Origin of the sequence: Kitasatospora sp. NPDC058046, from assembly GCF_042885595.1 — a bacterium.
In the GTDB taxonomy this organism is placed as follows: Bacteria; Actinomycetota; Actinomycetes; order Streptomycetales; family Streptomycetaceae; genus Kitasatospora.
The window spans coordinates 1-89,120 of sequence record NZ_JBHVRS010000032.1 but is presented as its reverse complement, the minus strand read 5'-3'; the positions used below and the strand labels follow the sequence as shown (position 1 = coordinate 89,120).

Below are 89,120 nucleotides of genomic sequence, written 5' to 3'. Positions count from 1 at the left end.
TTTGGCACGCTGTTGAGTTCTCAAGGAACGGACGCTTCCTTCGGACCGCCTTCCAGCGGACCCTCCGGGCTTCGTTCTTTCGTGTTTCCAGCTTACCAGATGCTTTCCGTTCCGTTTACCGGGGGTTTTTGCATCTGAAATCTGGCGTTAACCGCCGAGTTGCGGCGACTCGCCCAACCATAGCGGGTCGGCAGCCGGAGCGCGAACCGGGGCGCACCCGGGGTCGCTCGGACGGCGGCATGATTTGTTGCTCTCGCGAGCATATACAGCAATGGTCTCGATTCGCCAAGATGCCTGTAGAGTGCGGCGCATCGGCCAGAGGACTAGACCACTAGCGGGCCGGTGAGTCGCCGGCCGGCTAGGTAGGCAAGGGCGGGGTCTTCGCCCGGGAATGTCAGCAGTTGTCCGAAGTTGACATGAATTAGGCTTCAGTTGATCGTCGCGCCGCTCCTCGCGGCCGCTCGCTGTACTGCACTTGGGAGGCACAACCATGACCACTGTGACGTCGCCGCTGACCGGCAAGATCGTGGGGCTCGCGGGCGTGCCCGACCCGGTGTTCTCGGGTGCGATGGTCGGCCCGGGCACCGCGGTCGACCCCGTTCGCGAGCAGACCACGGCGGTCGCTCCGGTGGACGGTGTCGTCGTCTCCATGCACCCGCACGCGTTCGTCGTCGTGGACGCCGAGGGCCACGGTGTGCTGACCCACCTCGGGATCGACACCGTTCAGCTCAACGGCGAGGGCTTCGAACTGCTCGTCAACAAGGGCGACACGGTGACCCGTGGTCAGGCCGTCATCAAGTGGGACCCGGCCGCCGTCGAGGCCGCCGGCAAGTCGCCGATCTCGCCGATCGTGGCGCTGGAGGCCACCGCCGACTCGCTCGGCGACCTGCGGGAGGACGGCGAGGCCAAGGCCGGCGAGCAGCTGTTCAGCTGGAGCTGACCCCTTCCTTCCGACACCCGCCCCGGACGAGATGACGGGGCGGCCCCCACACACAGCGGTTCCCGGCGGGGCCGCTCATCTCAGCGGAGACAGTGACATGGAGAAGACGCTGCGCGGCGTGGGCGTGAGCCACGGGGTCGCGATCGGCCAGGTGCGGCACATGGGGACGGCGGTGCTGGAGCCCCCGGCCACCCAGATCCCGACCGAGGACGCCCCGCGCGAGCAGGCCCGCGCCCAGGCCGCCGTCGAGGCGGTCGCCGCCGACCTCGTCGCGCGCGGCAACCTCGCGGGCGGCGAGGCCCAGGCCGTGCTGGAGGCCCAGGCGCTGATGGCGCAGGACCCCGAGCTGATGGCCGACGTGTCCCGCCGGATCGCCGTCGGCAGCAGCGCCGAGCGCGGCGTCTACGACGCGTTCGCGGCCTACCGGGCGCTGCTCGCCTCCGCCGGGGAGTACCTGGCCGGGCGGGTCGCCGACCTGGACGACGTGCGCAACCGGATCGTGGCCCGGCTGCTCGGCGTGCCGATGCCGGGCGTGCCGGACAGCGACGAGCCGTACGTGCTGTTCGCGCGGGACCTGGCGCCGGCCGACACCGCGCTGCTCGACCCGACGCTGGTGCTCGGCTTCGTGACCGAGGAGGGCGGGCCGACCAGCCACAGCGCCATCCTGGCCCGGGCGATGGGCGTGCCGGCCGTCGTGGCGCTGCCCGGCGCGATCGAGGTCGCCGAGGGCACCGTCGTCGCGGTGGACGGCAGCTCCGGCGATGTCCTGCTGGAGCCGTCCCAGGAGAAGCAGGACGAGCTGCGGGCGGCCGCCGCCGCGCGCAAGGCCGCGCTGGCCGCGTCCTCCGGCCCGGGGCAGACCTCGGACGGTCACCGGGTGCCGCTGCTCGCCAACGTGGGCGGCCCGGCCGACGTGCCGGCCGCGCTGGAGAACGGCGCCGAGGGCGTCGGCCTGTTCCGCACCGAGTTCCTGTTCCTGGACGACTCGGCGAAGGCGCCCAGCGCCGAGAAGCAGGTCGAGGCGTACCGCAAGGTGCTGGAGGCCTTCCCCGAGGGCCGGGTCGTGGTCCGGGTGCTGGACGCCGGCGCGGACAAGCCGCTGGACTTCCTGACCCCGGCCGACGAGCCGAACCCGGCGCTGGGCGTGCGCGGTCTGCGCACCCTGCTCGAGCACCCCGAGGTGCTGCGGACCCAGCTCCGGTCGCTGGCCAAGGCGGCCGAGGGCCTGCCGGTGCACCTCGAGGTGATGGCCCCGATGGTGGCCGACCGCAAGGACGCCAAGGACTTCGCGGCCGCGTGCCGGGAGGCCGGGCTGGACGCCAAGTTCGGCGCGATGGTGGAGATCCCGTCGGCCGCGCTGCGCGCCAGGTCGATCCTCCAGGAGGTCGAGTTCCTGTCGCTGGGGACCAACGACCTCGCGCAGTACACCTTCGCGGCCGACCGTCAGGTCGGTGCGCTGGCCCGGCTCCAGGACCCGTGGCAGCCGGCCCTGCTGGACCTGGTCGCCGCGGCGGCCGACGCCGCGCGGGTGAGCGGCAAGAGCTGCGGGGTCTGCGGCGAGGCGGCCGCCGACCCGCTGCTGGCCGTGGTGCTGACCGGTCTGGGCGTCACCAGCCTGTCGATGGGCGCGGCCTCGATCCCCTACGTGCGGACCACGCTCGCCAAGTACACGCTGGCGCAGTGCCGCCGGGCGGCCGAGGCGGCCCGGGCCGCGGACAGCGCCGAGGAGGCGCGGGCCGCCGCGCAGCAGGTGCTCTCCGGCGAGTAGGGCGAGCGGCCGACGTAGCGGCATGAGAAGGGGCGCTCCCGCCAGGACGGTGGGGCGCCCCTTTCGTGTGCCCCGGGGCCGGTCAGGGCCGGTCAGGGCCGGTCAGGCCTGGCGGTCGAGGCGGAGCCGCTCGAAGAAGCGCAGGTGCTCGATGCGGTCGACGGAGCCGGGGTTGACGGCCTGCTCCAGCGGGGTGCCGGAGAGGATGCGCTTGACCGGGACCTCGATCCGCTTGCCGGTGAGGGTGTGCGGGAGGCCGTCGACGGCGATGACCTCGTCGGGCACGTGGCGCGGGGAGAGCTCGGTGCGCAGCGAGGTGCGGATGCGGCCGATCAGGTCGTCGTTCAGCTCCGCACCGGGGGCGAGGACGACGAACAGCGGCATCCAGTAGCCGCCGTCGGGCTCCTCCAGGCCGATGACCAGGGACTCGGCGATCTCGGGGAGGCGCTCGACGACCTCGTAGATGTCCGAGGAGCCCATCCGGACGCCCTGGCGGTTGAGGGTGGAGTCGGAGCGGCCGTGGATGACGACGGTGCCCCGGGAGGTGATGGTGATCCAGTCGCCGTGGCGCCAGACGCCGGGGTACATGTCGAAGTAGCTGTCGTGGTAGCGGGTGCCCTCGGGGTCGTTCCAGAAGCCGGTGGGCATCGAGGGGATGGGCTTGGTGACGACGAGTTCGCCGACGGTGTCGGAGTGCGGGTGGCCCTGGACGTCCCAGGACTCGACGGCCGCGCCGAGGCAGGGGGCCTGGATCTCGCCGAGGTGCACCGGGAGGGTGGGGACGCCGCCGACGAAGCAGGAGCAGACGTCGGTGCCGCCGCTGACGGAGGCGAGCCAGACGTCCTCCTTGACCTCCTGGTAGATCCAGCGGAAGCCGTCCGGCGGGAGCGGGGAGCCGGTGGTGCCGATGCAGCGCACGGCGGACAGGTCGAGGTCGCGGCCGGGGTGGAGCTCGGCCTTGCGGCTGGCGATCACGTAGGCGGCGGAGGTTCCGAGGACGGTGGCGCCGGTGCGGGCGGCCACGGACCAGAGGGCGCCGGTGTCGGGGTGGCCCGGGCTGCCGTCGTAGGTGACGATCGTGGACCCGACGAGGAGGCCGGCCAGCAGGAAGTTCCACATCATCCAGCCGGTGGAGGTGTACCAGAGGAAGCGGTCCCGGGGGCCGAGGTCGAGGTGGAGGCCGGCCTGCTTGAGGTGTTCGAGCAGGATGCCGCCCTGGCTCTGGACGATGGCCTTGGGCAGGCCGGTGGTGCCGGAGGAGTAGAGGACCCAGAGCGGGTGGTCGAAGGGGACGGGCTCGAAGACCGGCTCCACGTCGTCGGCGACCAGGTCGTCCCAGTGCAGGGCGCCCTCGGGGGCGGGGGCGCCGAGCAGCGGGACGTGCACGACGGTGTGCAGGCTGGGGAGTTCGCGGCGCAGCTCGGCGACGACCTCGGTGCGGTCGTGGTCCTTGCCGCCGTAGTGGTAGCCGTCGATGGCGAAGAGGACGGCGGGCTCGATCTGCTGGAGGCGGTCGAGGACGCTGCGGGCGCCGAAGTCGGGGGCGCAGCTGGTCCAGACCGCGCCGACGGCGGCGGTGGCGAGCAGGGCGACGGCGGCCTGCGGGACGTTGGGCAGGTAGGCGCTGACCCGGTCGCCGGGGCCGATGCCGCGGGCGCGCAGGGCGGCGGCGAGCGAGCCGACCTGGCGGCGGAGCTCGGACCAGGTGAGGACGGCCGGCTGCTCGGTGGTCTCGTCGAGGTGGAGGATCGCGGGGCGGTCGGCGTTGGCCGGGTCGTCGGCGGCGCGCAGGGCGTGCTCGGCGTAGTTGAGGCGGGCGCCGGGGAACCAGCGGGCGCCGGGCATGGCGGCGTCGGCGAGGACCGCTTCGGGGGCCCGGGTGAAGCGGACGTCGAACCACTGGGTGATCGCGGTCCAGAACCGGTCGAGGTCCTCGGTGGACCAGGCGTGCAGGTCCGCGTAGCGCTCGGCGGCCTGCTGGTCCTCTGCGGCCGGGGCGAGCGGGGCGGCCGGGGCGCCGTGGTGTTCGGCGGCCCAGGCCTGGAAGGCCACCAGGGTGGTGGCGGCGGCGCGAGCGGGGTTGGGGCGCCAGAGCGGCTGGTCCTGCGGTGGGGTGCTCACGGTGGTGGTCTCCCGGCCGGTGGTGGGGACGGGAGCGCTCGTGGCAGACCCGTCCGGTTGGGCTGTCGGTGCAGACCATGCCATGTGATCGCCCGCCGCGCCAGGGTCGGCCGGTGGGTCAGCGGGGGGTGAACTCGCCGCTGAACCAGCGGCGCAGGACGCCGTTGTGGAAGTCCCAGACGAGCGGGGTTTCGGCGGTGGCGAGCAGCCAGCCGTCGGTCTCGTCGGTGGGGCGCGAGGGCGGGAGGTCGGCGAGCGGGCGGGCCGGGAGCAGTCCGCAGAGCATCACGAAGCGGCCGTCGGGGTCGGAGGCGGTGTGGATCAGGGTGACCTCCGCCGGGTCGGCGGTGATGCCGGTCTCCTCGTGCAGTTCGCGCACGCAGGCCTGCTGCCAGCTCTCGCCGTAGTCCATGTAGCCGCCGGGGAAGGCGAGTTCGCCGTAGCCGGGCTCGATGGTGCGGCGGATGACGACCAGGGCCGGGTCGGCGTCGGGGCGGGTGACGGGGAGGACGGTGATCGCGACGGGCAGCGGGTTGCGGTAGCTGATCTCGGCGCAGCCGGGGCAGGTGCGCGGCCAGGCGCGGATGTCGGCCGGGTAGGGCGTACCGCAGAAGTGGCAGTGCGAGAAGGGCCGGTGGGCGGTCTGCTGGGCCTCGTCGGCGGTCGTCGCCTCGTCAGTGGTCATGGCCGGATGGTAGCCCGGTCGGCCGAGGGTGCCGCCGGGGGCCGCGGACCCTCAGCGGGAGCCCGCGTCGTCGGCCGTGCCTTCGCGGGCGGGGCGGAGCAGCGCGGGGTGCAGCAGGCGGGCGTCGCCGGCGTGGTAGGTGCGGGCGCGGGGGCCGCCGCGGGCTCCGCCGCGCTCGGTGGTGGTGCCGGTGCTCTCGACGAAGCCGGGCACGGACAGCACCTTGCGGTGGAAGTTGCCGGGGTGGAGCTTCTCGTCCCAGACCGCCTCGTAGACGGCGCGGAGGTCGGGGATGGTGAAGTCGTACGGCAGGAAGGCGGTGGCCAGCGGGCTGTACTCGAGCTTGGCGCGCACCCGGTCGAGGCCGTCGGCGAGGATGCGGGCGTGGTCGAAGGCCAGCGTGAGCGGGCCGGGGCCGGTGCGCCCGTCGACGCCACCCCCGTGGGTGTCGGCGGGCACACCGGCGGTTCGGGACCGGCCGCAGGGCCGGAGGTCCAGGTCGGAGACGGGGTGCCAGGCGGCGGCCGCGGCGTCCGTTCCGGCCTGGGGGTCGGGCAGGTCTGGGGCGAAGGCGAGGTAGGCGACCGAGACGACGTGCATCCGCGGATCCCGCTCGGGGGTGCCGTAGGTGCCGAGCTGCTCCAGGTGGAGGCGGCAGAGCCTGGTCTCGGCCTCGGAGGCGCTCTGCAGGCCCGTCTCCTCGGCGAGCTCGCGGGCGGCGGCCTCGTCCAGGCCCTCCTCGCCAGAGCGCAGGAAGCCGCCGGGCAGCGCCCAGCAGCCCTGGTAGGGCGGGGCGCCGCGTTCGACGAGCAGGACGTGCAGGCCGCCGTGGCGCAAGGTCAGGGCGACCACGTCCACGGTGACGGCGACCGGGGTGTAGGCGCGCGGGTCGTACGCGGCGAGCCACTCCTCCTCGGCTCGGGGCCCGGTGGGGGGCGGCTGGTCGTCCGCTGCCATCGCCGGGCTCCTTTCCGTCGTCGCCGGTGCCACCGGGCCTGCCGTGCCGGTGCTGGATCGTCGTCCGAGGTCTGTTCCGGCCGTTGTGATCAGGCCGTTCTTCTCGGGCTGAGCACAACGTAGCGAGTGCGTTCCCCGGCGGCAAATGGTTTTCCTGCCCGGCGGGGGCCTCCGCCTCTAGGCTGTGACCAGGAACTCTGCCCGAGGAGGCCGCCATGCCCACTGCTCCCCCGCCGGACTTCGCCGCCGCGCTGGCCGCCGGTCCGCTGGTGCTCGACGGAGGGATGTCGAACCAGTTGGCGGCGGCCGGGCACGACCTCTCGGACGGGCTCTGGTCGGCGCGGCTGCTGGCGGACGACCCGCAGGCGGTGGTGGCGGCGCACCGGGCGTACTTCGCGGCGGGCGCCGACGTCGCGATAACCGCGAGCTACCAGGCGAGTTTCGAGGGCTTCGCGCGCCGCGGGGTCGGCCGGGCGCAGGCCGCCCGGCTGCTGGCGAGCAGCGTGGAGCTGGCCCGGGAGGCGGCGCGCCCGGAGCCGGGCGGGCGGCGGCGCTGGGTGGCGGCCTCGGTGGGCCCGTACGGGGCGGTGCTGGCGGACGGCTCGGAGTACCGGGGCCGGTACGGGCTGGGCGTCGCGGAGCTGGCGGACTTCCACCGGCCGCGGCTGGAGGTGCTGGCGGCGGCCCGGCCGGACGTGCTGGCGCTGGAGACGGTGCCGGACGTGGACGAGGCGCGGGCGCTGCTGGGGCTGGTGCGCGGGCTTGGGGTGCCGGCCTGGCTGTCGTACAGCATCGAGGGCGACCGGACCAGGGCCGGACAGCCGCTGACGGAGGCGTTCGCGCTGGCCGCCGACGTGGACGAGGTGGTCGCGGTGGGCGTCAACTGCTGCACGCCGCAGGACGCGGACCGGGCGGTGGCGGTGGCCGCCGAGGTGACCGGGAAGCCGGTGGTGGTCTACCCGAACAGCGGGGAGAGCTGGGACGCCAGCCGTCGGGGCTGGCGCGGCGAGCCGACCTTCCGCTCGGCCCGGGTGGGCGGCTGGCTCGCGGACGGCGCTCGGCTGGTGGGCGGCTGCTGCCGGGTCGGGACGGACGGGATCGCGGCGCTGGCGGCGGAGGTGACGGTGCTGCGGGCGCAGTGCGCGGAGGCGGTGGGCTGACCTCGCGGGCGGGGTGAGGCCCGGCGCGGGGCGGTGAGGACCGGCGCGGGGGCGCGTGTGCACGCCCCGGCCCGGACCTGGGAGCACGGCAGGTGAACACGGGGTCGAGGGCGGGTTACCCGGGGGGAAGGTGCACGGAGTCAGGGCGGCCTGGCAGACTCGTCCCGTCACCACTGTGGTCGACAATGTCGACCGCCTGTCAGCGCGGAGGTTCCCATGCCCGGCCCGATCCAGTCGCTTTCCCGGGCCGCCGCGATCATGCGCCTGCTGGCCGGCGGCGAGCGCCGGCTCGGCCTGTCCGAGGTCTCGACGGCACTGGACCTGGCCAAGGGCACGGCGCACGGCATCCTGCGCACGCTGCAGCAGGAAGGGTTCGTCGAGCAGGACCCGGAGACCGGCAAGTACCAGCTGGGCGCCGAGCTGCTGCGGCTGGGCCAGAGCTACCTGGACGTGCACGAGCTGCGGGCGCGGGCGCTGGTGTGGGCGGACGACCTGGCCCGGGCGGCCGGGGAGACGGTCTACCTGGGCGTGCTGCACCAGCAGGGCGTGCTGATCGTGCACCACGTGTTCCGGCCGGACGACACCCGGCAAGTGCTGGAGGTGGGCTCCATGCAGCCGCTGCACAGCACCGCGCTGGGCAAGGTACTGGTGTCCTACGACCCGGTCGCGCGCGGCGAGTTGGGCGACGGCCCGTACGAGTCGTACACCGTGCGGACGCTGACCGAGGCGGCCGACGTGGACGCCGAGTGCGCGCTGGTCCGGGAGCGCGGCTGGGCGGACTCGATCGAGGAGACCTGGGAGGGCGTGGCCTCGATCGGCGCGCTGATCCAGGACCGGCGGCGCAACCCGGTGGGCGCGGTCTGCATCAGCGGGGCGGTCGAGCGGGTCTGCGAGGACGGCTTCGTGAAGCCCTCGCTGGTGGCCTCGGTGCGCAGCGCGGCGCGGGCGATCTCCCGCGACCTGGGCGCCGGGCGGTTCTGAGCACATCCACGGGCGGCTCGCGGAGGGCCGTCGATTCGTCACGCTGAGGCGCGGACGGGCGGAGGCCTGTCCGCGCCTCTGGCGTTTTGTCCTGTTTCGGGGCGCTCCGCTCGGTAACGTCGACGGACCTGTCGGGGTCAGGGTCACAGCTCCGTAACCCTGCCTTGACGCGGGGGCGACCTGGGGAGGAAGCTTCCGCATGACGGTCGACATTGTCGAACGATGGCCGGAGAGATCACTCCCACAGTGCGCTCACCCGCACAACGATCGACCGGCCGCCTGCCCCCACCCACCCTCCGGGCCATATGGACAAGGGAGTCTTTGTGTCCGCGTTCTCCAACGGCGACGTCTTCGTCGGCGAAACCCTCGGCACCGCCGCCCTGATACTTCTCGGCGGTGGCGTCTGCGCCGCCGTGACCCTCAAGAAGTCGAAGGCCGTCAACGCCGGCTGGCTGGCGATCACCTTCGGCTGGGGATTCGCGGTCCTCATCGCCGCCTACATGTCGGCCCCGAAGTCCGGTGCCCACCTCAACCCGGCCGTCACCATCGCCCTCGCGGTCAAGAGCGGCGAGTGGAGCCAGGTGCCGCTCTACCTCGGCTCCCAGCTGCTCGGCGCGATCATCGGCGCCGTCCTGGTCTGGGCCACCTACCTGGGCCAGTTCAACGCGAACAAGGAGCCCACCCTCGGCATCTTCTCGACCGGCCCCGAGATCCGGAACCCGGTCCAGAACGTGATCACCGAGGTCATCGGCACCTTCGTGCTCTGCTTCGCGATCCTCACCATCGGCACCAACAGCGGCCTCTCCCAGTCCGGCACCGGCACCCTGATGGTCGCCTTCACCGTCGTCGGCATCGGCCTCTCGCTGGGCGGCCCGACCGGCTACGCGATCAACCCGGCCCGTGACCTCGGCCCGCGCATCGCGCACGCCCTGCTGCCGATCCCGAACAAGGGCGGCTCCGACTGGTCGTACGCCTGGATCCCGGTCGTCGGCCCGATCCTGGGCGGACTCGCGGCCGGCGGACTCTACAACGCCATCTTCTAAAGGACGGGTTCGACCCCGCCGCACACGGGGACTGACCGACCGACGCGTCAGGCCCACCCACCCCGTAACCCCCGAACCCGAGCCGAGGACCCTCCCCATGACCTCCACCGGTAACTACATCGCCGCGATCGACCAGGGCACCACCTCCAGCCGCTGCATCATCTTCGGCGCCGACGGCCGGATCGTCGCCGTCGACCAGCAGGAGCACCGGCAGATCTTCCCCCAGCCCGGCTACGTCGAGCACGACGCCGCCGAGATCTGGACCCGGGTGCAGTCGGTCGTCCGCGGCGCGCTGGAGAAGGCCGGCCTGACCAAGGACGACATCCGCGCGATCGGCATCACCAACCAGCGCGAGACCACCGTCCTGTGGGACAAGAACACCGGCGAGCCCGTGCACAACGCGCTGGTGTGGCAGGACACCCGCACCGAGGGCCTCTGCCGCGAGCTGGGCCGCAACGTCGGTCAGGACCGCTTCCGCCGCGAGACCGGCCTCCCGCTGGCCAGCTACTTCGCCGGCCCGAAGATCCGCTGGCTGCTGGACAACGTCGAGGGCCTGCGCGAGCGCGCCGAGGCCGGCGACATCCTGTTCGGCACCATGGACACCTGGGTGATCTGGAACCTCACCGGCGGTGTCGACGGCGGCAAGCACGTCACGGACGTCACCAACGCCAGCCGCACCATGCTGATGAACCTGCACACCCTGCAGTGGGACGACAAGATCGCCGAGTCGATGGGCGTCCCGATGTCCGTCCTGCCGGAGATCCGCTCCTCCGCCGAGGTGTACGGCGAGGCCGTCGGCGACCTGGCCGGCGTCCCGGTCGCCTCCGCGCTCGGCGACCAGCAGGCCGCGCTGTTCGGCCAGACCTGCTTCGACGAGGGCGAGGCCAAGTCCACCTACGGCACCGGCACCTTCCTCCTGCTGAACACCGGCGAGAAGATCGTCAACTCGTACCACGGCCTGCTGACCACCGTCGGCTACCGGATCGGCGACCAGGCCCCGGTGTACGCCCTGGAAGGCTCGATCGCCGTCACCGGCTCGCTCGTCCAGTGGCTGCGCGACCAGCTCGGCATCATCTCGACCGCCGCCGAGATCGAGACCCTCGCCAACACCGTCGAGGACAACGGCGGCGCCTACTTCGTCCCGGCCTTCTCCGGCCTGTTCGCCCCGTACTGGCGCTCCGACGCCCGCGGTGTGATCGCCGGTCTGACCCGGTACGTCACCAAGGGCCACCTGGCCCGGGCCGTCCTGGAGGCCACCGCCTGGCAGACCCGCGAGGTCGTCGACGCCATGCAGAAGGACTCCGGGGTCGAGCTCACCGCCCTCAAGGTCGACGGCGGCATGACCAGCAACAACCTGCTCATGCAGAACATCGCCGACGTCCTGGACGCCCCGGTCGAGCGGCCCTACGTGGCCGAGACCACCGCCCTCGGCGCCGCCTACGCGGCCGGACTCGCCGTCGGCTTCTGGAACGACCTCGACACCCTGCGGGCCAACTGGCACCGCGCCGCCGAGTGGACCCCGCGCATGGACGAGGCCACCCGGGAGCGTGAGTACAAGAAGTGGCTCAAGGCCGTGGAGCGCACCATGGGCTGGGTGGAGGAAGAAGAGAACAACTGACCGACAGCCGGTCGGGGCCCCGTGCCCCGACCGGCCGCCCGCCGTTCCGGCAGCGGGTGTCACCGCGTTTCACCGGCCCGCCGCACCGGGCCGACCGGCCTCTCCCGCAGAGGCCGCACCGCACACGAGAGGAGTAACGGCGCCGCCCGACCCGCGCGCCGTACACAACCACCATGGCAACCATCCCGACCCTGGGCGCCGAGCGCACCGCCGGCCACACCGCCTCCCGCGCCGAGACCCGCGAACTGCTCGGCAAGGCCACCTACGACCTGCTGGTGATCGGGGGCGGCATCCTCGGCACGGCCGTCGCCTGGACCGCGTCCCAGGCCGGCCTGAAGGTCGCCATGGTCGACGCCGGCGACTTCGCCGGTGCCACCTCCAGCGCCTCCTCCAAGCTCGTCCACGGCGGTCTGCGCTACCTGCAGACCGGCGCGGTCAAGCTGGTCGCGGAGAACCACAAGGAGCGCCGCGCGCTCTCCACCGACGTGGCCCCGCACCTGGTCAACCCGCTGACCTTCTTCGTGCCCGTCTACAAGGGCGGCCCGCACGGCGCCGCCAAGCTCGGCGCCGGCGTCTTCCTGTACTCGGCGCTGTCCGCCTTCCGCGACGGCATGGGCCGGGTCTCCACCGCCGCGCACGCCGCCCAGCAGGTGCCCGCGCTGCGCACCGAGGGCCTGCGCTCGGTGGCCGTCTACGGCGACCACCAGATGAACGACTCGCGCGTCGCCGTGATGACCGTGCGCGCCGCCGTCGACGCCGGCGCCGTGGTGCTCAACCACGCCGAGGTCACCGGGCTGCGCTTCACCGGCGGCCGGGTCACCGGCGCCGAGCTGCGCGACCGCCTGGACGGCAGCGAGTTCGGCATCGACGCCCGCCTGGTGCTGAACGCCACCGGCCCGTGGGTGGACCACCTGCGCAAGATGGAGGACGCGGGCGCCGCGCCGTCGATCCGCCTCTCCAAGGGCGCCCACGTGGTCGTCAAGCGCCGGGCGCCGTGGCGCGCCGCGCTGACCATCCCGATCGACAAGTACCGCGTCTCCTTCGCCATCCCGTGGGAGGACCACGTCCTGCTCGGCACCACCGACGAGGAGTACACCGGCGACCCGAAGGACGTCCGGGCCACCGAGGCGGACATCGACCAGATCATGGGCGAGGCCGCGCACGCGATCCGCGACGAGCACCTCGACCGCGACCTGGTCACCTACTCCTTCGCCGGCCTGCGGGTGCTCCCGGGCGGCCCGGGCGACACCGCCGCCGCCAAGCGCGAGACGGTCGTCACCGAGGGCCGCGGCGGCATGCTGTCGGTCTCCGGCGGCAAGTGGACCACCTACCGGCACATCGGCCGCACCGTGCTGGAGAAGCTGGCCCACGTGCCCGGCACCAGCCTCGGCGAGGACATGTCCCCGATCGCCCCGACCGTCCCGCTGCCGGGCGTCGGCGCGCCGAACGCGGTGGCGCACCGCCTGCTGATCGACCGCGACCCGGGCTCGCGGATGGAGCCGCTGGTGGCCAAGCACCTGGCCAGCCACTACGGCACCCTGTCCTTCGACATCGCCCGCATGATCGACGAGAACCCGGAGCTCGGCCGGCCGATCCACGAGGACGGTCCGGACGTCTGGGCGCAGGTCGCGTACGCGGCGGACAACGAGTGGGCGTACACCACGGACGACGTGCTGCGCCGCCGCACCACCATGACGGTGCGCGGTCTGGACACGCCGGAGATCCGGGCCGAGGTCGAGGCCTTCCTCGCGAAGCGCGGCACCAAGTAGGCACGGCCGGGCGAAGCGCGGTAGCGCGCGGGTCCTCCGCGGCGGGCGGGCATTCGGGGTCTTCCCCGGGCGCCCGCCCGCCGTTACGCCGTATGGCCGTTCGGCTGTGCGGCCGTTTCGCCGTACGGCCGTTTGGCTGTGCGGCCGGGCCGTCAGACCGGGACGCCGGCCTTGACCACCCGCTTCGGGTGGAGGTCGGACCGGGTGAGGACGGTGAGGTCGGCGAGCGGGTCGCCGTCGAGCACCAGCAGGTCCGCGTGGGCGCCCGGGGCGAGGGTGCCGATCTCCCCCGCCATGCCGAGCAGCCGGGCCGCCGTGGTGGTCGCCGAGCGCAGCACGTCCGCGACCGGCTGGACCCGGGCGCGCAGGGTGAACTCCTCCAGCTGGGCCGGGTGCAGCGGGCCGAGCAGGTCGCTGCCGTAGACCAGGTCGACGCCCGCGCGGTGGGCGCGTTCCAAGGCCTCCAGGCCCCGGTCTCGGACCTCGGCGAGCTTGCCCAGCGAGGCGGCCGGCAGGCCGGAGGCGGCACCGAGCCTGGCGGTCTCCTCGTAGGCGACCAGGGTGGGCACCAGGAAGGCGTCCTTCTCCAGCAGCAGGGCGATCGTGCCGTCGTCCAGCAGGTTGCCGTGCTCGACGCAGCGCACACCGGCCCGCAGGGCGCGGTCGATCGCGCGCGGGTGGTAGGCGTGCACGGTGACGTAGCGGTTGTGGTTCTCGGCCTCCTCGACGACCGCGCGGATCTCCTCCTCGCTGTACTGGACGGCGCCGATCTCGTCGTGCGGGGAGGCGACGCCGCCGGAGAGCAGCACCTTGAGGTGGTGGGCGCCCTTGCGGAACTCGTCCCGGGCGGCGGTGCGCACCGCGTCCACGCCGTCGGCGATCCGGGCGAAGTTCGGGCGGGACTCGCAGCAGGGCAGCACGTCCTCGCCGAGCGGGCGCAGGTCGCCGTGGCCGCCGGTCTGGGACAGCGCCTTGCCGCCGTGCAGCAGCCGCGGGCCGGGTACCAGGCCCTCGTCCAGGGCCCGGGCCATCCCGTGGTCGGCGCCCCCGACGTCGCGGACGGTGGTGAAGCCGCGGCGCAGCATCCGCTCGGCCTCGGCGAGGGCGCGCACGGTGGCGTAGCCGGCAGTCCAGTTCGCGAAGTCGGGCAGGTCGAGCGAGGTGATCAGCAGGTGGACGTGGGCGTCGATCAGGCCGGGCAGCACGGTGCCGCCGGCCGCGTCGAGGACCCGGACGTCCTCGCCGGCGGCGGGCGGGCGGCCGGTGCCGGTGGCGGCGATCCGGCCGTCGGCGGCCTCCAGCCAGCCGAGGTCGGTGCGGGTGCCGTCCTCGGGGTGGAGCAGGTGGGCGTTGGTGATCAGCAGTCGACTCACGGAGCGGCTCCTCGTTCAGTACGGCTCGTATTGAATACGACTCGTACTGAATACACCATGTATCGTTCTCCCGTGAACCCGCCCCCCGCCGACACCGCCCCCCGACCACCCAGACGCCGCATCCACACCCGGGCCCGGCTGCTGGCCGCGGCGAGCGAGCTGTTCCTCTCCGTCGGCTTCGCCCGGACGAGCATCGAGGACGTCTGCGCCGCCGCCGGCTACACCCGCGGCGCCTTCTACTCGAACTTCGGCAGCAAGGAGGACCTGCTGCTGGCCCTCTTCGACGACCAGGCGGGGCAGCGGCTGGCCGAGCTCGCGGAGCTGGCCGCCGCCTGCGAGTCGCTGGCGCCGCGGGAGCGGGCCCGGCGGTTGGTGGAGGCGCTGCTGCGGGTCGAGCCGGCGGAGACCGGGTGGATCCTGCTGTTCCTGGAGTTCCGGCTGGTCGCGGCCCGGAGCCCGGCGCTGGCCGAGCAGGTCGCCGCGCACGACCGGGCGGTCGCGGCCGCGCTGGCCGGGGTCCTGGAGCGGAACCTGCCGGAGCTGGTGCCCCCGGGCGCGAGCGCCGGGCAGGCCGCGGCGGTGGTCCTGGCGGCGCGCGAGGGGGTGCTGGCCCGGACGGCGGCGGGCGGCGCGGCCGCGGAGGAGCTGCTGGCGGCGACGGCGGCGGTGCTGTCGGGGCTGCCGGGGCGCTGACCCGACTCCTGGCACGGCCGGGAGGCCGGAAACGCCGAGGGGCGGCACCCGTACGGTCACGGGTGCCGCCCCTCGGCGGTGCTGCTTCGCGCGCTAGATGATCAGGCTGAGCGGCATGATCAGGGCGATGGCGACCACCGAGATCACCGTCTCCATCACCGACCAGGACTTCAGCGTCTGCCCGACGCTCATCCCGAAGTACTCCTTCACCAGCCAGAAGCCGGCGTCGTTGACGTGCGAGAGGAACAGCGAACCGGCGCCGATCGCGAGCACCAGCAGGGCCGCGTGGGTCGAGGACATGTTCGCGGCGAGCGGGGAGACGATGCCGGCCGCGGTGATCGTGGCGACCGTCGCCGAGCCGGTGGCCAGGCGGATCAGCACGGCGATCAGCCAGCCGAGCAGCAGCGCGGAGATGTGCCACTTGCCGGACCACTCGCTGACCGCGTTGCCGACGCCCACGTCGATCAGGGTCTGCTTGAAGCCGCCGCCCGCGCCGACGATGAACACGATGCCGGCGATCGGGCCGAGCGACTTGCCGACGGTGTCGGAGATCCGGGCCTTGTCGAAGCCGGCCGCCTTGCCGAGCGTCACCATGCCGAGCAGGGTCGCGGCGAGCAGCGCGATCAGCGGGGAGCCGATGAAGTCGAACACCCGCTGGCCCAGCGCCTTCGGGTTGTCGATCACCACGTCGGCCAGCGCCTTGCCGAGCATCAGCACGACCGGCAGCAGGATGGTGGCCAGCACCGCGGCGAAGGAGGGGGTGCGGTCGTGCTTGGCCGTCTCCTCGGGGGCGGTGGCCGCCGGGATCTCCAGCGGGCCGACCCAGCGCTCGGCCACCCGGGCGAACAGCGGACCGGCGATGATCAGGGTCGGGACGGCGATCAGCAGGCCGAGCGCCAGGGTGATGCCGAGGTCGGCCTTCAGCGCGTCGACGGCGACCAGCGGGCCCGGGTGCGGGGGCACCAGGCCGTGCAGCACCGACAGGCCGGCCAGGGCCGGGATGCCGACCCGCATCAGCGGCACGTTGCCGCGGCGGGCGACCAGCAGCACGATCGGGATCAGCAGGACGACGCCGACCTCGAAGAACAGCGGCAGGCCGAGCACGGCCGCGATCAGCGCCATCGCCCAGGGCAGCGCCTTGTTGCCGGTGCGGGAGAGCACGGTGTCGGCGATGATGTTGGCGCCGCCGGAGTCGGCGAGCAGCTTGCCGAGCATCGCGCCGAGGCCGATCAGCAGGCCGACGCTGGCGACGGTGGAGCCGAAGCCCGTCGAGAAACTGCTGAGCAGCTTGTCGAAGGGGGCGCCCGCGACGGCGGCCAGCAGACCGGAGCCGAGCGTGAGGGCGAGGAACGGGTGCAGCTTCAGCTTGGTGATCAGTACGACGATCGCACCGATGCTGAGCAGCACCGCGATCAGCAGCTGGGAGTCGCTGCTGGTGTGCGGCAGGGCCGGTGGGGCGGCCGCCAGCAGAGTGGGGGCAATGCTCACGCGAGGTCTCCATTGACGGGCCGCAGCAGCGCCACGGCCATCTCGACGAGTTCTTCGGGGGACGGGCCCACGTCCAGGGCGGCGCCGCGCTCGTCCGCACCCAGGGGCTCCAAGGTGGCGTACTGGGAGTCGAGCAGCGACGTCGGCATGAAGTGGCCGGTGCGGTGGGAGAGCCGGTCCTCGACCAGCTCGTGACCACCGCTGAGGTGCAGGAAGAAGGCACCCGGGGCGTCCGCGCGCAGGATGTCGCGGTAGCGGTGCTTCAGCGCCGAGCAGGTCACCACGCCGCCGGTACCGGCCTCGGCCCGCTCCTTGAGCCAGGCGCCGATGGCGCGCAGCCAGGGCGCGCGGTCCTCGTCGTCCAGCGGGATGCTGGCCGACATCTTGGCGATGTTGGCCGCCGGGTGGAAGTCGTCCGCCTCGGCGAAGGGGAGGGCGAGGCGGTCTGCCAGCAGGCGGGCCAGGGTGGTCTTGCCGACGCCCGAGACGCCCATCACCACGATGGTGAGGGGGGACTGCGGGAAGTCGTGGTTCTCGACGCTGAGAGCCATGGGGTGGTGCTCCTTCGTTGCCTGGCCGCCACTATCGCCTCAAAGATATGACGTATTCAAGTGGCGGAAACCAAATCGTCATACTTTTGCGGTGTGGTCTGGGTCGCAGGGCGACAGGACCCGGACCGCGGGGCGGCACGCCCCGGACCGCGGGGCGGCACGACCACCGCCACAGGGCGACGTGAACGCGCGCGGGGCGGGCGTCTACCCTGGGCGGATGGAGATCCAGGGGCTGCCCGGGCGGCTGCTTGACGAGCTCGGACCGGCGATCGCGTCGGGGGAGGTCCCCGAGGGGGCCGTGCTGCGCGGCGAGGAGCTGGAGCACCGGTTCGGGGTCTCCCGGACGGTGGTCCGGGAGGCGGTGCGGATCCTGGAGGGGATGCGCATGGTGGCGTCCCGGCGACGGGTCGGGATCACCGTGCAGCCGAAGTCGGTCTGGGACGTCTTCGACCCGATGGTGATCCGCTGGCGCCTGGCCGGCTCGGACCGGCCCGCCCAGCTGCGCTCGCTCGGCTCCCTGCGGGTGGCCGTCGAACCGGCCGCGGCCGCGCTCGCCGCCACCCACGCCAGCGACGACGACCGGCGCGAACTCAGTTCACTGGCCGTGGATCTGACGGTCACCGCACGGGCCGCCGACCTGGCCACCTTCCTCGAACACGACATCGCCTTCCACTCCCTGGTGCTGCGCGCCTCCGGCAACGAGATGTTCGCCCACCTCGGGGACACCGTCGCGGCGGTGCTCACCGGCCGGACCGAGTACCATCTGATGCCCGATCAGCCGGAGTCGTACGCGATCCGGCTGCACCGCGAGGTCGCGGAGGCGATCTGCGCCAAGGACGCCGGCCACGCCGAGCGGGCGATGCGGACGATCGTCAGCGGCGCGCTGGAGGAGCTCAACGCCCAGCTGGACTGAGCCGGGGCACCGGAGGCGCCTGCCAGGCCTGCCGGGACGGCAATGACGGCCCGGATGGCACGGTTTGGCGGCAGTTCGGCGGTTATGGAGGCATAGTCCTGGTTCGGCGGGGCAGAGTGAGCCGAGGAGGCGCGTTTCGTGTGCGCCCGTTCCGTATGCTTCACCGAACACGCGCCACGCGCCTGGGGGTCGCTCGATGTCCGTGCCACGCCGCCGCCGTCGCCGCCTACCCGACGAGGTACGCGCCGCCGCAGTCCGGGCGGTGCTCTGCCTGTCCTTCACCCTGGTCGGCGTCGTGGTGGCGACGCTGGCCTCGTACGCGGACAGTTGGCTGCTGACGCCCGCGCTGCTGGCGATGGGGCTGGGGGTGTTCGGCACCATGTGGTGCCTGGTGGAGATCCTGATCTCCCGCCAGGTCGCGGCCCAGCGGATGCAGTCGCCGGGCTCCGCGCACCCGATGGCCGGCAGCCGGGCGCCCTCCGAGCCGCTGGCCGCGCGGCCGTTCCCCCGGCCCGGCTCGTCCTCGGTGTACCGGCAGCCGTACGAGTCGCCGCAACCGCAACCGCAGCCGTACGGGCCGGGGCGGCAGCAGCCCCAGCCGTACGGGTCGGGGCAGCCGCCGTACGGGAACCAGCAGCCGCCCCGACCGCCGTACCAGCAGCCCTACCAACCGCCGCGGCAGCCACCGCAGCAGCCGCCGCGCCAGGCCCGGGTGCAGCCCAACCACCCGTAGCACCAGGCGGATCGGTCAGTCCCGGAGCGGCAGCGCCCGGTAGTGGGTGGTGAGCCGGCGGTCCTCGTCCAGGACGTGGAAGGCCAGCATCGGCGGGTGGTCGAAGGAGATGCCGGGCCCGCCCTCGAAGGGCAGCGTGACGGTGGAGACCACGCCGGGCGCGATCAGCAGCGGCAGGCCGGCGAAGGTGGTGGCCGCGGAGGTGTGCGCGTGGCCGCAGAACAGGGCGGCCACCCGGGGGTGGCGGCGCAGCACCCGCTCCAGCCGCTCCTCGCCGAACTGGCGGATCGGGTCGACGTACGGCAGGTGCAGTTCCACGGGCGGGTGGTGGAAGGCCACCAGGGCGGGCAACTCGGTGCGGCCGGAGGCGAGTTCGGCGTCCAGCCAGTCCAGCGTCGGCTCGTCCAGCAGCCCGTCGTGCTGCCCGGGTATCGAGGAGTCGAGCATCAGCACGTCGGCGCCCGGCAGTCGGTGCAGCCGGTTGACCGGCCCCTCCCCCGGCGCCTCGCCGAGCAGCACCTCCCGGTACGGCGACCTGGAGTCGTGGTTGCCCGGACAGGTGAACACCGGGTGCCGGGAGACCAGGACCTCGGCGACCTGCCGGTACTCCTCCGGCAGGCCCTGGTCGGCGAGGTCGCCGGTGACCAGCACCGCGTCCAGCGGGCCGGGCAGGGCGTCGAGGTACGCCATCACCTGCTCGGCCCGCCGGCGGGCACGCTTGCCGTCGTCCCGGCCGTGGTCCTGGCCGAGGTGGATGTCACTGAGGTGCGCGATCGTCAGCATGGCGATCACGCTAGTGAGTTCACGGCTGGGCGGGAACCTCCGCGGGGCGCTTGAACATCCGGGTGGCGGTGATCTCGCCGTGGATGGTCGGGCCGTCCGGGTCCGGCGCGGCGGGCAGGCCCGGGCGCAGGTGCTCCTCGACCGAGATGTACTTGAGGCCGGCCCGCAGGTCGGCGTCGTTGCGCAGGCGGATCACCAGCGGGAACTCGGCGAGCGCGGTGGTGTCGAACAGGCCGGTGGTGTAGATCAGCTGGACGCCGAGCGCGTCGGCCACGGCCCGCTGGAGCTCCAGCAGGTAGGTGGCGTTGGCGCGGCCGATCGGGTTGTCCAGGAACAGCGTGCCGGCGTGCCGCAGTTGGGACTGGCCGCGGTCGTTGGCGCGCAGCGCGGCCATCGTGCAGTACAGCGCGATGGCGGCGGTGAGCAGCTGGCCGCCGGAGAAGACGTCGGACATCTGGCCGACGCTGACCCGCTCGGCGCGCAGCACCGCGTCGGGCTTGAGGATCTCGACGCTGACGCCCTTGGGGCCGATCGCGGCGGCGACCCCGCGCAGCAGCAGGGACATGCCGTCGCGGCGCAGGTCGCTGTTCTTCCTGACGGCGGCGCGGGTGGCCTCGTCGATGACCTCGCCCAGGCGCTCGACCAGGGTGGCGTGGTCCGGGTCCTCGAAGCGGATCCGGAGGAACTCCTGGCCGGACCACTCCCCCAGGCCCTCGGGCAGCCGGGAGAGCCGCTGGGCGGCGCGCAGGGTGGTGAGCGAGGACTCGACCAGGCCGCGCAGCCGGTCCACGATCGAGCCGCGGTTCTTCTCCAGCTGGGCGAGCTCGTCGGTGAGCACCCGCAGCCGGGGCGCGAAGGCGGTGGCCCAGGCGGCGGCGTGCTCGGGCAGCGCGGAGGCGGGCAGTTCGCGGATCTGCTGGCGGGCGGGGGTGCGGACGGCCTCGTAGCGGGCCGCGTTGGCGTGCCGGACCAGGGCGTCGGCGGTGTCGCGGACGGCGAGTTCGGAGGAGGACAGTTCGCCGGCGGCGGTGCGCAGGGCGCGGCGGGCCTCGGTGGCGCCGGTGCGGGCCTCGGTCAGCGAGCCCAGGTACGGCTCGACCGGGTCGTCCGGGTCCTCCTGGTGGTCGCGCAGGCCATCGCGGAGCTGGCCGGCCAGCTCGTCGAAGTCGGCGGCGGAGGCCTGGGCGGTGTCGAAGGTCCGCTGGAGGTCGGCGTGGGCGGTGCGGGCGGCGTCCAGGGCCTCGCGGCGCTCGGCCAGGCGGCTGGTGGCGGTGCGCAGCAGGGCCTGGGCGTGCTCAGGATCGGTGGGGACGAGGTCCTCGGGCAGTTCGGTGTGCGCCTCGCCGTCGGCGGGGGCGGAGCGCTCGGCCTCGCCGCGCAGCCGGCCGAGCTGCTCGCTGGCGGTGGCGGAGCGGGCCTCGATGGTGGCGACCAGTTCCTCGGCGCGGGCGGCGGCGGCCTGGCGGGCCGGGCCGTCGGCGCCGTCGGGGCTGCCGAGGAGTTCCTCGGCGCGGGTGCGCACCTTGTTGGTGAGGCGGTCGAGTTCGGTCGCGGCGGCGGCCTCGTCGCCCTCGGCGCGGGCCTGTTCGGCGCGCAGGTCGGCGCCGACGCCGACCTTCTCGTACAGCTGGGAGGCGGCGCGGTAGGCCTCGCGCAGGGCGGGCAGCGCGGCGGGGGCGGCCTCGGCGGGTTCGTCGGCCTGCTCGGCAGCGGGGATCTCGGCGCGTTCGGCGCGCAGCGCGCGGGCCGTCCGGCGGGCGTCGTCGGCGGCGCGCTGGGCGGCGCGGCGGTCCTCGTCGCAGGTGCGGGCGCGTTCGGCGCAGAGCGCCTGGCGGCGGTCGCACTCGGCGGCGTCCTCGGCGAGTTCGCGCTGGCGGCGGGCCCAGTTGGCGCGCTCGCGCAGCCGGAAGGCGAGGCCGGAGAGGGCGTCGGCGCGGCGGCGGGCGCGCTGGGCGGCCTCGCGGTGCTCCTCGTGGGCGGAGGCGGCCGCGGTGTGGTCGGTCTCGGCCTCGTCGTGGTCGGCGCGCAGGGTGGCCAGGGCGGCGGCGGCCTGCTCGGCGTGCTCGCGGGCGGCCTCGGCGGCGGCGGCGAGTTCGGCGAGGGTGCCGGGCGGGCAGCTGGCGTGCCAGGAGGCGAGGCGGGCGGCGAGGGCGCGGTCGGCGCCGAGGCGGCCGGCCAGTTCGCGGATGTGCTCCTCGCGGGCGCTCGCCCGGGCGCGCAGTTCGCGGCGCTCGCCGTCGGCGGCGGACTCGTCGTGCATGGCCGGGTTCGGCGGCACGAGGAAGAAGGCGGGCTCGTCGGTGATCGGGGCGATCAGCGAGGCGGCGGCGCCGACGGCGACGGTGGAGCGCGGCAGCAGGGCGGCGGCCTGCAGGGCCTCGCGGGCGCGCTCCAGCGAGGAGGGGTCGGTGACGACGACGCCGTCGACCAGTTCGGGGCGGGCGGCGAGGATCGCCTCGTGGTCGGCCGGGTCGACGGACTGGGCGAGGTAGCGCCAGCCGGGCAGGGCCGGGATGCCGTGCTCGGCGAGGTACTCGACGGTGGCGAGCACGTCCGGGCCGGGCGGCAGCAGGCCGCCGTCGCCGAGGGCGGCGAGGATGCGGGAGTCGTCGGCGGCGGCCGTGCGGAGGTCGAACAGGGTGCGTTCGGCGGTGGCGATGGACTCGTCGAGGAGTTCGCGCAGGTACTCGGCGTTGCGGTCGAGCAGGGCGGGGGTGAGGAAGCCGGCGTCCTCCTCGGCGCCTTCCTGGTAGGGGGTCAGGGAGAGCAGGTCGGCGAGGCGCTGTTCGGTGGCGAGCAGGGCGGCGGTGCGCTGCTCGGCGGCGAGGGACCGGGCGGCGTCCTTGCGCGCGTCGCCGGCCCGCTCGGCGGCGAGTTCGGCGCGCGAGGTGGCGGCGGCGGCCTCGCGCAGCCGGGCGGCGGCGGACTCGGCGGCGGTACGGGCCTGGGCCAGCGCGGCGGAGGCGGCCTTCTCCACGTCGGCGGCGTACAGGGCGGCGCGGGCCGGGTCCACGTCGCCGTCGGCGTCGATGAAGCCGGCCGCGACGGCGGCCTCGGTCTCCTGCTCGACCTCGGCGAGGCGCTGGCGCAGGTGGTCGGCCTCGCTGCGGGCCTTCTGGGCGGCGGTGGCGGCCTCGGTGGCGTCGGTCTGGGCCTTGCCGCCGTCCTGCTGGAGTTCGCCGGCGCGCTCCTCCTCGGTGTCGGCGCGGGACTCGGCGGCCGCGGCGGCGGCCTCCAGGGCGCGGGCCAGGGCGGTCGCGGCGCGGGCGCGGGCGGCGAGCGCGGGGGCGGCGTCCAGCTCGGCCTCGCGGATGGCGGCGGCGACCCGGGCGACCCGGTCGGCGGCGGCGCGCTGGCGCAGCACCGCCTCGGCGGCCTGCCAGGCGGAGTGCAGGGTGCGGGCGTCGATGAGTTCGCGGCGCAGCGCGGCGGCCTCGGCGGTGGCCGCGGTGAGGCTCAGGGTGGCGTGCCGGTGGGTGAGTTCGTCGGTGATCAGGCTGTGCCGGGTGCGGTCGGCCTCGGCGGCGGTGACGGCGCTCGCGGCGGCGGCGACCTCGATGGCGAGGTCCTGGGCGCGGTCGCGTTCGGCGGTGGCGCGGGAGGCGAGGGCGTGGGCGAGGCGGCGGGTGCGGCGCTCGGCGGTGCGGTGGGCCTCGCGGACGGTCTCGCGGGCGGTGGTGGCCTCGGCGATGCGCTCCAGGAGGTCCAGCGAGCCGGCGGTGAAGTCGCGTTCGGCGGTGAGTTCGGCGCGGCGGCCGAGCTTGGCGGCGAAGCCGTGCACGAGGTCGGCGAGGCCGTCGGTGTCCCGGGTGTCGGTGACGGCGCGCAGCAGGAGGTCGGTGAAGTCGCTGTCGTGCTTCACCGCGAAGAGGCCGGCCGCCTCGCCCTCGTCGGCGTTCATCTCGCGCTGGTAGCGGAAGAGTTCGGGGTCGAGGCCGAGTTCGCCGAGGTGCTCGGTCCAGCGGTCGTGGCCGTCCTCGAAGACCAGGTCGAGGTGGGGGTGGGCCTTGCCGGCCTCGGTGAGGGCGTCGCGGAAGCCCTTCATGGTGCGGCGGCGGCCGCGGGCCTTCTGGTCGCCGGCCAGGCTGACCCGTTCGGCGACCGGCAGCGAGTCGAGGGTCAGGCCGGGGCCGGGGCGGAAGGAGTACCAGGTCTCGGCGAACTTGCGCGGGTCGGAGGAGACCTGGCGGCCGCGCCACTCGCTGACCTTGCCGACCACGATCGGCTCGCCGGTGACGGTGTGCTGCCACTCCAGGGCGACGTGGCCGCAGTCGTCGGCGAGCAGGAACTTGCGCAGCACGCCGGAGCTGGCGCCGCCGAGGGTGTTGCGGTGGCCGGGGAGCATGACCGAGAAGATCAGCTTGAGCAGGACGGACTTGCCGCCGCCGTTCTCCAGGAAGAGCACGCCGGCCGGGGCGGGGCGGCGGACCGGGCCGTCGGGTTCCTCGCCGAACAGGCCGATCTGCTGCGGGGCCGGGTCGGCGACCGGCTCGCCGACGCCGCGCAGGTCGAGCACCGTGTCGGCGTAGCGGGCGCCGGCCGGTCCGATCGAGTAGAGGCGGACCCGGTTGAGCTCGTACATGTGCGGCTGTTCTCCGTGGCTTGCGTGGCGTGAGGGATGGGCGGCGGGCCGGATCGGGGCGGGTGGGCCGGGGCCGGCGCGGTGGGCCCGGAGCGGGTGGGCTCCGGGCGCCGGGGCTCAGAGGGAGTGGAACGGCAGCCCCGCGTCGGCGACCAGTTCGTCGCCGGTGTCCGGCGGCAGCAGGCTGGCGGTGCCGTCGGAGACCGGGACGATGCCGAGGTCGAGCAGTTCGGCCATGGCCGAACTGCCCGCCAGGTCGCGCACCTGGAGCTGGTAGCGGGCGGTGGTGCGGTAGGTGCCGCCGGAGTCGTCCGAGACCTTCTGGAGGAAGCCGGAGTCGACCAGGAACAGCACGGCCTTGGCGACGATGCCGATGGTGGAGCCGGAGAGCCGGCGGGCGTCCTTGGTGGCGCCGGTGGCGGTGCGCCGGGCCCAGACCCGCCAGGCGGCCTCCAGGCCGGGGGCGTCGGAGGCCGGGTCGGTGTTGGCGCCGTCCGCGTCGGCCTGCTCCTCCAGGCGGCGGCAGGCCTGGCGGACGAAGGAGTCGACGCCGTTGACGGTGATCCGGCCGAGGTAGCCGTCGTCGGCGAGGTCCTCGGGGCGCGGGAAGGCCATCGCGGCGACGGCCAGGTGGGCGAGGCCGTGCAGGAAGCGGTCGGTGGACTCGGAGGCGGCGCGGCGCGAGTAGTCGCCCATCCGGACGGCGAACAGCGAGTCCTCGGCGGCGGCCACGGCCATGCCGGCCCGCGGGGAGACCTCCAGGACGACCAGGCCCATGCCGGTCGCGATGGCGTCGGCGAGCCGGGCGAACGGCGGGTCCTCGCGGTGGCGGCGCACCAGGTCGGCGTACTCGGCGTCGCGGGCGGGCAGCAGCTTGGCCTGGAGGCCGAAGGAGACCAGTCGGGCGGCGTCCGCGACGTCGGCCGGGGTGATCGGCGCGGGGGCCGCGGGTTCGGTCTCGGCCGCCCAGGACGTGTCGTGGTGGGTCGTCACGGGCGGTGCTCCTCGGGGGTGGCGCGGTGGTTACGGTTCGTCATGGTTGGTCCCGGCGGGGTTGGTCCCGGCAACGTGTGCTCCCGGCCGGTCAGCCGGCGTCCTTGCGGTCGGCGGCCATGCCGACCGCGTCGAGCAGGGCGCTGCCGACGATCAGGTCGGCGCCGCCGAACTCCCGGTCGCGCAGCGGGGTGCCGTCGTCCACGGCGAACAGCAGCCGCTCCTCGCCCTGGCGGTAGGCGGTGCCGACCGGCGGGCTGGCCGCGTGCACGGCGAGCAGGGCGACCAGGTACGGCAGGTCCGGGTCCTGCTTGCGGGCGTCGGCGAGCAGGCCGGAGAGCCGGCGGGGGGCGTCCGGGGGCAGGTCGAGCAGGAGCATCGCGGACTCCAGCTGGGCCTCGGAGAACCGGCTGTCGTCCGGGGTGGCGACGAGGTCCGGGTCGGGCAGTTCGGCGCCGAGGTGCTCGCGCTCGACCGGCGGGGTGAGCAGCAGGTCGACCAGGTCGGCGACCCGCACCGAGACCGGGGTGCGCAGACCGGCGCCGCGGGCGAAGAACGCGCCGGTGGGGCGGACGGCCTGCTCTATCGGCAGCCGCAGCACGGGGGCGAGCAGCTGCCCGTAGAGGTCGATGCCGCTGCGGGCGCCGGGGGCGGCGAAGGCCTGGCGGTCCTGCTCGGCGCGGAACAGCGGGCCGGCCTCCAGCAGGCGGGTCTGGAGCTGGGTGTGGCGGCGGATGCAGTCCTTGACGATGTCGACCAGCTCGGCGGCGCGGCGCTTGTGCTCCGGGTCCTCGGCCTCGTCGCGGGCCTTGCGGATGTTGGTGAGAATCGCGTTCTCGTGCCGGTAGCGGTCCGCGATGTGGTCCAGCGCCTCCTCGATGAGATCGGGGATGGCGCGCATCCAGTCCACCGCCCGGACGTTGCGGCGGGTGGCGTCCAGGGCGCGGCGCAGCGTCTCGGCGTACTGGACGGTGCGGTAGCGGGCCTGCTCGGCGGCGAGCTGGGCGTCGGCCAGGCGGCCGCGGCGGATCAGCACCTCCAGCTTGACCTCGGCGGCGATCTGGGCCGAGGTGACGTCGGTGTCGAGCGCGCCGACCAGGACGTTGACCGCCTCGTCGGTGGTGCGCAGGTAGACGCCGCCGTCGGGGCCGGGGACCTCCTCGATCAGCTTGAAGTCGTAGTCGCGGCGGACGTACTCGCCGTCCGCGCCGAAGGTGCCGTAGACGGCGCGGAAGCCGCGGTCCACGCTGCCGACGTTGATCAGCGACTCCAGCACCCAGCGGGCGACCCGCTCGTGCTCGACGGCGGGACGGCCGACGGCCTGGGCGGCGACCCGGGGCAGCAGCCGGGCGAGCACTATCTCGCGGTCGGCCCCGGTGTCGAAGTCCATGTGCAGGGTGACCAGGTCGATCGCGGCGAGGCCGACCTCGGCCATCGCGTAGCCGCCGTACTCGCCGGCCAGGTTGACCTTGCGGTTGTCCAGGTCGTGCAGCGGGGCGGTGCAGGCCAGCGCCTTGAGCCGGCGGGCCAGGCCCTCGTCGGCGGCGGGGCCGGGCGCGGGGCGCGCGGCGGCCGGGCCGGCCGGGGGTCGGAGGCCGGGCTCGATGGGCGGGTCTGCGATGGCGGTCACGGTGGACAAGATTAGAGGTTCGCACCGAGTTCGACCGAAACGGACCTTGCGGGCGGGCGGAGCGGCAGGTGGGCGGCGGTTCGGGTGACGGATTCGGAACGTGGTTTCGACGGGATTCCGCCATTCCCGAACCGGTATTCGAGAAAACCGTGAGGGTCGCGCACCGGTTCGGTGATGATCGACCCATGATCACCCGACTGGCCAAAGCGGGCCTCGCCGCCGCGCTGTCCGTGACCACCCTCACCACCGGCGCCGTCCTCGCCACCGGTGCCACCGCCGAGGCCGCGACCCCGGCGGTCCCGACCTCCGCCCAGCACGTGACCGTCTCGCAGAGCGGGAACTACCCCGGCGGGTTCTTCACCACCGGAAACATGTCGGTGTCCTGGACCGTCGCCGGCACCACGGACCTGACCGGGCCGACCCACATCACCCTCGACCTGCCGCCCGGCGTCACCACCGACGGTGCGATGTTCTTCCCCGCACCGGCGGACTACACCTTCACCACCGCCCTCTCCCCCGACCACCGCCACCTGGAGGCCGTGTTCACCGGCACCCGGCCGGTCGGGAGCTACAACTTCATGAAGCTCAACCTGGCCACCACGCCCGGCGTGCCGATCGTCGGCGCGATCACCGCGACGGTCGCCAACCCGAACGACACCGACCCGACCGGGCACGTCTCCGGCTACGACCTCGGCAGCAAGAGCTCCCTGCCGGCGACCGTCCAGGCCGCCCCCGCCGTCACCGGCCTCGACACGGCCACCGGCCCGGGCACCGGCGGCACCGCGGTGACCGTCAGCGGCAGCAACCTGGCCAACGGCATGGTGCTGGTCGGCGGCGTCCCGGCCCCCGGCCGCTGCACCGACACCGCCTGCGCGGTGACCACCCCGGGCGGTACGGGCAGCGCCCCGGTCAACGTGGTGACGCCCGGCGGCACGGCCGCGGCTCCGGTCACCTTCGACTACACCGGCGCCCCGCCGCCGGCCCCGGCCGCGCCGGTGCTCAGCAGCGTCTCTCCCACCTCCGGCCCGGCCGCCGGCGGTACCCGGGTGTACCTGTTCGGCAGCAACCTGACGTACGGGTCGGTGGCCTTCGGCGGGGTGCCGGCCACCCACGTCTCCTGCGGCCCGGCCGCCTGCACCGCCACGGCCCCGGCGGGCGCCCAGCCCGGACCGGTGGACGTCACGGTCACCACGGCGGGCGGGACCAGCGCGCCGGTGACGTACACCTACACGGCGTAGCGGCCGTACGCGGCGCACTGGCCGCCGTCGGTGCCCGGGTTCCACGGAGCCCGGGCACCGCTGCGTTCGGGGCGGGGCAGTGCCGCCGCGTCCCCTCCACGACTCCGGCCCGGGCCGGTGCGGCCCCGGCCACCCTTCCCGCCGACGCGACCGGTCCCCGCCCGGGCCCACCCACCCGGTCCCCCTCCAGCCCCCGACCCGGCCCCGGCCCACCCCCGCGCGCGCCCGGCCACCTCGTCCGTTTCCCTCCTTGCCCCACCCACCCCGAAGGCCAGTTGAACACGTTCAAAAGATAGGTCTAGAGTCGGTTCCGCGCAGGCGGGACAAGGCTCCGCCTGCACTTCGGCATGCTCGGCATGGAGGTGTGCGAGATGGACGGCGACTCGGCGGTCATCCTTCGCAAGGTCCGACGGTGGCTCTGGTTCTTCCTGGTCTGCCTGGTGCTCAGCGGTCTCACCGCGTTCCCGCTGGAGACCGAGACCCGCTGGCTGGCGGACTTCGCCGCCGGCCCGGCCGCCCCGCTGAGCGATCACCTCCCCGGCGCGACGGCCTGGATCGACCGGGTCCACACGGGCGTCGCCGAGACCAACGCGCGGTACCCCTTCCTGGCCTACGGCACCGACTGGCTGGCCTTCGCCCACCTGGTGATCGCCGCCGCCTTCTGGGGGCCGCTCAAGGACCCGGTCCGCAACATCTGGGTGATCCGCTGGGCCGTGCTGGCCTGCGGGGCCGTCATCCCGCTGGCGCTGATCTGCGGCCCGCTGCGCGGGATCCCGCTGGCATGGCGATTCATCGACATGTCGTTCGGCGTCTTCGGCGTCATCCCGCTCCTGGTCGTGCTGCGGGCGTTGCGCCCGCTGGAGCGCGCGTTCCGGGGGCCGGCGACCGCCGGTTGAGCCCGGGCAGCCCGCGCGCCCGGCTCGCACCCCGGCGCGACCCCGCGCGGCGCCGCCCCGGGGCGTGCGGCCCCGGGCACACGCCGCGGCGCCCGCGGGGCTCCGGGTCACGGGCAACGGCCTTCATCCGCAGGCCCTACCATCTGGCTCAACAGCTGCTGGGAGGCGGACGGGCGTGGCCGATGCGGTGATCGATCTCAATGCGGACCTCGGAGAGGGGTTCGGACGCTGGACCCTGACCGACGACGAGGCCCTGCTGTCGGTGGTGACCAGCGCCAACGTCGCCTGCGGGTTCCACGCCGGGGATCCGTCGACGATGCGCCGGGTCTGCGCGCTGGCGGCCGAGCGCGGCGTCCGGATCGGCGCCCAGGTCTCCTACCGCGACCTGGCCGGCTTCGGCCGCCGCGCGATGGACGTGCCCCCGGAGGAGCTCGCCGACGAGATCGCGTACCAGATCGGCGCCCTCCAGGTGTTCGCCCGCGCGGCCGGGTCCAAGGTCTCCTACGTCAAGCCGCACGGCGCCCTCTACAACCGGGTGGTCGGCGACTCCGAGCAGGCCGAGGCCGTGGTGGCCGGCGTGCTGCGGGCGGGCGCGGTCTGCGACGGGCCGCTGCCCGTGCTCGGCCTGCCGGGCTCGCTGCTGCTGGAGGTGGCCGAGGGCGTCGGGCTCCCGGTGGTCGCCGAGGCCTTCGCCGACCGCGCGTACACCCGTACCGGCACCCTCGTGCCGCGCCGCGAGCCGGACGCCGTGGTGCACGACCCCGAGTCGGTGATCACCCGCGCCGTCGCCATCGCCCGGGACGGCACGGTGGAGGCCGCCGGCGGCGAGCGGATCGCCGTCGAGGCCCGCTCGCTCTGCGTCCACGGCGACACCCCCGGCGCCGCCCAGCTCGCCTGGCGGATCCGCGGCGCCCTGGCCTCCGCCGGGGTCCGGGTGGAGGCCTTCACGTGACACCGGGGACGGTGCGCCGGGTCGGCGAGCGGGCGCTGCTGGTCGAGCTGCCCGGGCCGGCCGAGGTGGCCGCGCTGTACGGCTGGCTGAGCGAGCGCCGGGAGTCGGGGGCGCTCGGTGCGGTGGAGGAGCTGGTCCCGGCCGCGCGCACCCTGCTGCTGGACGGCGTCGCGGACGTCGACGCCGTCGCGGCCCTGCTGCGCACCGCCCGTCCGACGGCGGCGGCCGACGTGGCGCGCGGACCGCTGCTGGAGGTCCCGACCGTGTACGACGGCGCCGACCTGGCCGAGGTCGCCGCGCTGTGGGGGGTCTCCGTGGAGGCCGCCGTCCGGATCCACACCGGGCCCGAGTACGTCGTCGCGTTCTGCGGCTTCGCCCCCGGCTTCGGCTACCTCACCGGCCTCCCGGCGCCGTACGAGGTGCCGCGCCGGGCCACCCCGCGCAGTTCCGTCCCGGCCGGCTCGGTCGCCCTGGCCGGCCCGTACACCGGCGTCTACCCGCACCCCTCCCCCGGCGGCTGGCAGCTGATCGGCCGGACGGCGCTCGCCCTCTGGGACGCCGACCGCGAGCCCCCGGCCCTGCTGGCCCCGGGCACCCGGGTCCGCTTCACCGCGGAACGGGCCTGAGGGGGAGACGAGTTGAACGAGTTGGTGGTGGAGCGGCCGGGACCGCTGACCACGGTCCAGGACCTCGGGCGGCGCGGGGTCGCCCACCTCGGGGTACCCAGGGCCGGGGCGCTGGACGAGCCGGCCCTGCGGGCGGCCAACCGGCTGGTGGGCAACGAACCCGGGGCCGCCGGGCTGGAGACCACGCTCGGCGGGGTCGCGCTGCGGGCCGTCGCGGCGGCCCTGGTCGCCGTCACCGGTGCGCCCTCGCCCGTCCGGGTGGACGGCCGGCCGGCCGCCTGGGGCGCACCGGTCCTGGTACCGGCCGGAGCAGTGCTGGAGATGGGGGCGGCGACGGCCGGGGTGCGCGGATACCTGGCGGTGGCAGGCGGGATCGACGTCCCGCCGGTGCTCGGCAGCCGCTCGACGGACCTGCTCGCCGGGCTCGGGCCGGCCCCGCTGGCCGCCGGGGACCGCCTGCCGGTCGGCACCCCGCCGCCGTACCGGGCCCGGCCCGAGCTGGTGCCGCTGCCCGCTCCCCCGGCCGAACTGGTGCTGCGGCTGCGGCTCGGACCGCGTGCGGACTGGTTCGCCCCGGAGGCGGTGGCCCGCCTCAGCCGCGACCGGTACCTGGTCTCCCCGACCGGCAACCGGGTCGGGCTGCGCACCGAGGGCCCGCCGGTCGCGCGTGCCCGGGACGGCGAACTGCCCAGCGAGGGAATGGTGTTGGGCGCGGTGCAGATTCCGCCGGACGGCCGGCCGGTGGTGTTCCTGGCCGACCACCCGACCACCGGCGGCTACCCGGTGATCGGCGTCGTGCCGGCCGCCGACCTCGCGGCCGCCGCCCAGGCCCGGCCGGGGACGCCGGTGCGCTTCGTGCCCCTGCGGGAGCACTGAGCGGGAGCACCGGGCGACCCACGACCCCGCTCACCCCTGTTCCAGCGCCTCCGCCGCGGCGGCCGCGAAGCCGTCCGGGTTGTCGATCATGATGTTGTGCCCGCAGTCCGGCACCGCGACCACCCGCACTCCGGCCGCACGGAGGGCGTCGGCACCGGCGGGCTCGCCGTCCGCCGCCGGGTGGAGGAAGGTCCGCGGGAGGACGAGGCCGAGCAGCAGCTCGCGCATGGTCGGTTCGGTCGCCCGGGCGAGGTGGCGGGCGCTGCGGTGGAGCGCCTCCGGCCCGGCCAGCCGCATGGTGGACCACCAGAACGGGCCGACCCGCTCGGCGACTTCGCCCAGGCCGCCGGCCAGGAACTCCTCCTCGTCGTAGGCCGCGATGCCGCTGCTGCCGGGGCGGCGCCGGTCGGGGTCGATCCGGTCCAGGTTGGCGTCCACCAGGAGCAGCCGCTCGACCAGGTGCGGGTGCCGCCGGGCGAGGACGATCGCGACCGCCCCGCCCATGCTGTGGCCGACCACCTCGACCCGGTCCGGCCCGGCGGCCTCGACCGCCGCCGCGACCGCGTCCGCGTGCTCCTCCAGCGTGTAGCCGAAGTCCGTCGGCCGGTCGCTGAGACCGAAGCCGAGCAGGTCCAGCAGCAGCGAGCGCCGCCCGGCCAGCAGCGGGTGGGCGGCGGCGGCCGCGAAGTAGGCCGGCGAGCTGGAGCCGAGCCCGTGCAGGTAGAGCCGGACCGGCTCGGCGCCGGGCAGCTCGACCCAGCGGATCCGGTCGCCGTTCGGGGTGACGGGGGCCTCGCGCATGCTCACTCGCTCCTCATTCCTGGGGGGCCGGCTCGGGGTGCCGGCCCGGGGGTTTCCGGCGGACGAGCAGGACCATACCTCGAACACGAGGTATCGCGATAGCGAGATACCCACGCCCCGAGGGACGGATCTGAGAGAGTGGCCCCATGCTGAAGCTCGCCATCCTCGGATTCCTGTACGACCGCCCCCTGCACGGCTACGAGCTGCGCCGCCACCTCGCCGCGCTCACCGGGCACGTCCGACCGATCAGCGACGGCACGCTCTACCCCGCGATCAAGCGTCTGGAGGCCGACGGCCTGCTGGTCCGCGAGACCGAGCCGGGGAGCGCCGCCGCGCCCCGGCACACCCTGCACCTCACCGGGGCCGGCCGCGCCGCGCTGCTCGACCGGCTGCGCGAGCCCGAACCGCTCGACGTCAGCGACGAGAACCGCTGGTTCACCCTGCTCGCCTTCCTGCGGCACCTCGCCGACCCCGCCGCCCAGGCCGCCGTGCTCCGCCGCCGACTGGCCTTCCTCGCCGAGCCGGCCAGCTTCTTCTACGAGGGCGACCGCCCGATCGGCGCCGAGGAGTTCGACGACCCCTTCCGGCGCGGCCTGCTGCTCGTCGCCCGCGCCACCACCGAGGCCGAACTCGCCTGGCTGCACGCGACCCTGGCCGACCTGGAGGTCGGCCCCCGGTAGACCGACCCCGAACGCGCCGCGGCCCACGCGGACCCGCCGACGCCCTCTTTCCCCGCCCACCCGTCCGTGTTCCGATGAACGGCATGGCAGACGAACGACGCGATGGCTACGACGGGACGGGCGAGGGTGCGATCACCCCGGACGGCTGCGCCGTCGAAGTGTGGACCCGCCTCCCCGCGGGCGACGCCCCGGACGTGATCGAGGCGGCGGTGCCGCCCGGCGCGCACATCCTCGAACTCGGCTGCGGCGTGGGCCGGATGACGCACCCGCTGACCGACCGCGGCTTCACCGTGACGGCCGTGGACGAGTCCGCCGACATGCTGGCCCGGGTCCGCCCGGACGTCCGCACGGTGCGCAGCCCGATCGAGGGACTGGACCTCGGCGAGCGCTTCGACGTCGTCATGCTCGCCTCCTTCCTGGTGCACGCCGGTGACGTGACGGTCCGCCGGGGCCTGCTGGAGACCTGCCGCCGGCACGTCGCCGAGGACGGCTGCGTGCTGGTGCAGCGCGAGGGCGAGGACTGGCACCGGAACGTGCCGAGGGAGAGCCCGATCGGCCCGGACGGGCGGGCCCGGCTGGTCTCCACCACGCCGGTCGGCGACGGCGTCAACTCCGTGCGGTTCGAGTACGTCTTCCCGGACGGCACCTGGACCCAGACCTTCCTGTCCCGACCGCTCAGCACCGAGGCGTTCGAGCGGGCGCTCGCGGAGGCCGGTCTGGTGGTCGAGCGCTACCTGACGGCGGACCGCACCTGGGTCCGGGCGCGGCCGGTGCTGTAGCTCCCGGCTGTCGCCGGAGCGGCAAGGGCCCTGTGCGCAAAGCCGGAACAAAGGGTGAACAAAGAACTGTCACTTTCACCCCGTACCATCAGCCGCGCGCCGGGCTCGCGCGCGGCCCGCGGGCCGGGCGGGTCACGGTGGTCCCGCACGCCCATCCGACCCGCAAGGACCCGCCCATGCCGCCCCTGCCCCTCGCCCGACGGATACCCCCGGCGGGTGCCCGGTGATCGATTGGTTCCACGGGGCCGTCCTCGGCCTGATCCAGGGGCTCACCGAGTTCCTGCCGGTCTCCTCCAGCGCCCACCTGCGGGTCTTCTCGGCCCTGCTCGGCTGGGACGACCCGGGTGCGGCCTTCACGGCCGTCACCCAGCTCGGCACCGAGACGGCGGTGCTGATCTACTTCCGCCGGGACATCGCCTCGATCATCAAGACCTGGGCACTGTCCCTGTTCCGGCCGGCGCTGCGCTCGGACCCGGACGCGCGGATGGGCTGGTTCGTGATCATCGGCACCCTGCCGATCGGCATCCTGGGCAAGCTGTTCCAGGACACCATCGAGACCCACCTGCGCGACCTGCGGATCATCGGCACCACGCTGATCGTCTTCGGCCTGATCCTGGCCTTCGCCGACCGCACCCGGGCCGTCCGCCACGCCCGTCCGATCACCGACCTCACGCTGCCGCACGCGGGTGTCTACGGCTTCGCCCAGGCACTGGCGCTGATCCCGGGCGTCTCCCGTTCCGGCGGCACGATCAGCGCGGGTCTGCTGCTCGGCTACAGCCGGGAGGCGGCGGCCCGCTACTCGTTCCTGCTCGCCATCCCGGCGGTGCTCGCCTCCGGGGCGCTGGAGCTGTTCAAGATCGGCGAGGGACCGGCCCCGGCCTGGGGGCCGACCATCCTGGCCACCGCGATCGCCTTCCTGGTCGGCTACGCGGCGATCGCCTGGTTCCTGAAGTACATCTCGACGCACAGCTTCCTGCCGTTCGTCGTCTACCGGGTGCTGCTCGGCGTTCTGATCATCGGACTGGTTGTCGGCGGCGTCCTGACTCCGGACGCGGGCGCGGTGAAGTAGAACCGGGTTCCACAAACCAGGACCCGCGGAAACGAGTGGGCCGGGACACCGACACGGTGTCCCGGCCCACCGAACGTTGTGGACCCTAACGCCCGAACTCCCGGGCGGCGGTCAGCCGGCCGCGTACGGCGGCGTGGACCTCGGCCTCCTCGGCCGGGTCGGCGGCGAGCCTGCGCAACCGCTCCAGCACACGCGCGTCGCCCGTGGTGGCGACATGGCGCGCGGCGAGCTCACGCGTGGACTCCTCGCAGTCCCAGAGGCACTCGACGGCGGGCCCCTCGGGAAAGTGCACGTCGGTCGCGGCCAGCGCCTGGGCGGCGCGTCCGCGCAGCTCGGAGGAGGCGGCCTCCCCGTAGACGTGGCGCAGGACCGGGACGGCGTCGGCGGCGGCCAGCCGCCCCGCACCGTCGACCAGCGACCCGAGCCCGGTACCGCTGACCCCGCGCACGGAGATCCAGCGGCGCAGCCCGGCCACCACCAGCGGCGCGTCGGCCGGCTCCCCGGCGTCGGCGAGCAGCTGGACGGCGGCCTCGCCGAGCGCGCTGTCGGCGCCGCCGCTGGCCGGGTCGGCCCAGCGGCGCGCGTGCGTCAGCACCTCGGGGCCGCGCATCCGGCCGAGCAGCTCCAGGGCGGCCCGGACGATCCGGTCGTCCACGTCCGCGGCGGCGGCCTCGATCAGTTCGACGGCGGCCGGGTCGCGCTGTTCCACCAGGTGGCGCAGGGCGGCCCGGCGGGCGCCGGGCAGGCCGTCGCGGGCCGCTTCCAGCAGCAGCGGGCGGTCCTCCGGCCGGACCACGGCGGTCAGGCAGCGGGCGGCCGCGGCGGCGCGGCGGTCCACCGCGTCGGGGCCGGACGGCGAGTCGGGGCCGCGCGCGGGCTCCGGGCGGGCGTCGGGCCGGCCGAGGAAGGCGCCGGCGCCGAGGCCGCCGAGCTCGCCCTGGTCGGCCCAGGCCAGCACGTCGGCGGTGGACCAGCCGGGGGTGACCCCGCTGCGGTTGATCTGGCGCTGCCACAGGTCGAAGGGTGACTGCTCGCTGGCCGCCGCCACTCTGGGGTGGTAGGCCGCCCATAGCCGCCAGGGCCGGGGCTCGTACGCGTTGCGGATGAACTCGCGCAGCTCGGCGTCGCCCTCGGGGCCCGGCTCGAAGTGGTCCAGTACGGCGGTGCCGAGCAGCAGCAGGCCGCGGTCGTCGTCGCGCAGGGCCAGCTCGTCGAGGGCCCACGCCCAGTTGGCGCCGGTGGCGGCGTACTCGCGCAGCATCAGCAGCGCGTCGCGCCGGCCGTACGCGGCGAGGTGGCCCAGGACGGAAAGGGCGAGGCCGGTGCGGCTCTCGTCGTCGGTGACCAGGTCCTCGGCGGAGTGGAGGTGGTCCTCGATGCCCTCGAGGGGGGCTTCCAGGTCCATGTAGATGCGCGCGTAGTAGAGGGAGCGGCTCTCGACCTGCCAGTCGGCTCGCGGGTCCCTGGTGACGCACTCCTCCAGCGCGGCGATGGCCTCGGCACGGTCGGCGGCCAGCGCGTGGAGCTGCCCGTCACCACGGCCTCGCTGAAGGAGGCCTAGGAGGCTGGCACTGGGTGCTATCACTGGCTCGAACATGAGGTCAGCATCCGTTGCGGCGGTCGGAGTGGCAACGGGATTTCCGTCGCCGGGGTCTCTGGTCGGTACTGCGGTGGGCGCCCGGGCGCCGGAATCACCGAAGGTTACCGCCTCGGGCCCCCGTCCGCACACAGGGCGACGACGGCTCCGGCCACAGTGGCATATGCCAGCGGAAATTTTGCCCGCGTTCTGTCGAAATCACCCACAGGGGTGACAACGCTGTGCGACAGTCTTCTCACTGTCCGAACGGCCCGCACACCGCGGGCCGTGTACCGAGCGATAGGTCCGCCATGAACATGCCATTAGGCGCCACCCGCCCGCCGGGAGCCGCCCACGTGGACGGCGCCCCGGCGGGCGGGGGCGGTACGGCGAGCGCCGGGAGCGGCACGGCGAACGGCGTCACGGTCGGCGCCGGCGGCCCGGGCGGACACGGCACGGGCGACGGCACGGGCGACGCCGACAGCGGAACGGACGGCAGAGTGGACGGCACGGCCCAGGAGCCGACCGGCCCGTACCTCGGCGCCGGCGGCGACCACGACGCGATCACCGACGACGGCCCGATCGGCTCCGCCGAGTGGGACCTGCTGACCGACGGGATCCAGTGGAGCCCGGAGGCCTACCTCCTCCTCTGTTGCGAGCCGGGCCACGGCCCGCTCAGCCTCGACCGGCTGCCCGACCGCCTCCCCGAGGCGGACCGGCCACTGCTGCGGCGGATGATGACCGACGCCCTGGTGCACGGCCGCTGCGCCGCCGGCACCCTGCGGGTCCGCCGGCCCGACGGGCGGTACGACGGCGTCGAGTGCGCGGGCGAGCCCGTCCTCGGCACCGACGGCACGGTCGTCGCGCTGCGCATGCTGCTCCGCCCGGCCCCGCCGCACTGAGCGCACGGCCCCTCTCACCCCGAGCCCGCAACCCCCGCCCCGCTGTACCGCGCCCGACGGCCCGGCCCGGGCCCGTACGTCCGCGGGCCCGTCAGGTCAGCCGGCGCCGGTTCTTGGCGTCCGCCGCCCGCAGCGCCCGGCCCAGCTCCTCCCGCAGCTCGTCCACCACGGGCAGCCCCCGGTACTGCGCGGTCAGCCGGTACATCTCACGCAGCCGGTCCCAGGTCCGGTGCGAGGAGTTCTGGCCGATCAGGTTCATCACCATCTTGGCCTGGAACCGCGCCGCGTCCGGCTCGCCGGTGAGCAGGTGCACCGAGGCCAGGGTGATCCGGTCGAACAGCGCCGACCGCAGCTGCCCGGTCCCCTCCCGCAGGGTGATCACCCGCTCCGCGTGCCGACGGGCCTCGGGGGCCGCCCCCGGGTCGTGCTCGGAGAGCGTGCGCAGCACCAGGGCCTGCATGCCGCGCAGTTCGGCCTCGTCGAACACCTGCATCCACGAGGGCGGTGGCTCCGGCGCCTCCTCGGTGAACAGGTCCTCGGCCTCCCCGAGCAGCCGGTAGGTGTCCTGGGAGTGCCCGATCGAGGCGTGCGCCCACGCCTCGACGGTGTTGAGCATGGCGCGCGTTCTGGGCAGCAGCCGTCCGCCGGCCGCCTTGGCCGCCGACATCAGGTCCAGCGCCTCGTCGGCCCGGCCCAGGTGCACCATCTGCCGCGCGGCCCGGGAGATCGCCTCGCCGGCCCGTGGCCGGTCGCCGGCCTCCTTGGCCGCGTCGGCCGCGATCATGAAGTACTTCTGGGCGGTGGGCTCCAGCCCCACGTCGTGCGACATCCAGCCCGCCAGCACCGCCAGGTTGGCCGCGACCAGCCACAGCCGCTGCTCCACCGCCGGTGCGTGCCGGTGCGTCAACAGGCCGCCGACCTCGTTCAGTTGACCGACCACCGCCTTGCGCTGCAACCCGCCGCCGCGGGCCGCGTCCCAGGCCCGGAACACCTGTACCGAGTGCTCCAGCGACTCCACCTCGTCGAGCCCGACCGGGCCCGCGTCGTACACGTCCGCCGCCGGGTGCGCTCCGCCCCCGGCGACCGCCTGTCGCGGCCCTGGGACGGAGGCCGCGTACGCGACCGCGTCCCCGCCCAGCCAGCCCTTCAGCGAGTCGGCGATGACCGCCCCGGCCGTGAGCGCGGCTCCGGCGCCCACCAATCCACGTCGGTTCAGCATGAGGTCCATTCCCGTGAACTCGGTGAGGACCGCGGCTGTTCGATCCGGCGACCATGGCACTGCTGCGGACGCGTCCGCTCCGGACCTGGTGGGCCGGTGTCGTTCCAGACCGAGGTCCTCAGTGGTGACGACACGGCCGAGCCGCTCCGTGAACACGGCCGCCAGCACCCTCGGCACCGGATCGCGCGGGATCTCCCCCTGCTCGATCCAACGCCGTACCCTCGACGTGTCGGTGGACAGCTGCAGCTGCCCCATCGCGGCACCCCGACGGTTGACCAGCCGCGCCAGCTCGCCCTTCGACCATCCGGTCAGGACGAACAGGTCGGCCAGTCGGGTGTTGGGTTCCCTGCTCAACGAAGCCCCCAGGTTCCTCGGCTGATCCGAGGCTAGAGGCTCGGGCAAGTGCCGGGCGAGCATTCGCCACCGTTCGCCAGGGCCCGCCAGACTACTAAGCCAGTGCCCGACGGGTGTGTTGTAGGGGTGCGCCACCTCGCCCCCCGGGTCGGGCGGTGTCCCACCAGCGTCGGGGCTGTCCCCCGACGGTGGCACGGGGCGCTCCCGGTCCTCACCCGAGGGGGTGGCGCGGCCGGGTGGCGCGGGAGCGCCGGGCACGGCCACGGCAGTCCGGCCGACCGCATTCCCCAGGGTGCGGACGGCCGGAGCACCGCCGACCAGGGGTTCCTGACCCCGCGTCCGTGCCCGGCGCCCGCGCACCACCGACCGCACCGCTACGGGGTACCGCGCGGAGCGGCGCACCGCACGACGTACCGCACCACCCGCAGGGCCGCCGTCACGCCAGGAAGCACACGGCACCGGCCCTCCCCCGCCCCCGCGGGGCAAGCACCCGCCGACGGACCGGAAGGGACCTCCCTCAGCCCATGTACTCCTCAGCGACGACCCCCACGCCCACCGCGACCCGCCCAGCGCTGCGCCCCCCCACCGCAGCCGCCGGCCGCACCGGCCCCAGGGCCGTGCCCCCGGCGAGCCGTCCCGCGGTCCCGCGCGGCGCCGAGGGCCGGGCCACGGACACCCGGGTCGTCCCGACCGGCCGTACGGCGCTGGGCCCCGCCGGCCGTACCGCACTGGGCCTGCGGGCCCCCGAGACCGCCCTGCCGGGCGGCGGCCGGATGCCGCTGGCCCGGCAGGCCGACGGCCAGGTGCTGCGGGCCCGGCGGCCCGGCCTGCCCGTCGGCGGCGGCCCGGAGCGGATCGACCCGTCGGCGCTCCAGACCCCGGCGGTCCGGGCGGCGCTCGCGGGCGTCTCGCGGATATGTCCCGCGTTCACCCCGCGCCAGGTCCTGCGCGAGGGCAGCCGCCACATCCTGGTGGCGGGCACCATCGGGCGGGCTCCGGTGGTCGCCAAGTGCCTGGCGCCGCAGGCGGTGCGGAGTGAGTACTTCGAGCAGCTGGTGGCCGACTTCCACCACGAGGTGGCGGTCTACCGGGCGTTCGTCCGGCACCGTCCGCCGGTGCGGCTGCCCCGGCTGGTGGCGGCCGACCACGACCGGTGCGTGCTGGTCATGGAGCGCGTCCCGGGGCGCCCGGCGGCCCGCGAGCGCCACCCGGTCAACGCGCCGACCCCGGGCGAGGTGCGGGCGCTGCTCACCGCGGTCCGCACGCTGAACCTGTGGCGGCCGCCGACCGACGTCTTCCAGCCGCGCCTGGACTACCAGTTGGAGATCTCCCGCTACCACTCGGTGGGCCAGCTCACCGACCGGGACGCCGGCGACCTCCGCGGCCTGCTGCACGGCCTCGGCAGCACCCCGCTCCAGCTCTGCCACGGCGACGCCCTGCTCAGCAACATGCTGCTGGCGCCGTCCGGACCGGTGCTGGTCGACTGGGAGCAGGCCGGCTGGTACCTGCCCGGCTACGACCTGGCGGTGCTCTGGAGCGTCCTGTCCGGGGACACCGCGGCACGCCGCCAGATCAGCCAACTCGCCCAGAGCGGCGGCACGCTGGCCCGGGACGCGTTCCTGGTGAACCTGGTGCTGGTGCTGATGCGGGAGATCCGGCTGTACGACGTGCCGGGCGCCGGCGAGGAGCAGCGGATCATGATCCGCCGGCTCTACGACGACGCGGCGCTCGCCCGCCGGGCCGTCCGCGCCGCGGTCGGGACCCGCTGAGCCACCGCCGGGGCCCGTCGGACCGCCGTCAGGACCCGCCGGGCCCGGGAGTTCGACCACGGGCCCTACGGCCGGGCGCCCCGCTCCAGGGCGGCCCGGCCGGCGGCCTCCAGGACGGTCTCGTCGGGGGCCAGGTGCACCCGGCTGCTGAGCACGTCCCGCAGGTAGCGCTCCAGCGGGTGACGTCGGCTCAGGCCGGGGTTGCCGGTGAGGGCGACGGCCTGCTGGACCACCGCCGTCGCGGCCCGGGTGGCCAGCAGGTGGGCCGGACCGGTCCGGGCGACGGCCTCCTGGTCGCCCCGGTCCACCCGGGAGGCCAGGCCCTCGACCAGTTCCTCGGCCCCGATCAGCTGGGCCTCGATCTCGCCGAGGGCGGTCCGGTAGCGGGGCAGGGTGCCGAGCGGCTCGGTCAGATTGGCCGGGGTGCGCTGGTTGAGGAAGCGGATCAGCCACGCCTCGGCGGCCCGGGCGACCCCGATCGCCACGGCGGAGAGGGCCAGGTCGTGCCAGGCCGACGAGAGCTCGGCGTCGGCGTCGGCACTCTGACGGGCCGTCCGGCGACCGTTCGTCAGGCCGAGCGCGAGGTCGCCCGGCACCCGGACCCCGTCCAGCACCACGTCGTGGCTGGCGCTGGCCCGCAGCCCGAGCTGGTCCCAGGTCGGGTCGATCTCCAGGCCCTCGCTCTCGCCGCGGACCAGGAAGGTGCCGATCCGCGGCTCCTCCTCGTCGGTCCGCGCGGTCACCGCCATCCAGGCGAGCGCCTCGGCTCCGGTGCAGTACGTCTTCCGGCCCGTCAGCAGCCAGCCGTCGCCGTCCCGTCGGGCGACCGTGCCGGGCAGCTCGCCCGCCCCGGCACCGGGCTCCGCCCGCAGCGTGTTGACCAGCGCCGGGCCGCGCCGGGACTCGGTGAGCAGCCGCCGGTAGCCGGCCGTCGGCCAGTCGGCCCGGCGGGCCTGCTCGGCGTGCTGAAGCAGGGTGAAGGCGGTGACCACGGCCACCGAGGCGTCCCCGCGGCCGAGTCGGGACAGCACCCGGACGGTGTCGGCGAGCGTTCCGCCCGGACCGCCGTACCGCTCGGAGACGGTGAGGGTGAGCAGTCCCGCCTCGTGGACGGCCTCGATCCCCTGGTACGGGAAGGTCGCGTCGCGGTCGTGCTCCTCGGCGCGGGCGGCCAGCAGGTCGACCACCCGGGGCAGTCCGGCGAGGGCGGTCTCGACCGCGCTCCGGTCGGGTGCCGCGCCGCCGGGGGCCGAACTTGTGGGTGTGGAACCGGTGGATTCGAGATGGCCGGAACCCGTCGGTTCGGAACCCGCCGCCGGAGCGGCGGTCCGCGAACGGCGTCCGGCGGACGCGCTCCTGGGCGAACGGTTGTCGGCGGGGCGGTCGTCGGACGCGTGGTCCTCGGACGAACGCTCGGCGGTCGAACGGTTGGCGGCGCGAGTGGTCATGATGCTGTGCCTCCGGGCGGCAGCGTGGGCTCGGCAGGTGCGGGCGGCACGCCGTACGGGCGCGCGGTGGCGATCGGCGGCCCCGGAGGCCGGCTCACGGCCCGCCCCTGGTCCCGGCGCCGACCGGACACCCGGCCGATCGCCCGCCGCCGGGGGACGAATCCCCCCTCAGCGGCCCGGACACGCCGCGCTGGCGGTGCGCCGCAGGTCCAGATGCCTGCGACGGGTCAGCAGCGGAAGGCGGCACGGCATGTTCGCGACTGTACGAACCGTTGATCGATACCGTCAAGCAGCGTCCGACCCCCGGGCGGAGCCGGCCGGCCCCGGCGGGATCAGCCCTGCTGGAACATGTCCGCGGGGAGCGGCTTCAGCAGCTGATACAGGTCGTCCGAAATCGGTCGGTCCCAGGACGCGACGGTGACCAGGACGCCGTCGCTGCGGCCGAACTGGGCGCAGAACACGCGCTCCTCGCTGACCTTGACCTTCTTCACGATCAGCAGGTCGTCCCCGAGCATCACCGGGAAGTCCTCGGCCGAGACGAACTCGACCGGCTCGTCGTTCTCCAGCGCCGCGAGCAGCTGCCGCACCTCGAAGGGCACCTCGTCGCTGGTCTCCCGGGCGGGCGAACCCTCGGGGAGGTTGCCGATGAACATCGCCGGACCTCTGCCGCCGAACAGGTCGTAGCGCAGGAAAATCCCCTGGCAGGAGCCGTCCGGGCCGGTCATCATGGCCGCACCGAAGTCACCGGGCCAGTCGCCCGGGTCCATCGCGAGCACGTCGAAGTCCGGGCCGGCGGGCTGTCCGGAGCGACGGCGGAGAAAAGACATGGGAACATCGTACGTGTCCGGCAGACCGCGTTCGCGAGGTGGGTGGGGCACCGCCGGGGGGTGGCCGGGAGATCGACGCTCAGAGACCAATGTTGACTCTGAGCAACCGTCCGGGCTACGTTCGGTTCAGCACGACAGCCGTTCTGGGTTTCACCCTCCGGGGGGACGGCATGTCGCAACGCGGCCCTACACGCGTTTCCCTCACTGTGCACTTGTCGTGCCGAACCGCCGAGCACCCAGCTTCGTCGTCGCACACAGCACGAACACACAAGCCAACAGTTCCAAGTTTCACAAGCCAGATCCGCGGGGCCCCGGCCCGTCGCTCCCGTGGATCTGCTCGGGACGCCGCCGCGTGGGGGCGTGCGGGTCCCGAGCACCGGTGCCGTCATCCGAGTCGCTCTCGGCTTCGGCGCCAACCTCCCGGCGACTGCCGGCCCCATCTCGGGGCCGGGACCGGCCGACGCACCCCGGTGCGCAGGGGATGACTGGGAGGATGGCCTGGCAGTACTGCCGGGCCGCACAGCAGGCGCCGTGTCTGGCCGCGTGGGGGCGGTGGGCACGGCGTCTGCCCGTGCTCTTACTCTGAGCTGCGTTTGTCTAACAGTCAACAGAAATTCTGACGGGGCACGCTCAATGGATCATCAGTTGTGATGTTTCGGACCCGAAAGATCGTCTACGGAGCGGACCCCCGTCGACCGGGGGTCCGCTCCCGTGGTGCCGGGCGCCGGCTCGGCGCCGACGGGCTCCGCGCGCCTCGGCTCAGGTGAGGTCGAACTCGCCGTCCCGGGCGCCGAGCACGAAGGCCCGCCACTCGCCCGGCGTGAAGACCAGGACCGGCCCGTCCTCCTGGCGGCCGTCCCGCATCCCGATGTAGCCGTCCACGAAGGCGATCTGCACGTCGCCGACGCCCTGGCTGCTGCACAGCCACTCCGCCCCGGTGAAGTCCACCCTGGGCTTCCCGTTCGGCGCCAGATCCGGCTGCACCACGCTGACCTCCGTGTCCGTCCCGCTGTTGGATCCCACTGACCGATCTCCTCCCGACGGCGTTCCTGGGCCAGCCTAGCCACACCGCCCGGCCCCGGTCAGCGGGTTGACGAGGACTCCTCCGAGCGGGGACGGGCGCGGCCGGAGGACGGGTCGAGGCGTGTCCCGACCGGCGGGGGCGGCGGGCAGCTGCCAGAGTGCTGCCAGGGCGCCGTACGACCGCTTCCCCGGCCCGGCCCGCGAGGTACCGGGGCCCGGGCCGCTCCGCCGCACCGCCCTGACCGACCGGGACAACCGGTTCGACCGAGCGCGCCTTGCCAGAACGATCCACCGACCGACCCGTTCGAGGGAGCAGCCGATGAGCCGCCGGGACGGCACCCGCGCCGACGTCATCCCCATCTCCGACGCCCCCTCGGCCCATCCCCCGGCACCCCGGACGCCTCCCTCACCCACCCAGCTGCCCCGGCCGACCCCCGCCCGGACCACCACCCACGGGCGGGTCGGGATCGTCCTGGTCTCGCACAGCCAGGAACTGGCCACCGCCGTACGCTCCCTCGCGCTCGCGTTGACCGGATCCGACTCCCCCGCGCCGGTCGCGGCGACCGGCGGCGACCCGTCGGACGGACCGGGCATCAGCGCCGTCCTGGTGGCCGCCGCGACCCGGCGGGTGGACCAGGGCCACGGCGTGGTGGTGCTCGCCGACCTCGGCGGGGCGGTCACCACCGTCCGCGCGCTGCTGGCCGACGCGGACGAGCACGGGCTGCCCTTCCCGGTCCGGTTCGCCAACGCCCCGTTCGTCGAGGGCGCGGTGGCCGCGACCGCCACCGCCACGGCGGGCGGGGACCTGGCCGCGGTGCTGGACGCGGCGGAGGAGGCCTACCGGCAGTACAAGGGCTGACCGGCGCGGGCGGGTGGTTGAGGACCTGCGGCGGGCCGTGATGGGCCCGCCCCCGGGCTCAGGGGCGCTCCTTGCCCTCCCAGGTGAAGACCGCCGGGCCCTCGCACTCCAGCGCGTGGCGCAGCCGCTCGTGCTCGCTCTCGATCATCGGCGGCAGCTCGTCCAGCCCGAACCAGCCGACGTCCAGCGACTCGTCGTCGTTCACCCGCGCCTCGCCGCCGACCGCGCGGCAGCGGAAGGTCAGCACCAGGTACTGCGTCACATCGCCGTTCGGGTACGTGACCTGCGGCGAGACCGTGACGGAGGCGAGCAGCTCGGGCACGACCACCACCCCCGTCTCCTCCTCGCACTCGCGCACCACGCCGTCGGCGGGCTGCTCCCCGGGGTCGAGGATGCCGCCGACCGGCGCCCACCGGCCGTCGTCGGCCCGGCGGGCGAGCAGCACCCGGTCGCGGTCGTCCAGCACGACGGCGACGACGGCGCTCAGCCAGAGCGGGCGGGTGCCCACGATGGCGCGGAGCTCGGCGAGGAAGGGGGGAATGGCCATGGGCCGCAGCCTATCGGGGCGGCTCCGGACCGACCCGGTGCGCCCGGCCGGTGTCGGGCCGCAGCAGGGCGAGCACGGTGAGGCCGAGGATGCGCAGGTCGAGCCCGAACGAACGGTGCTCGACGTACCAGAGGTCGAGCTCCGCCCACTCGGGGCGGCTGAGCGGGCGGGGCGTCCGGCCGCGGCTCAGGGCCTGCAGCTGGGCCCAGCCGGTGAGGCCGGGCCGGACGGCGAGCCGGCCGCGCTCCCGGCGGGAGTAGTGCGCCGCCTGGTCCGGGCCGACCGGCAGGGGCCCGATCACCCCCATGTCGCCGCGCGCCACGTTCCACAGCCGCGGCAGCTCGTCCAGGCCCGATTGCCGCAGCAGGGCGGTGAGCCGGCCGTCCCCTCCGGTCCGGAAGCGCAGGAGCTGGAACTCGCGGCCGTGCCGGCCGGTCCGGATCTGCCGCTGGAGGACCGGGCCGCCGGTGCCGCAGCGGAGCAGGACGGCGATCAGCAGGGCCAGCGGCAGTGCGACGACCGCGGCCAGGGCGGCGACGGCGAGGTCGCCGGCGCGTCTCATGAGACGGCCGCGGCGCGATCCGGTCTACCGCTCATCGCTCCACCTCCACGGCGCTTCGAGCCGGAAGAACGCCTTCACAGTAGAGGCGGGATGAAGCTGTCGTCCGGGAATGGTGAAAGAAGAGGGCCTGAGATTGTCCGACTGGACGATATTCAGTCGGTCTGACCAATTTCGCTCGATCGGCCGTTTCGGAATTCCGAGAGCGATCGACGTTACGGGTGGGGGCAACGCCCGGACGGAACCCGCCGACCGTACGGCCGGTACGCCGGCCGGGGCGCCGTCAGAGCGCGGCGCGGCGCCGGTCGCGGAACACGCCGAAGGCGATCCGGCCGAGCAGCAGGACGCCCGCGGCCAGACAACCGGCCACCGCCATCGCCCAGGCCGGCCCGTCACTGTCCGGCACGAACACGGCCACGACGATGCCGAGCGCCAGGCAGGCCAGGCCCACCACCGTCAGCGGGACCTGGTGGGTGACCAGGGCTCCGCCGCTGCACGCGCGAGCCATCCGGGAGGCCCCGTGGAGGTGGAAGGGGTCACGGTCCGCATCTGCCATGAGCCCAAGGTACCCCGGGGCGGCGCGGGTGGCAGCCCGCAGGGAGTGAAGGTCCGGACACGCTGCGCAACCGGGGGATCCGGGCTGGTCAGCGGCACGCCGGGCCCGCCGCGAAGTGTGTCCGAGGCGTCCGGGCGTGCATTCCGGCTCCACAATCAGTCCACGAAAAATCCTCGTCCCCCCGGTACAACCATCCGTCCGGTGCAGCGGTCTCAATGGCATTGAGTGATCCAGGAGCCGTTCGAGGGACGGGTGTGAACCCCCCACCGAGAACAGGAATATCCAGGAGCGGAGCCGCCGCCCCTGGAGTCGGAGGCCGGGCTCCGTCCTCCGGCGGTACCGCCACGCCGCTCGGCGAACGAGGGGGAACCGTGCCGCAGTCCCAGTCCAGTACATCGATCTCCATGGCCCGCGCCCGGCCGGCACCCCGCATGCGCGCGCTGCCCCTGACCGTCGGGTGGTCGGCGGACCGGCACGGCACCGGCCGGCCCACCGACCGTCCGCACGGCGACCACCTGCACGGCGATCAGCTCGGCGGCGATCTCCTGCACGGCGACCGTCGGCGCGAGGAGCACCGCCACGGCACGCACCTGGACGGCGGGGGCCGTCACCGGGCGGCCGTCGACACGGAACAGCAGGACGCTCGGGGCGAATGGCTGCGGTTCGCCCCCGTTCAGCCGCTGTTCCGGGCCCTGGCCGCCCAACGGCTCGCGGTGCTCGCGTACCACGGGGTGACCGACCACCGCTCGTTCGGCGCCCAGCTCGACCGGCTCCAGCGGCTCGCCACGCCGGTCTCGCTCGGCGCGGTCCTCCAGGCCGTCACCGAACGGCGGCCGCTGCCGCCCCGGAGCGTCCTGGTCACCTTCGACGACGCCGACCGGAGCGTCCTCACCCACGCCCTGCCCGCCCTCGACGCCCGGGGCATTCCGGCCACCGCGTTCGTCATCTCGGAGCTCATCGGCACCGAACGGCCGTTCTGGTGGCACGAGGCCGACTTCCTCGCCCGGCACGGGGGCCGGGCCCGCTCGCTCGACTGCGGACACCCGTCCCAGCTGCTCCGGCGGCTCAAGGCCATGCCGGACCCGGACCGGCGGCGCAGTCTGCACGAACTGCGGGTCAGCGCCGACCGCCGGCCGCCCCGCCAGGAGCAGCTGACCCCCGCCGACCTGCTCGCCCTGCGGGACGGCGGCGTCGCGATCGGCAACCACACCCAGGGGCACCCGTGCCTCGGGCGCTGCGACGACGACACAGTGCGCGCCGAGATCACCGGCGCCCACGAGGCCCTCACCCGCTGGCTGGGCGAACCGCCGATCGCCTTCGCCTACCCGGACGGCGGCCACGACGTCCGCGCCGAAACCGTCCTGCAGGAGCTCGGCTACCGACTCGGCTTCCTCTCCGATCACCGCCTGGGCCCCCGCCTCCCCTCCCATCCCCTCCAGATCAGCCGCCTCCAGGTCGACTCCACCACCAGCACCCGCCGCTTCGACACCATCCTCTCCGGCCTCGAACCCGCCTACCGCCGCTGGCGCCGCCAGGCCGTCGCCTAGCAACGAGCGCCATCACGCCGCACAGGAAGTCGGCCGGGTCGACTTCCTGTGCGGCGCGCACCCCGGCAGCCCATCCCCAAAGCAACCAATCACTCGAGCCAATCCCGCACCAAAAGTCGGCCAGGCCGACTTCTCGCGCGCCCAGCCAAGTCATTTCGGGCGCCCGGAATGCCACCCCCGCCCCCGCAAAAAGTCGACTCCACGCACTCGACTTCCGGCACAAACCCACCCCAGAAGTCGGCCCGCCCGACTTCTGGCGCGCCCCGCCACGTTCACACAGAAGCCGCAACGGCCGGCCGCTCGCCACGCGAAGAAGGAGTGGCCCACCACCAGGCGCGTCCCCTGCGCGAGAAGTCGGCCTGGCCGACTTTCTGCGCGATTCGAAGCAGCGACTCCGCGAAAAGTCGGCCGGGCCGACTTCCTGTGCACCAGCAAGCCCAGGGCTGGCGACCAACAGACTCCAGGAGCCGGGCTGCCCAGCCGTTGCATCCGGGCATGGCGCAGGAAGTCGACTGGGCCGACTTCCCCTGCAAGCAAGCCGGGCACGAGCCCGCATCCGGGGACTCTATGCGCGTAGAGGCCAGGGGCGATTGGCCGCTTGAGTCGGGGGGTGGTGCCACTCGAAGCGGTCGTTGCGCGAGAAGTCGGCCAGATCGACTTCCCGTGCGCCGACTGTCGGCGGGCCGGATCCCATGCCCAGCGGCTCTATGCGCGTAGAGGCCGTGGCGACCAGACGCTCACCCTGGGGAGGCGGGGCGGTTCGGGGCAGTCGTTGCACCAGAAGTCGGCCGGGTCGACTTCCCGTGCGACCGACCAGAAGGGCTTCAGGGAGCGGGCTGCGTGGGAAGTCGGCCGGGCCGACTTCTCGCGCGGTCAGCCGATGAGGGTGGCGAGGGCGTTGCCCTGGGGGTAGAGGGCGGCGGCCGGGGGGAGGTGGGCAGGGGTGCCGGCGTGGAGGACGGTGAGGGTGCCGGAGCCGGTGCGGGTGGGGTCGGCGACGCGGCGGATGGCCTGGGCGGCGACGGCGTCGGCCGAGCCATGCAGGGTGAGCCCCGGGGCGGCGGTCGGGGCGACGGCGGCGCGGATGCGGTCGTCGACGAGTTCGTAGTGGGTGCAGCCGAGCACGATGGCGTCGGTGCCGGCGGGCGTCCGGGCGGCGGCGTCGGCGATGGCAGCCGTGACGGCTTCGTCGTCGCCGTGCTCGACCGCGTCCGCGAGGCCCGGGCAGGCGACCTCGGTGATGTCCGCCGAACCGCCGAAGTCGCGGATCAGCCCGCGCTGGTACGCGCTGCCGGTGGTGGCCGGGGTGGCCCAGATGGCGACCCGGCCGCCCCGCACGGCGGCGGGCTTGATCGCCGGGACGGTGCCGACCACCGGCAGCCCGGGCTCCAGCTCGGCCCGCAGGGTGGCGAGCGCGTGGACGGAGGCGGTGTTGCAGGCGATCACCAGCGCGTCGGGTTCGAGCGCGGCGGCGGCCCGGCAGCAGCCGAGGGCCAGTTCAGTGACCTCTTCCGGCGTACGGGGCCCCCACGGCATCGAGGCCGGGTTGGAAGAGAGCACCAGATCCACGTCCGGGCGCTGCTTCCGAAGGGCGGCGGCGGCGGCCAGCAGGCCGATTCCGGAGTCCATCAGTGCGATCTTCACGGCTCAAGACTTTAGTCGATCCGCCCGTCGGGCCCGGTTCTGCGGCAGACTGCCGGGGTGACCGTCCTGCTGTGGATCGCCGCGTTCTCCCTGCTGGTCTGGCTCTGGCTGGCGTGCTGCCACGGCTCGTTCTGGCGCACCGACGTTCGGTTGCCGCCGCGTCGCCCGCCGGTCCGCTGGCCGCAGGTGGCGGTCGTGGTGCCGGCCCGGGACGAGGCGTCGGTGGTCCCGGTGAGCCTGCCGACGCTGCTGGCGCAGAAGTACCCGGGGCGGGCCCGGGTGATCCTGGTGGACGACCACAGTTCGGACGACACCGGCGCGCTGGCGGCGGAGCTGCGGACGATCGACGGGCTGGAGCTCACCGTCACCACTCCTCCCCCGCTGCCGCCGGGCTGGACCGGCAAGCTGTGGGCGCTGCGGCACGGTGTGGAGCTGGCCGGTCCGGACGCCGAGTACCTGCTGCTGACGGACGCCGACATCGCGCACGGCCCGGATTCGCTGGCCGAGCTGGTGGCCGCCGCCGAGAGCAACGGCCTGGACCTGGTGTCCCAGATGGCCCGGCTGCGGGTGGAGACCGGCTGGGAGCGGCTGATCGTGCCGGCCTTCGTGTACTTCTTCGCCCAGCTGTACCCGTTCCGCCGGAGCAACCGTCCGGGTGCCCGGACCGCGGCCGCGGCCGGCGGCTGTTCGCTGGTGCGGCGGGAGGCGCTGGAGCGGGCGGGCGGGGTGGCGGCGATCCGCGGCGCGGTGATCGACGACGTGTCGCTGGCCCGGGCGGTGAAGTCGACCGGCGGCCGGACCTGGCTGGGTCTGGCCGACGACGTGGACAGCGTGCGTCCGTACCCGCGGCTGGAGCAGCTGTGGCGGATGGTGTCGCGCAGCGCGTACGCCCAGCTCAGGCATTCGCCGGCGCTGCTGCTCGGGACGGTGCTGGGGCTGGCGCTGGTGTACCTGGTGCCGCCGGTGGCGACGGTGGCCGGGCTGGTGGCGGGCGCGCCGGCGGTGGCCGCGGCGGGTGGGGCGGCGTGGGCGCTGATGGCGGGCACGTACCTGCCGATGGTCCGGTACTACGGGCAGCCGGCCGCGGCCGTGCTGCTGCTGCCGTTCACCGCGGGGCTGTACCTGCTGATGACGGTGGACTCGGCCGTACAGCACTGGCGCGGCCGGGGCTCGGCGTGGAAGGGGCGGACGTACTCCCGGGCCTGAGAAACCCGCTGCGCGCCGCACCGCCCCGATCCATACTGCTCGGATGGACCGTCAGCAGATCTCCCGCCTCGCCCATGCCCACCACCCGATCGCGGCCCCGCTGGCGGACGGCTCGGTGGCCCGGTTGCTGGACCGTGCCATGGCCGGGACGGAGCAGGGCCGGGCCCTGGACCTGGGCTGCGGCGAGGGCGCCTGGCTGCTCCGGGCGCTGGCCGCCGGCCCGGGCTGGCGGGCGACGGGCGTGGACCTGGACGCGGCGGCGCTGACCCGGGCCCGGGAGTCCGCGGCCGCGCTGGGTGTGGCCCGCCGGATCGGCCTGCACCACCTGGACGCACGGGAGTTCACCGCGGAGGAGCCCTTCGACCTGGTGTTGTGCGTCGGCGCCACCCACGCCTTCGGCGGCCTGCTGCCGACGCTCGCCGCGGCCCGCGAACTCCTGGCCCCGGGCGGCCGGTTGCTGGTCGGCGAGGGGTTCTGGCAGCGCGAGCCGTCCGGGGCGGCGCTGGACGGACTGGGCGCGGCACGGGAGGACTTCGCGGATCTCGCGACGACCACCGAGCGGGTCCTCGCGGAGGGCTGGACGCCGGTGTTCGGGCTTGTCAGCACCGAACAGGAGTGGGACGAGTACGAGTTCGCCTGGACGGGCTCGCTGGCCGAGTGGGCGCTGGACCACCCGGACCACCCGGACGCGGCTGCCGCCCGGGAGGCGGCGGACCGGCACCGCACCGGGTGGCTGCACGGCTACCGGGGGACGCTCGGCTTCGTCACCTACCTGCTGCGCCGCGACTGAAGCACGCCGAAGGGCTCTGAACACGCTCGAACCGCCTGAGCCTCCCGCCCCCGAACGCCCCGCACCGGTCGGCTACTTCCCGATCCGCGCGAGGAAGTCGTCGATCAGCGGGGCGATTTCGGGCAGCTTCTCCTCCAGCGCGAAGTGCCCGGTGTCGAACAGGTGCAGCTCGGCCCCGGGCAGGTCGCGCAGGTAGGCGCGCGCACCGGCCTCGGTGAAGAACGGGTCGCCCACTCCCCAGAGCACCAGCGTGGGCGGCTGGTCGGCGCGCAGCCAGGCCTGCCAGGCGGGGTAGAGCTCGACGTTGGAGAAGTAGTCGAGGGCGAGTTCGACCTGGATGTCCTTGCGGCCGGGCAGGTCGAGGAAGTGCTGGTCGAGCGTCCAGCCGTCGGGGGCGACCAGGCTCGGGTCGCCGGTGCCGCCCTCGTACTGGCCGCGGGTGACGTCCGGGGTGAGGATCGAGCGGGCGGCCTGCTCCGCGCCCGGCACGCCGCGCCTGTTCGCGATGAACTCCCTTGCCTGGCCGGAGAGTCCCTCCTCGTAGGCGTTGCCGTTCTGGACCACCAGGCCGGTGATCCACTCCGGGTGCCGGGTGGCCAGGCGCAGGCCGACGGGGGCGCCGAAGTCGAAGACGTACAGCGCGAAGCGGTCCAGGCCGAGGGCGAGGCAGAAGCCCTCGATCACGTCGGCGAGGGCGTCGAAGCGGTACGTGAAGGCGTCGGGCGCGGGGCTGTCGCTGTGGCCGAAGCCCGGGTAGTCGGGGGCTATCAGGCGGTAGCGGGTGCCGAGCGCGTCGAGCAGCCGGGCGTACTGGTGGGAGGAGGACGGGAAGCCGTGCAGCAGCAGGAGCACGGGGGCGTCGAGCGGGCCGGTTTCGCGGTAGAAGACGCGCAGGCCGTCGACGTCGACGTGGCGGTGGTGGACGTGAGGGATCATCAGCTCGCTCATGCTAACCATTAAACAGCATGTAAATGGTTAGGCAAGGTGCTGTTCGGACAAGACGCCTGCCGGGCAGGGCACATGAGCGAGCTGATCCGCTGTCACCGCGAGGGCCGGAGCACCGGCTCAGTGACCCCGCGCCTGCTCCTGCTGCACCAGGTGGTCGAGCACCTCGGGCATCGCCTCGACCCCGCCGGCCTGGGTCGGCGAGGTGCGGTACTCACCCTGGACGACGACCGTCGGCAGCTCGTTGACGCCGTAGCGGGTGAAGTCGGCGGCGGCCTCCTCGACCGACCGCGTCACCTCGGCGGAGCGGTACGTCTCGCCGAACGCCTTGGCGTCGACGCCCTGCCGCGCGGCCCAGTCGGTGGCGGTGGCCTCGGTGGTGAGGTCGACCCGCTCGGTGTGCACGGCGCGGAAGACGCTGACCTGGAGGCGGTCGACCTGGCCGAGGCGCTCCAGCGTGTAGAAGATCCGGGCGTGGCTCCGTTGCGCGGCCTCGTCCGGACTGCCGGGCCAGACGGCCGGGATGCGGCGCAGCGCGACATCGGCGCGGTGCTTCTCCGCCCAGGCCTGCAGGGGCTGTTCGAGCGCCTGGGAGTGGCTGCAGTCGTACCAGAAGAACTCGACCGCCTCGGTCCGGACGCTCTCACGGACCGGCTGCGGATGGTCGAGCTTGACGAACTGGGCGCCCCCGAACGGGATTTGGTGCGTGATCGCGCCGGCCTGGACGGGGGACGCGGCAATCCCGACGGCGACGGCGAGCAGGACGGTGGACCGCAGCAGCGACTTCGATTTCACACCGGGCAGTGTGCTGGCGGCGGTTCGCTACCGGCCGGTTGCTGCGCACGGGCCGCGCCGGATTCGCCCGGACGGCGTAGCCGGGCCGGGCGTCGAGGACGGGCCGGCCGCCCGACGGGGTCGGCACGGCCACCCCGGTCGGCATGGCACCCCTGGCCCGCCAGGCCCCCCCGGTCAGCGGGCGGCCTCCGGGCCCGCCGTCCATACCTCGGCGACCAGTTGCTGCCAGGCGTCCACGACGGCGCCCAGCTCGAAGTGCTCCAGCGCGTGCGCCCGGGCCGCCGCGCCGAGGCCCGCCCGGTTGACCGCGAGCACCTTGCCCAGCGCCTCGGCGAGGGCGAGCGGGTCCCCGGGGGCGACCAGCGCACCGGTGGCGCCGTCCCGGACCACCTCGCGCACCCAGCCGACGTCGGTGGCCACGGCGGGCACCCCGGCCAGCGCCGCCTCGATCAGCGCGCCGGGCACGCCCTCGCTGTCGCTGGTCAGCAGCAGCGCGTCGGCGGCGCGGTAGAGCGGGGCCGGGTCGGGCAGCGGGCCGAGGAAGTGGGCGCGGGCGGCGGCCGGGTGGCGGGCCAGCGCCTCGCGCAGCGGTCCGTCCCCGGCGACGGCGAGCCGGACGTCGGGCAGCCGGTCGAGCACGTCGAGGGCCAGGTCGAGCCGCTTCTCCGGGGCTATCGCCCCGATCCAGGCGACCAGCAGCACGTCGGCCGGCAGGCCCAGCGCGTGCCGCGCGGCACGCCGGTCGTCCCGGCCGTCGGCGGGTGGATAGCTCTCGGCGGCACGGGAGTTGGGGATCACGTGCACCTTCCCGTCGGGCAGCCGGAACTGCTCCTCCAGGACGACGCGCGCCTCGTCGGTGAGCGTGGTGACGGCGGCCGCGCGGTGCATCAGCGCGCCGCCGCGCACCCGGCGCAACCGGTTGGCGGTCCAGTAGCGCGGGTGGCCGACCGAGACGTAGACGAAGGGCGTACGGGTCCCGGCCAGGGCGAGGGCGCAGGCGGCCAGGGTGTCCGAGCCGTGGGCGAGCACCACGTCGGCGGCGCGGGAGGCGGAGCGCAGCGCCCGCAGGGTGCTCGGGTGCAGCCGGCCGGGGCCCAGCACGGCGGCGGAGCGCAGCCCGGCGGCGGCGGAGCAGTCGACGGCGGCCCGGCCGGCGGCCTCGGGGTCCGGGCTCGCGGCCCCGGAGCCCTGACCTGCGGAATCGGGGCCCCGGCCTGCGGAACCGGGGCCGGTGGAGTCCCGGCCCGCCCCGGCGGGGCCGGACGGGACGGCCGGGTGCGGGGCGAGGGCGCACAGCGCGGAGGACTGCCCCCGACGGCCCAGTTCCCGGTGGAGGTCACGGGCGAAGTTCTGCGCGCCGCCCCGGCGTGAGTCGCTGATCAGGTGCAGGACACGCGGACGGTTTCCGGCCGGATCGGCCGACAAATGGTCGGGCATGGACCGACCTTGGCACAGTGCTCCGCCCGGTACATCCCCTTCGCGCAACCTGATGGTGGCCCATCCGCCCGCGCTTGTACACCGGATGTGCGCCACGGGGCCGCCGTCGTGCGCCGTACGCGACCGCTGTGCGCCCCGTCTCGCCCCCTGCCGCGCTCTGGTCCACCCTGTCGCGCCGGGTCGGCGCCGCCCCGGACCGGCGCGTGCCGGTGTCACATGCGGCGCCACACGCGGTGCCACAGGGGCGAGTTGGAGCGGCCGACCAACCGACTGGCTCGGCTGTTCGACCGGGGAAAGGCCGGTACGCGGAGCGTCCCCGCCCCGCAGGGCCCACGGACCCGGGGCGCCGCGGCGGTTACCCGATTCGGGTGAACGCGGTTGGACCTCGGCCCGGCCCGCTCGGCAGGATGTCCGGCCTGGGGCGGCACCCGCCGTGCCGCCCCATCTCCCCCTCCCCCGTACGGATTTGGAGTCACCCGGTGTTCAAGGGATTCCGCAGCTTCCTGCTGCGCGGAAACGTGGTGGACCTCGCGGTCGGCATCGTGATCGGCGCTGCCTTCACCGCCGTCGTCACCGGGTTCGTCAGCGCCTTCCTCACCCCGCTGGTCGGCGTCGCGTCCGGCGCCGTCGGCGACTTCACCCAGAAGACCTTCGACGTGGCCGGCACCCGGTTCCCGTACGGCCTCTTCGTCAACGCGGTCATCGGCTTCGTCCTGACCGCCGCCGTCATCTACTTCGCCGTGGTGCTGCCGGTCGGCAAGCTCCAGTCCCGCTTCGAATCGGCCAAGCCCGCGCCGGCCGCGAAGGTGGACTGCCCGGAGTGCCTGAGCAGCATCCCGGCCGCCGCGACCCGGTGCTCCTTCTGCACCTCCGAGATCGGCAAGCCGGCCCTGCCCGCACAGGCCCAGGCCCTGCAGTCGCACTGAGCGCCGACACCCGGACCAGCGCCGGGCCGCCGCCTGATCAGCGGCCGGCCATCGGGCCGACGGCCCAGGTCGCGGGCCTGAACCGGGCCCCGGAGAGCTGACGGGAATTTTATTCCCGAAACATTCACGAGCCCCCGTCGCCTGCTCGGCGGGGGCTCGAATGCGCCCGCGCACGCCCTGTCCGGGAAAAGTTTCTCCGCAGGGCCCCCGACCGTCCACCGGCCGGTCACCGCAAGGCCTTCCGGGGCCTCCGTCCGGCCGCCGTTCGACCACTGACGGGGCGCCAAGGTTGTCCGGAACCGGTCGCCGGAATGTCCGTCTTTCCTACTTTCGAAACCTTTGTGCGAGCGAAGACTGTGTAAACACTCGAACTGCTCCCCCTCCCGCTCTCCTCAGCAGGCGCGTTGTGGGCTTACCGTATGCCCCATGACCTCGCCCCGCTCCTACGACGGAGTCGGCTACCCCTCTCCGTCCTACTCCTCCGGCACGCCGATCTACGACAGCCTCGTGGCTGAGCGCGGCGTCCCCCAGATCGCGCCCATCAACGTGCCGGCCGCCCTGCCGCCGGCACTGTCGTCCGGTTACGGATCCGGCCTCGGCCCGTCCTACGAGAACCGGTACGCCAACGGGTACGAAAGCACCGGCAGCAACCTCCCCGCGCTGCCGCCCGCCCGCCTCGCCCTGGGCCCCGGCCCGAGCAGCGGCCCCTCCGCCGGCCCCGCCACGGCGTACATCCCCGCGCAGCCCGCGCCGGCGTACGCCGCCCCCCAGCCTCCGGTCCCCGGCTACGGCGCCCCCCAGCCGTACCAGCGACCGCAGCCCGGCACCCCCGCCTTCAGCCAGACCGCCGGAGGCGGCTACCAGCCGACCGGCGGCCAGAGCTTCGGCGGCCAGAACACCTTCATCGGCGCCCAGGGCGGCCAGCAGACCTTCGGCGCGCAGCCGGCCGGCGGACCGGGCGGTTTCGGCCAGGGCCAGCCCGCCGCTCCGCAGGGCTTCGGCGGCCAGCAGTCGTTCGGCGGTCCGGCCGCCGGCGGCCCCGGCTTCCAGGGCCAGGGCGGCGACCAGTCCTTCGGCGGTGCCCAGCTGCGCCCGGCCATGGCGCCGGTCGCACCGGTCCGCCCGACGCAGCCGCAGCGCCCGGGCCCGTACGGCGAGTCCGGCCAGTTCCAGGGCGGCTACCAGCAGCAGGGCCAGGGCTACTGAGCCGCTGACACCCCGAGGCCGTCCCCCCACGCGGCCCGCACCCGCACCACCTGAGCAGCACCCGGCGCCCCCCGTACGCCGGGCGAACGGAGAAACGGGTCATCCACGGACCGCCCGGAACGCCCCCCACGGCGTCCGGGCGGTCCGTGCGCATTAGAGGGCATTCCCGGCGAACCCCCGCAGGCTGGCAGGATGGAGGAATGCACCTCACCGGACTCCACGTCTACCCCGTCAAGTCGATGTACCGCCTGAGCCCGGACACCGCCGTGGTTCACCCCTGGGGTCTGGCCGGAGACCGTCGCTGGATGCTCGCCGACGCGAACGGACGCTTCGTCAGCCAGCGCGAGGACGCGGCCCTCGCACGGGTGCGGACCGGACTGCTGCCCGACGGCGTCCTCACCCTGACCACCCCCGACGGCTCCCGGATCGAGGTCCCCGCCCCCGCCGTCGCGGCCGGCGACCCGCTCGCCGACGTCGAGGTCTGGGGAACGCGCTTCCGTGCCGCGGAGGCCGACAAGGAGACGCACCGGTGGATCGCCGAACACCTCGGCGACTACCGCCTGGTGCACCTGGACGACCCGCGCGCCCGGCCGGTCGACCCCGAGTACAGCGCGCCCGGCGACAGCGTCTCGATGGCCGACGGCTATCCGCTGCTGCTCACCACCACCGCCTCGCTGGACCGCCTCAACGAGCTGATCGCCGCCGAGAATCCGGACGGCCACGAGACCCTGCCGATGGAGCGCTTCCGTCCGAGCGTGGTGATCGGCGGCACCGAGCCGTGGGCCGAGGACACCTGGCGCCGGATCCGGATCGGCTCGGTCACCTTCAAGGTGGTCAAGCCGTGCGGCCGCTGCATGATCACCACCACCGACCAGGAGACCGGCGAGCGGCGCGGCAAGGAGCCGCTGCGCACCCTGGCCCGGCACCACCGGCTGCTGCGCAAGGCCGCGTTCGGGCAGAACCTGATCCCCGAGCGGCCGGCCGGCGTCGAGGGGGACGAGCTCGGCACGCTGCGGCTGGGCGACGAGCTCGAGGTGCTCGAGGACGGGGCGCACTGGCCCGCCGACGGGCGCTGAGCGCTCGGGCCGGTTCTCCGGGAGAGTGGGCCGCTCCCGCCGACCCTCCGCGCCGGCTGCCGACGGTCGAGTACTGACCACCGACCGTCGGATGCCGACCGCCGACCGCCCGTGCCGGAGGGCGGGGCGCAAGGGCCCGTGGACCGGCGCCGGGCACGCGCCGCACTCCGAAACCGGCGCGCCCGGACGGAACCACCGCTGTGCGCGCTCGTTGAAACAAGTGGTCGGAACCTGTGGCGGCGCTGAGCGCTACCGGTGTCCGCGCGACCGCGGGCGGCCGGACCACCCACGTGGGCGCGCTACGGTGGGCGGACGGCCCGCGCACCCCCGCGCGTTCGGCCCGTTGATCGCCGGCTCGACGAAGGTGGGGACGACAGACCGTCATGGCTGAGCACAGGGTCCGGGTCACCCAGGACAGCGCATCCCGCTGGCGTCGCCGCGCGGGCGAGTACGACACGCTCGCGGAGGCCCTGGCCGCCGCCGAACCGGGCGACACGGTGACCGTCCGCCCGGGCACCTTCCGGGAGAACGTGCTGCTGGACAAGCCGGTGACGATCGTCCCGGCCCAGGGCCCGGGGACGGTCCGGATCGACCCGCCCTCCGGGGTGGCGCTCACCGTGACCGCCGCCGCCACCGTGCGCGACCTGGTGGTCGAGGGCGGCGACAGCACCACCCCGGCCGTGCTGGTCACCGGGCCGGAGGCGACCCCCTCCTTCAGCGGCTGCCGGGTGGAGACCCGCTCGGCCACCGGCATCGAGGTCACCGGCGGTGCCCGGCCGACCCTGCGCGGCTGCGTGGTCACCAACCCGGGCGGGCTCGGGCTGCGGCTGCGCGGCCCGGACACCGCCGCCGCCTTCGAGGACTGCGAGGTCGCCGCCGCCGGCCAGGCCGGACTGGCCGTCCTCGGCGGCGCCACCGCGGCCCTGGACCGCTGCCGCGTCCACCACGCCTCCGGCGCCGGCGTCCTGCTCTCCGACCCCGGCAGCGCCGCCGAGCTGACCGGCTGCGAGATCTACGAGATCCGCGGCAGCGGCGTGCAGGCCGAGGCGCAGGCGGGCGGGCGGCTGGTCGACTGCGAGATCCACCGGGTCACCGGCAACGGTCTCACCCTGGACAGCGAGGCCGAACTGGTGCTCACCGGCTGCCGGGTGCACGACCTGCCCGAGAACGGCGCCGACCTGCGCGGACGCGCCCGGCTGAGCCTCGCCAACAGCACCGTCCGGGACTTCGGGCGCGGGGCGCTGTCGGTCTGGGACCAGGGCACCGAGGCGGTCGCCGAGTCCTGCGAGATCCACGGCTCGACCGGCGAGTACCCGGCGCTCTGGGTCAGCGACGGCGCCCGGCTGACCCTCACCGACTGCTCGCTGCACGACCTGCCGGACGCCCTGTTCGTCCTCGACCGGGACTCCGCCGCCACCGCCGAGGGCTGCTCGTTCAGCCGGATCCGCAGCTCGGCGGTCTCCGTCAGCGGCGGGGCCACCGTCTCCCTGGCCTCCTGCCGGGTACAGGAGGCGGGCACCGGGCTCTGGTTCCGCGACCACGGCAGCGGCGGACTGCTCACCGACTGCGAGATCTCCGACGTGGCCACCGGCGTGATCGTCACCAAGGGCGCCGACCCGGTGCTGCGCGCCTGCACCGTACGGGCCAGCACGGACGCCGGGGTGTACGTCTCGGCCCAGGGGCGGGGCACCTTCGAGGACTGCCGGGTCTCGCAGGGCAAGGGCTTCGGCTTCCACATCATCGACGGCTGCCGGACCCAGCTCACCCGTTGCCGGGCGGAGCACAACCAGCGGGCCGGGTTCGAGTTCTCCGAGCCTGGGCCGGTCACCGAGGGGTGCATCTCGGACGACGTCGGGGCGGCTCCGGTGCCGTCCGCTCCCGCCCCGCCCGGCGGCGGGGCGGGGCCGGGATCCGCGGGTGGGCGCGGTCCGGGGCTGGGGTCGTCGTACGGATCCACCGACGTGCCCGCGCCGCGGACCGCCCAACTGACCACGGTGGCACCGCTGTTGGCGTCGGCCGCGGCCGGCTCGGCCGCGATCTCGCCGATCCCGGACTGCCGGCCGGCCGAGGAGGCGCTCGCCGAACTGGACTCGCTGGTCGGGCTGGCCACGGTGAAGCAGGAGGTGCGCACGCTGATCGACCTGATCTCGGTCGGCCGGCGCCGCCGCCAGGCCGGACTCAAGGCTCCCTCGCTGCGCCGCCACCTGGTCTTCACCGGCGCACCCGGCACCGGAAAGACCACCGTCGCCCGGCTGTACGGCGAGATCCTCGCCTCGCTCGGGGTGCTCCAGCGCGGACACCTGGTCGAGGTGGCACGGGTGGACCTGGTCGGCGAACACATCGGCTCCACCGCGATCCGCACCGCGGCCGCCTTCGACCGGGCGCGCGGCGGGGTGCTCTTCATCGACGAGGCGTACGCGCTCGCACCCGAGGACGGGGCGCGGGACTTCGGGCGCGAGGCGATCGACACCCTGGTCAAGCTGATGGAGGACCACCGGGACGAGGTGGTCGTCATCGTGGCCGGCTACACCGCCGAGATGGAGCGCTTCCTCTCCGCCAACCCCGGTGTCTCCTCCCGTTTCTCACGCACCATCGGCTTCCCCGACTACACGGCGGACGAGCTGCTGGAGATCGCCCGGTCGCAGTGCGCCGAGCACGAGTACGCGCTCTCCGAGGAGACGGAGGAGGCGCTGCTGGAACACTTCGGCGGGATGGAGCGCGGCCCCAACTTCGGCAACGGGCGCACCGCGCGACAGGTCTTCGAGACCATGGTCGAGCGGCACGCGGTACGGATCGCCCACCTCGCGGACCCGTCCACGGAGGAGCTCCAGCTGCTCGTCCCGGCCGACCTGCCCACGGCGCCGCTGCCGTAGGGCCCGCTGCGGTAGGGCCGGCGGCCGGGGAACTCGTCGCCGGGGAACTCGTCGGCCGCGCCGGGCCGTTGAGGCGGGCATGGGTGTGCTGTTGACGGGCGCGGCGGGCGGGTTGCTGCTGCCGGCCGGACTGGTCGTGGTGTTCTTCCTCGGTGCGGTGGTGCGGCGGCTGCGCGCCCGGCCGGCGGTGGGACCCGACGGCGGACACGGCGGTGGGCGCGGCGCGGGGGCGACCGCGACGGAGGAGCTGCACGCGCTGCTCTACCCGAGCAAGCGGGTGCAGCTGGAGCAGCGACGGGTCGAGCTGGTGCTGCGGGACGACGAGCACGACGGCGCGCCGAAGCGGACGGGGATCGACCTTGCGGGCGGTCGGGCGGTGATCCGGCGGGTGGCGGGCACCGGGTGACGGCTGACGGCTGACGGCTGACGGCTGACGGCTGACAACGAACAGGCGACAGCGAACAGGTAACAGATAACAGACGACAGCTGACAGAGTTTGAAATCTGTCAGCTGTCACCCGTCCGCCGCCCGGCGCGTCAGCCCGTCCAGGCGCCGCCAGCCAGGAAGGACTCCAGGGCCGCCCGGTAGGGCGCGATGTCGATCCGCTCGCCCGCCAGCCAGTCGTCCGAGTAGTACTTGTCCAGATAGCGGTCCCCCGGGTCGCAGATCAGGCCGACCACGCTGCCCGTCCGCCCGGCCGCCCGCATCTCGGCGACGATCCGCAGCGCGCTCCACAGGCCCGTCCCGGTGGAGGCCCCCGCCTTCTTGCCGAGCACCTGCTCCAGCACCCGGACGGCGGCGATCGACGCGGCGTCCGGCACCTTCATCATCCGGTCGATCGCCCCGGGGACGAAGCTCGGCTCCATCCGCGGCCGTCCGATGCCCTCGATCCGCGAGCCGCTCTCGCAGACGGCCTCCGGATCGTGGCGCACCCAGCCGTCGAAGAAGCAGGAGTTCTCCGGGTCCGCGACGCAGATCCGGGTGTCGTACTGCATGTAGTGCACGAACCGGGCGATGGTCGCCGAGGTGCCGCCGGTCCCGGCGGTGGCCACGATCCAGGCCGGCTCGGGGTGCGGCTCCAGGCGCAGCTGGGCGAAGACCGACTCGGCGATGTTGTTGTTGCCGCGCCAGTCGGTGGCCCGCTCGGCGTAGGTGAACTGGTCCATGTAGTGCCCGCCGGTCTCCTCGGCGAGCCGGGCGGAGGCCTCGTACACCTCGTCCGAACGCTCGACCAGGTGACACTCGCCGCCATGGAACTGGATCAGGTCGATCTTGGACTGGCTGGTGCTCTTGGCCATCACGGCGATGAACGGCACGCCGACGAGCTGGGCGAAGTACGCCTCGGAGACGGCGGTGGAGCCGCTGGAGGCCTCGATCACCGGCTTGCCGGGCCGGATCCAGCCGTTGCAGAGCCCGTAGAGGAAGAGCGAGCGGGCCAGGCGGTGCTTGAGCGAGCCGGTCGGGTGGGTGGACTCGTCCTTGAGGTAGAGGTCGATCCCCCACTCCGCGGGCAGCGGGAAGCGCAGCAGATGGGTGTCGGCGGAGCGGTTGGCGTCGGCCTGGACCTTGCGCACCGCCTCCTTGAGCCAGGCGCGGTACTCCGGGTCGGAGCGGTCGACGTCGGCGGTCGGCTCGATGCCGGACTGGGTGCTCATGGTCGCTGTCTCCCTCGCGGTGGCCCCCCAATGCTCACTACGAGTGTATGAGAGTCACGATAAGTGACCGTTTTCGAAGATCCAGCTTCCGCTTATCGCCGTCAGGGCAGATCTGGTCACCGTCGGGGGCGGAACTCATCGACCAGGGCAGACCCGATCGCCGTCAGGGCAGCACCGGCACCGACTGCGGGTCCGCCAGGTACGGTCCCCAGCCCAGCTCGGCCGCGCCCGCGAGCGCGCCGTGCGCCAGCTCCGCGCCGACGATCGGCACCCGGCCGCTGCGCCCCCACAGGCTGCGCTCGGCGACCACCGACCGCAGCCGGTCGGGCGCGGCCTCCAGCAGGTGGAGGTGCAGCCCGCTGAGGACCACCCGGTCGGGGTTGAGGATGTTGGCGACGCCGGCCAGGCCGAGTCCGAGCCGGTCGATGACGTGCTCCACCGCCGCCCGCGCCCGGTCGTCCGTCGCGGCGGCCCGGCACAGCTCGCGCGCCTGGTCGAGCAGCGGGCGTCCCGGTTCCGGGGTGAGCCCGGCGGCGGTGAACAGCGCGTCGGGGTCGGTCTCGGAGTTCAGGCAGCCCCGGTTGCCGCACATGCAGGGCCGACCCTGCGGGTCGACGGTGAGGTGGCCGACCTCCAGGGCGAGGCCGGCGCTGCCGGTGTGCAGGTGCCCGTCGATGACCAGCGCGCCACCGACGCCGCGGTGGCCGGAGGTGACGAAGAGCAGGTGGCGGGCGCCGCGGCCGGCGCCGTGCCGGTACTCGGCGAGCGCGGCCAGGTTGGCGTCGTTGGCGATCGCGGTGGGCAGCGGGCGCAGCGCCTTCGGGCCGTGGTCGGCGCGTCCGACCTCGACGTCGTACAGGTCGGCGACCGGGGTGCCGCTGGGCCAGGCGAAGTGCAGCGCGGCGAGGGCGGTGCCGTCCGGCTCGGTGACCGGGTTGGGCAGCGCGAGCGCGGCGCCCAGGCAGCGGCGGTCGGTCGCGCGGGCGAGTTCGGCACCGGCCACGGCGACGGCGCGCAGCATCCGGACCGGGTCGGTGGCGGCGGGCAGCGGCAGGTGGACGGGCGGGTCGAGCAGTCCGCCGAGGCCGGCCAGGGTGACGCTCAGTCCGTCGGCGTGGATCTGCCCGGCGACCACGACCGGGCCGTTCGGGTCGATCGCGAGCCGGTGCGACGGGCGGCCGCGACCGCCGCCGGCCGGGCGCGAGTCGACGGTGATCAGGCCGAGCGCCTCGAGTTCGGCGGTGACCGCGCCGGCGGTGGCCCGGGTGACGTCCAGCGCGCGGGTGAGCGCCGAGCGGGTCGGCGTCTGGCCGGTGTGGATCAGGGAGAGCGCTGGGCCGAGCAGCGTCCGGCCCCGGTCGGGAGCCGCGCGGCGGTGGTTGTCGCGCTGCGCGTCGGAGTCGTTCCCGGTACCGGGCCTCGGGCTTGATGGTGAGAGCTGCACGCCCCTATTGTGACTTTGTGTCGCTTCGAAACAAAATCGGTTCACGCACCCGGCCCGATCGCCCCTCCTCCCAGTCTCGCAGCACACCCCCGGTGACGGACAGCCCCTGGGGTCCTGCACGCATCGCCCTCACCGCGTTCTTCGCCGTCGACGGCTTCCTTTTCGCCTCCTGGGTCGTCCGCATCCCGGACATCCGCAGTCAGGTCAGCGCCTCGCACAGCGCCCTCGGGCTCGCCCTGCTCTGCCTGTCCATCGGCGCCGTCCTCACCATGCCCGTGATCGGCCGGCTCTGCCTGCGGTACGGCTCCCGGCCGGTGACCGTCGGCTCGCTCGCCCTGCTCAGCCTCGCCGTGCTACTGCCCGCGCACGCCCACTCGGTCACCGCGCTCGGCGGGGTGCTGCTGCTGTTCGGCGCGGGGTACGGCGGGGCCAACGTCGCGATGAACAGCGCCGCCGTCGACCTGGTCGCGCAGCTGCGGCGGCCCGTGATGCCCAGCTTCCACGCCGGGTACAGCTTCGGCGGGCTGGTCGGCACCGGCGTCAGCGGACTGCTCGCCGGCCCGCTGAGCACCGCATGGGCGCTCGCGCTCAGCGCGGCGCTGGGCATGGCCGTCACCGTCGGCGCGGGCTTCGTCCTGCTGCGCAGCCCGGCGGCGGCAGCGGTCGCACCGGGCCATACGGACCGTACGAGCGACACGGGCCGCACGGGCCGCACGGGCCGCACGGGCCGCACGGGCCGCACGGCGGAACCGTCCGGGACCGCCCGGCCGGACGCGGGCTCGACCCGCCCCCGCACCCGCCTGCTCGTCCTGCTGCTCGGCCTCACCGCGCTCTGCACCGCGTACGGCGAGGGCGCGATCGCCGACTGGGCCACCCTCCACCTCACCGACGACGTCCGGGCGAGTTCCGTGGTGGCCGCCACCGGCTACGGCGCGTACGCGTTCGCGATGGCCGGCGGGCGGGTCGGCGGCACCTGGCTGTCCATCAGGCTAGGCCAGGCCCGGCTGATGCTGTTCGGCGGGCTGACGGCGGCGGTCGGCATGCTGGTCGCCGCCCTGGCGCCGGTGGTGCCGGTGGCGATCTGCGGGTTCGTGCTGGTCGGCCTCGGCCTGGCCAACCTCTTCCCGCTCGCCATCGCCCGGGCCGGTGCGGCGGGTGGGCCGCAGGGCGTCGCGTTCGCCTCCTCACTCGGCTACGGGGGGATGCTGATCGGCCCGGTGGTGATCGGCTTCCTCGCCGACGCGGCCGGACTGCCGCTGGCCCTCACCACGGTCACCCTCGCGGCCACGGTGGCGGCGCTCCTGCCGCTGTCGGTCGGACGGCGGGTGACGGACGACCGGTGACGGATGACAGAGAACAGCGAACAGCTGACAGCTGACAGCTGACAGACACTGAAATCTGTTATCTGTCACCTGTCATCCGTCATCCGCCGTGTGACAGGATGCGAGGCCATGACGACCAGCGAACGCTTCCAGGTACTGCGGGCGGGCGAGCGCCCGGCGACGGCGTGGCTCAACGGGGGCGGGGTGACCAGGGAGGTCGCCGGGTTCCCGGTCGGCGCCGGACTGGACGCCTTCGACTGGCGGGTCAGCCTCGCGGACGTCGCCTCGGCGGGGCCGTTCTCCCCGTTCCCCGGGATCGACCGGGTGATCACCCTGGTCGAGGGCGCCGGCATGGCGCTCACCGTCGACGGTACCGAGCAGCTGGTCGACGCGCCGTTCCGGCCGTTCGCCTTCTCCGGCGACGCCACCACCGACTGTCGGCTGCTGGCCGGCCCGGTGGTGGACTTCAACGTGATGACGCGCCGCGGGCGGGTCGAGGCCGCGGTCGACCTGGCCACCGCGGCCACCACGGTCGACGTCCCGGACGGGAGCACCGCCCTCCTGGTCTGCCTCGCCGGCACCGCCGCTGTCCACACCGCCACCGTCCGCACCGCCTCCGTCGACGGCGTCGAACTCGCCCGCTACGACGCCGCGTTGCTCGACACCCCGGGCACGTACGAGCTGCACCCGGACGGCACCACCGCCGTCATCGCCTTCCGCACCGCGCCCTGAGAGCCGGTCAAGGGCCGCACCACCGAACAGCGGCGCTCCCACCTCCCGGGACCACCCCGGGGGCAGGAGCGCCGCCGCCGCTTCACCCGCAGAACACCGGCGTGGCGTGCCCCGGATCCAGCGCGTTGGTGACCAGGTGCAGCGCCGTCGGCGAGAACGCGATCCCGACGTGCTCCACCAGCGAGACCGGGCAGTGTTCCTGCACCACCTGGTTGTCGACGTCCGGGCCGCTCAGGAACTGGGTCCGCCACGGGGTGACGACTTCATCGAGGACCGTCGAGATCACCGTGTAGCGCACGCCCGGTACGGTGTCGGGCCGGGAGGCCATCACCGTGTTGAAGTCGGAGCCCACCGCCTGGTCCCGGCAGGCCTTGCAGACCGTGTAGATCAGGTCCGCGACGCCCGGGAAGTACGGCACCAGGTTGGTGATCCCGTCGAGCGTCGTGCCGTGGTTGGACGGCGCCAGCCCGACCAGCCTGCCGACCTTGGACCCGCCACCGAGGAACTTGAGGTAGTAGTTCGGCAGCATGCCGCCCTGCGAGTGCCCGACGATGTCGACCTTGGCCGCGCCGGTCGCGGTCCGCACCAGGTCCACGAACCGGCCGAGTTGGGCCGCCGACTCCGGCACCGGCCCGAGGCCGCCGATCGGCAGCAGCAGGCCGCTGCCGCTGGAGGTGACGCCGGGGATCATCCCGTAGTCGAGGGCGAAGACGCAGTACCCGAGGCTCTTCAGCAGCGGGGAGAGCGCCAGCCAGTTCTCGTAGCGGTTGGCGAAGGTGCCGTGCACCAGGACGACCGGGTCGGGGTGCGCGGTGGTCGGCCGGCACGTCCAGTCGTTGGCGCCGGGCGGCGAGGCCACCGTGTCGCCGTCCGGCGGCAGTTCGGCGGACGAGGCGGACGAGCTGGACGAGGCGGACGCTGCGGCCGAGCTGGCCGTGACGGCCGAGGCGCTCGCGACGGGCACGGCAGCGCTCGCCGGCGACACCGTCGCACCGGCCAGCACCGCCCCCGCCAGCAGCAGCGCACCCAGCGCGCCTGCGCCCCTGCGGCGCACCGGAATTGCGGAGAAGCGGAGAAGTGGGGTTCTCAACTGTTGCCTCCACAGCGGAAGTTTGTTACCAACAGGTAACCCGAGGGCACCATCATGCGGTCGCCCCTCCGGCCCGGCCCTTGGGCGTCCCCCAGACCTGGACGGTGTTCTCTGTGACCGGTCACAACGCACCCCACCCCGCACCCCCGAACACCTCCGACCGGACGCCGGACTGGCGCGTCCCGGTGATCGGCGGGCTCCCGGCCGACCAGCGACTGCTCGGCGGCGTACGGGAGCTGGCCGAGACCGTGGTCGCCGCCCTGCTGGAGCGGGTGCCGGTCTACCGCCGGCTGCCCCGCGAACAGCTCACCGGCGAGCTGACCCGGGACACCGAGCGCCGCATCCGCGCCCTCGCCCACACCGTACGGACCGGACTCCCCGCCCCCGCCGAGGAGTTCACCGCCGTCCGGGAGGCCGCCGCCCGGCGGGCCGAGGAGGGCCTGCCGCTGGACGCCGTCCTGCTCGCCCACCACCTCGGACTGGAGGTCTGCTGGGAGTTCGCCACCCGGCACGCCCGGGACGACGACGCCGCCGACCTGCTCGCCCTCAACCGGCTGCTGCTCGACCAGCTCCGCCAGGCCGTCACCGCCGCCGGGGCGGGCTACCTGGACGGCCGCCGCCCTGCCACCGGCCGACGGGACTCGGCCCGGCACTCCCTGCTCGGCGCGCTGCTCGCGGGCACCCCCGCCGACGCGGCCGCCGAGCGCGCCGGGCTCCGCCTGTCCACCGGGTACGCCGTGCTCTGCCTGTCCCTCGCCGACCACCCCGACGAGCACTCCCCCGGTGTCGATCCGGGCATCGCCGCCCTCCGCAAGCTCCGCCGGTTCGAGGCCGAACTCGACCACCGCACCCGGCAGTCGGCGCTCACCGCGCTCACCCCCACGGGCGGCCTGGCACTCGTCCCGTTCGGACCGTCACCCGGTCCGGACGAGGACGGAGCCGGCGAGGCGCCGTGGCCGCTGCTCGCCGCCGCCCTCGCCGCGGCGGCCCGGGCGGCCGGCGTTCCCGTCCTGGCCGGGGCCGCGCCCGCCACCCCCGCCGAGGTGCCCGGCGCGGCCGCTCTCGCCTACGAAGTCCTCGACGTGGCAAGGGCGTTCGGCCGACCGCCGGGGCTGCACCGGCTGGACGACGTCCTGCTGGAGTACCAGCTCACCCGCCCCAGCCAGGCCCGCTCCCGGCTCGCCGCCCTGCTCGAACCGCTCGCCGACGCGGGGGAGTTGCTCATCACCCTGCACACCCACCTGGCCGGCGGCCTGAGCCGCCGCCACACCGCGAGCGTCCTGCACCTGCACCCGAACACCGTCGACTACCGGCTGCGCCGGATCGCCGCACTGACCGGCCTGGATCCGGCCCGCCCCGCCGACCTCCCGCGGATCGCCGCCGCCATCGCCGCCCGTACCGCCGAACAGGCCTCCCTCGCCGGGTAGTTCGGGACGACTGCCAGCACCGGGCCGGTGCCCGGCGACCGACCTCAGCCCTGCTCCCCCGGCAGCCGCAGGTCCCAGCCGACCAGGGCGCGCAGCTGCTCCGCGGTCACGCCGTCCGGCACCGGCTGCGGAGCATCGTGGCGCAGCGGCGGCTGCCAGCCCTCCTCCTCGGTCCAGCGGCGCACCACCTTGGCCGGCGCCCCGGCGACCACGCTGTGGTCGGGAACGTCGCCGCGCACCACGGCGCCCGCCGCGACCACCACGTTGCGGCCGATCCGCGCCCCCGGCAGGATCACCGCGCCGGTGCCGATCCAGCTGCCCGTGCCGATCTCCACCGGTTCGTTGCGCGGCCACTGCTTGCCGATCGGCAGCTCGGTGTCCCGGTACTCGTGCGACTGGTCGCTGATGTACACGCCGGGGCCGGTCCACACGTCGTCGCCGATGACGATCGACTGGTGGCCGACGATGTGGCTGTCCCGGCCGATCACGCAGCCGCCGCCGATCCGCACGATCGGCTCCGGCCCGAGGTCGAGCCCGGGCAGGAAGCCCGCGCTGATGGTGACCCGCTCGCCGATGATCGAGAACGGCCCGATGGTGATCCACTGCTCGTTGAACACCGCCCCGAGCGGGAAGCTGAGCGTCGTGCCGTCCCCCAGCTCGCCGAACCGGTACGGGCCGGGGTTGCGGCTGGTGACCGCTCCGGTCCGCTGCACCCAGCGCCAGCCCCGGTGGACGAGGCGTCCGGCGGCGCGGCGGCCACCGGTCCGGACGGCTGAGACGAGCGAACGGGTTATCGGCATGCGCTCACGTTACCGGCCCGTAGCATCCGCCCGTCCGCCGGGAGGCAACCGGAGGAATGTCCGAAATCCGCGACCGGCGGACGGGCCGCGATGGAAGACTCCGTCCCATGGAGATCACCGAGCACATCGACGCGCTGCGCCGCGAGGGCACCAGGCTCGCCGAGGCCGCGGCCCGTACCGAGTTGTCCGCCCCCGTACCGACCTGTCCGGACTGGCAGCTGACGAAGCTGCTGCAGCACATCGGCTCCGTCCACCGCTGGGCCGCCGCGATCGTGTCCGGAGGCGCGCCGACCCCGCCGGACGAGGCGGACGCGCAGGCCGCCGTCGGGCCGCTGCCCTCGGACGCCGCGCTGCTCGACTGGTACCGCGAGGGCCACGCCGCCCTGGTGGACACCCTCACCGCGGCGCCCGCCGACCTCGAGTGCTGGACCTTCCTGTCCTCGCCCAGCCCGCTGGCGTTCTGGGCCCGGCGCCAGGCGCACGAGACCGCCGTGCACCGCCGCGACGCCGACGCGGCCGCCGGGGTGCCCGGTCCGGTCGTGGACACCGCGCTCGCCCTCGACGGCATCGACGAACTGGTGAGCGGCTTCACGACCCTCGGCCGGTCCAAGCTGCGCAGCGACCGGCCGCGCACCCTCCTGGTCCGGGCCACCGACGGCCCCGGCTCCTGGCACCTGACGATCACCCGGGAAGCGCCGGTCGTCACCACCGGTGAGGGCCCCGAGCCGGCCGATCTGACCCTCGCCGGCCCGGCCCACGAGCTCTACCCGCTGCTGTGGAACCGGCTGTCCGCCCAGCAGGCCGGGGAGGTCAAGGCGATCGGCGACCAGAGCCTGCTCGCCCTCTGGAGCGAGACGGCGGCGGTCCTCTGACCGTGCCGGCCGCGACCCCTGCGCACGGGTCGTCACGCCCGGGGGCGGCGACGCCCCCGGGCGAACGGGCACCCGGGAAACCCGGCCCTCAGCGCACCCAGCGCGCGGGCCGCTTCTCCAGGAACGAGCGCATCCCCTCCTGCGCCTCCGCCGAGCCGAAGAGCCGCGCCGACAGCTCCACCAGCTCCTCCGCGTCCCGCTCGAAGGAGCGCACCACCTCGGCGTTGGCCAGCCGCTTCGACTCCGCCAGGCCCTGCGGGGAGCCCAGGCGCAGCGCGTCCAGCAGGCCCTTGAGCGCCACGTCGGTGGCCTCGGCGGAGTCGGTGGCGCTGGTGATCAGCCCGATCCGGGCGGCCTCGGCGGCGTCGAAGACCTCGCCGGTGAGGTAGTAGCGGGAGGCGGCGCGCGGGTCCAGCTTCGGGCGCAGCGGCAGCGAGATGACGGCGGGCGCGAGGCCGAGCCGCACCTCGGTGAAGGCGAAGGTCGAGGCCGGTCCGGCGACGGCGAGGTCCGCCGCGCCGACCAGGCCGAGGCCGCCGGCCCGGACGTGGCCGTGGATGACGGCGATCACCGGCTTGGCGCAGTCCACGATCGCCCGCTGGAGCTCGACCAGGCCGCGCGGGCCGACCGTCGGGTCCGCGCCGGTCGCCTCGGAGAGGTCCGCGCCCGCGCAGAACACCCTGCCGGTGTGCCCGAGCACCACGGCGCGGACCTCCGGGTCGGCCGCGGCGGAGGCCAGTCCGGCGTGCAGCTCGGCCATCAGCCGGGTGGAGAGCGCGTTGCGGTTGTGCGGCGAGTCGAGGGTGAGCGTGGTGACGGCGTCGGCGGTGCTGACGTGGACGAGGGGCGCTGCGCTGGTCATCGGCGGGGCCTGCCTTCCGGCTGAGGGTGGGTCGGACTGCGGACGCGGTCCGGGAGGTGCCCGGACGACGCCCGGACGACTCTGGCACGCCCACCCGCCCCTCGGCCAGAGCGAGCCGGAGCCCCCGGGCCGTCGGGCTTGCCTGCCCGAGGGGGCATGGATCAGGATCCGTCCCATGACCACCTCTCACCTCACCCGCATCACGGAGCCGCCCGGAGTCGCGCCCGGCACCGGCTACACCCAGGTCGTCGCCGGAAGCGGCCGACTGGTCCAGGTGTCCGGGCAGGTCCCGTTCGACGAGAACCGGGACCTGGTCGGCCCGGGGGATCCGAAGGCGCAGGCGCGGCAGGTCTTCGAGAACCTCCGCCGCTGCCTGGCCGCCGCCGGGGCCGGGTTCGAGGACGTCGTGAAGTTCACCTACTTCATGACCGACATCGCCCACCTCGCCGTGGTCCGCGAGATCCGCGACGAGTACCTGGGCTCCGTTCCGCCGCCCGCTTCCTCCGCCGTGCAGGTCTCGGCGCTGTTCCGGCCCGACGTGCTGATGGAGATCGAGGCGATGGCGATCGTCCGCGAGTAGCGGGAGCGGCGGGAGCACCAGGGAATAGCGGAGCGACGGGGGCGGCGAGACGGCGGGAGCATCGGGGACAACTCCCAAGTGGTACAGACCTGTTGACGCATTGGTCCAGTCCTCCTACAGTTCCCATGCCTTGCCTCCCCACGGCACAGGCATCGATCGCACATGGATCAACCGCACGGATCAACCAAGGTTCTACGTCACCCTGTTCAACCCCCACAGTCACAGGGAGAACCATGTCCGCTCGATCCCGGGCCGGGCGCCCGCGCGTGCGCAGCAGACTGCTGGCACTGCTCTCCGTCCTGCTCCTGCCCCTCGCCGCGCTCACCGCGCTGGCCGCCCCGGCGAACGCCGCCGGAAAGCTCACCGCCACCTTCACCACGGCCGACAACGGCTCCTGGTGGCAGGGCACCTACATCGTCCACAACGACAACGCGACCGCGGTGAGCGGCTGGACCCTGGAGTTCGACCTCCCGGCCGGCGTCACCATCGGCAACAGCTACAACGGCACCGCCACCGTGAACGGCCGGCACGTCACCGCCACCGCGGCGTTCTACAACTCCACCGTCAACGCCCACGGCACCACCGAGCCGTACAGCTTCTGGTTCGTCGGCAACGGCCCGGTCGCCGCCCCGCTCAACTGCCGTGTCAACGGCGACAAGTGCGACGGCAGCGCGGACGTCCCGCCGTCCGCGCCGGGCACCCCGACGGTCACCGAGTCCACCGCGCACACGCTCGCCCTGAGCTGGCCGGCCGCCACCGGCGGGGACTTCCCGGTCGCCTCCTACGACGTGCTGAGCGGTAGCACGGTGCTCGCCTCCAGCCCGTCCACCGGCGTGCTGGTCACCGGCCTCACCCCGGCAACCTCGTACACCCTGACCGTCCGCGCCAAGGACAGCCGCGGCAACACCGGCCCGCTCAGCGCGGGTGTCACCGCGTCCACCTTCGACCCGTCCACCGACACCTCGCCGCCCACGGCGCCGGCCAACCTCCGGGCCACCGCGGTCGGTTCGACGGACGTGACGCTCGCCTGGAACGCCGCCACCGACAACGTCCGGGTCGCCGCGTACGACGTCTACCAGGGCGGCACCCTGGTGGCCACGGTCACCGGCAGCACGCTCGGCGCGACCGTCGGCAGCCTCTCCCCGTCCACCGCCTACACGTTCACCGTGAAGGCCCGGGACGCCGCCGACAACGCCTCGCCCGCCTCCGCCCCGCTCACCGTGACCACCTCGGACCTGGTCGGCGCCGGGAAGTACGCCCGGGTCGGCTACTTCGTCCAGTGGGGCATCTACGGCCGCCAGTACTTCGTCAAGAACCTGGACACCTCGGGCGCCGCCGCCAAGCTCGACGTCGTCAACTACGCCTTCGAGAACATCGATCCGGTCAACCTGACCTGCCAGGCCGGCGTCACCAAGGGCACCACCGCCAACCCGGAGGACCCGGACCAGGGCACCGGCGCCGGTGACGCCGACGCGGACTACGGCCGGGCGATGAGCGCCGACCAGTCGGTGGACGGCGTGGCCGACGACGGCTGGGGCAAACTCCGCGGCAACCTCAACCAGTTGAAGAAGCTGAAGGCCAAGTACCCCAACCTGAAGGTGGTCGTCTCGCTCGGCGGCTGGACCTACTCCAAGTACTTCTCCGACGCCGCCGCCACCGACGCGTCCCGCCAGAAGTTCGTCAAGTCCTGCGTCGACACCTGGATCAAGGGCAACCTGCCGGCCTACAACGGCGCCGGCGGCGACGGCGTGGCAGCGGGCATCTTCGACGGCATCGACCTCGACTGGGAGTGGCCCGGCTCCGCCGACGGCCACCCGGGCAACCACTGGAGCGCCAACGACAAGGGCAACCTGACCCTGCTGCTGGCCGAATTCCGCAAGCAGCTGGACGCGTTGGGCGGCTCGCACAAGCTGCTCACCGCCTTCACCCCCGCCGACCCGGCGAAGGTCGCGGCCGGCTGGGACCTCTCGAAGATCTTCGGCTCGCTGGACATCGCCAACGTCCAGGGCTACGACTTCCACGGCTCCGGCAGCGACAACTCCTGGGAGCCGAACCGCACCGGCCACGCCTCCAACCTCTACCAGGACCCGAACGACCCCTACGCCACCCACTTCAGCGTGGACACGGCCGTCCAGACGTACCTGAACGCCGGGGTCAACCCGCGCAAGCTGACCATCGGCTTCCCGTTCTACGGGCGCGGCTGGCAGACCGTCGCGGACGGCGGCGCGAACGGCGCCTGGCAGTCCGCGAACGGCGCCGCACCCGGCCAGTTCAGCGACGAGGCCGGCACCCGCGGGTACAACAACCTGATCACCAGCCTCTCCGGTCTCAAGGTCTACCACGACCCCAAGTCCGTTGCGACGTACGGCTACACGGGAGCCGGCGGGCAGTGGTGGACCTTCGACGACGCCTGGTCGATCTCGCAGAAGACCGCCTACCTCAAGTCGAAGAACCTGCTCGGCGGCATGATCTGGGAGATGTCCGGCGACACCCCGTCCGGCACCCTGATGTCCGCACTGGACACCGGGCTCAAGTAGCGCTCCCCGCAAGGGAAGCGGGGCCGGTGCCCCTCCCGCGCACGGAGGGACACCGGCCCCGCTCCACAGCGTCACGAGCTCACGACGCCACGGCGGCCGCCCTACCGCGAGGCCATCGACGCCAGCCGCCGCGCGGCCCGGTACTGCCGCAGCACCTGGGCGAAGGAGGTGTGCCCCTGGGTGGTCCGGGCGAAGGCCCGCCAGGCCGGCGGCACCAGGCAGACCGCCGCGTGGAACAGGTACGGCCGCCGCTCGAAGGCGCCCAGCAGCTGCTTGCCCGCGCGCATCTCCACGCCCAGCCCGGCCTTGACCGCGAACGCGTAGTTCAGCGCCTCGCGCCGCACCGCCGCCGCGTTGCCCGCCTCGGCGACCTGCACCGCCCACTCACCGGCCAGCCGGCCCGAGCGCAGCGCGTACGAGATGCCCTCGCGGGTCCACGGCTCCAGCAGTCCGGCCGCGTCCCCGGCGACCAGCACCCGGCCGCGGGAGAGCGGCGAGTCCTCGGTCCGGCAGCGGGTCAGGTGCCCGGACTCGACCTGCGGGGTGAACCCGGACAGGCCCAGCCGGCGGATGTAGTCGGCGAGGTACTGCTTGGTCCGCTCGCCGTCGCCGCGCGCCGAGATGACGCCGACGGTCAGGCTGCTGGTCTCGGTCTTCGGGAACACCCAGCCGTAACTGCCGGGCAGCGGACCCCAGTCGAGGTGGATCCGGCCCGCCCAGTCGGCCGCGACCTGGGCCGGCACCGGGATCTCGGCCTCCAGGCCGAGGTCGATCTGGTCGAAGGTGACGCCGACGTGCCGGCCGATCCGGCTCGCGCTGCCGTCCGCGCCGACCACCGCGCGGGCCTCGAAGGTGCGCCCGTCGGCGGCCGTCACCAGGGCCGTCCGGTGCTCCCCGCCGCGCTGCTCGACGCCGGTGACGGTCACTCCGGTGACCAGCACCGCCCCGGCCTGCTTGGCCGCCTGCACCAAGCGCAGGTCGAACTCGTCCCGGTTGACCAGGCCGAACAGCATCCGCTTGGACCGCCGCGTACGGGTGTACCTCCCGTTGTAGGCGAAGGTGACGGCGTGCACCCGGTCCTGCAGCGGCAGCCGGAAGTCCGGCGGCAGGCTGTCCCGGGAGGGGCCGATGATGCCGCCGCCGCAGGTCTTGTACCGGGGGTGTTCGGCCTTGTCGAGCAGCAGCACCCGGCGGCCCTGGGCCGCGGCGGCGTGCGCGGCCGAGGAGCCCGCCGGTCCGGCGCCGACCACCACGACGTCCCAGACGCCGTCCAGCGGCGCGGCCGCGTCGTCGGTCGGACCGCCCTCGGCCGGGCTGTCGAGCGGGCTACGGGAATCGGAGCTTCCGGAGTCAGTCACGTCGAGCAATCCTATGCGTCCGGCCGCGCCGGTCGAGCGCGCCGCCCCCACACCGGCGCCACCCGGTCGTACGGCCCGCCCGAAGGCGGCCCCTCCCCCTCGGAGGCCCGGTCCGCGGCCCACCCTCGGAACTCCCTGTTCCGCTCCACCTATGATCGGCACTACCGCAAACCGCCTCCTCCGCCCGCACCACCCCAAGGGCGGACCGTCCCCCCGGAGCCCCGATGTCACAGCCCCTGGCCGACGCCGTCCGATCCCTGATGGACCGTGCCCGCACCGACCTCGCCGAGCTGGTCGCCTTCCCGTCGGTCGCCGACCCGCGCCAGTTCCCGGTCGAGGAGTGCGAGAAGGCCGCGCGCTGGGTCGCCGACGCCTTTGCCGCCGAGGGCCTGACCGGCATCCGGCTGCTGGACACCCCGGACGGCACCCAGTCCGTCTACGGCGAGCTGCCCGGCCCCGAGGGCGCGCCGACCGTCCTGCTCTACTCCCACTACGACGTCCAGCCCCCGCTGGACGAGAACGCCTGGCACAGCCCCGCCTTCGAGCTGACCGAGCGCGACGGCCGCTGGTACGGGCGCGGCGCCGCCGACTGCAAGGGCAACATCCTGATGCACCTGACGGCGCTGCGGGCGCTGCGTCAGGTCCACGGCGACGCCTACCCGGTCGGCCTGAAGATCATCGTCGAGGGCTCCGAGGAGCAGGGCACCGGCGGTCTGGAGCGCTACGCCGAGGCCCACCCCGAGCTGCTCGCCGCCGACGCCATCATCATCGGCGACACCGGCAACTTCGCCCCCGGCCTGCCCACCGTGACCACCTCGCTGCGCGGTATGACGATCGTCGAGGCCACCGTCACCACGCTGGCCGGCAACCTGCACTCCGGGGCCTTCGGCGGCGCCGCCCCCGACGCGCTCCAGTCCCTGGTCCGGATGCTGGCCTCGCTGCACGACGAGAACGGCGACGTCGCGGTGGCCGGCCTGACCGCCGACCAGACCTGGACCGGCGTCCAGTACCCGGAGGAGCAGTTCCGCTCCGACGCCAAGGTGCTAGACGGCGTCGCCCTGACCGGCACCGGCACCCTCGCGGACCGCCTCTGGGCCCGCCCGGCCGTCACCGTCCTCGGCATCGACGCCCCGCCGGTGATCGGCGCCACCTCCTCCGTCCAGGCCACCGCCAAGGCCCTGATCAGCCTGCGCGTCGCCCCGGGCACGGACGCGGGCGCCGCCCAGGACGCCCTGGTCGCCCACCTGGAGGCGCAGGTCCCGCTCGGCGCCCGGCTCACCGTCGAGCGCCAGGGCAACGGCGCGCCGTTCCGCGCCGACACCAACGGCCCGGCGTACGAGGCGATGGGCGAGGCGATGGCCGAGGCCTTCGGGACGCCCATGGTCGCCTCCGGCGAGGGCGGCTCGATCCCGCTCTGCAACACGCTGCGCTCGCTCTACCCGCAGGCCGAGATCGTGCTGATCGGCGTCGAGGAGCCGACCACCCAGATCCACGCGGTCAACGAGAGCGTCGACCCGCGGGAGCTGGAGCGGATGGCCCTCACCGAGGCGCTGTTCCTCCGCCGCTACGCCGAACTGCGCTCCGTCTGACGGACCTTCGCAGCGACGTCCCGAGGCTCTTCCCGGAGGACGTCCGGCCGCCCGCCGCGCAACCGGCGGGCGGCCGCCAGCACCGCCGCGTAACCGACCGCGCCCACCGCGAGCCCGGCCCCGGCGCCGAAGCAGACCTCCGGCACCAGGTTCCGCCGCAGCGGAGCGAGCCGGTGCAGCACCCCGGCGGCCGTCGCCGCGCCCAGCGTCGCGACGGCCGCCCGCCGGGCCCGGGGCGCCAGCCGCACGGCCGGCCGCACCGGCTCGACGGCCCGCACCGCCCGCGCCGCCCAACCGCCCAGCGCCGCCAGGGCGAGCGCCGAACTGCCGTACTGCAGCGCCTCGTACAGCGGGACCCCGGCCACCGGGCGGTCCAGGACGGGCAGCAGCCGCACCCCCAACCGGTCCCCGTGGGTGAACGCGTCCCAGCCAACGTGGGTGGCCGCCCCGATCGCCGCCGAGGCCGCGAACCACGCCGCGCCACCGACCGCACCGCCGACCGCACCGGCGTCCGTGGGGCCTGCGGCGTCCCCGGCCCGCCGGACGGTCAACGCCTCGGCGCCGCCCGCCCACCGCTCGGGCAGCAGCGCCACCAGCGGCCCGCGCAGCAGCCCGTGCCAGCCGGCCACCAGCGCGCCGGCGATCGCCACGTCCACCGTCGGCACCGCCCACCAGCGGTGCGTGAGCCCGCCCTGGCCGTACACCCCGGGCAGCAGGGACTCGGCGAAGAACGGCACGTCCGGCGCCATCGACCCGGCAACCAGCGCCGACGCCACCAGGGGCCCGCGCGCCCCGGCGGCGCGCAGCAGGGGCAGGACGGCGGCGGGGTGGCTCAACGTGAAGGGCATGCCCCCATCCTGCCGCCCGGGACCGCCGCGCGGCGCGCCGGGAGGCGCACCATGCTCCCCCCACTCGCCCGGCGGCCCCGCGCCGACCGGCCGCTACGCCGCGTCCGCCGTGCTCGCCAGCCCCACGGCCACCCGGCTCCCCGCCTCCAGGTACCGCAGCTCGCCGCTCCGCCGCGCGTCCAGCGCGGCCGCCAGCCGCCGGTAGCGTCCCGGGGGCAGCAGCTCCCCGGCCTCGTCCAGGGTGACGAAGCGACAACCGCGCAGCTCCTCCTGCTGGAGCAGCAGGTGCTGCCGGCCCTCCTCGTCCAGCAGCCCGCCGTCGTACATCAGCCGCAGGCCGCCGCGGCGCGGGCCGGTGCGCGGCTCCCAGTCGACGGCGAGCAGGCGCAGCGCGGACGGGTCCAGGCGCAGGCCCAGCTCCTCGGCGGTCTCGCGCAGGGCGGCGTCGGTGGGGGCCTCGCCGCGCTCGACCACGCCGCCGGGGAAGTCCCAGTCGGGCTTGTAGACCGGGTCCACCAGCAGCACGCGGTCCTGCTCGTCGAAGAACAGGACGGCGGAGGCGACGGTGTCGCCGGTCGGGTCCGGGGTCTGGACGATGGGGCAGCGGGCGGCGCCGACCCGGACCAGCTCGGCGATCCGGTGCGCGGTCTCCCGGGGGGAGATCCCGCTGGTGTCGATCATCCGGGCGTCCCCGACCAGCCAGCGGCGGGCGGCGCGGTAGCGGGGCAGGTGCTCGAGGCACCAGGCGCGGACCCGCTCGCTGCCCTCCGGGTCGCCCGGGCACTCGTCGCGGTGGGCTATGCGATCGCGCAGGATCGTTTCTTCAGGGTCCAGCACGACGTGGTGCACCGTGATCCCGTGCGAGGCCAGGTCCCCGAAGATCTCGTCCCGGTAGTCCTCCCTGAGCAGGGTCATCGGGACCACCAGCGGGCCCCCGACCTCACCGAGCAGCGCCGCCGCCGTCTCGGGGACGAGCCGGCGCCAGGCCGCCAGGTCCTGGAAGTCGGACACCGTCGCCAGCCGGTCGGCCGGGAGCATCCGACGCAGGCCGAAGCCCACCAGCTCGGGATCGAAGAGCACGCTCCCGGGCAGCAGTTCCACCAGCTCGCGGCAGGCGCTCGTCTTGCCCGCCCCGAATGTGCCATTGACCCAGACGATCACAACGTCCCCTGCCCTCGACTTCCCCCGATGCCGTTCGCACCGGGCAGCGCCCCCGTTGGTCGAACCAGCGCCACCCGTGGTGGTACCCGCGCCACGCCGCTCCCCATGCCTCCCCGGCGCGCCCGCCCGCACGCCCCGATCTGCCCCGTGACAGCGGCATGTGCCCAGGTCAGACGCCCGTACGCGGAAATATGCAGACCGGTCTACATCAAAATTGCACCCCTTCGCCACTGCTAGGGCACAGGATGCCTGGTGGGTCGACCCGCTACGCACGCCCCACGCGCACGCTCCGCACGCCCCCCACTCGTACGCCCCTGTGCGCCGCGCGCGCCCCGGGCTCGGCCCGTACGCGCCCTACGCTCGACCGCCACCGCCCGCCTCCTTGCGCCGCCCGCGCCCCACCACGTACAGAGGAACGATGAAGCTGCTTCCCGCCGGTCGGGTCGTCGTCATCGGCTCGGTCAACACCGACCGCATCCTCCGCTGCCCCGTGCTGCCCTCCCCCGGCGAGACCGTCCTCGCCACCGCCGCCACCCGGGGCTTCGGCGGCAAGGGGGCCAACCAGGCGGTGGCGGCGGCCCGGATGGGGGCGGCGACGCACCTGGTCGCCAAGGTCGGACGGGACGCCGAGGGCGAGGCGGCGCGTGCCGACCTGCGGGGCGCGCAGGTCGAGACGGGCGCCGTCCTCACCCACCCGGACGCGCCCACCGGTCAGGCGATCGTCATGGTCGACCCGGCCGGCGAGAACAGCATCGTCGTCCTCCCCGGCGCCAACGCCCACCTGACCCCAGAGGAGGTCACCGCCGCGCTCGCCCGCCTCCGGCTGCTCCCCGTCGACGTGGTCCTGACCAGCAACGAGGTCCCCGCGGAGTGCGTCCGCGCGACCGCCGCCGCACTGCCCGCCGCGGGCCCCTCGGGCGGCACCCGCTGGCTGCACAACACCGCCCCGGCCGGCACCCTGCCGGAGGCCGGCCCCACCGGACGCCGCCCGCTGGTCGTCGCGAACGCCGTCGAGGCCCGCCAGCTCACCGGCGCCGCCGACGTCACCGGGGCCGCCCGGGCGCTGGCCGAACACGCCGAGGGCGCCGTGGTCACCCTCGGCGGCGAGGGCGCGCTGGTCATCGTGGACGGGACGCCGACCCGGCTGCCCGCCCCGACCGTCCGAGTGGTCGACACCACCGGCGCCGGCGACGCCTTCTGCGGCGCCCTCGCCGCCGCACTCGCCCGCGGCGCCGCGCTGCCCGACGCGGCCGCCACCGCCGTCGCCGCCGGGGCCTTCGCCGTCACCGGCCTCGGCGCCCGCGGCGCGCTGCCCCGCCCGACGGACCTCTGACCGGGCGTCGGGCCGAGCGGGCGTCGCGCGCCCCGGGCTCGGCCCGGACCGACGAGGACACCCCCGTCGGGGGCACCGGGCGGACCCGGCACCCCCGACGGGCGGACGGCGGCCCCGCTACGGGCGCCCCATGTACGACGGGTAGTAGCCGCTGCTGATCCCCGAGATCCTGATGTTGGTCCCGGGCCGCGCGGCCTCGACGTACCTGTTGTCGCCCAGGTAGATGGCCACGTGCTGGATGCCCCGGGCGGTCCCGTCCGGCGACCAGAACAGCAGGTCGCCGCGGCGCAGCTGGCCGGCCCCGATCGGCGTGGTCGCCGCGTACTGGTCGTTGGCCACCCGCGGCAGGCTGATCCCGCCGCGCCGGAAGGACTGCTGCACCAGGCCCGAGCAGTCGTAGCCGTCCGGCCCGTTGCCGGCCCGGCGGAACGGCACGCCCAGCTGGGAGAGCGCGAACTGCACGGCGGTCTCGACGTCCCGGTCCTCGGCGACCGAGTCGTCGACGTAGCCCGGGGAGTCCGAGGAGGAGCCGCCTCCGGTGCGCTCCAGGTAGATGTCGTAGTGCGAGGTCCAGCGCCACTCGCCCCTGCTGTTGCGGAACCAGTAGCGCGAGCCGTCCCAGCCCTGGGTGATCCCGCCGGAGGACGTGGTCGTGGTCCTGGCGGCGGACGAGGAGCCGCCTCCGGTGCGCTGCACGTAGACGTCGTAGTGCGAGGTCCAGCGCCACTGCCCCTGGCTGTTCTTGAACCAGTACCGGGAGCCGTCCCAGCCGGCGTGCGCCGGGGCGGGCTCGGCGGCCGCGGGGCTGACACCGGTGCCGAGGCCGATCAGGCCCGCACTGGTCGCGATCACGGCCACCATGCCTATCCCCCGACGGAGCCGCGCGCTGCGGGACGGACGGGAGGGGCGGACGGTGGCAGCGTCCTGCTGCCCGGTCGGTTCGCCGGCGGCCTCCGGCGCACCGGTGTTGACGGTGGTCATCGTGCTGACTTCCTTCACTGCTGCGGATCGCTGCGGATCGCTGCGGATTTGCAGCGGGTTGCTGTGACCGGCCAGGACTGGCCGTGCTTGTCGGCAGGGCCCCCGCCCGGCACACCGCGGCTTCCGGTCCTGCGACCGGAAGCCGTCGGCGTGCCGCCCGGGGGGTCGGCCCTGCCTGCGTGTCACGTTAGGCACGCGTCCGCTCACTGCGCGCAGTGGAGTGCGCCAATGGAAGGGTCACGGGTGGTGAGCACCGACGGCGCATCAGGGTGAACACCCGTCATCCGAGGGGGCGTCCGACCACCCTCTCCTCAGCGGCCGCCGGCCTCCGTCAGCAGCTGCTTCTTCAGCACCTTTCCCAGGGCGTTCCTGGGCAGTTCGGGCACCAGGACGACCCGGCGCGGCCGCTTGTGCACCGAGAGCCGCTCCGCCACGAAGGCCGTCAGCTGCTCCCCCGTCACGGCGCCGTCCGGGATGACGTACGCGACGATCGCCTGTCCGAGGTCCTCGTCCGGCACGCCGACCACCGCCGCGTCGGCGACCGCCGGGTGGTCGCGCAGCGCGGCCTCCACCTCGCCCGCGCCGATCCGGTAGCCGCCGCTCTTGATCAGGTCGACCGAGGCGCGGCCGACGATCCGGTGGAAGCCGTCCGCCCCGATCACCGCGACGTCGCCGGTGCGGAACCAGCCGTCCGCCGTCCACGCCTCGGCGTCCGCGTCCGGCCGGTTGAGGTAACCGCTGAACAGCGTCGGCCCGGAGACCTGGAGTTCGCCGACGCTCTCCCCGTCGCCGGGCACCGGCGCGCCGTCCTCGCCGACCAGCCGGGTGCGGACCCCCTCCACCGGCAGCCCGACGCTGCCGGGGCGCCGTTCGCCGTCCGCCCGGGTGCTGACGGTGATCAGCGACTCGGTCATCCCGTACCGCTCGATCGGGGCGTGCCCGGTGAGCGCCGCGAGCTTCTCGAACACCGGCACGGGCAGCGGCGCGCTGCCGGAGACCAGCAGCCGGGCCGGGGCGAGCCGGGCCGCGGCCTGCGGGTCCGCCGCCAGCCGGGACCACACGGTGGGCACCCCGAAGTACAGACTGCCACCCGCCGCCGCGTACCCCTCCGGGGTGGGCCGCCCGGTGTGCACCAGTCCGCTGCCGGTGCGCAGGGCGCCGAGCACGCCGAGCAGCAGCCCGTGCACGTGGAACAGCGGCAGGCCGTGGACGAGGGTGTCCTCGGCGGTCCACTGCCAGGCGGCGGCGAGGGCGTCCAGGTCGGCGGCGATCGCCTCGCGCCGGATCACCACTCCCTTGGGGGCGCCGGTGGTGCCCGAGGTGTAGAGCACGAAGCCGGTCGACCCGGCGGCGGGCTCGGCGTAGCTGGTGGTGGAGCGCCGCGCGGGGTCGACCGGCAGCCCGGCCACCGAGGTGTCCTGCGGCAGCACCTCCCCGACGGCGTGCGCGAGCAGCGCCGCGCCCGAGTCGCGCAGGATGTGCTCGCGCTCCTTGGGCCCCGAGTCGGGCGGCAGCGGCACCACCGGGACGCCCGCCAGCAGGCCGCCGACCACCGCGGTGACGGTCTCGACGGTGGGCCGGGCGAGCACCGCGAGCGCCGGGGCGCCGGCCACCCGGTCGGCGACGGCGGTCGCCGCGCTCAGCAGGTCCTCCCGGGAGAGCGTCCGACCGTCGATCCGCAGCGCGTCCGCCGCGTCGCCGAAACCGCCCTGAAGTGCCGTCAGCAGTGCCATGCCACCGTCCTCGCCTCGTCCATCACCACCGCGCCGCGCCCGTGCGCCACGCGCCGGCGCCGACTCTACGGGCCACCGCCCGGCCCGCCGCGCGCCGGGGACGGCGAGCGGGGCCGGCGACGGCGGAGAACGACCGGGAAGGCCGGGGAAGGACCGGGGACGGCCGGGTACGACGGAGGGCGCGGCACCGGGCACCCGGCACCACGCCCTCCGAACCTTCCGCGCGGATCAGGCCCTGCGGGCCTTCACCTCGGCGGTGAGCTGCGGCAGCACCTGGAAGAGGTCGCCGACCACGCCGTAGTCGACCAGCTCGAAGATCGGGGCCTCGGGGTCCTTGTTGACGGCCACGATGGTCTTCGAGGTCTGCATGCCGGCCCGGTGCTGGATCGCGCCGGAGATGCCCGCCGCGATGTAGAGCTGCGGGGAGACCTGCTTGCCGGTCTGGCCGACCTGGCTGCTGTGCGGGTACCAGCCGGCGTCCACCGCGGCACGCGAGGCACCGACGGCCGCGCCCAGCGCGTCCGCGAGCTCCTCGACCACGCCGAAGCCCTCGGCGGCACCGACACCACGGCCACCGGAGACCACGATCGCGGCCTCGGTCAGCTCGGGACGGCCGGAGGACACCCGCGGGGTGCGCGAGACGACCTTGGCGGCGTTGCCGGTGAACGCCACGGCGACGTCCTCGACGGCGCCGGCGGCCGGAGCGGCCTCCGGGGCGACGGCGTTCGGCTTCACGGTGATGACCGGCGCGCCCTTGGTGACCTTGGACTTCACCTGGAAGGACGCGGCGAACACCGACTGGGTGGCGACCGGACCGCCGTCGCCGGCCTCCAGGTCGATGGCGTCGGTGATGATGCCGGAGCCGATCCGCAGCGCGACGCGCGCGGCCACCTCCTTGCCCTCACCGGAGGACGTCACCAGCACCGCCGCCACGTCGTTCGCCTTCGCGATCTGCGCCAGCGCGTCCACCTTCGGGACCACCAGCTGGTCGGCGAACTCCGCGCCGTCGGCGACGTACACCTTCACCGCACCGTACTCGCCGGCCTTCGCCGCGATGCCGGCCGCGGCCGCACCGGCGCCCAGGACGACGGCGGACGGCTCACCGATACGGCGGGCCAGGGTCAGCAGCTCCAGGGCCGGCTTGCGCACCGCGCCGTCGGCGTGGTCCACCAGAACCAGGATCTCAGCCATGATTCGTTGCTCCTGATCGATCGTTGGGTTCGCGAACGGGTGGGACTAGATGAACTTCTGGTCGGCGAGGAAGGTCGCGAGCGACTTGCCGCCCTCGCCCTCGTCCTTGACGACCGTGCCCGCGGTCCGCGCCGGACGCGCCGCCACCGACTCCACCGCCGTCCACGAACCCGCCAGACCGACCTCGTCCGCCTCGATGCCCAGGTCGTCCAGATCCCACGACTGCACCGGCTTCTTCTTCGCCGCCATGATCCCCTTGAACGACGGGTACCGGGCCTCACCCGACTGGTCCGTCACCGAGACCACCGCCGGCAGCGCCGCCTCCACCAGCTCCGTCGCCGCGTCACCGTCCCGACGGCCCCTCACCACGCCGCCCTCGACCGACACCTCCGACAGCAGCGTCACCTGCGGCACACCCAGCCGCTCCGCCAGCAGCGCCGGCAGCACACCCATCGAACCGTCCGTCGACGCCATGCCACCGATCACCAGGTCGAACCCGGCCTTCTCCAGCGCCTTCGCCAGCACCGCCGACGTCCCGACCACATCCGTACCGTGGATGTCCTCGTCGTTCACGTGCACGGCCTTGTCCGCACCCATCGACAGCGCCTTGCGCAACGCGTCCTTCGCGTCGTCCGGCCCCACCGTCAGCACCGTCACCTCGGCGCCCTCGTTCGCCTCCGCGATCCGCAGCGCCTGCTCCACGCCGTACTCGTCCAGCTCCGACAGGAGGCCGTCCACACCCTCCCGGTCGGTGGTGTGGTCGTCCGCGAAACGACGGTCACCCGTCGCGTCCGGCACGTGCTTCACACAGACAACGATCCTCAAGCTCACGGCCTGTCTCCTGTACTGGTCTCGTCCGGCGGCTGCGGCGGTGCAAGCGGGCGCGAACACGGCATGCACCCGCTCCGGGCAGCGAATTCCCGTGCCGGTCCGGAACTTCCTGGCAGCATACTCGCCGGTAGTGCAGTGGTCACTACTGGCCAGTAGCTTATGCCGTGCGGCTGCTCCCGCCGCCTGTGCCCATCCTGCCCCAGCGCGGGGCCGACTCCACCCGCCGGGGCGGAACACCTGCGGCCGGATTGCTCACACCACGCGACCGAGCGCCGCGATCACGTCCACCCGGCGCGGCTGGCCCGCCGCCCGACGCACCACCCGGCCCTCCCCGTCCAGCACCAGGACGGTCGGCGTCCGCCGGACCTCCAGCCGGCGGACCAGCTCCAACTGCTCCTCGGCGTCCACCTCTATGTGCTCAACCCCGTCGACCATCCCGGCCACCTCCGAGAGCACCCGCCGGGTGGCCCGGCACGGCTGGCAGAAGGCCGTCGAGAACTGCACCAGCGTCGCCCGCGCGCCGAGCGGCCCGCCCAGCTCCGCCCCCGACAGCCGTACGGCCTCCGACCGCGGTACCTCGTCCGCCCCGTCCTCGGTGCTCACCCTCGTCCTCCCGTCACTCCCGGCCCGTCACTCCCGCCCGCGGCGGGCCGGGACCGGCCCCGTCGAGGCACGACAACGCACGCCGTCGGCCCGGTCATCCCCCCAGTCTGCGGCAGCGCCCGCGGCGCCCGAAACACGGTCGACCGCCAGGGCCGGGACACGTACGATCGGCCGATGGACTCCGACCGCCACCCGATGCCGCCGCCGGTCCGCCGCCGCGTCATCGCCCCGGCCAGGACCACCGTCCACCGACGGCGCTGACGCCCCGCCGCTGCCGCCGCCCGTCGCGACCACCCGGAGCCCCGTTGCAGACCGATCCCCGCGGTCCCCGCTTAGCCGCAGCGCTCACCGCGATCGTCCTGGCCCTCGTCCTGGCCACCGGCAGCTGCCCGCTACTGGGAGTCCAGACGCTCGTCTTCGCCCTCGGCTCGTTCGGCGGCCTGCGCCTGGCCCCGTACGTCCGGCTGTTCCAAGCGCTCGTGCTGCCCCGGCTCGCACCGCCCTCCGCCACCGAGGACGAACGGCCGCTCCGCCTCGACCAGGGCGTCCTCATGGTCTTCGCCGCGGTCGGCACCCTCGGCTACTGCACCGAGGTGACGTGGCTCGGCGTGATGGGCGCCTCGACCGCCCTCACCGCCGCCTTCGCCAACGCCGTGTTCGGCTACTCCGTGGGCTGCGAGCTCTACCCCCTGGTCCGGCACGCCCAGGGCCGCCTCACCTCCCGCGCCTGATGCGAGCGGCCGAAAAGTTCCCGTTCGAATTCATCACGGAGATCACATCGGCAATATTCACTTGACCGCACGCCTCAGGTGACAGCAGGCACTCGTTCGGGGGATCATCTCCGTGAATCACCCGTGACCGCCGCGGAGTGCCGTACTCCGGTCGGCACCGCCCGCGCAACGGAGCGGGTACCCGCCGAACCGGGCTCCGGCCCGTGGAAGTCAGGACTGACCGTGGCAGAGTTCGTGTACCCGCCGGTGATCGGCGCCGCACTCACCGCCTTCCGCGCGCTCGACGCGCGGATCAAGATCGTGGGCGCCGAACACATCCCCGCCAGGGGGGGAGCGGTACTGGTCAGCAACCACATCAGCTACCTGGACTTCCTCTTCGCGGGCCTCGGCGCGTACCGCGGCGGCAAGCGCAAGACCCGCTTCATGGCCAAGGACGACGTCTTCAAGCACCGGATCTCCGGCCCGCTGATGCGCGGCATGAAGCACATCCCGGTCGACCGCACCGACGGCCAGCCCGCCTACGAGGCCGCCGTGCGCGCCCTCAAGGCCGGCGAGGTGGTCGGGGTCTTCCCCGAGGCGACCATCAGCCGCTCCTTCATGCTCAAGAAGTTCAAGACCGGCGCCGCCCGGATGGCCGCCGACTCCGGCACCCCGCTGCTACCCGTCGTGCTCTGGGGCACCCAGCAGCTCTGGACCAAGGGCCGCCCGAAGACCCTCACCAAGCGGCACGTCCCGGTCACCATCATGATCGGCGAGCCGATCCACCTCGGACCGGACGACAAGCCCGTGATGGTCACCCGGCGGCTGCGCGCCGCCATGAGCGAGATGCTCGACCAGGCCCAGCGCGAGTACCCCGGCAAGCCCTCCGGCCCGGACGACACCTGGTGGCTGCCCGCCCAGCTCGGCGGCACCGCACCCACCCTGGAGGTCGCCGAGGCCGAGGACGAGGCGGAGGCCCTCGCCAAGGCCGAGCGCCGCGCCGCCCGGGGCTGAGGCCCGCTCCGCTCCCCTCTGTTCCCCTCCCCTCCACTCCCCTCTACTCCGTGCGATCGAGCGAGCGCGGTCCGTCGCGTGTCGCCGGACCGCCGACGCCCCCCGTCTGACACAGTGACAGCTCCTTTCAGGGGCCTTCGTCCTGAATCCTCGGCGGGGGCACACGTCGGAGCGGTCGAGAGTCTCGGAGGCGGAGATGGCACGGATCACCACCGGCACACGGCAGTCACCCACGGGCAGGGCCCGCACCCGCGCGAGCGCCGGTGCGGGCCTTCTGCTTCTGGGCGCCCTGCTCACCGGCTGCGGGGCCGAACCCGGGGAGATCCCGCTCTCGGAGATCCGGCCGGAGACCCCCACCGCCACCCCCGAGGCGACACCCGCCGCGACCCCCGGCGTGGTCGGCGCGGCCGTCGGAGCCCCCGCGGCCGCCGCGCACAACGGGCTGATCGTCAGCCGCGCCTACACCGACGCCGCCCGCACCAGCACCGCGATCGTCACCCTCTCCCCCGACGGCACCGGCCAGCACCAGGTCACCCAGCCGCCGGCCCGCGCGCTCGACGACCGCCCGGACTGGTCCCCCGACGGCGCCACCATCGCCTTCGACCGCACCGACCCGCAGACCGGCACCGCCCGGCTCTGGACCGTCCTCACCGCCGGCGGCCCCGAGCACCAGGTCAACCAGCTCTGCGACAGCGGCACCGCCGACTGCGCCAACGAGGACGAACGCGCCCCCGCCTTCTCCCCCGACGGCAAACAGGTCGCCTTCAGCCGCTCCTGGGGCGCCCTGGACCCGTCCGGCAGCCACCAGATCCAGTACTCCGACCTCTACCTGATGACACCCGAGGGCACCGACGTCCAGCGGCTCACCTTCCTCACCAACGACAAGCCCTACTCCGGCGCGGTCAGCAACCCCAGCTGGTCCCCCGACGGCAAGCAGCTCACCTTCGAGTACCGCACCAGCGCCACGGGGCAGCCCGCCAACAGCCGCGCCATCTACGTCGTGAGCGCGGACGGCACCGGGCTGCGCCAGCTCACCCCCTGGGAACTGCGCGCCGGCGACCGCGCGGACTGGTCCCCCGACGGCACCCAGATCCTCTTCACCACCTACCCGGCCGGCCCCGACAACGCCCCCGGCGGCGGCATCTACACCGTCCACCCCGACGGCAGCGCGGTCGGCGCCCTCACCCCCGCACCCTCGGACGCCTTCTACGGCGCGGCCGCCTACGCTCCCGACGGCAGGTCCATCGTCTTCGCCCAGGCGCCCGCCGGCACCGGCGCCGACCTCTACAGCATGCGGCCGGACGGTACGGGCGTCGCCCGTCTCACCAACAGCGCGGACAAGTGGCTCAGCCGGCCGGCCTGGGGGACGGCGGAGGCCCCGGCGGCTCCCGCCGACCAGGTCCAGGCGACGGCCCAACCGTCGGATCAGGCCTCGGGTCAGGCGTCGTCGGCACCTCAGGCACCCCAGGCGCCGCGGCCCGATGCCCAGCAACCCGCCCAGGCCCAGGGGCAGGCGCCCACGGAGAAGCCGCAGGCCGAATCCGAATCCGACGAATAGATTCGCCCCGGCCCGGAAATGCGAAGAACCCCCATCCGGGACCCGGATGGGGGTTCTTCTGAAGAATTGTTCGGCGGCGTCCTACTCTCCCACAGGGTCCCCCCTGC

At 74.4% G+C, this 89,120-nt stretch carries 77 protein-coding genes; 40 read left to right on the top strand and 37 right to left on the bottom strand.

Translation table 11 applies throughout. The features are described from left to right. The first annotated feature begins 490 nt into the window (after positions 1 to 490). Positions 491 to 940 carry a PTS glucose transporter subunit IIA gene (locus tag ACFVU7_RS40540; protein WP_049657699.1) on the top strand — a complete coding sequence of 150 codons (450 nt, stop codon included), beginning with the start codon at positions 491 to 493 and terminating at the stop codon, positions 938 to 940. A gap of 97 nt (positions 941 to 1,037) precedes the next feature. Continuing rightward, positions 1,038 to 2,708, top strand: coding sequence for a phosphoenolpyruvate--protein phosphotransferase (gene ptsP / locus ACFVU7_RS40535; protein WP_049657698.1), 1,671 nt, complete (start codon positions 1,038 to 1,040; stop codon positions 2,706 to 2,708). Positions 2,709 to 2,810: 102 nt separating this feature from the next. On the opposite strand, the gene ACFVU7_RS40530 is transcribed toward ptsP, so the two are convergent. The 3 genes from ACFVU7_RS40530 to ACFVU7_RS40520 form a co-directional block, all read right to left on the bottom strand. After that, complete coding sequence (locus ACFVU7_RS40530; protein ID WP_388051222.1) at positions 2,811 to 4,829, bottom strand: acetoacetate--CoA ligase; 2,019 nt, start codon at positions 4,827 to 4,829, stop codon at positions 2,811 to 2,813. 118 nt (positions 4,830 to 4,947) lie between these two features. Beyond that, entirely contained in the window at positions 4,948 to 5,514 is a 567-nt protein-coding gene (locus ACFVU7_RS40525; RefSeq protein ID WP_388051219.1) for an NUDIX domain-containing protein, read from the bottom strand. 51 nt (positions 5,515 to 5,565) lie between these two features. Beyond that, positions 5,566 to 6,471 carry an NUDIX domain-containing protein gene (locus ACFVU7_RS40520; RefSeq protein WP_388051216.1) on the bottom strand — a complete coding sequence of 302 codons (906 nt, stop codon included), beginning with the start codon at positions 6,469 to 6,471 and terminating at the stop codon, positions 5,566 to 5,568. 215 nt (positions 6,472 to 6,686) lie between these two features. Between ACFVU7_RS40520 and mmuM the strand changes: the two genes are divergently transcribed. From mmuM to ACFVU7_RS40495, 5 genes are all read left to right on the top strand, one after another. After that, a complete protein-coding gene (gene mmuM / locus ACFVU7_RS40515) occupies positions 6,687 to 7,631 on the top strand; it encodes a homocysteine S-methyltransferase (RefSeq protein WP_388051213.1) in 945 nt (314 codons plus the stop codon). Positions 7,632 to 7,847: 216 nt separating this feature from the next. Then, the gene (locus ACFVU7_RS40510) at positions 7,848 to 8,612 is read left to right on the top strand and encodes an IclR family transcriptional regulator (RefSeq protein ID WP_049657378.1); all 765 of its coding nucleotides are present in this window, start codon (positions 7,848 to 7,850) and stop codon (positions 8,610 to 8,612) included. Positions 8,613 to 8,935: 323 nt separating this feature from the next. Beyond that, positions 8,936 to 9,655: an MIP/aquaporin family protein gene (locus tag ACFVU7_RS40505; RefSeq protein ID WP_234348595.1), complete on the top strand. Its 720-nt coding sequence runs from the start codon at positions 8,936 to 8,938 to the stop codon at positions 9,653 to 9,655. Between the two features lie 97 nt (positions 9,656 to 9,752). Next, entirely contained in the window at positions 9,753 to 11,273 is a 1,521-nt protein-coding gene (glpK, locus tag ACFVU7_RS40500; RefSeq protein ID WP_049657375.1) for a glycerol kinase GlpK, read from the top strand. A gap of 173 nt (positions 11,274 to 11,446) precedes the next feature. Then, the gene (locus tag ACFVU7_RS40495; protein WP_117492420.1) at positions 11,447 to 13,042 is read left to right on the top strand and encodes a glycerol-3-phosphate dehydrogenase/oxidase; all 1,596 of its coding nucleotides are present in this window, start codon (positions 11,447 to 11,449) and stop codon (positions 13,040 to 13,042) included. 152 nt (positions 13,043 to 13,194) lie between these two features. Here ACFVU7_RS40495 and ACFVU7_RS40490 read toward each other — a convergent pair whose 3' ends face one another. Further along, on the bottom strand, positions 13,195 to 14,415 hold the full coding sequence (locus ACFVU7_RS40490; protein WP_049657372.1) for an amidohydrolase family protein: 1,221 nt from the start codon (positions 14,413 to 14,415) through the stop codon (positions 13,195 to 13,197). A 72-nt stretch (positions 14,416 to 14,487) separates the two neighbouring features. On the opposite strand from ACFVU7_RS40490, the gene ACFVU7_RS40485 reads away from it, so the two are divergent. Further along, on the top strand, positions 14,488 to 15,108 hold the full coding sequence (locus tag ACFVU7_RS40485; protein WP_074006351.1) for a TetR/AcrR family transcriptional regulator: 621 nt from the start codon (positions 14,488 to 14,490) through the stop codon (positions 15,106 to 15,108). Between the two features lie 93 nt (positions 15,109 to 15,201). Here the strand turns inward: ACFVU7_RS40485 and ACFVU7_RS40480 are convergent, their stop codons facing one another. Together ACFVU7_RS40480 and ACFVU7_RS40475 are read right to left on the bottom strand one after the other, a co-directional pair. Further along, entirely contained in the window at positions 15,202 to 16,590 is a 1,389-nt protein-coding gene (locus ACFVU7_RS40480; protein WP_074006385.1) for a gluconate:H+ symporter, read from the bottom strand. A 2-nt stretch (positions 16,591 to 16,592) separates the two neighbouring features. Beyond that, positions 16,593 to 17,147: a gluconokinase gene (locus tag ACFVU7_RS40475; protein WP_388051210.1), complete on the bottom strand. Its 555-nt coding sequence runs from the start codon at positions 17,145 to 17,147 to the stop codon at positions 16,593 to 16,595. A gap of 217 nt (positions 17,148 to 17,364) precedes the next feature. Between ACFVU7_RS40475 and ACFVU7_RS40470 the strand changes: the two genes are divergently transcribed. Both ACFVU7_RS40470 and ACFVU7_RS40465 read left to right on the top strand, forming a co-directional pair. After that, positions 17,365 to 18,060, top strand: a complete 696-nt coding sequence (locus ACFVU7_RS40470; protein WP_049658539.1) for a FadR/GntR family transcriptional regulator — start codon at positions 17,365 to 17,367, stop codon at positions 18,058 to 18,060. A gap of 196 nt (positions 18,061 to 18,256) precedes the next feature. After that, on the top strand, positions 18,257 to 18,793 hold the full coding sequence (locus tag ACFVU7_RS40465) for a hypothetical protein (protein ID WP_143204763.1): 537 nt from the start codon (positions 18,257 to 18,259) through the stop codon (positions 18,791 to 18,793). Between the two features lie 15 nt (positions 18,794 to 18,808). On the opposite strand, the gene ACFVU7_RS40460 is transcribed toward ACFVU7_RS40465, so the two are convergent. The 4 genes from ACFVU7_RS40460 to ACFVU7_RS40445 all read right to left on the bottom strand — a co-directional run bounded on the left by ACFVU7_RS40460 (position 18,809) and on the right by ACFVU7_RS40445 (position 26,781). After that, on the bottom strand, positions 18,809 to 19,576 hold the full coding sequence (locus ACFVU7_RS40460) for a metallophosphoesterase (RefSeq protein ID WP_387830679.1): 768 nt from the start codon (positions 19,574 to 19,576) through the stop codon (positions 18,809 to 18,811). Between the two features lie 19 nt (positions 19,577 to 19,595). After that, on the bottom strand, positions 19,596 to 24,158 hold the full coding sequence (locus ACFVU7_RS40455) for a hypothetical protein (RefSeq protein WP_074006353.1): 4,563 nt from the start codon (positions 24,156 to 24,158) through the stop codon (positions 19,596 to 19,598). 117 nt (positions 24,159 to 24,275) lie between these two features. Beyond that, the gene (locus tag ACFVU7_RS40450; RefSeq protein WP_388051207.1) at positions 24,276 to 25,151 is read right to left on the bottom strand and encodes a hypothetical protein; all 876 of its coding nucleotides are present in this window, start codon (positions 25,149 to 25,151) and stop codon (positions 24,276 to 24,278) included. Between the two features lie 91 nt (positions 25,152 to 25,242). Next, positions 25,243 to 26,781, bottom strand: a complete 1,539-nt coding sequence (locus ACFVU7_RS40445; protein WP_369808353.1) for a hypothetical protein — start codon at positions 26,779 to 26,781, stop codon at positions 25,243 to 25,245. A 185-nt stretch (positions 26,782 to 26,966) separates the two neighbouring features. On the opposite strand from ACFVU7_RS40445, the gene ACFVU7_RS40440 reads away from it, so the two are divergent. From ACFVU7_RS40440 to ACFVU7_RS40420, 5 genes are all read left to right on the top strand, one after another. Further along, on the top strand, positions 26,967 to 28,019 hold the full coding sequence (locus ACFVU7_RS40440; RefSeq protein WP_388051204.1) for an IPT/TIG domain-containing protein: 1,053 nt from the start codon (positions 26,967 to 26,969) through the stop codon (positions 28,017 to 28,019). Positions 28,020 to 28,390: 371 nt separating this feature from the next. Then, positions 28,391 to 28,915, top strand: coding sequence for a hypothetical protein (locus tag ACFVU7_RS40435; protein ID WP_380743948.1), 525 nt, complete (start codon positions 28,391 to 28,393; stop codon positions 28,913 to 28,915). 175 nt (positions 28,916 to 29,090) lie between these two features. Further along, on the top strand, positions 29,091 to 29,867 hold the full coding sequence (locus ACFVU7_RS40430; RefSeq protein ID WP_234348727.1) for a LamB/YcsF family protein: 777 nt from the start codon (positions 29,091 to 29,093) through the stop codon (positions 29,865 to 29,867). After that, on the top strand, positions 29,864 to 30,493 hold the full coding sequence (gene pxpB / locus ACFVU7_RS40425) for a 5-oxoprolinase subunit PxpB (RefSeq protein WP_388051201.1): 630 nt from the start codon (positions 29,864 to 29,866) through the stop codon (positions 30,491 to 30,493). The genes ACFVU7_RS40430 and pxpB overlap by 4 nt, the downstream gene beginning before the upstream one ends. A 12-nt stretch (positions 30,494 to 30,505) precedes the next feature. Further along, positions 30,506 to 31,369 carry a biotin-dependent carboxyltransferase family protein gene (locus ACFVU7_RS40420; RefSeq protein ID WP_388051198.1) on the top strand — a complete coding sequence of 288 codons (864 nt, stop codon included), beginning with the start codon at positions 30,506 to 30,508 and terminating at the stop codon, positions 31,367 to 31,369. A 30-nt stretch (positions 31,370 to 31,399) separates the two neighbouring features. Here ACFVU7_RS40420 and ACFVU7_RS40415 read toward each other — a convergent pair whose 3' ends face one another. Further along, on the bottom strand, positions 31,400 to 32,170 hold the full coding sequence (locus ACFVU7_RS40415) for an alpha/beta fold hydrolase (RefSeq protein ID WP_388051195.1): 771 nt from the start codon (positions 32,168 to 32,170) through the stop codon (positions 31,400 to 31,402). Positions 32,171 to 32,316: 146 nt separating this feature from the next. On the opposite strand from ACFVU7_RS40415, the gene ACFVU7_RS40410 reads away from it, so the two are divergent. From ACFVU7_RS40410 to ACFVU7_RS40400, 3 genes are all read left to right on the top strand, one after another. Then, positions 32,317 to 32,850 carry a PadR family transcriptional regulator gene (locus ACFVU7_RS40410; protein ID WP_388051192.1) on the top strand — a complete coding sequence of 178 codons (534 nt, stop codon included), beginning with the start codon at positions 32,317 to 32,319 and terminating at the stop codon, positions 32,848 to 32,850. Between the two features lie 83 nt (positions 32,851 to 32,933). Next, positions 32,934 to 33,629, top strand: a complete 696-nt coding sequence (locus ACFVU7_RS40405; protein WP_388051190.1) for a class I SAM-dependent methyltransferase — start codon at positions 32,934 to 32,936, stop codon at positions 33,627 to 33,629. A 226-nt stretch (positions 33,630 to 33,855) separates the two neighbouring features. After that, positions 33,856 to 34,698 carry an undecaprenyl-diphosphate phosphatase gene (locus tag ACFVU7_RS40400; RefSeq protein ID WP_375876712.1) on the top strand — a complete coding sequence of 281 codons (843 nt, stop codon included), beginning with the start codon at positions 33,856 to 33,858 and terminating at the stop codon, positions 34,696 to 34,698. Positions 34,699 to 34,783: 85 nt separating this feature from the next. Here the strand turns inward: ACFVU7_RS40400 and ACFVU7_RS40395 are convergent, their stop codons facing one another. Next, positions 34,784 to 36,295 (bottom strand): HEAT repeat domain-containing protein, encoded by a 1,512-nt coding sequence (locus tag ACFVU7_RS40395; protein ID WP_074006359.1) that lies wholly within the window; start codon positions 36,293 to 36,295, stop codon positions 34,784 to 34,786. Positions 36,296 to 36,585: 290 nt separating this feature from the next. Here ACFVU7_RS40395 and ACFVU7_RS40390 point away from each other — a divergent pair, with 290 nt between their 5' ends. After that, complete coding sequence (locus ACFVU7_RS40390) at positions 36,586 to 37,176, top strand: hypothetical protein (protein WP_388051188.1); 591 nt, start codon at positions 36,586 to 36,588, stop codon at positions 37,174 to 37,176. Between the two features lie 91 nt (positions 37,177 to 37,267). Here ACFVU7_RS40390 and ACFVU7_RS40385 read toward each other — a convergent pair whose 3' ends face one another. Next, positions 37,268 to 38,749 (bottom strand): hypothetical protein, encoded by a 1,482-nt coding sequence (locus tag ACFVU7_RS40385; RefSeq protein WP_049660292.1) that lies wholly within the window; start codon positions 38,747 to 38,749, stop codon positions 37,268 to 37,270. A gap of 524 nt (positions 38,750 to 39,273) precedes the next feature. Here ACFVU7_RS40385 and ACFVU7_RS40380 point away from each other — a divergent pair. Then, positions 39,274 to 40,518, top strand: a complete 1,245-nt coding sequence (locus ACFVU7_RS40380) for a phosphotransferase (protein ID WP_338016391.1) — start codon at positions 39,274 to 39,276, stop codon at positions 40,516 to 40,518. A 65-nt stretch (positions 40,519 to 40,583) separates the two neighbouring features. Here ACFVU7_RS40380 and ACFVU7_RS40375 read toward each other — a convergent pair whose 3' ends face one another. The 4 genes from ACFVU7_RS40375 to ACFVU7_RS40360 form a co-directional block, all read right to left on the bottom strand. Then, positions 40,584 to 41,966: an acyl-CoA dehydrogenase family protein gene (locus tag ACFVU7_RS40375; protein WP_082345991.1), complete on the bottom strand. Its 1,383-nt coding sequence runs from the start codon at positions 41,964 to 41,966 to the stop codon at positions 40,584 to 40,586. 168 nt (positions 41,967 to 42,134) lie between these two features. Next, a complete protein-coding gene (locus tag ACFVU7_RS40370; protein ID WP_350526312.1) occupies positions 42,135 to 42,218 on the bottom strand; it encodes a putative leader peptide in 84 nt (27 codons plus the stop codon). An 80-nt stretch (positions 42,219 to 42,298) separates the two neighbouring features. Continuing rightward, positions 42,299 to 42,793 (bottom strand): hypothetical protein, encoded by a 495-nt coding sequence (locus ACFVU7_RS40365; RefSeq protein ID WP_388051185.1) that lies wholly within the window; start codon positions 42,791 to 42,793, stop codon positions 42,299 to 42,301. A gap of 759 nt (positions 42,794 to 43,552) precedes the next feature. After that, on the bottom strand, positions 43,553 to 43,780 hold the full coding sequence (locus ACFVU7_RS40360) for a DUF397 domain-containing protein (protein WP_234348556.1): 228 nt from the start codon (positions 43,778 to 43,780) through the stop codon (positions 43,553 to 43,555). 355 nt (positions 43,781 to 44,135) lie between these two features. Between ACFVU7_RS40360 and ACFVU7_RS40355 the strand changes: the two genes are divergently transcribed. Continuing rightward, a complete protein-coding gene (locus ACFVU7_RS40355; protein ID WP_388051182.1) occupies positions 44,136 to 44,675 on the top strand; it encodes a PTS-dependent dihydroxyacetone kinase phosphotransferase subunit DhaM in 540 nt (179 codons plus the stop codon). Positions 44,676 to 44,733: 58 nt separating this feature from the next. Here ACFVU7_RS40355 and ACFVU7_RS40350 read toward each other — a convergent pair whose 3' ends face one another. The 3 genes from ACFVU7_RS40350 to ACFVU7_RS40340 all read right to left on the bottom strand — a co-directional run bounded on the left by ACFVU7_RS40350 (position 44,734) and on the right by ACFVU7_RS40340 (position 46,337). Next, a complete protein-coding gene (locus ACFVU7_RS40350; protein ID WP_049656056.1) occupies positions 44,734 to 45,222 on the bottom strand; it encodes an NUDIX domain-containing protein in 489 nt (162 codons plus the stop codon). A gap of 10 nt (positions 45,223 to 45,232) precedes the next feature. Beyond that, positions 45,233 to 45,784, bottom strand: a complete 552-nt coding sequence (locus ACFVU7_RS40345; protein ID WP_049656058.1) for a sugar transferase — start codon at positions 45,782 to 45,784, stop codon at positions 45,233 to 45,235. A 280-nt stretch (positions 45,785 to 46,064) separates the two neighbouring features. Next, positions 46,065 to 46,337: a hypothetical protein gene (locus ACFVU7_RS40340; protein WP_143204765.1), complete on the bottom strand. Its 273-nt coding sequence runs from the start codon at positions 46,335 to 46,337 to the stop codon at positions 46,065 to 46,067. A 371-nt stretch (positions 46,338 to 46,708) separates the two neighbouring features. On the opposite strand from ACFVU7_RS40340, the gene ACFVU7_RS40335 reads away from it, so the two are divergent. Further along, on the top strand, positions 46,709 to 47,884 hold the full coding sequence (locus tag ACFVU7_RS40335; protein ID WP_375876693.1) for a polysaccharide deacetylase family protein: 1,176 nt from the start codon (positions 46,709 to 46,711) through the stop codon (positions 47,882 to 47,884). A gap of 873 nt (positions 47,885 to 48,757) precedes the next feature. On the opposite strand, the gene ACFVU7_RS40330 is transcribed toward ACFVU7_RS40335, so the two are convergent. Further along, complete coding sequence (locus tag ACFVU7_RS40330; protein ID WP_380739856.1) at positions 48,758 to 49,528, bottom strand: glutamate racemase; 771 nt, start codon at positions 49,526 to 49,528, stop codon at positions 48,758 to 48,760. A 57-nt stretch (positions 49,529 to 49,585) separates the two neighbouring features. On the opposite strand from ACFVU7_RS40330, the gene ACFVU7_RS40325 reads away from it, so the two are divergent. Together ACFVU7_RS40325 and ACFVU7_RS40320 are read left to right on the top strand one after the other, a co-directional pair. After that, positions 49,586 to 50,734 carry a glycosyltransferase gene (locus ACFVU7_RS40325; protein WP_049658710.1) on the top strand — a complete coding sequence of 383 codons (1,149 nt, stop codon included), beginning with the start codon at positions 49,586 to 49,588 and terminating at the stop codon, positions 50,732 to 50,734. Positions 50,735 to 50,777: 43 nt separating this feature from the next. Next, on the top strand, positions 50,778 to 51,524 hold the full coding sequence (locus ACFVU7_RS40320) for an SAM-dependent methyltransferase (RefSeq protein WP_388051178.1): 747 nt from the start codon (positions 50,778 to 50,780) through the stop codon (positions 51,522 to 51,524). Between the two features lie 72 nt (positions 51,525 to 51,596). Here ACFVU7_RS40320 and ACFVU7_RS40315 read toward each other — a convergent pair whose 3' ends face one another. The 3 genes from ACFVU7_RS40315 to ACFVU7_RS40305 all read right to left on the bottom strand — a co-directional run bounded on the left by ACFVU7_RS40315 (position 51,597) and on the right by ACFVU7_RS40305 (position 54,701). Further along, positions 51,597 to 52,472, bottom strand: a complete 876-nt coding sequence (locus tag ACFVU7_RS40315) for an alpha/beta fold hydrolase (protein WP_388051175.1) — start codon at positions 52,470 to 52,472, stop codon at positions 51,597 to 51,599. A gap of 117 nt (positions 52,473 to 52,589) precedes the next feature. Beyond that, on the bottom strand, positions 52,590 to 53,264 hold the full coding sequence (locus ACFVU7_RS40310; protein ID WP_049658715.1) for a thiol:disulfide interchange protein DsbA/DsbL: 675 nt from the start codon (positions 53,262 to 53,264) through the stop codon (positions 52,590 to 52,592). Positions 53,265 to 53,438: 174 nt separating this feature from the next. Next, complete coding sequence (locus tag ACFVU7_RS40305; RefSeq protein WP_388051172.1) at positions 53,439 to 54,701, bottom strand: glycosyltransferase family 4 protein; 1,263 nt, start codon at positions 54,699 to 54,701, stop codon at positions 53,439 to 53,441. 479 nt (positions 54,702 to 55,180) lie between these two features. On the opposite strand from ACFVU7_RS40305, the gene mscL reads away from it, so the two are divergent. From mscL to ACFVU7_RS40280, 5 genes are all read left to right on the top strand, one after another. Next, a complete protein-coding gene (mscL, locus tag ACFVU7_RS40300) occupies positions 55,181 to 55,627 on the top strand; it encodes a large conductance mechanosensitive channel protein MscL (RefSeq protein ID WP_049650971.1) in 447 nt (148 codons plus the stop codon). A 426-nt stretch (positions 55,628 to 56,053) separates the two neighbouring features. Continuing rightward, positions 56,054 to 56,833: a DUF6643 family protein gene (locus ACFVU7_RS40295; RefSeq protein WP_388051169.1), complete on the top strand. Its 780-nt coding sequence runs from the start codon at positions 56,054 to 56,056 to the stop codon at positions 56,831 to 56,833. Positions 56,834 to 57,033: 200 nt separating this feature from the next. Next, positions 57,034 to 57,909 (top strand): MOSC domain-containing protein, encoded by an 876-nt coding sequence (locus tag ACFVU7_RS40290; RefSeq protein ID WP_074006369.1) that lies wholly within the window; start codon positions 57,034 to 57,036, stop codon positions 57,907 to 57,909. A gap of 383 nt (positions 57,910 to 58,292) precedes the next feature. After that, positions 58,293 to 60,782 carry a right-handed parallel beta-helix repeat-containing protein gene (locus ACFVU7_RS40285; protein WP_388051166.1) on the top strand — a complete coding sequence of 830 codons (2,490 nt, stop codon included), beginning with the start codon at positions 58,293 to 58,295 and terminating at the stop codon, positions 60,780 to 60,782. A gap of 79 nt (positions 60,783 to 60,861) precedes the next feature. Next, positions 60,862 to 61,188: a DUF6191 domain-containing protein gene (locus tag ACFVU7_RS40280; RefSeq protein WP_388051163.1), complete on the top strand. Its 327-nt coding sequence runs from the start codon at positions 60,862 to 60,864 to the stop codon at positions 61,186 to 61,188. A gap of 130 nt (positions 61,189 to 61,318) precedes the next feature. Here ACFVU7_RS40280 and ACFVU7_RS40275 read toward each other — a convergent pair whose 3' ends face one another. Further along, positions 61,319 to 62,437, bottom strand: coding sequence for a PLP-dependent cysteine synthase family protein (locus ACFVU7_RS40275; RefSeq protein ID WP_117492468.1), 1,119 nt, complete (start codon positions 62,435 to 62,437; stop codon positions 61,319 to 61,321). 163 nt (positions 62,438 to 62,600) lie between these two features. Further along, positions 62,601 to 63,881 carry an ROK family protein gene (locus ACFVU7_RS40270; protein WP_079272930.1) on the bottom strand — a complete coding sequence of 427 codons (1,281 nt, stop codon included), beginning with the start codon at positions 63,879 to 63,881 and terminating at the stop codon, positions 62,601 to 62,603. On the opposite strand from ACFVU7_RS40270, the gene ACFVU7_RS40265 reads away from it, so the two are divergent. Both ACFVU7_RS40265 and ACFVU7_RS40260 read left to right on the top strand, forming a co-directional pair. Further along, on the top strand, positions 63,866 to 65,224 hold the full coding sequence (locus ACFVU7_RS40265; RefSeq protein ID WP_388051160.1) for an MFS transporter: 1,359 nt from the start codon (positions 63,866 to 63,868) through the stop codon (positions 65,222 to 65,224). The two genes, ACFVU7_RS40270 and ACFVU7_RS40265, sit on opposite strands and share 16 nt — an antisense overlap. 108 nt (positions 65,225 to 65,332) lie before the next feature. Continuing rightward, on the top strand, positions 65,333 to 65,935 hold the full coding sequence (locus ACFVU7_RS40260; protein WP_074006373.1) for a HutD family protein: 603 nt from the start codon (positions 65,333 to 65,335) through the stop codon (positions 65,933 to 65,935). Positions 65,936 to 66,017: 82 nt separating this feature from the next. On the opposite strand, the gene ACFVU7_RS40255 is transcribed toward ACFVU7_RS40260, so the two are convergent. Continuing rightward, a complete protein-coding gene (locus ACFVU7_RS40255; protein WP_380719467.1) occupies positions 66,018 to 67,025 on the bottom strand; it encodes an esterase/lipase family protein in 1,008 nt (335 codons plus the stop codon). Positions 67,026 to 67,138: 113 nt separating this feature from the next. Here ACFVU7_RS40255 and ACFVU7_RS40250 point away from each other — a divergent pair, with 113 nt between their 5' ends. After that, positions 67,139 to 68,452 (top strand): PucR family transcriptional regulator, encoded by a 1,314-nt coding sequence (locus ACFVU7_RS40250; RefSeq protein ID WP_388051157.1) that lies wholly within the window; start codon positions 67,139 to 67,141, stop codon positions 68,450 to 68,452. A gap of 44 nt (positions 68,453 to 68,496) precedes the next feature. On the opposite strand, the gene ACFVU7_RS40245 is transcribed toward ACFVU7_RS40250, so the two are convergent. Continuing rightward, positions 68,497 to 69,252 carry a DapH/DapD/GlmU-related protein gene (locus ACFVU7_RS40245; protein ID WP_049650964.1) on the bottom strand — a complete coding sequence of 252 codons (756 nt, stop codon included), beginning with the start codon at positions 69,250 to 69,252 and terminating at the stop codon, positions 68,497 to 68,499. Positions 69,253 to 69,359: 107 nt separating this feature from the next. Here ACFVU7_RS40245 and ACFVU7_RS40240 point away from each other — a divergent pair, with 107 nt between their 5' ends. Further along, positions 69,360 to 70,124 (top strand): maleylpyruvate isomerase family mycothiol-dependent enzyme, encoded by a 765-nt coding sequence (locus ACFVU7_RS40240; protein WP_388051154.1) that lies wholly within the window; start codon positions 69,360 to 69,362, stop codon positions 70,122 to 70,124. An 88-nt stretch (positions 70,125 to 70,212) separates the two neighbouring features. On the opposite strand, the gene ACFVU7_RS40235 is transcribed toward ACFVU7_RS40240, so the two are convergent. After that, positions 70,213 to 70,986: an enoyl-CoA hydratase family protein gene (locus tag ACFVU7_RS40235; RefSeq protein WP_388051152.1), complete on the bottom strand. Its 774-nt coding sequence runs from the start codon at positions 70,984 to 70,986 to the stop codon at positions 70,213 to 70,215. A gap of 175 nt (positions 70,987 to 71,161) precedes the next feature. Between ACFVU7_RS40235 and ACFVU7_RS40230 the strand changes: the two genes are divergently transcribed. Then, positions 71,162 to 71,566 (top strand): RidA family protein, encoded by a 405-nt coding sequence (locus tag ACFVU7_RS40230; protein WP_049650961.1) that lies wholly within the window; start codon positions 71,162 to 71,164, stop codon positions 71,564 to 71,566. A gap of 233 nt (positions 71,567 to 71,799) precedes the next feature. Further along, a complete protein-coding gene (locus tag ACFVU7_RS40225) occupies positions 71,800 to 74,103 on the top strand; it encodes a glycosyl hydrolase family 18 protein (RefSeq protein WP_388051149.1) in 2,304 nt (767 codons plus the stop codon). A 101-nt stretch (positions 74,104 to 74,204) separates the two neighbouring features. Here the strand turns inward: ACFVU7_RS40225 and ACFVU7_RS40220 are convergent, their stop codons facing one another. Continuing rightward, entirely contained in the window at positions 74,205 to 75,461 is a 1,257-nt protein-coding gene (locus ACFVU7_RS40220) for a geranylgeranyl reductase family protein (RefSeq protein WP_079272936.1), read from the bottom strand. Between the two features lie 224 nt (positions 75,462 to 75,685). Between ACFVU7_RS40220 and ACFVU7_RS40215 the strand changes: the two genes are divergently transcribed. Then, positions 75,686 to 77,050, top strand: a complete 1,365-nt coding sequence (locus ACFVU7_RS40215; protein ID WP_388051146.1) for a dipeptidase — start codon at positions 75,686 to 75,688, stop codon at positions 77,048 to 77,050. Here the strand turns inward: ACFVU7_RS40215 and ACFVU7_RS40210 are convergent. Then, complete coding sequence (locus ACFVU7_RS40210; protein WP_387830727.1) at positions 77,026 to 77,898, bottom strand: DUF4184 family protein; 873 nt, start codon at positions 77,896 to 77,898, stop codon at positions 77,026 to 77,028. The two genes, ACFVU7_RS40215 and ACFVU7_RS40210, sit on opposite strands and share 25 nt — an antisense overlap. A 93-nt stretch (positions 77,899 to 77,991) precedes the next feature. Continuing rightward, positions 77,992 to 79,059, bottom strand: coding sequence for an NUDIX hydrolase (locus ACFVU7_RS40205; protein WP_049660630.1), 1,068 nt, complete (start codon positions 79,057 to 79,059; stop codon positions 77,992 to 77,994). A gap of 418 nt (positions 79,060 to 79,477) precedes the next feature. On the opposite strand from ACFVU7_RS40205, the gene ACFVU7_RS40200 reads away from it, so the two are divergent. Further along, positions 79,478 to 80,392: a PfkB family carbohydrate kinase gene (locus tag ACFVU7_RS40200; protein WP_388051144.1), complete on the top strand. Its 915-nt coding sequence runs from the start codon at positions 79,478 to 79,480 to the stop codon at positions 80,390 to 80,392. A gap of 117 nt (positions 80,393 to 80,509) precedes the next feature. Here the strand turns inward: ACFVU7_RS40200 and ACFVU7_RS40195 are convergent, their stop codons facing one another. The 5 genes from ACFVU7_RS40195 to ACFVU7_RS40175 all read right to left on the bottom strand — a co-directional run bounded on the left by ACFVU7_RS40195 (position 80,510) and on the right by ACFVU7_RS40175 (position 85,731). Beyond that, complete coding sequence (locus ACFVU7_RS40195) at positions 80,510 to 81,373, bottom strand: C40 family peptidase (RefSeq protein ID WP_388051140.1); 864 nt, start codon at positions 81,371 to 81,373, stop codon at positions 80,510 to 80,512. 311 nt (positions 81,374 to 81,684) lie between these two features. Next, positions 81,685 to 83,106, bottom strand: a complete 1,422-nt coding sequence (locus ACFVU7_RS40190) for an acyl-CoA synthetase (protein WP_388051137.1) — start codon at positions 83,104 to 83,106, stop codon at positions 81,685 to 81,687. 228 nt (positions 83,107 to 83,334) lie between these two features. Next, a complete protein-coding gene (locus ACFVU7_RS40185) occupies positions 83,335 to 84,297 on the bottom strand; it encodes an electron transfer flavoprotein subunit alpha/FixB family protein (protein ID WP_388051134.1) in 963 nt (320 codons plus the stop codon). Positions 84,298 to 84,342: 45 nt separating this feature from the next. Further along, positions 84,343 to 85,128, bottom strand: coding sequence for an electron transfer flavoprotein subunit beta/FixA family protein (locus tag ACFVU7_RS40180; protein WP_388051131.1), 786 nt, complete (start codon positions 85,126 to 85,128; stop codon positions 84,343 to 84,345). A 252-nt stretch (positions 85,129 to 85,380) separates the two neighbouring features. Next, complete coding sequence (locus tag ACFVU7_RS40175) at positions 85,381 to 85,731, bottom strand: thioredoxin family protein (protein WP_388051128.1); 351 nt, start codon at positions 85,729 to 85,731, stop codon at positions 85,381 to 85,383. 305 nt (positions 85,732 to 86,036) lie between these two features. On the opposite strand from ACFVU7_RS40175, the gene ACFVU7_RS40170 reads away from it, so the two are divergent. The 3 genes from ACFVU7_RS40170 to ACFVU7_RS40160 all read left to right on the top strand — a co-directional run bounded on the left by ACFVU7_RS40170 (position 86,037) and on the right by ACFVU7_RS40160 (position 89,013). Then, positions 86,037 to 86,462 (top strand): DUF4395 domain-containing protein, encoded by a 426-nt coding sequence (locus tag ACFVU7_RS40170; RefSeq protein ID WP_388051125.1) that lies wholly within the window; start codon positions 86,037 to 86,039, stop codon positions 86,460 to 86,462. A gap of 222 nt (positions 86,463 to 86,684) precedes the next feature. Continuing rightward, positions 86,685 to 87,455 (top strand): 1-acyl-sn-glycerol-3-phosphate acyltransferase, encoded by a 771-nt coding sequence (locus tag ACFVU7_RS40165; protein WP_049656484.1) that lies wholly within the window; start codon positions 86,685 to 86,687, stop codon positions 87,453 to 87,455. 196 nt (positions 87,456 to 87,651) lie between these two features. After that, positions 87,652 to 89,013 carry a hypothetical protein gene (locus tag ACFVU7_RS40160; RefSeq protein ID WP_388051123.1) on the top strand — a complete coding sequence of 454 codons (1,362 nt, stop codon included), beginning with the start codon at positions 87,652 to 87,654 and terminating at the stop codon, positions 89,011 to 89,013. Positions 89,014 to 89,120 lie beyond the last annotated feature (107 nt).

Bases quoted from the DNA above. Each gene is read 5' to 3' on its own strand.
- ACFVU7_RS40540 (WP_049657699.1), top strand. From the start codon at position 491: ATGACCACTGTGACGTCGCCGCTGACCGGCAAGATCGTGGGGCTCGCG.
- ptsP (WP_049657698.1), top strand. From the start codon at position 1,038: ATGGAGAAGACGCTGCGCGGCGTGGGCGTGAGCCACGGGGTCGCGATC.
- ACFVU7_RS40525 (WP_388051219.1), bottom strand. From the start codon at position 5,514: ATGACCACTGACGAGGCGACGACCGCCGACGAGGCCCAGCAGACCGCC.
- ACFVU7_RS40520 (WP_388051216.1), bottom strand. From the start codon at position 6,471: ATGGCAGCGGACGACCAGCCGCCCCCCACCGGGCCCCGAGCCGAGGAG.
- mmuM (WP_388051213.1), top strand. From the start codon at position 6,687: ATGCCCACTGCTCCCCCGCCGGACTTCGCCGCCGCGCTGGCCGCCGGT.
- ACFVU7_RS40510 (WP_049657378.1), top strand. From the start codon at position 7,848: ATGCCCGGCCCGATCCAGTCGCTTTCCCGGGCCGCCGCGATCATGCGC.
- glpK (WP_049657375.1), top strand. From the start codon at position 9,753: ATGACCTCCACCGGTAACTACATCGCCGCGATCGACCAGGGCACCACC.
- ACFVU7_RS40495 (WP_117492420.1), top strand. From the start codon at position 11,447: ATGGCAACCATCCCGACCCTGGGCGCCGAGCGCACCGCCGGCCACACC.
- ACFVU7_RS40475 (WP_388051210.1), bottom strand. From the start codon at position 17,147: ATGGCTCTCAGCGTCGAGAACCACGACTTCCCGCAGTCCCCCCTCACC.
- ACFVU7_RS40470 (WP_049658539.1), top strand. From the start codon at position 17,365: ATGGAGATCCAGGGGCTGCCCGGGCGGCTGCTTGACGAGCTCGGACCG.
- ACFVU7_RS40465 (WP_143204763.1), top strand. From the start codon at position 18,257: ATGTCCGTGCCACGCCGCCGCCGTCGCCGCCTACCCGACGAGGTACGC.
- ACFVU7_RS40460 (WP_387830679.1), bottom strand. From the start codon at position 19,576: ATGCTGACGATCGCGCACCTCAGTGACATCCACCTCGGCCAGGACCAC.
- ACFVU7_RS40455 (WP_074006353.1), bottom strand. From the start codon at position 24,158: ATGTACGAGCTCAACCGGGTCCGCCTCTACTCGATCGGACCGGCCGGC.
- ACFVU7_RS40440 (WP_388051204.1), top strand. From the start codon at position 26,967: ATGATCACCCGACTGGCCAAAGCGGGCCTCGCCGCCGCGCTGTCCGTG.
- ACFVU7_RS40435 (WP_380743948.1), top strand. From the start codon at position 28,391: ATGGACGGCGACTCGGCGGTCATCCTTCGCAAGGTCCGACGGTGGCTC.
- ACFVU7_RS40415 (WP_388051195.1), bottom strand. From the start codon at position 32,170: ATGCGCGAGGCCCCCGTCACCCCGAACGGCGACCGGATCCGCTGGGTC.
- ACFVU7_RS40410 (WP_388051192.1), top strand. From the start codon at position 32,317: ATGCTGAAGCTCGCCATCCTCGGATTCCTGTACGACCGCCCCCTGCAC.
- ACFVU7_RS40405 (WP_388051190.1), top strand. From the start codon at position 32,934: ATGGCAGACGAACGACGCGATGGCTACGACGGGACGGGCGAGGGTGCG.
- ACFVU7_RS40395 (WP_074006359.1), bottom strand. From the start codon at position 36,295: ATGTTCGAGCCAGTGATAGCACCCAGTGCCAGCCTCCTAGGCCTCCTT.
- ACFVU7_RS40390 (WP_388051188.1), top strand. From the start codon at position 36,586: ATGAACATGCCATTAGGCGCCACCCGCCCGCCGGGAGCCGCCCACGTG.
- ACFVU7_RS40380 (WP_338016391.1), top strand. From the start codon at position 39,274: ATGTACTCCTCAGCGACGACCCCCACGCCCACCGCGACCCGCCCAGCG.
- ACFVU7_RS40375 (WP_082345991.1), bottom strand. From the start codon at position 41,966: ATGACCACTCGCGCCGCCAACCGTTCGACCGCCGAGCGTTCGTCCGAG.
- ACFVU7_RS40370 (WP_350526312.1), bottom strand. From the start codon at position 42,218: ATGCCGTGCCGCCTTCCGCTGCTGACCCGTCGCAGGCATCTGGACCTG.
- ACFVU7_RS40365 (WP_388051185.1), bottom strand. From the start codon at position 42,793: ATGTCTTTTCTCCGCCGTCGCTCCGGACAGCCCGCCGGCCCGGACTTC.
- ACFVU7_RS40355 (WP_388051182.1), top strand. From the start codon at position 44,136: ATGAGCCGCCGGGACGGCACCCGCGCCGACGTCATCCCCATCTCCGAC.
- ACFVU7_RS40350 (WP_049656056.1), bottom strand. From the start codon at position 45,222: ATGGCCATTCCCCCCTTCCTCGCCGAGCTCCGCGCCATCGTGGGCACC.
- ACFVU7_RS40345 (WP_049656058.1), bottom strand. From the start codon at position 45,784: ATGAGACGCGCCGGCGACCTCGCCGTCGCCGCCCTGGCCGCGGTCGTC.
- ACFVU7_RS40340 (WP_143204765.1), bottom strand. From the start codon at position 46,337: ATGGCAGATGCGGACCGTGACCCCTTCCACCTCCACGGGGCCTCCCGG.
- ACFVU7_RS40320 (WP_388051178.1), top strand. From the start codon at position 50,778: ATGGACCGTCAGCAGATCTCCCGCCTCGCCCATGCCCACCACCCGATC.
- ACFVU7_RS40315 (WP_388051175.1), bottom strand. From the start codon at position 52,472: ATGAGCGAGCTGATGATCCCTCACGTCCACCACCGCCACGTCGACGTC.
- ACFVU7_RS40305 (WP_388051172.1), bottom strand. From the start codon at position 54,701: ATGCCCGACCATTTGTCGGCCGATCCGGCCGGAAACCGTCCGCGTGTC.
- ACFVU7_RS40295 (WP_388051169.1), top strand. From the start codon at position 56,054: ATGACCTCGCCCCGCTCCTACGACGGAGTCGGCTACCCCTCTCCGTCC.
- ACFVU7_RS40290 (WP_074006369.1), top strand. From the start codon at position 57,034: ATGCACCTCACCGGACTCCACGTCTACCCCGTCAAGTCGATGTACCGC.
- ACFVU7_RS40285 (WP_388051166.1), top strand. From the start codon at position 58,293: ATGGCTGAGCACAGGGTCCGGGTCACCCAGGACAGCGCATCCCGCTGG.
- ACFVU7_RS40280 (WP_388051163.1), top strand. From the start codon at position 60,862: ATGGGTGTGCTGTTGACGGGCGCGGCGGGCGGGTTGCTGCTGCCGGCC.
- ACFVU7_RS40275 (WP_117492468.1), bottom strand. From the start codon at position 62,437: ATGAGCACCCAGTCCGGCATCGAGCCGACCGCCGACGTCGACCGCTCC.
- ACFVU7_RS40265 (WP_388051160.1), top strand. From the start codon at position 63,866: ATGGTGAGAGCTGCACGCCCCTATTGTGACTTTGTGTCGCTTCGAAAC.
- ACFVU7_RS40260 (WP_074006373.1), top strand. From the start codon at position 65,333: ATGACGACCAGCGAACGCTTCCAGGTACTGCGGGCGGGCGAGCGCCCG.
- ACFVU7_RS40245 (WP_049650964.1), bottom strand. From the start codon at position 69,252: ATGCCGATAACCCGTTCGCTCGTCTCAGCCGTCCGGACCGGTGGCCGC.
- ACFVU7_RS40240 (WP_388051154.1), top strand. From the start codon at position 69,360: ATGGAGATCACCGAGCACATCGACGCGCTGCGCCGCGAGGGCACCAGG.
- ACFVU7_RS40235 (WP_388051152.1), bottom strand. From the start codon at position 70,986: ATGACCAGCGCAGCGCCCCTCGTCCACGTCAGCACCGCCGACGCCGTC.
- ACFVU7_RS40230 (WP_049650961.1), top strand. From the start codon at position 71,162: ATGACCACCTCTCACCTCACCCGCATCACGGAGCCGCCCGGAGTCGCG.
- ACFVU7_RS40225 (WP_388051149.1), top strand. From the start codon at position 71,800: ATGTCCGCTCGATCCCGGGCCGGGCGCCCGCGCGTGCGCAGCAGACTG.
- ACFVU7_RS40215 (WP_388051146.1), top strand. From the start codon at position 75,686: ATGTCACAGCCCCTGGCCGACGCCGTCCGATCCCTGATGGACCGTGCC.
- ACFVU7_RS40210 (WP_387830727.1), bottom strand. From the start codon at position 77,898: ATGCCCTTCACGTTGAGCCACCCCGCCGCCGTCCTGCCCCTGCTGCGC.
- ACFVU7_RS40200 (WP_388051144.1), top strand. From the start codon at position 79,478: ATGAAGCTGCTTCCCGCCGGTCGGGTCGTCGTCATCGGCTCGGTCAAC.
- ACFVU7_RS40195 (WP_388051140.1), bottom strand. From the start codon at position 81,373: ATGACCACCGTCAACACCGGTGCGCCGGAGGCCGCCGGCGAACCGACC.
- ACFVU7_RS40190 (WP_388051137.1), bottom strand. From the start codon at position 83,106: ATGGCACTGCTGACGGCACTTCAGGGCGGTTTCGGCGACGCGGCGGAC.
- ACFVU7_RS40185 (WP_388051134.1), bottom strand. From the start codon at position 84,297: ATGGCTGAGATCCTGGTTCTGGTGGACCACGCCGACGGCGCGGTGCGC.
- ACFVU7_RS40160 (WP_388051123.1), top strand. From the start codon at position 87,652: ATGGCACGGATCACCACCGGCACACGGCAGTCACCCACGGGCAGGGCC.